This window comes from Paenibacillus sp. J22R3, from assembly GCF_056269305.1.
The window spans coordinates 752,229-867,571 of record NZ_JBWDNS010000003.1 but is presented as its reverse complement, the minus strand read 5'-3'; the positions used below and the strand labels follow the sequence as shown (position 1 = coordinate 867,571).

At 49.5% G+C, this 115,343-nt stretch carries 102 protein-coding genes and 2 pseudogenes (2 of these 104 cut by a window edge); 90 read left to right on the top strand and 14 right to left on the bottom strand.

Annotated elements, in window-relative coordinates; translation table 11 throughout:
- From AC0YN4_RS18570 to AC0YN4_RS18530, 9 genes are all read left to right on the top strand, one after another.
- Nucleotides 1–321 carry the 3' portion of a carbohydrate ABC transporter permease gene (locus AC0YN4_RS18570; RefSeq protein WP_475836420.1) on the top strand. The gene continues 825 nt to the left of window position 1, outside the view, so only the last 321 of its 1,146 coding nucleotides appear in the window; the start codon falls outside the window, past its left edge; it ends in the stop codon at nucleotides 319–321.
- The gene (locus AC0YN4_RS18565) at nucleotides 321–1,163 is read left to right on the top strand and encodes a sugar ABC transporter permease (RefSeq protein ID WP_475784498.1); all 843 of its coding nucleotides are present in this window, start codon (nucleotides 321–323) and stop codon (nucleotides 1,161–1,163) included. Before AC0YN4_RS18570 ends, AC0YN4_RS18565 begins: the two co-directional genes overlap by 1 nt.
- A gap of 30 nt (nucleotides 1,164–1,193) precedes the next feature.
- Nucleotides 1,194–1,925, top strand: coding sequence for a sugar nucleotide-binding protein (locus tag AC0YN4_RS18560; protein WP_475784458.1), 732 nt, complete (start codon nucleotides 1,194–1,196; stop codon nucleotides 1,923–1,925).
- 425 nt (nucleotides 1,926–2,350) lie between these two features.
- Nucleotides 2,351–3,835 (top strand): Lsa family ABC-F type ribosomal protection protein, encoded by a 1,485-nt coding sequence (locus AC0YN4_RS18555; RefSeq protein ID WP_475784457.1) that lies wholly within the window; start codon nucleotides 2,351–2,353, stop codon nucleotides 3,833–3,835.
- Between the two features lie 484 nt (nucleotides 3,836–4,319).
- A complete protein-coding gene (locus AC0YN4_RS18550) occupies nucleotides 4,320–5,210 on the top strand; it encodes a phosphotransferase enzyme family protein (RefSeq protein WP_475784456.1) in 891 nt (296 codons plus the stop codon).
- A gap of 41 nt (nucleotides 5,211–5,251) precedes the next feature.
- Nucleotides 5,252–5,680: a hypothetical protein gene (locus tag AC0YN4_RS18545; protein WP_475784455.1), complete on the top strand. Its 429-nt coding sequence runs from the start codon at nucleotides 5,252–5,254 to the stop codon at nucleotides 5,678–5,680.
- Nucleotides 5,681–5,801: 121 nt separating this feature from the next.
- Nucleotides 5,802–6,200, top strand: coding sequence for a hypothetical protein (locus tag AC0YN4_RS18540; RefSeq protein ID WP_475836419.1), 399 nt, complete (start codon nucleotides 5,802–5,804; stop codon nucleotides 6,198–6,200).
- A gap of 76 nt (nucleotides 6,201–6,276) precedes the next feature.
- Nucleotides 6,277–6,534, top strand: coding sequence for a hypothetical protein (locus tag AC0YN4_RS18535; RefSeq protein ID WP_475784453.1), 258 nt, complete (start codon nucleotides 6,277–6,279; stop codon nucleotides 6,532–6,534).
- A gap of 410 nt (nucleotides 6,535–6,944) precedes the next feature.
- Nucleotides 6,945–7,763: an EcsC family protein gene (locus tag AC0YN4_RS18530; protein ID WP_475784497.1), complete on the top strand. Its 819-nt coding sequence runs from the start codon at nucleotides 6,945–6,947 to the stop codon at nucleotides 7,761–7,763.
- Between the two features lie 180 nt (nucleotides 7,764–7,943).
- On the opposite strand, the gene AC0YN4_RS18525 is transcribed toward AC0YN4_RS18530, so the two are convergent.
- From AC0YN4_RS18525 to AC0YN4_RS18515, 3 genes are all read right to left on the bottom strand, one after another.
- A complete protein-coding gene (locus AC0YN4_RS18525) occupies nucleotides 7,944–8,141 on the bottom strand; it encodes a hypothetical protein (protein WP_475784452.1) in 198 nt (65 codons plus the stop codon).
- A gap of 105 nt (nucleotides 8,142–8,246) precedes the next feature.
- Nucleotides 8,247–8,393: a hypothetical protein gene (locus tag AC0YN4_RS18520; protein WP_475784451.1), complete on the bottom strand. Its 147-nt coding sequence runs from the start codon at nucleotides 8,391–8,393 to the stop codon at nucleotides 8,247–8,249.
- Nucleotides 8,365–9,015, bottom strand: a complete 651-nt coding sequence (locus AC0YN4_RS18515; RefSeq protein ID WP_475784450.1) for a sterol desaturase family protein — start codon at nucleotides 9,013–9,015, stop codon at nucleotides 8,365–8,367. The genes AC0YN4_RS18520 and AC0YN4_RS18515 overlap by 29 nt, the downstream gene beginning before the upstream one ends.
- A gap of 172 nt (nucleotides 9,016–9,187) precedes the next feature.
- Here AC0YN4_RS18515 and AC0YN4_RS18510 point away from each other — a divergent pair, with 172 nt between their 5' ends.
- The 18 genes from AC0YN4_RS18510 (at nucleotide 9,188) to AC0YN4_RS18425 (ending at nucleotide 37,427) form a co-directional block, all read left to right on the top strand.
- Nucleotides 9,188–9,790 carry a TetR/AcrR family transcriptional regulator gene (locus tag AC0YN4_RS18510; RefSeq protein WP_475784449.1) on the top strand — a complete coding sequence of 201 codons (603 nt, stop codon included), beginning with the start codon at nucleotides 9,188–9,190 and terminating at the stop codon, nucleotides 9,788–9,790.
- Between the two features lie 294 nt (nucleotides 9,791–10,084).
- Nucleotides 10,085–11,749 (top strand): response regulator transcription factor, encoded by a 1,665-nt coding sequence (locus AC0YN4_RS18505; protein ID WP_475784448.1) that lies wholly within the window; start codon nucleotides 10,085–10,087, stop codon nucleotides 11,747–11,749.
- An 18-nt stretch (nucleotides 11,750–11,767) separates the two neighbouring features.
- The gene (locus tag AC0YN4_RS18500) at nucleotides 11,768–13,570 is read left to right on the top strand and encodes a cache domain-containing sensor histidine kinase (RefSeq protein WP_475784447.1); all 1,803 of its coding nucleotides are present in this window, start codon (nucleotides 11,768–11,770) and stop codon (nucleotides 13,568–13,570) included.
- A gap of 68 nt (nucleotides 13,571–13,638) precedes the next feature.
- Nucleotides 13,639–15,051: an ABC transporter substrate-binding protein gene (locus tag AC0YN4_RS18495; RefSeq protein ID WP_475784446.1), complete on the top strand. Its 1,413-nt coding sequence runs from the start codon at nucleotides 13,639–13,641 to the stop codon at nucleotides 15,049–15,051.
- A 184-nt stretch (nucleotides 15,052–15,235) separates the two neighbouring features.
- Nucleotides 15,236–16,648, top strand: a complete 1,413-nt coding sequence (locus AC0YN4_RS18490) for an ABC transporter substrate-binding protein (protein ID WP_475784445.1) — start codon at nucleotides 15,236–15,238, stop codon at nucleotides 16,646–16,648.
- A 70-nt stretch (nucleotides 16,649–16,718) separates the two neighbouring features.
- Complete coding sequence (locus AC0YN4_RS18485; protein ID WP_475784444.1) at nucleotides 16,719–19,691, top strand: extracellular solute-binding protein; 2,973 nt, start codon at nucleotides 16,719–16,721, stop codon at nucleotides 19,689–19,691.
- Between the two features lie 25 nt (nucleotides 19,692–19,716).
- Nucleotides 19,717–20,667, top strand: coding sequence for a carbohydrate ABC transporter permease (locus tag AC0YN4_RS18480; protein WP_475784443.1), 951 nt, complete (start codon nucleotides 19,717–19,719; stop codon nucleotides 20,665–20,667).
- 14 nt (nucleotides 20,668–20,681) lie between these two features.
- Entirely contained in the window at nucleotides 20,682–21,545 is an 864-nt protein-coding gene (locus tag AC0YN4_RS18475) for a carbohydrate ABC transporter permease (RefSeq protein WP_475784442.1), read from the top strand.
- A 12-nt stretch (nucleotides 21,546–21,557) separates the two neighbouring features.
- On the top strand, nucleotides 21,558–22,985 hold the full coding sequence (locus tag AC0YN4_RS18470) for an SMP-30/gluconolactonase/LRE family protein (protein WP_475784441.1): 1,428 nt from the start codon (nucleotides 21,558–21,560) through the stop codon (nucleotides 22,983–22,985).
- A complete protein-coding gene (locus AC0YN4_RS18465; protein ID WP_475784440.1) occupies nucleotides 22,982–23,626 on the top strand; it encodes a Yip1 family protein in 645 nt (214 codons plus the stop codon). The genes AC0YN4_RS18470 and AC0YN4_RS18465 overlap by 4 nt, the downstream gene beginning before the upstream one ends.
- 9 nt (nucleotides 23,627–23,635) lie before the next feature.
- On the top strand, nucleotides 23,636–25,879 hold the full coding sequence (locus tag AC0YN4_RS18460; RefSeq protein ID WP_475784439.1) for a DUF5696 domain-containing protein: 2,244 nt from the start codon (nucleotides 23,636–23,638) through the stop codon (nucleotides 25,877–25,879).
- Nucleotides 25,880–25,881: 2 nt separating this feature from the next.
- Nucleotides 25,882–26,751 (top strand): carbohydrate ABC transporter permease, encoded by an 870-nt coding sequence (locus AC0YN4_RS18455; protein ID WP_475784438.1) that lies wholly within the window; start codon nucleotides 25,882–25,884, stop codon nucleotides 26,749–26,751.
- Between the two features lie 19 nt (nucleotides 26,752–26,770).
- Entirely contained in the window at nucleotides 26,771–27,760 is a 990-nt protein-coding gene (locus AC0YN4_RS18450; RefSeq protein WP_475836418.1) for a carbohydrate ABC transporter permease, read from the top strand.
- Nucleotides 27,761–27,809: 49 nt separating this feature from the next.
- On the top strand, nucleotides 27,810–28,805 hold the full coding sequence (locus AC0YN4_RS18445) for a Gfo/Idh/MocA family protein (protein WP_475836417.1): 996 nt from the start codon (nucleotides 27,810–27,812) through the stop codon (nucleotides 28,803–28,805).
- Nucleotides 28,802–29,671: a sugar phosphate isomerase/epimerase family protein gene (locus tag AC0YN4_RS18440; protein ID WP_475836416.1), complete on the top strand. Its 870-nt coding sequence runs from the start codon at nucleotides 28,802–28,804 to the stop codon at nucleotides 29,669–29,671. The genes AC0YN4_RS18445 and AC0YN4_RS18440 overlap by 4 nt, the downstream gene beginning before the upstream one ends.
- A 43-nt stretch (nucleotides 29,672–29,714) precedes the next feature.
- Nucleotides 29,715–31,616: a heparinase II/III domain-containing protein gene (locus AC0YN4_RS18435; protein ID WP_475836415.1), complete on the top strand. Its 1,902-nt coding sequence runs from the start codon at nucleotides 29,715–29,717 to the stop codon at nucleotides 31,614–31,616.
- A gap of 328 nt (nucleotides 31,617–31,944) precedes the next feature.
- Nucleotides 31,945–36,153, top strand: coding sequence for a fibronectin type III domain-containing protein (locus AC0YN4_RS18430; RefSeq protein ID WP_475836414.1), 4,209 nt, complete (start codon nucleotides 31,945–31,947; stop codon nucleotides 36,151–36,153).
- Nucleotides 36,154–36,545: 392 nt separating this feature from the next.
- Complete coding sequence (locus AC0YN4_RS18425; protein WP_475784432.1) at nucleotides 36,546–37,427, top strand: S8 family serine peptidase; 882 nt, start codon at nucleotides 36,546–36,548, stop codon at nucleotides 37,425–37,427.
- An 81-nt stretch (nucleotides 37,428–37,508) separates the two neighbouring features.
- On the opposite strand, the gene AC0YN4_RS18420 is transcribed toward AC0YN4_RS18425, so the two are convergent.
- Nucleotides 37,509–38,405: a LysR substrate-binding domain-containing protein gene (locus AC0YN4_RS18420; RefSeq protein ID WP_475836413.1), complete on the bottom strand. Its 897-nt coding sequence runs from the start codon at nucleotides 38,403–38,405 to the stop codon at nucleotides 37,509–37,511.
- A gap of 136 nt (nucleotides 38,406–38,541) precedes the next feature.
- Here AC0YN4_RS18420 and AC0YN4_RS18415 point away from each other — a divergent pair, with 136 nt between their 5' ends.
- The 10 genes from AC0YN4_RS18415 to AC0YN4_RS18370 all read left to right on the top strand — a co-directional run bounded on the left by AC0YN4_RS18415 (nucleotide 38,542) and on the right by AC0YN4_RS18370 (nucleotide 52,484).
- Nucleotides 38,542–39,213 carry an O-methyltransferase gene (locus AC0YN4_RS18415; RefSeq protein WP_475836412.1) on the top strand — a complete coding sequence of 224 codons (672 nt, stop codon included), beginning with the start codon at nucleotides 38,542–38,544 and terminating at the stop codon, nucleotides 39,211–39,213.
- Between the two features lie 170 nt (nucleotides 39,214–39,383).
- On the top strand, nucleotides 39,384–40,178 hold the full coding sequence (locus tag AC0YN4_RS18410) for an SDR family NAD(P)-dependent oxidoreductase (protein ID WP_475836411.1): 795 nt from the start codon (nucleotides 39,384–39,386) through the stop codon (nucleotides 40,176–40,178).
- 11 nt (nucleotides 40,179–40,189) lie between these two features.
- Entirely contained in the window at nucleotides 40,190–40,951 is a 762-nt protein-coding gene (locus AC0YN4_RS18405) for a phytanoyl-CoA dioxygenase family protein (RefSeq protein WP_475836410.1), read from the top strand.
- A gap of 270 nt (nucleotides 40,952–41,221) precedes the next feature.
- Entirely contained in the window at nucleotides 41,222–43,003 is a 1,782-nt protein-coding gene (locus AC0YN4_RS18400) for a sensor histidine kinase (protein WP_475836409.1), read from the top strand.
- Nucleotide 43,004: 1 nt separating this feature from the next.
- Complete coding sequence (locus AC0YN4_RS18395) at nucleotides 43,005–44,630, top strand: response regulator transcription factor (protein ID WP_475836408.1); 1,626 nt, start codon at nucleotides 43,005–43,007, stop codon at nucleotides 44,628–44,630.
- Between the two features lie 236 nt (nucleotides 44,631–44,866).
- A complete protein-coding gene (locus AC0YN4_RS18390) occupies nucleotides 44,867–45,844 on the top strand; it encodes an ABC transporter permease (RefSeq protein WP_475836407.1) in 978 nt (325 codons plus the stop codon).
- An 18-nt stretch (nucleotides 45,845–45,862) separates the two neighbouring features.
- Nucleotides 45,863–46,825 carry a carbohydrate ABC transporter permease gene (locus tag AC0YN4_RS18385; protein ID WP_475784424.1) on the top strand — a complete coding sequence of 321 codons (963 nt, stop codon included), beginning with the start codon at nucleotides 45,863–45,865 and terminating at the stop codon, nucleotides 46,823–46,825.
- Nucleotides 46,826–46,873: 48 nt separating this feature from the next.
- Nucleotides 46,874–48,454, top strand: a complete 1,581-nt coding sequence (locus tag AC0YN4_RS18380; RefSeq protein ID WP_475836406.1) for an ABC transporter substrate-binding protein — start codon at nucleotides 46,874–46,876, stop codon at nucleotides 48,452–48,454.
- Between the two features lie 83 nt (nucleotides 48,455–48,537).
- A complete protein-coding gene (locus AC0YN4_RS18375) occupies nucleotides 48,538–49,461 on the top strand; it encodes a phytanoyl-CoA dioxygenase family protein (protein WP_475836405.1) in 924 nt (307 codons plus the stop codon).
- The gene (locus AC0YN4_RS18370) at nucleotides 49,461–52,484 is read left to right on the top strand and encodes a beta-galactosidase (RefSeq protein ID WP_475836404.1); all 3,024 of its coding nucleotides are present in this window, start codon (nucleotides 49,461–49,463) and stop codon (nucleotides 52,482–52,484) included. The genes AC0YN4_RS18375 and AC0YN4_RS18370 overlap by 1 nt, the downstream gene beginning before the upstream one ends.
- Nucleotides 52,485–52,501: 17 nt before the next feature.
- Here the strand turns inward: AC0YN4_RS18370 and AC0YN4_RS18365 are convergent, their stop codons facing one another.
- On the bottom strand, nucleotides 52,502–54,514 hold the full coding sequence (locus AC0YN4_RS18365) for a heavy metal translocating P-type ATPase (protein ID WP_475836403.1): 2,013 nt from the start codon (nucleotides 54,512–54,514) through the stop codon (nucleotides 52,502–52,504).
- Between the two features lie 158 nt (nucleotides 54,515–54,672).
- Between AC0YN4_RS18365 and AC0YN4_RS18360 the strand changes: the two genes are divergently transcribed.
- The gene (locus AC0YN4_RS18360; protein WP_475836402.1) at nucleotides 54,673–55,041 is read left to right on the top strand and encodes an ArsR/SmtB family transcription factor; all 369 of its coding nucleotides are present in this window, start codon (nucleotides 54,673–54,675) and stop codon (nucleotides 55,039–55,041) included.
- A gap of 69 nt (nucleotides 55,042–55,110) precedes the next feature.
- Here the strand turns inward: AC0YN4_RS18360 and AC0YN4_RS18355 are convergent, their stop codons facing one another.
- Nucleotides 55,111–55,386: a hypothetical protein gene (locus AC0YN4_RS18355; RefSeq protein ID WP_475784417.1), complete on the bottom strand. Its 276-nt coding sequence runs from the start codon at nucleotides 55,384–55,386 to the stop codon at nucleotides 55,111–55,113.
- A 199-nt stretch (nucleotides 55,387–55,585) separates the two neighbouring features.
- Here AC0YN4_RS18355 and AC0YN4_RS18350 point away from each other — a divergent pair, with 199 nt between their 5' ends.
- The 9 genes from AC0YN4_RS18350 (at nucleotide 55,586) to AC0YN4_RS18310 (ending at nucleotide 64,055) form a co-directional block, all read left to right on the top strand.
- Nucleotides 55,586–56,068, top strand: a complete 483-nt coding sequence (locus AC0YN4_RS18350; RefSeq protein WP_475784416.1) for a cysteine hydrolase family protein — start codon at nucleotides 55,586–55,588, stop codon at nucleotides 56,066–56,068.
- 26 nt (nucleotides 56,069–56,094) lie between these two features.
- Entirely contained in the window at nucleotides 56,095–56,664 is a 570-nt protein-coding gene (locus AC0YN4_RS18345; RefSeq protein ID WP_475784415.1) for a YdeI/OmpD-associated family protein, read from the top strand.
- Between the two features lie 121 nt (nucleotides 56,665–56,785).
- A complete protein-coding gene (locus AC0YN4_RS18340) occupies nucleotides 56,786–57,319 on the top strand; it encodes an RDD family protein (RefSeq protein WP_475836401.1) in 534 nt (177 codons plus the stop codon).
- A 167-nt stretch (nucleotides 57,320–57,486) separates the two neighbouring features.
- Nucleotides 57,487–58,578, top strand: coding sequence for a sugar ABC transporter substrate-binding protein (locus tag AC0YN4_RS18335; protein WP_475836400.1), 1,092 nt, complete (start codon nucleotides 57,487–57,489; stop codon nucleotides 58,576–58,578).
- Between the two features lie 117 nt (nucleotides 58,579–58,695).
- Nucleotides 58,696–60,228 (top strand): sugar ABC transporter ATP-binding protein, encoded by a 1,533-nt coding sequence (locus AC0YN4_RS18330; protein ID WP_475836399.1) that lies wholly within the window; start codon nucleotides 58,696–58,698, stop codon nucleotides 60,226–60,228.
- On the top strand, nucleotides 60,225–61,211 hold the full coding sequence (locus tag AC0YN4_RS18325; protein WP_475784411.1) for an ABC transporter permease: 987 nt from the start codon (nucleotides 60,225–60,227) through the stop codon (nucleotides 61,209–61,211). The genes AC0YN4_RS18330 and AC0YN4_RS18325 overlap by 4 nt, the downstream gene beginning before the upstream one ends.
- 545 nt (nucleotides 61,212–61,756) lie before the next feature.
- The gene (locus tag AC0YN4_RS18320; RefSeq protein WP_475836398.1) at nucleotides 61,757–62,668 is read left to right on the top strand and encodes a phosphotransferase family protein; all 912 of its coding nucleotides are present in this window, start codon (nucleotides 61,757–61,759) and stop codon (nucleotides 62,666–62,668) included.
- Between the two features lie 51 nt (nucleotides 62,669–62,719).
- The gene (locus AC0YN4_RS18315) at nucleotides 62,720–63,169 is read left to right on the top strand and encodes a GNAT family N-acetyltransferase (protein ID WP_475836397.1); all 450 of its coding nucleotides are present in this window, start codon (nucleotides 62,720–62,722) and stop codon (nucleotides 63,167–63,169) included.
- Nucleotides 63,170–63,209: 40 nt separating this feature from the next.
- Nucleotides 63,210–64,055 (top strand): phytanoyl-CoA dioxygenase family protein, encoded by an 846-nt coding sequence (locus tag AC0YN4_RS18310; protein WP_475836396.1) that lies wholly within the window; start codon nucleotides 63,210–63,212, stop codon nucleotides 64,053–64,055.
- A 52-nt stretch (nucleotides 64,056–64,107) separates the two neighbouring features.
- Here AC0YN4_RS18310 and AC0YN4_RS18305 read toward each other — a convergent pair whose 3' ends face one another.
- Nucleotides 64,108–65,079, bottom strand: coding sequence for an N-acetylglucosamine kinase (locus tag AC0YN4_RS18305; protein WP_475784407.1), 972 nt, complete (start codon nucleotides 65,077–65,079; stop codon nucleotides 64,108–64,110).
- Nucleotides 65,066–66,235, bottom strand: a complete 1,170-nt coding sequence (locus AC0YN4_RS18300) for a cation:proton antiporter (protein ID WP_475784406.1) — start codon at nucleotides 66,233–66,235, stop codon at nucleotides 65,066–65,068. The genes AC0YN4_RS18305 and AC0YN4_RS18300 overlap by 14 nt, the downstream gene beginning before the upstream one ends.
- A gap of 156 nt (nucleotides 66,236–66,391) precedes the next feature.
- On the opposite strand from AC0YN4_RS18300, the gene AC0YN4_RS18295 reads away from it, so the two are divergent.
- The 7 genes and pseudogenes from AC0YN4_RS18295 (at nucleotide 66,392) to AC0YN4_RS18265 (ending at nucleotide 72,048) form a co-directional block, all read left to right on the top strand.
- Complete coding sequence (locus AC0YN4_RS18295; protein ID WP_475784405.1) at nucleotides 66,392–66,679, top strand: hypothetical protein; 288 nt, start codon at nucleotides 66,392–66,394, stop codon at nucleotides 66,677–66,679.
- Between the two features lie 134 nt (nucleotides 66,680–66,813).
- Nucleotides 66,814–67,602, top strand: a pseudogene (locus AC0YN4_RS18290) (LysR family transcriptional regulator).
- 122 nt (nucleotides 67,603–67,724) lie between these two features.
- Nucleotides 67,725–68,732 (top strand): stalk domain-containing protein, encoded by a 1,008-nt coding sequence (locus AC0YN4_RS18285; RefSeq protein WP_475836395.1) that lies wholly within the window; start codon nucleotides 67,725–67,727, stop codon nucleotides 68,730–68,732.
- A 178-nt stretch (nucleotides 68,733–68,910) separates the two neighbouring features.
- On the top strand, nucleotides 68,911–69,837 hold the full coding sequence (locus AC0YN4_RS18280; protein ID WP_475836394.1) for a phosphotransferase family protein: 927 nt from the start codon (nucleotides 68,911–68,913) through the stop codon (nucleotides 69,835–69,837).
- Nucleotides 69,834–70,841 carry a phosphotransferase gene (locus AC0YN4_RS18275; protein ID WP_475784402.1) on the top strand — a complete coding sequence of 336 codons (1,008 nt, stop codon included), beginning with the start codon at nucleotides 69,834–69,836 and terminating at the stop codon, nucleotides 70,839–70,841. Before AC0YN4_RS18280 ends, AC0YN4_RS18275 begins: the two co-directional genes overlap by 4 nt.
- 28 nt (nucleotides 70,842–70,869) lie before the next feature.
- On the top strand, nucleotides 70,870–71,427 hold the full coding sequence (locus AC0YN4_RS18270; protein ID WP_475784401.1) for an AAA family ATPase: 558 nt from the start codon (nucleotides 70,870–70,872) through the stop codon (nucleotides 71,425–71,427).
- A gap of 48 nt (nucleotides 71,428–71,475) precedes the next feature.
- The gene (locus AC0YN4_RS18265; protein WP_475784400.1) at nucleotides 71,476–72,048 is read left to right on the top strand and encodes a histidine phosphatase family protein; all 573 of its coding nucleotides are present in this window, start codon (nucleotides 71,476–71,478) and stop codon (nucleotides 72,046–72,048) included.
- Between the two features lie 58 nt (nucleotides 72,049–72,106).
- Here the strand turns inward: AC0YN4_RS18265 and AC0YN4_RS18260 are convergent, their stop codons facing one another.
- Nucleotides 72,107–73,669 (bottom strand): putative glycoside hydrolase, encoded by a 1,563-nt coding sequence (locus tag AC0YN4_RS18260; protein ID WP_475836393.1) that lies wholly within the window; start codon nucleotides 73,667–73,669, stop codon nucleotides 72,107–72,109.
- 97 nt (nucleotides 73,670–73,766) lie between these two features.
- Here AC0YN4_RS18260 and AC0YN4_RS18255 point away from each other — a divergent pair, with 97 nt between their 5' ends.
- The 6 genes from AC0YN4_RS18255 (at nucleotide 73,767) to AC0YN4_RS18230 (ending at nucleotide 78,362) form a co-directional block, all read left to right on the top strand.
- Nucleotides 73,767–74,174, top strand: a complete 408-nt coding sequence (locus AC0YN4_RS18255) for a VOC family protein (RefSeq protein WP_475836392.1) — start codon at nucleotides 73,767–73,769, stop codon at nucleotides 74,172–74,174.
- Between the two features lie 6 nt (nucleotides 74,175–74,180).
- Complete coding sequence (locus AC0YN4_RS18250; protein WP_475784397.1) at nucleotides 74,181–74,588, top strand: hypothetical protein; 408 nt, start codon at nucleotides 74,181–74,183, stop codon at nucleotides 74,586–74,588.
- A gap of 238 nt (nucleotides 74,589–74,826) precedes the next feature.
- Nucleotides 74,827–75,891 carry an acyltransferase family protein gene (locus AC0YN4_RS18245; RefSeq protein WP_475836391.1) on the top strand — a complete coding sequence of 355 codons (1,065 nt, stop codon included), beginning with the start codon at nucleotides 74,827–74,829 and terminating at the stop codon, nucleotides 75,889–75,891.
- A gap of 111 nt (nucleotides 75,892–76,002) precedes the next feature.
- Nucleotides 76,003–76,416, top strand: a complete 414-nt coding sequence (locus AC0YN4_RS18240; protein ID WP_475836390.1) for an NUDIX hydrolase — start codon at nucleotides 76,003–76,005, stop codon at nucleotides 76,414–76,416.
- A gap of 104 nt (nucleotides 76,417–76,520) precedes the next feature.
- A complete protein-coding gene (locus AC0YN4_RS18235) occupies nucleotides 76,521–77,639 on the top strand; it encodes a hypothetical protein (protein ID WP_475836389.1) in 1,119 nt (372 codons plus the stop codon).
- A gap of 117 nt (nucleotides 77,640–77,756) precedes the next feature.
- Entirely contained in the window at nucleotides 77,757–78,362 is a 606-nt protein-coding gene (locus AC0YN4_RS18230) for a pentapeptide repeat-containing protein (protein ID WP_475836388.1), read from the top strand.
- Nucleotides 78,363–78,435: 73 nt separating this feature from the next.
- Here the strand turns inward: AC0YN4_RS18230 and AC0YN4_RS18225 are convergent, their stop codons facing one another.
- Nucleotides 78,436–78,831 carry a hypothetical protein gene (locus AC0YN4_RS18225; protein ID WP_475836387.1) on the bottom strand — a complete coding sequence of 132 codons (396 nt, stop codon included), beginning with the start codon at nucleotides 78,829–78,831 and terminating at the stop codon, nucleotides 78,436–78,438.
- Between the two features lie 159 nt (nucleotides 78,832–78,990).
- Here AC0YN4_RS18225 and AC0YN4_RS18220 point away from each other — a divergent pair, with 159 nt between their 5' ends.
- From AC0YN4_RS18220 to AC0YN4_RS18205, 4 genes and pseudogenes are all read left to right on the top strand, one after another.
- Complete coding sequence (locus tag AC0YN4_RS18220; RefSeq protein WP_475784391.1) at nucleotides 78,991–79,569, top strand: LURP-one-related family protein; 579 nt, start codon at nucleotides 78,991–78,993, stop codon at nucleotides 79,567–79,569.
- A gap of 353 nt (nucleotides 79,570–79,922) precedes the next feature.
- Nucleotides 79,923–80,091, top strand: a pseudogene (locus AC0YN4_RS18215) (Gfo/Idh/MocA family oxidoreductase); the annotation flags it as partial.
- Nucleotides 80,092–80,144: 53 nt separating this feature from the next.
- The gene (locus tag AC0YN4_RS18210; protein ID WP_475836386.1) at nucleotides 80,145–81,164 is read left to right on the top strand and encodes a methyltransferase; all 1,020 of its coding nucleotides are present in this window, start codon (nucleotides 80,145–80,147) and stop codon (nucleotides 81,162–81,164) included.
- Between the two features lie 146 nt (nucleotides 81,165–81,310).
- The gene (locus AC0YN4_RS18205) at nucleotides 81,311–82,558 is read left to right on the top strand and encodes an MFS transporter (protein WP_475836385.1); all 1,248 of its coding nucleotides are present in this window, start codon (nucleotides 81,311–81,313) and stop codon (nucleotides 82,556–82,558) included.
- A 315-nt stretch (nucleotides 82,559–82,873) separates the two neighbouring features.
- Here AC0YN4_RS18205 and AC0YN4_RS18200 read toward each other — a convergent pair whose 3' ends face one another.
- The 3 genes from AC0YN4_RS18200 to AC0YN4_RS18190 are packed head-to-tail and all read right to left on the bottom strand — an operon-like array spanning nucleotide 82,874 to nucleotide 86,603.
- On the bottom strand, nucleotides 82,874–83,959 hold the full coding sequence (locus AC0YN4_RS18200) for a GerAB/ArcD/ProY family transporter (RefSeq protein ID WP_475836482.1): 1,086 nt from the start codon (nucleotides 83,957–83,959) through the stop codon (nucleotides 82,874–82,876).
- 26 nt (nucleotides 83,960–83,985) lie between these two features.
- A complete protein-coding gene (locus tag AC0YN4_RS18195) occupies nucleotides 83,986–85,125 on the bottom strand; it encodes a Ger(x)C family spore germination protein (protein ID WP_475784388.1) in 1,140 nt (379 codons plus the stop codon).
- Nucleotides 85,122–86,603, bottom strand: coding sequence for a spore germination protein (locus AC0YN4_RS18190; RefSeq protein ID WP_475836384.1), 1,482 nt, complete (start codon nucleotides 86,601–86,603; stop codon nucleotides 85,122–85,124). Before AC0YN4_RS18190 ends, AC0YN4_RS18195 begins: the two co-directional genes overlap by 4 nt.
- A 333-nt stretch (nucleotides 86,604–86,936) precedes the next feature.
- Here AC0YN4_RS18190 and AC0YN4_RS18185 point away from each other — a divergent pair, with 333 nt between their 5' ends.
- The 24 genes from AC0YN4_RS18185 to AC0YN4_RS18070 all read left to right on the top strand — a co-directional run bounded on the left by AC0YN4_RS18185 (nucleotide 86,937) and on the right by AC0YN4_RS18070 (nucleotide 113,629).
- Nucleotides 86,937–87,914 carry an aldo/keto reductase gene (locus AC0YN4_RS18185; protein ID WP_475784386.1) on the top strand — a complete coding sequence of 326 codons (978 nt, stop codon included), beginning with the start codon at nucleotides 86,937–86,939 and terminating at the stop codon, nucleotides 87,912–87,914.
- A 150-nt stretch (nucleotides 87,915–88,064) separates the two neighbouring features.
- The gene (locus tag AC0YN4_RS18180; RefSeq protein WP_475836383.1) at nucleotides 88,065–88,511 is read left to right on the top strand and encodes a hypothetical protein; all 447 of its coding nucleotides are present in this window, start codon (nucleotides 88,065–88,067) and stop codon (nucleotides 88,509–88,511) included.
- A gap of 27 nt (nucleotides 88,512–88,538) precedes the next feature.
- Nucleotides 88,539–89,093 (top strand): DNA-3-methyladenine glycosylase I, encoded by a 555-nt coding sequence (locus AC0YN4_RS18175; protein ID WP_475784384.1) that lies wholly within the window; start codon nucleotides 88,539–88,541, stop codon nucleotides 89,091–89,093.
- A gap of 122 nt (nucleotides 89,094–89,215) precedes the next feature.
- A complete protein-coding gene (locus AC0YN4_RS18170; protein WP_475784383.1) occupies nucleotides 89,216–89,965 on the top strand; it encodes a phytanoyl-CoA dioxygenase family protein in 750 nt (249 codons plus the stop codon).
- Between the two features lie 669 nt (nucleotides 89,966–90,634).
- Nucleotides 90,635–94,462: a glycosyl hydrolase 53 family protein gene (locus tag AC0YN4_RS18165; protein ID WP_475836382.1), complete on the top strand. Its 3,828-nt coding sequence runs from the start codon at nucleotides 90,635–90,637 to the stop codon at nucleotides 94,460–94,462.
- A gap of 125 nt (nucleotides 94,463–94,587) precedes the next feature.
- Nucleotides 94,588–95,637 (top strand): glycoside hydrolase family 53 protein, encoded by a 1,050-nt coding sequence (locus AC0YN4_RS18160; protein WP_475836381.1) that lies wholly within the window; start codon nucleotides 94,588–94,590, stop codon nucleotides 95,635–95,637.
- A gap of 202 nt (nucleotides 95,638–95,839) precedes the next feature.
- Complete coding sequence (locus tag AC0YN4_RS18155) at nucleotides 95,840–97,600, top strand: sensor histidine kinase (RefSeq protein WP_475784380.1); 1,761 nt, start codon at nucleotides 95,840–95,842, stop codon at nucleotides 97,598–97,600.
- Nucleotides 97,593–99,194 carry a response regulator gene (locus AC0YN4_RS18150; protein ID WP_475836380.1) on the top strand — a complete coding sequence of 534 codons (1,602 nt, stop codon included), beginning with the start codon at nucleotides 97,593–97,595 and terminating at the stop codon, nucleotides 99,192–99,194. The genes AC0YN4_RS18155 and AC0YN4_RS18150 overlap by 8 nt, the downstream gene beginning before the upstream one ends.
- Before the next feature lie 112 nt (nucleotides 99,195–99,306).
- On the top strand, nucleotides 99,307–101,046 hold the full coding sequence (locus tag AC0YN4_RS18145) for a type 2 periplasmic-binding domain-containing protein (RefSeq protein ID WP_475784378.1): 1,740 nt from the start codon (nucleotides 99,307–99,309) through the stop codon (nucleotides 101,044–101,046).
- Nucleotides 101,047–101,178: 132 nt separating this feature from the next.
- On the top strand, nucleotides 101,179–102,078 hold the full coding sequence (locus AC0YN4_RS18140; protein WP_475836481.1) for an ABC transporter permease: 900 nt from the start codon (nucleotides 101,179–101,181) through the stop codon (nucleotides 102,076–102,078).
- Nucleotides 102,079–102,093: 15 nt separating this feature from the next.
- Nucleotides 102,094–102,972 carry a carbohydrate ABC transporter permease gene (locus tag AC0YN4_RS18135; protein ID WP_475836379.1) on the top strand — a complete coding sequence of 293 codons (879 nt, stop codon included), beginning with the start codon at nucleotides 102,094–102,096 and terminating at the stop codon, nucleotides 102,970–102,972.
- Between the two features lie 145 nt (nucleotides 102,973–103,117).
- Nucleotides 103,118–103,789, top strand: a complete 672-nt coding sequence (gene eutL, locus AC0YN4_RS18130) for an ethanolamine utilization microcompartment protein EutL (protein ID WP_475836378.1) — start codon at nucleotides 103,118–103,120, stop codon at nucleotides 103,787–103,789.
- Between the two features lie 20 nt (nucleotides 103,790–103,809).
- Nucleotides 103,810–104,136 (top strand): BMC domain-containing protein, encoded by a 327-nt coding sequence (locus AC0YN4_RS18125; RefSeq protein ID WP_475836377.1) that lies wholly within the window; start codon nucleotides 103,810–103,812, stop codon nucleotides 104,134–104,136.
- Nucleotides 104,133–105,617 (top strand): acetaldehyde dehydrogenase (acetylating), encoded by a 1,485-nt coding sequence (locus tag AC0YN4_RS18120; RefSeq protein ID WP_475836376.1) that lies wholly within the window; start codon nucleotides 104,133–104,135, stop codon nucleotides 105,615–105,617. The genes AC0YN4_RS18125 and AC0YN4_RS18120 overlap by 4 nt, the downstream gene beginning before the upstream one ends.
- Nucleotides 105,618–105,647: 30 nt before the next feature.
- Nucleotides 105,648–105,935, top strand: a complete 288-nt coding sequence (locus AC0YN4_RS18115; RefSeq protein ID WP_090981122.1) for a BMC domain-containing protein — start codon at nucleotides 105,648–105,650, stop codon at nucleotides 105,933–105,935.
- A gap of 11 nt (nucleotides 105,936–105,946) precedes the next feature.
- Nucleotides 105,947–106,744 carry a phosphate propanoyltransferase gene (locus tag AC0YN4_RS18110; RefSeq protein WP_475836375.1) on the top strand — a complete coding sequence of 266 codons (798 nt, stop codon included), beginning with the start codon at nucleotides 105,947–105,949 and terminating at the stop codon, nucleotides 106,742–106,744.
- Nucleotides 106,745–106,755: 11 nt separating this feature from the next.
- Nucleotides 106,756–107,613 carry a hypothetical protein gene (locus tag AC0YN4_RS18105; protein ID WP_475784494.1) on the top strand — a complete coding sequence of 286 codons (858 nt, stop codon included), beginning with the start codon at nucleotides 106,756–106,758 and terminating at the stop codon, nucleotides 107,611–107,613.
- Between the two features lie 7 nt (nucleotides 107,614–107,620).
- The gene (locus AC0YN4_RS18100; RefSeq protein WP_475784372.1) at nucleotides 107,621–107,914 is read left to right on the top strand and encodes a EutN/CcmL family microcompartment protein; all 294 of its coding nucleotides are present in this window, start codon (nucleotides 107,621–107,623) and stop codon (nucleotides 107,912–107,914) included.
- On the top strand, nucleotides 107,914–108,255 hold the full coding sequence (locus AC0YN4_RS18095; RefSeq protein ID WP_090981129.1) for a BMC domain-containing protein: 342 nt from the start codon (nucleotides 107,914–107,916) through the stop codon (nucleotides 108,253–108,255). Before AC0YN4_RS18100 ends, AC0YN4_RS18095 begins: the two co-directional genes overlap by 1 nt.
- A complete protein-coding gene (locus AC0YN4_RS18090; RefSeq protein ID WP_475836374.1) occupies nucleotides 108,252–108,713 on the top strand; it encodes a EutP/PduV family microcompartment system protein in 462 nt (153 codons plus the stop codon). The genes AC0YN4_RS18095 and AC0YN4_RS18090 overlap by 4 nt, the downstream gene beginning before the upstream one ends.
- A 9-nt stretch (nucleotides 108,714–108,722) precedes the next feature.
- Nucleotides 108,723–110,183 (top strand): sensor histidine kinase, encoded by a 1,461-nt coding sequence (locus tag AC0YN4_RS18085; RefSeq protein ID WP_475836373.1) that lies wholly within the window; start codon nucleotides 108,723–108,725, stop codon nucleotides 110,181–110,183.
- Complete coding sequence (locus tag AC0YN4_RS18080) at nucleotides 110,158–110,733, top strand: ANTAR domain-containing response regulator (protein ID WP_475836372.1); 576 nt, start codon at nucleotides 110,158–110,160, stop codon at nucleotides 110,731–110,733. Before AC0YN4_RS18085 ends, AC0YN4_RS18080 begins: the two co-directional genes overlap by 26 nt.
- A gap of 6 nt (nucleotides 110,734–110,739) precedes the next feature.
- On the top strand, nucleotides 110,740–112,260 hold the full coding sequence (locus AC0YN4_RS18075; RefSeq protein WP_475836371.1) for an ethanolamine ammonia-lyase reactivating factor EutA: 1,521 nt from the start codon (nucleotides 110,740–110,742) through the stop codon (nucleotides 112,258–112,260).
- Between the two features lie 4 nt (nucleotides 112,261–112,264).
- Complete coding sequence (locus AC0YN4_RS18070) at nucleotides 112,265–113,629, top strand: ethanolamine ammonia-lyase subunit EutB (RefSeq protein ID WP_475836370.1); 1,365 nt, start codon at nucleotides 112,265–112,267, stop codon at nucleotides 113,627–113,629.
- A gap of 61 nt (nucleotides 113,630–113,690) precedes the next feature.
- Here the strand turns inward: AC0YN4_RS18070 and AC0YN4_RS18065 are convergent, their stop codons facing one another.
- Nucleotides 113,691–113,870, bottom strand: a complete 180-nt coding sequence (locus tag AC0YN4_RS18065) for a hypothetical protein (protein WP_475836483.1) — start codon at nucleotides 113,868–113,870, stop codon at nucleotides 113,691–113,693.
- Nucleotides 113,871–113,905: 35 nt separating this feature from the next.
- Here AC0YN4_RS18065 and eutC point away from each other — a divergent pair, with 35 nt between their 5' ends.
- Both eutC and AC0YN4_RS18055 read left to right on the top strand, forming a co-directional pair.
- On the top strand, nucleotides 113,906–114,691 hold the full coding sequence (eutC, locus tag AC0YN4_RS18060) for an ethanolamine ammonia-lyase subunit EutC (protein ID WP_475836480.1): 786 nt from the start codon (nucleotides 113,906–113,908) through the stop codon (nucleotides 114,689–114,691).
- Between the two features lie 523 nt (nucleotides 114,692–115,214).
- Nucleotides 115,215–115,343: the start of a glycoside hydrolase family 140 protein gene (locus AC0YN4_RS18055; protein WP_475836369.1), read on the top strand. 1,164 nt of this gene lie beyond the right edge of the window; only the first 129 of its 1,293 coding nucleotides appear in the window; it begins with the start codon at nucleotides 115,215–115,217; its stop codon lies beyond the right edge, outside the window.

The following is a 115,343-nucleotide window of genomic DNA, read 5'->3' as shown; positions in this document are numbered from 1 at the left end:
ACGCTAAACAAGTTTAAGTCCATTACGTTGCCGCTTGTCATGTTTTCAACGCTGCCTCTGCTCATCATGTCTTTCGCCGGAAATATTAATAATTTCAATATCATTTACCTGCTTAATACGGGTGGTCCGGTAGACAGTAAGTATAGCTACGCAGGCTCAACTGACATTTTGATCAGTTGGATCTACAAATTGACCTTAGACAATAGCAAGTTTAATGTAGCTTCAGCTGTTTCTATTATTGTTTTCATAATAATTGCAGCACTCTCGATTTGGAATTTCCGAAGAACGAAAGTCTTTAAGGAAGAGGATATGCTGTCATGATGACGAGAAAAACGTCGCTTATGGAAGTCGTAACACTGTCGGCCATTTACATTGTTTTATCCATTACCGTCGTACTGGTTGTTTACCCTGTCGCTTGGATTATCTCCGGTTCCTTGAATCCCGGTGACAGCTTATATGCTAGCACGTTCATTCCAAAGAGGATTACATTGGAGCACTTTAGACACTTGTTTACGGAAACGCCGTATTGGCTCTGGTTCAAGAACACATTGATGATTGCCTTCTTCAATATGATTTTGTCTACGGTGCTGATTGTGACCGCCGCCTACGCATTTTCGAGGTTTCGGTTTCCCGGCCGCCGTTACGGCTTAATGACGATGCTTGTGCTTCAAATATTTCCTAGCTTTATGGGCATGATCGCCATCTACATTCTGCTGCTGCAGATCAATTTATTGGACAATCTGTGGGGATTGATTCTCGTGTATGCCGGCGGCTCTATTCCGTTCAACGCCTGGCTGGTAAAAGGGTATTTTGACGGCTTGCCCCGCAGTTTGGAGGAAGCAGCCAAGATAGACGGGGCATCAAACACGAAAGTGTTTACTAAAATCATGCTGCCGATGTCGGTGCCGATTCTCGTATTCGTTGCGGTCAGTAATTTCATTGGTCCTTGGATGGATTTTATATTTGCAAGACTTGTCATACGCTCGCCCGAGAACAAGACACTCGCAATTGGTCTGTTTGAATTGATTAGCGATCGCTCGAATACGGAGTTTACTACATTTGCTGCCGGAGCCGTGCTCGTTGCCGTTCCTATCACCATCATTTTCTTGCTGCTTCAGAAGTACATGGTGGAAGGCTTGAAGGCAGGAGCTAATAAAGGGTAATTAATAACTTAGCAAAGGAAGTTGTATACGATGAAGGCTATGATTACAGGAAATAACGGAGCTGTGGCGCCGTATGTGAACAGAGAATTGAAGTCTAGAAATCTTGATGTCACGGTCTGGAACCGTGATTTAGTAGGCATCGATAACGAAGAAGAGGTATATCGGTTCATAGAAGAGACGAAACCGGATATTTTCTTCCACATTGCAACCGGTCCAATTGAATGGTTGGAGTATATCGCTAAAGCAACGAAGAAACTGGGAATAAAACTTGTGTTCACAAGCACGGTTTCGGTGTACTCGGAGGACAAGACAGGGCCATATACGCCTGAGAGCATTCCTGACGCGGAAAATAGCTACGGCGTTTATAAGATTCAATGCGAGAAACTACTGAAAGAGGTATATCCTGAAGCTTATATTCTTCGGCTAGGGTGGCAAATCGGTTCCGAAACAGGTTCCAACAATATGTTTGATTTCCTATGCAGAGGCCACCGGGACAATGGATGCATCGAGGCCAGCTCGCAGTGGTATCCTTCCTGCAGCTTTCTAGAAGACACCGCAGCAGCGATCGTGGGCATCGCACTGAATTACGAAAGCAACACGTACCTGCTGAACTCGAATCGCAACTACTCGTTCTATGACATTGTTCTCTATTTGAAACGACTGCACCAACAGGACTGGAAGGTTGTCGAGACGAATGCTTTAGTCCGAGATGACCGGATGTATGATGACCGCATTAATATGAAGCCGTTTGATTTCGCTTAGAAAGTGCTCTGCAAGATAGCGGAAAGACGTAAAAATGCTGAAATGCCATTCGCGCGAATGGTATTTCAGCATTTTGTGCATGGTGTGATTTTCATGAAATTGAGTCGATTTCATTTGCAAAGCTTATAGGCAGGAGAGTCCAGCGACGGGTTGAAATGCCTTCGGCCATGTGTTATGATGACACCAAATTTAACGATTGGAGTGATTGAATAATGTAATATTTCTTGCCGGTCTTAGGGGATAAAACAAAGGTGATTTTGCGTTGTTTTGTTCTTTATTGCCACGGGAAAGTTACTTATTCTTTCACTCTTTTATATACTGCTTCTGCCCTCCGTACGGGCTGGCCTGATGTATATTTTTGAGCTGCGAGAAAAGTAACTTTCTTGCAGCTCATTTATTTTTTTTCAGCAGCAGGAGGGAAAAACATGTCAACGATTCAAGTATCCAACCTGACCTTTGCGTATGAGGGCAGCTATGACACTATTTTCGAGAAGGTCAGCTTCCAGATCGATACCGATTGGAAACTGGGATTCACGGGTAGAAACGGGCGCGGTAAAACGACGTTTATGAAGCTGCTCCTCGGTGAAATGGAATACAGCGGAACCATCTCGTCCCCGGTCGGCTTTGATTACTTCCCATTCACCGTTAATGACCCGGATAATCTGACCATGGATGTTGTGAGCGACATTTACCCAGATTATGAACTTTGGAGGCTGGAGCGCGAGCTTTCCCTTCTCAAAGTTGCGGAAGACGTGCTGTACCGGCCGTATAACACGTTATCCAACGGAGAGCAAACGAAGGTGCAGCTAGCCGCCTTATTTTTAAAGGAAAATCATTTCTTGCTGATCGACGAACCGACCAACCACTTGGATGTACATGCGAGAAAGCTGGTTAGCCAATATTTGAACGGGAAAAAAGGGTATATTCTGGTGTCGCATGACCGGGCATTCCTCGATCATTGCGTGGATCATATTCTGTCGATTAATAAAACCAATATTGAAATTCAAAAAGGAACCTTCTCCAGCTGGTGGGCAAACAAGCATTTGCAGGATCAGTTTGAGCTGAACGAAAACGAAAAACTCGTCAAAGATATCAAACGACTGTCCGATGCCTCCAAAAGAACCGGCCAATGGTCACATGAGGTGGAGAAAAGCAAAAACGGAACACGCAATTCCGGTTCCAAGGTAGACAAAGGATATATCGGGCACAAAGCCGCCAAAATGATGAAACGCTCGAAGTCGATTGAGCAGCGTCAGCAATCCGCGATTGAGGAGAAATCCAAACTGCTCAAAAACATAGAAACTTCGGAGAACCTGCAAATTTCGCAGCTGGTTTATCCCAAGTCCCTACTGGCTGAACTGGACGACGTGGCCATACACTATGACGGCAAAACGATTTGCCAGGACGTCAGCTTCACCATTAACCAGGGAGAGCGAATTGCTTTAACCGGGCCGAACGGGTCGGGAAAATCGAGCCTGCTTAAGCTGATTCTTGGCGAACCTATTCCGTACACCGGCGCTTTCCAGAAAGGCAGCGGGTTGCAAATCTCCTATGTCTCGCAGGATACTTCGCATTTAAGAGGAGACTTGTCCGACTATGCCCGGGAGCAGGGGATTGATGAGAGCCTGTTTAAGGCGATTTTGCGCAAGCTCGATTTCTCCCGCATACAGTTTGAGAAAGATATGTCTATGTTCAGTGGAGGTCAGAAGAAGAAGGTCTTGATCGCCAAAAGCCTTTGTGAAAAAGCCCATCTGCATGTTTGGGATGAACCGCTTAACTTTATAGACGTTATCTCCCGGATGCAGATCGAGGAAGTGCTGCTTGAATATCAGCCTACCTTGATTTTTGTAGAACATGACATTGAATTCACGAGGAAGATTGCAACAAAAACGGTGGAGCTGAAGAGCTGAGGCCTATTCGCATACGAAAGGAATGGATAAGATGTTGGATGAGATTGTAGATGACAGAGCGAACCGCTTACTGATAAGAGAGGTGGTTCGCGTAAATCCATATTATATATTGAGTACGACCTCACTCATTAATACTCCCGCATCGACAATTAAGATCGCCAAGTGTCGGAAGACAAGAACAGTATCCGAATGAAGTCCGCGTAAACCGCGGGCTTATTTATTTATCGGATCATGTTTTTGTCATGTGAAGATGATTTCCGACTGGTGATTAGAACATTGTCCGATTGTCGACAATCAGCCGGTTGACCTGAAACTTCAAGAGCTCAGCCGCCAAATGGCTGTCGTTTTCCCATCCAACTGAAAGGTCAGCGCAACTTTCCAACTGTTGGAAGAGTATATCCTATCAAAACCTACCATGGTACCACAGCATATTAAATAAGGTGTTCAATATGAAGCTGCTCCGGAAGGGGATGCATAATGGATAATGGATAACAAGCTCGGGTTAATGCCTCCGAACGACGAGGTTTTGGATAAGTTCGGCATTCGAGTAGTCGATCCGATTGGTGGAACCCATAATCAGCATTGGCTTGTAGATCGTCTAGGAGAGCGACTTGTCTTGAGACGGTGGTGGTCCACATCGACTGACAATATCGACTACGAAGTACGTCTGCTGACATGCGTCGCTGCACAAGGATGGCCCGTCGCGCCTGCGGTTGAAGCGCCTATTGAAGTAGACGGTCAATATTGGTGCCTGTTCCCTTATCTCCCCGGTGATCCGCCGTCCGAAGTTAACCGGGTTCTCGAACAACGTGCTCGAGGACGACTTTTGGCTCAATTCCACGATGATCTGGCGAAACTTAACGGGTTCGGGCAGCGCGAAGGCTGGCGGCGCTGCGAGGAGATCCTAAATGACCCGGCATTGGACACTATGCTATCCAAGCAAGAGCATAGGCAACCGGAGGAGATCCGTATCCTGCGATGGCACCTTGATCGAGCACGGGAGAGGATTGCAGGGCTTAAACTTCAGGATCGGCCAGGTATTGTTATCCATGGAGACTTCACACCGTGGAACCTGCGCTTCTTAGACGGACGCCTCTCGGGGATCCTTGACTTTGATTTGTCCCATTGGAACCATCGAGTCGCCGACTTCGCACTTTCGTGGCGGGGCATGCATGATGAGATTGTCCAAGCGTATGATGAAGTTTCCCCGCTTGACCCTGAGGAGTGGGAGCTGCTCACGCCAGTATGGTGGGCATGGCTCATTGAAGATGCCTGTCGGGATATCACGAGAGGCATCTTAGTAGATGAGTGGACAATTAATCATATATTGAGACGCTCTCCGTTGATGGGACGAGATTCTGGTGTATACAGGTAGAGGTTTCCATCAGCATATAAACAGGTGGGAGTTGAGAGTGGATGGCTGCGTGCATTGAAATCGCGAGAACGTCCCAATGGGTGAATCGAATCCGGGACTATGTTATTCTGCTGAACGATATCCAGCTCGGGACTGTCGAAGATGGAGGGAAGGTGCAGTTCGAAATAGAGCCTGGCGAGTATGAGCTGCGGTTAACCATTGATTGGTGCGGAAGCACCCGAATGCCTTTTACGATTGCCGATGGGGAGAAACTCCTGTTCCTTACTGGCTGCCGCATTAAGGGGATTGACTACTTTCATCCGTTGATGATGCTTTATTATGTTTTGTATAAGAAGGATCAGTACCTTTTTGTGATTCAGGAACAGGAACAGAAACTGGAACCCGGACCGGGACAGCAATTGATACAGGAACCAGTTCGGCCGAACGAGACAATAGAAATATATATCGCGGGGCAACGTTATGAGCCTTGAGTGACCGTATGGAAGAAATTCAACTATTTGAGTATGACGATGAGAGGAGGAGACACGATTGGGACCTGCGCAGTATTCGGTTAGAAATCCTTCAGGGAACAGAATCATATTTGCCATGACGATGATGATAATTCTATTCATCTACCATGTAATCGACTCCATACATGACCAAGACAGCGTAATTACCCTATGGGCTACGGCTGCAGAGCTTCTCCTGTGCGTAGTTGTCTTGCTAACGACATTGGTCAGAGGATGTAAGAAACCGACTGAACTCTATTTTCACGGGGAGCAGCTGGTATTAAACGGACGCAACATTCAAGCGAAGGATATGAAAGTCATCCTCATTATGGGGTATTTCAGACCAACCATCGGAATCAAGCCACATGGGAACAATATCGTCCCCGTCCATATGTGCTTTAGGTTCGCTAAGGATGAAGATCAAGGCATCTCGGATTTAGGGAAATGGGCTGTACAGAACGATGTGTTGCTGGTTCATAAACGATTTCTAAGGTGGATATGAGCAATAGCCTGCATCGCACAAAGGCCCAAGAATGATTAGCCGCCTCTACATAACTTACGTTAAGGAGGTGGTACACTTGGCTCTGACCCGGCGCTATACCTTGTCGGATTTGAAAGACGAGGTCTATTATTTTGATCATAACTGGAGAAGAATTTTCGCGAATGGCCGCGCCGTCTATGTGGCAACGAGGAATAATGCTTCACTTACCATCAGTATTATCAACGCAAAGGGAAATAAGGTTCCCAAGGTGCTCCAGCGGTACAAAAAGGGAAGCAGAATTGTCGTAATCGGGCTTGCCGTACATGCGCCACCGCACACAACTACGAATTTATAAATACGAGAACGGTTAGAGAGACAGACAGCTGATTTCAAATCGGCTGTCTTCTTCCAATTCAGCAGCGTCAGAATCTCGAGAAACCCAACGTTGTTTCAAACGTCGGGTTTCTCTTTTGGTTGTACTTGTCCACCTTTCGCAACAAATGATCAGCAGGCAGGGTCACAACCGTTAGCGATTCCAACGGGCTTATTTTCATGAAATAGCCACGCTGACAACCGCTAAAGTTTTGCTCATGTTGTTTCGGCAACATAGTGGCTGTCGAGACTGCGGGCTGAGGCTGCCAATCGGCAGCCTGTTTCTCTGTTCAATTAGGAGTAACACCTCGATTCGAATAAGATGAAACGTAAAGGTGCTTTTTACAGTATGTAGGGCAAAAGGAAAATTCCAGATGAGGTGTGCACGCCATGATGACGAATACAGAAACTACCGAATATTTAAGAGCAGAATTAAAGCTAATCGAACGATGGGAGCAAGATCAGAAAGGGCTGTTCTTCTGGGAGAAGCTCGGCAGACTGCCCTTTGCTATCTTGGACCGAATCACCCCAAAGTTCATTCAGGATAAGATTGGCACAGCGCTTGACGAGCTCGGCAATTATGTTCAGAGCGGCGGACGATATCTGATCAGCAAGGATCAGATGTACCGCAAATTCTTTCCGAATGCGGAGCGGGATGAAACAGCTGACTTAGTGCGAATCGGTCAGCTTCCGCTAGGTAGAATGGATGAGATCGCCGATCGCATTATCCAAACAAGCAGCAAGACGGCGACGGTGCAAGGTGCGACAACGGGAATCGGGGGTATTTTCACACTTGCCATTGATATTCCGCTCCTGCTCGGCATTTCACTTAAAGCTTTGCAGGAGGTGGCGATTAGCTACGGCTATGACCCGACGGAACAGGCGGAGCGGGTCTTTATCGTCAAATGTTTGCAGTTCTCCTCCGCTGATATCGTCGGAAAGAAAGCGATTCTGGATGATCTGGCTGTGTTCCAATCCGGTGAGCGGAGCGGTCAGGTCATGTCCCAGCTGCAAGGCTGGCGCGAGGTCATGCTCACGTACAGAGACAATTTCGGATGGAAGAAGCTGTTCCAAATGATTCCGATCGCAGGCATGCTGTTCGGTGCCTATCTGAACCGATCCACCCTTCAGGATGTCGCTGAAACCGGTAAAATGATGTATCGGAAGCGCAGAATTCTCGAGAAGTTGAACAAGGATCACGCGGAGAACTAGTGCCACTCAGATTAAGACCCAATCATGCTCACATGATCGGGTCTTTTCAAATATTCCATAATAGCATGCCTATTCACAAAATAGGGTATCCTTTATCGTAAATCCACCTATCGTGGGGGTCGCCATGATGCCACATACCTACCTAATTTATAAAGACTTTTAACGTACGTTTATTTTAAGTTATTGAAATAATGGAACGATCAATGCAATTACACCTAGAATGGTCGTCCACCATGCAATTGCCTTCTTGGGGTTAGCAAAGCAAATGATCCCTAGGATAACGGCAATTCCGCCCATCAAGAAAGGCGAATAGAAAAACCCGATTACAGCCAATACAATACCGATCCAGCCAAGCCATTTTGCTGCTGTTTCATTCATCGTTAACATCTCCATTAGTTAGATTTGTATGAGCAAGTTGTTTGCTTCGACTAAAGTAAGGTAGGTATGTCGCATCATGGCAACCCGACTGGAATTGCTTCTATTTCAACGCACTGGCGTTTGACCGGTTGCCATGCAAATGAGTCCGAGGATAACAGCTATGCTGCCCATCCAGGCAGTGGCAAAGAAACAGCCGATAATTGCTACTGCGATGCCGATCCAACTAAGCCATTTTCTTGTCATTTCGCTCATGTGCAGCATCCCCCTTATTCGTTTTAGGAAATTGAGGGCTGCGGTTTTTACGCTTTAGCCGATTTGTCTTCAAGACCATATCCATCACGGGGTTCGTTACGCCGTACATCGCTTTCTCATCCATATGATGATGCAGCAGATGTCTTTTCTTCATCCATTTCCCCCAAGGAGTCAATGGTACGATAGGGCGATGAGCGATATAATGCTGCCATTGATAATAGATCTGAAAGCTGGATGTACCGAATACGACGGCTAGCGACAGATGCCAGTCAAATCCCGTTACCAAATACGCCGCTGCGAGGATAATCAAATAGCCGTACACATCGACTGATACCGGTCCGAATAAATGCTTCACATCGTTAGGCGTCTCGTGATGAGCAACATGCCCCTTATAGGATTTGGGAGCAAATTGTGGACACTCATGAAGAACGAATCGGTGTGCCGTATATTCGATTAAGATAAATACGACAGCGCCAACGCAAATGGCCGGAATAGCCCAGAGACTGCCCAATGTTGCTATGACCCCGCAACAGCTAATGAAGACAACAGAGATGAGAAACATAATAGGATGCTGGCCTAAAAATTCTCGCGTATATTGCATACGGGTCGTCTCCGATCTCATATACAATCCCTCCCATTTAATCGACTTTGTGTTGATTAGTCGTCACACAGTTTATTATAATGAGATGGAGGATAAATTCAATGATCAAGATGCGCTTAAAAGTCGATTATCCGACACACGGCTTAAGGAAGTTCATTAGTTGAGAAATTAGTTCACTTTGAGGTGGAAGAACATGCAGGACAAGACAGATCCTAGAATAATAAGAACGAAGCTGATGCTTAGAGATGCCTTAATTGACTTATTGGAGGAGAAAGGATTAGAAGCGATAACCATCCGGGATTTGATGCAGCAGGCCGGTTTGCATCGGAGTACTTTTTATTTACACTACCGGGATAAATACGATTTACTAGAGTTGAGCAAAGAGGATATGATTAATGAAATTCTATCAATTGTGAATGAGATCGACCCTATTCACCTCATGAAATATGCCGCGCGTAACGAGCCTGATCCGGCTTTCCTGAAGCTGTTCGATTTCTTTACCCTGCATGCCGTATTTTTCAGAGTTCTCTTAGGACCTAAAGGCGATCCGGCTTATCCCATTCAAATAAGAAGAATAATGGAAAAGCTTATCTATAGTAAGCTGTCCTTGATTCAGTCCGAAGAGGCAGCGATGCCGCGTGAGTACATCATTGCTTATTTGGCTGCTGCAAATTTAGGTGTCATCCAGCACTGGCTAGAACACGGCATGCAGCTTTCTCCCAGAGAGATGGCCTTGTTGATAACGCGGATGACCACCTTCGGCCCGCTGCAGACCTTCGGACTGAAGGAGGCATAAGGAACTAAAGACGACATAGGTCAACCTTATAATACGGGTTGGCCCTTTTTGTGCTTAATTTTCGCTAAAGATCACTTCAACTGTTCGACAAAGAACGGCCTCTTTGCTCGATTAATGTATAATTGTGCGATGGGGATTTCTTCAATTACAGGAAACAATGAGGAGGATTCATGCAAGGTAAAAATAATACACCAAATCCAAAAATAACAACCTTATTTAACTTCCCCTGCTTCGGTAATATGAAAGTCAAAGTCTGCTTTACTGCGGGATGCTTGATCGAAGGGGGCAAATAATGTGATCAAACTTATGGTAGTCGATGATGAACGTTGGATTCGTGAAGGATTGAAACAGACGATTGACTGGAGCTCGCATGGCATTACATTCATAGGCGATGCCGAAGATGGATGTGCAGCGCTTAAGCTGATCGATGCGAATGTTCCGGACATCGTCATCTCGGATATTAGAATGCCCGCTATGGACGGAATGGAATTAATAGAAGAAATCGAGCGAAGAGGCTTGGACATCAAGGTTATTTTCATCAGCGGGTTCAGTGATTTCGTATATGCGCAGAAAGCCGTGAAGCTGGGAGCCTTCGATTATATCCTCAAGCCCATCGAGGAAAAGGTCCTCATGGAGATTATTGAGCGCTGCATCTGCGAAATTACGAAGAAGAGAGAGCTTGCTCTCCGATTAGAGGAGCTTTCGGGTCGTGTTAGAGAGAGTCTGCCCCTCGCTAGGCAGAAGCATTTGGAAATGTGTTTAACCCAGCCCATTGCCGGTCCGGAATTATTGTCGAAGTGGGAGGCGCTTCGCATTGAGCTGAACCCGAATCGACTCATTGTCCTGTCTGCAGTCGTCCATGATTGGGGTGAGCGGGACATAAGCGAGAGAGGCTGCTCGCAACTCAGATACGCGCTTGGAAACCTCATGGAGGAGGTCTTTCAAGAAGGAGATATATCGTGCGTGGCATGTCTCTTACATGAGAATGAATTTGCGGATGCAGCGCTTATTAGCTCGTGGGAGATGGAGACAGCCGATCCTGCTATGGAAGTCTACCGCTGCGCGAAGCGGGTTATAGAAGGTGCGCTTGAAGTGCTGGGCATTCAAATTAGCATCGGCATCAGCAGCATGGCAGAGGGGGAACGACTGGTAGTCGCTTTTAGGGAAGCGCTTACAAACAGTGCGGGATATGTATTGAACGGCCCTGGTCTTGTGTATGGCCCGGCAGATGCAACTGTTGGAGCCTGTAAAGGAAAAGAAACGGTTATGTTCACGGCGGGCATACCCTCCACTGCGATGAAAGCCGATGCACTCGACATGGCGTGGATGAATCGAGTTCTTCATGCCATCAAGCTGATGGATGAAGGAAAACTAACCGATCTGCTTGACCAGCAGACGGAGCTTATTGAAGAGCTTGTTAAACAGACTTCCGCGCTTGCCGTTCGATGTGAGATGAATATGTATCTGGGGACCCTTCTATCCAAGTGGAAAGAGCTGTGCTTGGTGAGAGAGCATTCAGAAGCCTACATTGTTACTCATCAACAGAAGCTTGAGCTTTACCGCTGTACGCTGGGTAATTGGAAGAACGCAATAATAAGTGCTTTTCTGAAGAAAGATCGAGCTGCTGCCGGGTCCGGACAGCGAAGTACGATCGAAATCGCCCTGCGCTACATTCACGATAACTATCATCATGGCATCAGCCTCAATAAAGTAGCAGAAACGATCTATATGAATCCTTCCTACTTTAGCAGGGTATTCCATGCTGAGGTTGGGGAGACGCTGAGCCGCTATCTTATTCGCATTCGAGTTGCGAAAGCGAAAGAACTGCTCGAGCAGACGCCGCTTAAGATCTATGAGGTTGCGGAATCTGTAGGGTACAGAGACTTTCGGCATTTTGTCAAAACCTTTAAGGAATCGGAAGGGATCACCCCTGCCCAATTTCGAAACTACGGCACATAAGAAGAGAGGGATACCATCATGTCGTCACTTATCGGAAAGCTGAAGCTCCCTACTGTCGGTATGAAAGTATTTGTCCTTTTTGTAGCCAGCATGCTGATTATTATTACGGTCATGGGCTATCTCTTCTATGATAAATCCGCTGAGCTGATGGAGAACAAAATCGGAGGCATGGCTCTTCAGAATGTGCAGCAGATGAGCAAGCGGATCGATATTCTCTTGGAAGGTTATGAGGATCGTTCCCTTCAGGTCGTTGGCAACGAGGAGATTCAGAAACAGCTGATTGGAAAGTTCGCCAATGAGACAGAGGAAATACAGAATAATGATGCGAATACAGCTTTCTTGTCAAATTTGGTAAATTCAAGAAATGACATCAATGATATCTATCTGCTGGGCGAGGAAGGTTTCTCCTTCCATTATTCGCCTAAGACGTCATTTCCCGCCTATAACGCTTACGCTAATGAATTTATGCAGGAATCCTGGTATAAGCAGATTCGGAAGGCTGACGGCGAGGTCGTATATTTTGGCATTCGACCGTCGCTCATTAGAGGCGGAGACACCAATTTGGTATTCAGCTTTGGCCGTGCGGAGAAAAACTTTACGACCCGCGGAGAAATTATTGGCGTGCTGGTCTATGAAGTCGATCCAACGGAGATCATCGAGATTCTGTCGGAAATCGACTACAACGGATCAGGCATGAATGTCATCGTTGATGATGAAGGGCAGATTATCGGCGATAAGGATGGGGTACGTCTGTCCAGTAAGCTTGGTGTTCCGCTAGGTAAAGAGAGTCAGGGAATAGTAAGCACTAGGGTGGATGGGGAACAGATGCTGGTTGTCTACAACCGGTTGGAAACGAGTAATTGGACGCTGGTCGGTATGCTTCCGGGCGCTGATTTAATGAAGGAAGCAGGCAGTCTGCGGTGGTACATCCTCTCTCTTGGACTGGCTTTCGCCTTCATCGGCATACTGCTTGCGATCTTTATTGCCTCAACGGTCCATCGACCGCTTCAGAAGATGATTCGAGCCATGCGCAAGGCTGAGAATGGCGACTTTAACGCTCGCATCGAAGACAAGCGCGAGGATGAATTTGGTTATCTGTTCAGTCATTTCAACCGAATGGTCGCTCGTATCAAGGAGTTGATTAACGAGCTATACGTGCAGAAGCTGCTTGAACAGGGGCTTCAGCTCAAGATGCTGGGCTCTCAGATCAATGCCCATTTTCTATACAATACCTTGGATTCGATTCATTGGATTGCCCGTATTCACAAGGTTGACGACATCAGTACGATGATATTCGGGCTGTCTAAATATTTGCGGGTAAGCTTGAATGAAGGCAGGGACGAGGTTGCCGTCAGCGAGGTCATACAACTGCTTGACAGCTACATCATGATTCAGAAGATTCGTTACCAGGATAAGTTTTCGCTTCATTTGCATGTCGATCATTCGCTCGAGCAGTATACGGTATTGAAGTATATTTTCCAACCGCTTGTCGAGAACGCGATTTATCATGGTCTGGAGAAAAAGTCAGGCAAAGGCCGGCTAGATGTAGCTTTTATCCACGAAGCCGACTGTTTGAAGTTTAAGGTAACGGATGATGGTGCGGGCATTGCGGCAGACAAGCTCTCCGATCTGCAGCTTATCCTAGGCGGCAAAGGGCCTGAGGAATACGATAATTTTGCCCTGCGGAATATTAATTCGCAAATCCATATCGCTTACGGCACTCAATATGGAATCGAGATTCAAAGCAAACATGGCGCTGGCACCGAAGTCACGATGACGATCCCGCTTACACAGAGAAATCAAAGCAAGCATGCCGGCTGAGCGCCTGACGCAATAGGGCAGTAGAAGCAACTGATTTCGCGAGAATGTAAGAGAGGATGTAGGTCACGATGAAAATGCTTTTAAGCAATAAAAAGCTTGTTTCGTTCATGCTTGTCCTCATGATCATCATCATCATGTTATCGGGTGCCTTATTTATCAAAGGGACCCGTTCGAGTTCGGAAGCCAGCACAGACTTGACTGATTTGCAGCAGGATTCCAAGAGCACGGCGAAGCATGGCAGCAGTCCTGTAACGATAAGCTTCTGGTTCCCGTGGGGAGGGGGATTTCAGAAAGAGTTTCACGATACGGTCGTCGTACCTTTCGAGAGAGCAAACCCCGATATTAAAGTCAAAATGAGATTTGTCGAGAATTCCGATAATTCGCAGGCTTCAGATAAACTCTTAACGGCAATCGCGGGAGGCAGGGCACCGGATGTCGCTATGATTGATCGCTTCCTAATCAGCGAATGGGCATCGATGGGGGCATTAGAGGACTTGTCGAGCGATGTGACTCATGACGGTATGGCTAGCCTCTACTATCCGAATATTTGGCCGGAAACGCAATATAACAATAAAACATTTGCCTTGCCATGGAACGTAGACAGCCGTGCGATGCTTTACAATAAAACGATGATGGAAGAAGCCGGCCTTGATCCCAATAAGCCGCCAACCACGATTGCCGAGTTAGACGCGATGGCTGAGAAAATGTTCAACCTCAATAAGGAGGGCAATTACGAGCAAGTGGGCTTCGTCCCTTGGATGGCGCAAGGTTTCTTATATGCGAATGGATGGAATTTCGGCGGTCAATGGGAGAACCATGGAGAACTGACACCTAACAATCCGGAGAACGTCCAGGCGCTGGAATGGATGCAGAGTTATGCGAAGAAGTATGACCCTAAGAAGCTGGCAAGCTTCTCGGATACGATCAGGCAGGCCGGGGTAAACCCATTCGCTTCCGGGAAGGTCGGATTTATTTATGAAGGGAATTGGCTGTTGAATGATATCAATGACGTGAGTTTCGATTGGGGAATTGCGCCTATGCCTACCCAAGAAAGCGGTCAATCGGTAACTTGGGCAGGGGGCTGGTCGTTCGCCATGCCCAAAGGCGCGAAGCATAAAGAAGAAGCCTGGCGATTTATTAAATATGCGGCGGGGATCGAAGGCTCGTATCTCTGGGCAGGCCGCGGCGAAACCTATGATTTGAGCAGTATTCCGGAAGTGAATAAGCAGCTGGGCTTGGATAAGAAGAAGAACTTAGAGGTATTCGTGAACCTTCTTGACCATGCTTATATTCGTCCGGTGTCGCCGATAGGCGGATATATGTGGGACGAGCTGTACCGGGTGCAGAAGCTGGCTGTCAATTTGCAAGGCGAGCCGCAAGCGCTGCTGGACGAATTGAAGCGGAAACTCGATGCTCACCTCATTGAAGTGAAGTCCGAGGAACGCAGCAAGACGGAGCATCCCACACCGGACACATTATAAACCATAGAGAAGAGAGTCTATCGAACGAGATAGACTCTCTTTTTTTACGAGAAAAACCATATCAAGTCAAAATAGTACACTAAATGCAAAAGCAGTCTCGTTACCACTAGAAATAAAAGCGTTTACACTGAGAACGTGTAGCGACGAATACCCAGTAAAACGAGTTAATAGGAGGAGAAAAGGTATGGAAGCTCTAGCTTTGAAACCGGGCATGATTAAGTTTTTCATTGCTGCACTATCGGTAAGTTTGGTATTGACAGGCTGCGGGGGTACGAATGGCGAGAATGGAACGAATACGACCGAAGCGAATAACGCATCGAGTTCAACAAGTCCAGACAATACGGCAAGCCCAGACAACACAGCAACCCCGGACAATACAGCGAGCGAAGACAGCGGTGAGAAAGTTACACTCGATTTCTGGGGCTGGGGTGGCAAGTTCCAGACGGACTACACCAAGATCGTAATCAGCGAATTTGAGAAACTGCACCCGAATATTAAAGTGAAATACATTGCCGAGCAAGGGATCGAGAAATTAACGACGCTGATTGCCGGAGGCACGCCGCCGGATGTGGCGCTGCTGGATCGCTTCATGGCCGGAGCATGGGCGGCCAAAGGCTCGATCGAGAGCTTGACTCCCTACCTCGAGATTGACGCAGATGTAAGCGCAGACGATTATTATCCAAGCGTGTGGGCCGAAGGGAATTATAAAGGCGAGCTGTATGCGATGCCGTTCGGCACGGATAACCGCGCCATGTATTATAACAAAACCTTGATGAAAGAGGCGGGCCTTGATCCGGAGAAACCGCCGACCACGATCAGCGAGCTCGATGCGGCAGCGGAGAAGATCTTTAAGAAGACGAGCAGCGGGTACGAACAAGTCGGCTTTATTCCATGGATGAATCAAGGCTTCTTATATACGCAGGGCTGGAACTTTGGCGGAGAATGGGCGAAGGGCGAGGAATTAACGCCGAACGATCCGCAAATCGTGAAAGCGCTGGAATGGATGGCCGGTTATGCGAAGAAATACGACATGGCCAAGATCAACAAGTTCAACGACGTCATGGGCAAAACGGGAATTAACCCGTTCTGGACGGGTAAAGTCGGCTTCGTGTTCGACGGCAACTGGATCTTAAACGATTTGACCAGTAACGCCAAGGTCAAACCAACCTTTGAGTGGGGCGTCGCTCCGATGCCTTCCGAAGACGGATACGCGCAAACCACTTGGGCAGGCGGCTGGTCGTGGGTCATGCCTAAGGGAGCTAAACATCCTAAAGAATCGTGGGAGCTCCTTAAATTTATCGCCGGTTATGAAGGCACGCTGCTTTGGGGTAAACGCGCCGATGCCGGCAACGATATAACGGCGATGCCGAAAGTAAACGAAGAATTGAAGATTACGGAAAAAGAAAAGTTGAAGGTATTTGTAGATTTAATGGAAATCGCGCATACCCGTCCTGTTACCCCGGCAGGTCAGAAACTGTGGGATGAATCGTTCAAGGCTTCGGATGCGGCGCTCAATGGAAAAGGCGAGCCGAAGAAGCTGCTCGATGAAGCGAAGAAGAATGTAGATAATGAGCTCAAGAAATTAACAGCCAAATAGAGACATAGGAACGAGAGGGGTAGGAGCCAGTGCTACCCCTTCCTACTTGAATTCAAAGAGGTGAGGATTGTTGAAATGGCATTGGATTGATGCTTTGAACTGGAAGAAAGTCATGCTTATATCGATCACCTTTCTTGTTTTCTCGGTCACCTTTGGCGAAAACCTGCAATCTTATGCCAGCGAGCGATTACGGGATCGCAATCAGAATCAAGGCGTTCCGCAAGCGGATTTAACGGATATGTCCGTTGACGATATTCTGAAGCCAACCTATGGGAAAACGCTTGGCATGTATAAGGAGAAGGGCTATAAGCCCGCCGAATCCTTCGAGGCCAGCCTTAAAGCCGATCACTATTCAGCCTTCGGAGGCGTTAAGCCGAGTACCAAAGCAGTCGAGAGTACCTCATCCGCTCTGATATGGGAGAAGGATACGGAGTGGCTGGAGTGGACCATTGAAGTTCCGGAGGACGGGCTTTACAGCCTCGTGGCGAGCTATTATCCGCTAGCCGGGAAGAGGCTGCCGATTCAGCGTGAGCTGCTCATTGACGGGCAGAGTCCTTTCCGCGAAGCGCAGCGGATCTATTTCACCCGTAACTGGATGGATGAAGGCAAGCCGCTTCAGAACAATCAAGGTGACGACGTTCGGCCGAAACAAATCGAGAAGCCGATCTGGATGGAAACCGCGATCACGGACGGAAACGGTCTGTACTCAGAGCCCTTTCAGTTTTACTTCGGTGCAGGCAAGCATGTTATTCGCATGAATTATTTGGTTGAAGCGATGGCGCTGGATGAAATACGAGTGAAGTCCCCGGAGCAATTGCCCGGTTATGGCGAAATCGAGAAGGGCTACGAATCACAAGGCTTCGAGCCGGTACGGCAAGTGAACGTGAAAGTGCAAGCGGAGAACAATCCGATGAAATCCGATCCGACGATTCGCCGAGAATCCAATGGCGACCCCTTAATGGAACCGGCAGGAGACGGAACGAAACTACTGAATGCATTCGGCGACTGGCGCTGGAGAAAAGGCGGACAGAGGGCTTCATGGACGTTCTCGGTCCCGAAGGATGGATTATATAAGATTGGCATGAAATTCGGACAATGGTGGGGCGATGGGTTACCGTCTTATCGCCAAATTCTCATAGATGGGAAGGTTCCGTTTCAAGAGCTGGCTGAGTATCCGTTCTCCTACTCCCGAAACTGGCGAATTGAAACCCTTCACAAAGACAAGGAAGACGGAGATGCGCAGCCGCTGCTCATGCATCTAACCGCAGGCGAGCATACCCTCACGATGGTTGCGGTTGTCGGGCCTTATCAGTCCATTGTCGAGAACTTAACGGCGGATACGCAGAAGCTGTCCGATCTATACAGGCGAATTATTATGGTCACCGGACCGACACCGGATCCCAACTTCGAATACGAGCTGGGGAAGAAGATTCCTAAGCTTATTGATGATTTGAAGATCATTGCCGATGATTTGCTAGTCCAAATGGATGCACTGAATGCCATATCGGAGAAGGAACCGAGTACGGTAAACAGTCTTCGCATGATGAATCATACCTTCGAGAAAATGATCCACAATCCCGATTCGATTCCAAGGCAAATCTCGGAGCTCAGCAACAGCCAGACCAACTTAAGCACGCTGCTGATGGGCTTGCAGAATGTCCCGCTCGTGCTGGATTACCTGTTGGTCAGCTCCCCGGATACGAAGTATCCGAAGGTGAAATCGAATTTCTTTCAAAAGTCCGTCAGTACGCTGAAGAATTTCATCGCCTCTTTTACGAAGGACTACACCGGCGTTGGCAGCGTCTACGACAAGGACCAACCGGCACATGAAACAGGTCCGGTACTCGAAGTATGGGTGTCTCGGGGCAAAGAGTGGGCGGAGATCATGAAGGAAATGGCGGAGGAAGAGTTCACGCCAAAGACCGGGATACGGATCAACGTGAACACGCTCCCGGCCGGACAGCTCAACTCGGGTTCCGTCAATACGCTGCTGCTCGCGGCCAGTTCCGGTAAAGCACCGGATGTCGCAACCGGAGTGGACTCCCATTTGCCCGTCGAGTTTGCGATTAGGGATGCTGCCGTTGATTTAGCCCAGTTTCCGGATTACGAGGAAGTCAGCAAACGGTTTCTGCCGGGCTCGCTGATTCCGTTCGGCTATAACGGCGGGAATTATGCGCTGCCGGAAACGCAGGATTTCAACGTATTGGTGTATCGCAAGGATATCTTGAAGGAGCTAGGCGTGAAGGTCCCGCAAACATGGGAAGACACGTATGCCATGCTGCCGATCCTGCAGCAGAACGGCATGCAGATGTATTATCCGATTTCATCGCTCGGCTTCATGCCGTTCCTCTATCAGAACGGAGGAGAATTCTATCAAGAGAGCGGAGCGAAGTCGGCGCTTGATTCTCCGGAAGCCTTTCAAGCCTTTACGGAATGGACGGAGCTGTACACCAATTATAAATTTCCGGTTGCCGCGAACTTCTTCAACCGGTTCCGTACAGGAGAAATGCCGATTGGGATTAGCGACTATTTGACCTACGTACTGCTCTCTACGGCAGCGCCTGAGCTGATTGGCCGCTGGGGCGTAGCGCCTTCGCCGGGGCATATCAATCAAGAAGGCAAGATTGATCGTACGAGCGGAGGGGTTGCGCAATCCATAGCTATCTTCAAGCAATCCAAGCATCAGAAGGAAGCTTGGGAGTTTCTGAAGTGGTGGACGAGCAAGGACAGTCAGGTGCAATTCGCGCAAGAGCTGGAAGCGTTGCTTGGCGTCGAGGCCCGCTGGAATACGGCCAATATGGAAGCCTTCTCGCAGCTGCCTTGGCCGGAAGATGACTTGAAGGCTTTGACGGAGCAGTTGAAGTATTACAAGGAACAGCCGTATGTGCTTGGCGGATATTTTACGCCTCGGAACATCGATAATGCTTGGAACCGTGTCGTTCTGGGCGGGATGAATATAAGAGAGTCGCTGGAGCAGGGAGTCAAGGATATTAACAAAGAGCTTAGAGCCAAACAAAAAGAGTTCGGGTTCACGCCGGATTAATTGTGAGGGCACGAGGAGGAGCGGTATGCAAAGCAGTGTAGAAGTGAATAATCCGCTTCAGCTGAAATCACAGAAGATAAGCCGATTCAAATTATCCCAGGCAGGCCGCAAGGCTGCGCTAGGGTACTTGTTTCTGAGTCCATTCCTCATTCTGTTCATCGTCTTTACGGTCGTTCCCGTCGTTCAATCCGTCTATCTGAGCTTCACCTATTACAACATGCTTCAACCGGCGAAGTGGGTCGGTCTCTCGAATTACAGCGTGTTGTTCTTGGAAGACGATATCTTCATCAAATCACTGAAGAATACGTTTATCTTCGCAGTCATAGCAGGACCGCTGAGCTACTGTCTCTCCTTCCTGCTCGCTTGGATAATCAACACGCTGCGTGCCAAAATGCTCTTCTCGCTCGCTTTCTATGTGCCGTCGATTACGAGCGGGATCGCGTTATCCATCGTCTGGCTCTATATTTTCTCGGGAGACCGTTACGGATTATTGAACAACTGGATGCTCAGCTGGGGAATGATCAGCGAACCGATCCTGTGGACGACCGACCCGGATACGATCATGCCGGTGATCATCATCGTTTCGTTATGGATGAGCATGGGGACCGGCTTCCTGGTATTCCTTGCAGGCTTGCAGAATGTTTCGCCCGAGCTCTATGAAGCGGGTTCGATTGACGGAATATCAAGCAAATTCCAAGAGCTGTGGTTTATTACGCTGCCCTTGATGAAACCGCAGCTCTTGTTCGGCGCGGTCAATTCCATCGTAGCCGCCTTTGGCGTATTCGACATAGCCGTGGCCATCGCGGGCATGCCAAGCCCGAACTACGCCGGACATACCATTATCTCGCATCTCTTTGATTATGCTTTCATTCGGTTCGAGCTCGGATATGCATCTTCCATTGCGGTCTTCTTGTTCTTCCTAACCTTCGGATTAGGGCGAATCGTGATGAAGCTGCTATCATCCAAAGAACAATAAGGGGGCCAAAGGACGTGACGGTAAACTATGCGAAATTTGCGGCCCGCTTTAACCGGGGACTGTTGTACCTAGTCATGATCGCGTTGGTTGGTTTTACGGCCATGCCTATCATTTATATGGTTTCAACCGCCTTCAAGCCGCTGGATGAGCTATTTCTTTACCCGCCAAGATTTTTCGTGCAGAAGCCGACCATGCGCAGCTTCTATGACTTGCTGACCGCAACGGACAGCTCAATTGTTCCCTTCTCTCGTTATATCTTCAACAGTGTATTTATTTCGATTACCATCGTAGCGGCGAGTTTGTTCGTTTGCAGCTTGGGTGCCTACGTGCTCTCCAAATTCAAGCCGCCGGGGGCGGGCTTCATCTTCGCCGTTATTCTGTCGGCACTGATGTTCTCGCCGCAGGTGACGCAGATCCCGACTTACTTGATCGTGTCGAAGCTGGGTTTAGTCAACACGTACTGGGCTTTAATACTCCCGAAGGTCGCGGTTGCCTTCAATATCTTCCTGATGAAGCAGTTCTTCGATCAAATCCCCGATGCGTTAATCGAAGCCGCGCATATCGACGGCGCATCGGAATGGAAGATCTTCTGGCGCGTCATTATGGCGGTCAGCAAGCCGGCCTGGGCAACCTTGGTCATCTTCACCTTCATCGGGAACTGGAATGATTATTTCTCCGCGCTTGTCTTTACGACAAGCGAAACGATGAAGACGCTGCCGCTGGCAATCCAAACGCTTGCCGGGGGACCGGGGGTTGTTGCGCGCTCGGGCGCTCTTGCCGCAGGCACGTTCTTGATTACGCTTCCGCCGATCTTAATCTTCCTTCTGTTTCAGAAGCTTATCATGAACACGATGGTTCATTCCGGGATCAAATCTTAGGGGGCGGACACGATGATCAAACGTATATCAGCGAGCATAATCGGCTGTTGTCTGCTCGTTCTGCTTGGAGCTTTACCCGCCGCCAATGCATTACCGCAAATGTCGTATACCCTTGATCCGATGTATGGCTACAAAATTCCGATTCCGCTCACGTACACGGTAGACAATGTCATTCTCGATGTAGGCACGCCTGGCTTAAATAAACCAAGCGACTTGTTTATCGACGAGAAGGGGCAGTTGTATGTCGCGGATACGGATAACAATCGGATCGTGAAATTAAGCAACGACGGAAAAGTGCTGGGTATCTATGGCAAGGAGCAAGGTGTCGAGCTTGACCAGCCAAGCGGCATATTCGTCGATACGCTTGGCGATATGTTCGTGGCGGACACAGGCAGCGGCAAGGTCATCCATTTGTCGCCGGAAGGAAAGCTCGTCGAAGAATTCGTGAAGCCGGAGTCTTCCTTGCTAAGCGAGGATTTGGAATTCGCCCCGGATAAAGTCATTATGGATCGGCGCGGTTATTTGTACGTGCTGAATAAGACCGACTACAGCGGCTTTATGATGATCGACGCCATGAACCGGTTTCGGGGTTATATCGGAGCCAACCGCGTTCCTTTCGATTGGAAGAAGCTCCTTATTCGAGTACTGGCAACGCCCGAGCAGAGGGAGCAGCTCAACAATGCGGTTCCGCAGCAGAATTCCAATCTGACCATTGACAGCAAAGGATTCATCTATGCGCCAACCGTGCTGAGCAGCGCCGATCAGCTTAAGAAGTTCAATGCCATGGGGGAGAACATCTATACGAAGAAGTTCTTCGGTGAATCGTCGATTGACAGTGGAACACTGGAGCTTCCTTATTTCGCCGATCTGGCGATCGATCAGTATGGCATTATCAATGCGCTGGATGCCATGTCACGGAAGATCTATCAGTACGATCAAGAGGGGAACTTGCTGGCCGTATTCGGCGGTCAAGGCGATGCGAAGAGCAGGTTCGAATATCCTTCGAGTATCGTTGTCGATCAAGCAGGCACCATCTACGTGCTTGACCGAGATCGGAACAATATTCAGATGTTCAAGCCGACGCGGTTTGCGGAGCTCGTCCATGAAGCCAGTCAGCTGCATTATAACGGACGTTATCAAGAGGCGTTAATCCCTTGGAAGGAAGTTTTGAAGATCGATGAGAATTACCCGTTGGCCCATCGCGGCGTGGCCAAAGCGCTGATGAAGGAAGAGAAATGGAAAGAGGCCATGAAGGAATTCAAACTGGGCGAAGATCAGGATGGGTATTCCAAGGCCTTTGCCGAGTACAGGCATGACTTTATGCGCGAATATCTCGGATGGATTCTCATCGCTGCCGTTCTCATTATTTATGCTATTTATCTCATCGTGAAGTTCATGATTCGCATTACGAACACCGTCATAAGGAGGTATGGCTATTGAATACATCAGCTGTGAAACAGTCCGGTCAGCGTTCGCTGCGGCTCGGGGTAGCCATCCTCTTCCATCCGGTGGATGCCTTTGAAGAGCTTCAGAAGAAGAAGCATCTCATGTCGGCATTTGTGCTCATTCTGCTCACCTTATGCGTTCGAATCGTAACGATCTATATGACAAGCTTCCATATTACGTCCCTGCAGCCCGAATACGCCGATTTGAACTTGGAAATCATCCGATTCGTAGTGCCGCTGATATCGGGGGTTATCGCTTGTTATCTGATTACGGCGATTATGGACGGCGAAGCGTATTTCAGCCAAATCTTAACGGCGATGTCCTACGCCCTCATTCCGTATATCGTATTTGCGATTCCGCTCGCTGCGATTTCCTTGGTGTTATCAAGAGGCGAGCTGGGTCTATATAACAGCATCAATCTCATCATCTGGTTATGGGTCGCGCTGCTTATCTTTATCCAGCTGAAGGTGCTGAACGATTATTCCTTTAAGAAATCGGTAGGCGTCCTCCTGCTGTCTATATTTGCTTTTATCACCTTCTGGGGAACGGTTGGTCTCGTCTTCTCCCTGACGAATCATGTCCTGCAATTCGCACGTGAAGTCTCCATTGAAATCAGATATTTATGGGAGAATTAAGGGGGTACCATGATTACGAGAATAGTGAATCGCAAAACAATCTATTCAGCATTTGTTGCCGTCATTGTGGTGCTTCTGGTCATCCTTGCCTTACCCTCGCTTAAGAGTGCCATTGCCCGCGCGCAGCTGGAAATGAAGCCGAAGAACGAAGTAGTGGAGGCTGCGGCCGATACGCCGGCAGGTGATGATGCAGAGCAGCAGACACCAACCGAATTCGAGAAAGTGGCGGAAACCGAGCGGCTTGAGCTGCTGTTTCGTTCTTCCGATTCCGCGATTGTGGTGAAGGATAAGAGTAATGGCTATACATGGCAATCGGCGGTTCCGATTCAGGACGCAGCAACGGAAGGCAATGATCTATGGACCGCAAGCAGCCAGTCCATCTTCCATATGACGTTTACGGATCCGAATTTACCGGCACTTGAAACGCAGGAGACGAACTCGGTGATCGAGCAGCCGAAGATCAAGACAACGGCGCTGGATAACGGAATATCCGTTCATTACGAGCTGCCAAGACTACAGATCAGTTTCGATATGATCTTCGAATTGAAAGGGAACGCCCTAGAAGTCACCGTTCCCGGACAATCCATTCAAGAAGCAGAGAATAATTGGCTGATGGCGATATCGCCGCTTCCGTTCTTCGGAGCGGCCCTGGATCATGATCAAGGCTATGCGATTTACCCGGATGGTCCCGGGGCGCTGTCGACCTTTAAGTCGAATCATCCGAATTACTTGAATCCCTATCGTGCGAGCGTGTATGGATCGGATACGATCTCATTTAATAACTATCAACGGCAGCAGAATGCGCTGTTGCCTATATTCGGCTTGAAGGTGAATGATAATGCTTTTCTCGGCATGATCACGAAAGGCGAGTACGATGCGAACATTCTGTATTCGCCCAGCGGCTACTTGATCAATATGAATCGCGTATCCTCGGAGCTTGTCTATAGGCGTGAGTATGAAGCGGTGAAGAAGGACGGGAATTTGACCAAGAAGCCGGAGAAGCAGCTGCTGCGGGAAGATCATACCATTCGATATGTGTTCTTCAGCGGCAAGGAAGCGGATTACAGCCATATGGCTTCCGCGTATCGGCAATATCTCATCGATGAGAAAGGGGTCGCTCCGCGCATTAAGAAAGGAGAACCGATTCCGTTCGGACTTGATCTGCTAATGGGCATTAAGGAAGGCCAAATTCTGTTCGATCATTTCATTCCTACGACATCCTTTGATGAAGCTCAGCAAATCATGGAGGATCTGACCAAGCGGGGAGTAGACAGCATCTCCGCCAATCTGCTGGGCTGGACTAGAGAGGGCTACTTAGAGTACCCATCCGGTTATAAACCATCTTCGAAGATCGGCGGCACAAGCGGACTAAAGAAATTAAGCGAGTATGCCAAGGCGAATAACGATCAGCTGTTTCTACAGGACAATTACATCATGGCCTGGAAAGGCGTCGACGGCTTCTCTACACGCAGCGATGTCGTTGTCGGAGCGAATCACTTTGCAGTCACGGATCGGTATAGCGAGCTCTTCTACTTGAATGCGGGCAAGCAAAATGAACGTTTTCAAGATAAGGTGCTTGATCCGCTCAGCAAATTGGCGATTACCGGCATTAATTTCGATGGTATCGGCTATACGGACTACTACGACTTTAATAAGGATTACCCGCTGAATCGAGAAGGAACGGCTTCGAAGTGGCTGGAGATGATGGGTAAATCAGTGGACCAGTTTGGCGCAGCCGCCGCAATCGGGGGCAACGGGTATACCATTCCCCACTCGTCCCGTTTGTTCAGTATTCCGATGGAAGACAGCGGCTATTTCTTTACGGATGAAACGATTCCGTTCTACCAAATGGTCGTGCATGGTCTGATCCCGTACTCGGGCGATGCACAGAATTTATTTTACGATCCGCGGCTGCAGTTTCTGAAGATGGTGGAATACGGCTATATGCCTTACTACCAATTTACGAAGAAACATTCCGAGGATCTCAAGGACACGTATTACAGCGATTTATTCAGTTCAGCCTATCACAACTGGGTCGATCAAGCGGTCGATCAATATAAAGAAATGAGCGAGAAGCTTCAGCCGGTATGGTCTCAAACGATGGTAGAGCATCGCAAGCTGGAGAAGGACGTCTATGAAGTTGTTTATGAGGATGGTAGCCGACTAATCGTCAATTATTCGCCGCGAGAGGTCAAGATCGATGGTCACCTTGTGCCGGATAAAGACTTTATCGTCGTACCGAAGGGGGGATAAGCATGAGCGAGCGGAGGATGAGTTTAGAGAAGAAGAAGATGCTGGCTGGCTATGTTTATATCGCCCCATGGGCAATAGGCTTCGCCTTGTTTATGTGTTATCCCTTGGTATATTCCCTTTGGCTTAGCTTTCATGAGGTCGTCGGCGTAGGAAACTTCGAGCTGGAGTCCGTGGGCTGGGACAATTTCAATCGCGCTTTCGTGCTCGATACGCAGTTTATTCCGCTGTTTATCTCGGTCATTCAAGATGCGGTCATCAATACGCCGCTTGTTCTCGTGTTTTCCTTGTTTATCGCGATCTTGCTCAATCATAACATTAAAGGCCGAGCGTTCTTCCGAGCCGCATTCTTCCTGCCCGTATTGATCGGTTCCGGTCTGGCCATGCAGCAGCTGCTGTATGCCGGGGTAGGCAAGGATACGCTGGTCAACGGAATCGGCGTTCCGGATGAAGTGTTTCTCTATATGGGACCTACTTTCTCGCAGATCGTCTTTGATATGTTAAGCCGGCTCACCGTGATTTTCTGGAAGACGGGCGTGCAAATTCTACTATTCTTAGCCGGTCTTCAAGGCATATCCATATCCCTGTACGAGTCGGCAAGATGCGATGGCGCAACCGAATGGGAGATGTTCTGGAAGATCACCCTGCCGCTGATGACGCCGATTATTCTGCTTAATTTGGTTTATACCTGCGTCGATTCCTTCACGGACATTAACAATAGGATGATGGTTTATATCAAAGATACGGCCTTCACCGACATCCAGATGGGGTATGCTTCCGGAATGGGCTGGATCTACTTCATGTTTATTTTCGTGCTGCTCATTCTCGTATTCGTTTCTACCAAGCGCTTTGTAGTGTACACAGGGGAAAAATAATACAGGAGGTGATTGCAGCGTGAAGTCGATTCCCATTCCGAAATCCAAGCAGCGCGTTGCTGCTGTTGCGCAAACAGAGGTAGGCAGCAAAGTAAAGGCGATCCGAAACCACAGCTTGGTTAGCCGAATCGGGAGCAAGAGCCGCTGGATCTCGCTCATCTATCGCACCTTCGTTTATGTCATTCTTATTGATTTGGCCTTCGTGTTCCTTTATCCATTTATCTATATGGTTACGACTGCGCTCAAACATCCGGTGGATCTGATGGATTTTACGATTAAGTGGATTCCGACGAGTCTGGCCTGGGAGAATTTCTATTACGGCATGAAGGGTCTGCAATTTATGACGCACTTCAATAATTCCGCTCTCATTGCCGTCTTGAGCGTGGTCGGCCAGGTGTTGGCCTGTTCCTTTGTTGCTTACGGCTTTGCCCGCATCAAATTTCCCGGCCGGGAGCTGCTGTTCTTCCTGTGCATGTTCACCATGATAATTCCGCCGCAAACGATCATTGTTCCTCTGTTCATGCAGTACAAAACAATGGGCTGGCTGGACAGCGTGCTGCCGCTCATTGTTCCGTCCTTCTTTGCAGGCGGGCTTCGTGGCGCACTGTTCATCTTTATCTTCCGTCAGCTGTTCCGCGGGCTTCCATGGGAGCTCGAGGATGCGGCCCGAGTGGATGGATGCGGCAGCTTCAAGGTGTATTGGAAGATTATATTGCCGCTTACGCCGCCCGCTATTGTCGTAACGACACTGCTGTCGCTCGTATGGCATTGGAATGATTTCTTCGAGCCGTCGATCTTCCTCACCTCGGAAGAGAAATTCACCTTGCCGATGATGCTGCCTCGACTCTATCAATCGCTGGATACGTTAACGGGCAGCAGCTTTGAAGTATTCAGCTTACCAGTTGTTATGGCCGCTACTTTCATGGCGTTGTTACCGATGCTGCTGGTTTATTTCTTCCTTCAACGGTATTTCATTCAAGGCGTGGAGCGTTCCGGTTTGGTAGAGTAAGACGCGAATTGCCAGCTTGGCCATATACTCACTATTGGGAGGGTTAACTATGACTAAAGTACGCATTGGTTTCATTGGAACGGGAGGCATTGCAGGCTGGCATGCCCGCCAGCTGCTGGAGCTTCCGGAGGCTGAGATTAAGGCTGTCGCCGATACGAGCAGCAAGAATAGGGACAACTTTATTGCCAAAAATAGCTTGTCCGATGTGCTGCAATTCTCGGATTATCGCGAAATGCTGGAGCAGGCGGACATCGATGCCGTCATTATTTGTTCCCCGCACACGCTGCATTTCGCTCAGGCGCAAGATGTACTTCGCAGCGGGCTGCATGTAATGATCGAGAAGCCAATGACCTGCTCGTCGGAAGAGGCAGAGCAGCTGATGCGAGTCGCGGAGCAGTCAGGCAGGATCATGCAAGTTTCCTACCAACGCCACTTCCAACCTGAATTCTTATATATTCGAAATGCGATCGCCAGCGGCGAAATCGGCAAGCTCACGTCGATTACGGCATCGCTCTACCAGCAATGGAGACAAGGAACGCCGGGTTCTTGGCGGGCTGATCCAGCATTATCCGGCGGCGGCTTCCTGATGGACTCGGGCAGTCACATCATCGATGTGCTGCTGTGGACGACCGGCCTTACGCCGATTGAAGTGAAGCCGCAGCTGCATATGCACGGCGCCACCGTCGAGATCGACACGTTCACGTCGATCCGTTTCGCGGAAGGTGCCGTTGCCGGCTTGAACTTGGTCGGGTATTCGCCGTGCTGGCATGAAACCTTCGTATTCTGCGGGGAGCAAGGCGGCATCTTCTACGATAATGGGAAGATCACGCTGCGCCGCCTCGGGCAAGATCCGATCGTGCCGGAGCTTCCGGAGCAAACGACCAACCAAGATAAGAGCTTCATCGATGCGATTCTTGGCCGGCATGAGGTGCTTGTACCGGGCGAGTTTGCCTTGAAGGTCGTGAAGCTGTCGGAGATGATCTATCAAGCTGCCGGCTACGAGCCGCATGCAGACGCAGAAGCGAAGGGGGAGCAATCGGCATGACAATTCAATTAGGTATGCGTATTCCGCCCAAGATTGGGGCGGAAGGAATTGCGAAGACGGCCGCGTGGGCTGCAAGCATTGGGCTTGATGTACTGGATGTGTCCAATCTGACTCCCGATGTGAAGGCTGCTTGCGAGGATGCTCGGATGGGTATCGGATCGATCGATGCCCATCATACGTCACGGCTGTTAAGCCGCGATGAAGGCCGCCGCGAGGAAGCGCTGGAAGCGGCGAAGAAGCAATTAAGCTCCATTGCTGCACTTGGCGGAAGCGTGCTGTTTATGTGTCTTGTACCCGAGGATCATACCCTCCCGCGCAAGGAAGGCTTTGCGATCTGGAAGGAAACATTTCCGGAGCTCGTACGCCATGCAGAGCAGACGGGGATTTATATTGCGATTGAAGGATGGCCCGGACCTGCGCCGCATTATCCAACGCTTGGCTGTACGCCGGAAATGTGGAGAGCGATGTTCGAGGCGATCCCATCGAAGCATTTCGGGTTGAACTACGATCCTTCTCATCTCGTGCGCTTAGGCATTGACTACCTTCGCGCATTGGACGAATTTGGGGAACGCATCAATCACTGCCATGGCAAGGATACAGAAATCCTCCGGGAAGAACAGTACGAGAGCGGCGTTATAACGCCGACCTTCGGTACGAAATACGACTTCTCTGAGGGCTCCTGGCGGTATACGATTCCAGGACACGGGGAAGTCGACTGGGGGAGAGTGGCCGTTCGTCTGGATCGCCTCGGTTATGCAGGAGCTGTAAGCATTGAGCTGGAGGATCACCGTTTCTGGGGCTCTATAGAGGCCGAGAGACAAGGAGTTATGAAGGCGACTGAACATCTGGCGAAGTATTTTAAATAAGAGAAGAGGCAAGCAGCGGAATGTCCGTTTGCTTGCCTTTCTTTTGGCAGGAGAGGGGGTTGGCGATTCGATGCTGGCACAGCGATATATGACTGCGGATCTGAGGGGTATGATGACCTCGCGGGAGAATTACAAGCCTTATCCTACTAGTGAAGACCGCCAAGAATGGGACGGATTGCCGCTTCATCTGCGAACCTATTGGGTGAATAAAGGCGCTAAGAAGCTCAATCATGTATGGAATCCGTTACCGGCCACCGCGTACATGGACTATAGCAGAACGGGCAATCGGTCGCGGTACGATTCGGCTTCATGGGAGAGGAGACGGGATTTGGCTTCCTTGGTCATAGCGGAATGTATCGAGAACGAGGGGCGATTCCTGGATGACATCGTGAACGGAATATGGTGTATCTGCGAGGAAACGTTCTGGGGGATTCCCGGGCACGGGTATATGATGAAGAGGCAGAGCGAGCTTCCGGATGTGGCGGATCCCGTTATTGAATTGTTCTCCGCCGAAACTGCGGCACTGCTCGCTTGGACTTCTTATTTGCTGAGGACTCGACTGGACGGCATAAGTAAGATGGTCTGCGAGCGGATACAGCATGAAGTAAGGAAGCGGATTCTGGATCCGTATTTGAATCGGAACGATTACTGGTGGATGGGCTTCAATCAAGAGAGGATGCTGAATAATTGGAATCCGTGGTGCAATTCGAACTGCTTAGCGGCATTCCTGCTGCTGGAGGATGACCCTGGACGCCGTGAAGCAGCTGTTATGAAGGCGATGCGCAGCTTGGATCAGTATATGGAACGGCTCCATTCCGATGGAGGCTGCGAGGAAGGACCTAAGTATTGGATGTACGCCGGCGGTATGCTATTCGATTGCTTGGAGCTGTTTTACAGCGCCTCGGCTCGTGAAATCAACGTTTATCATGAGCCCCTCATTCAACAGGTCGGAGGTTATCTGTACAAAGCTTTTATCGATGACAACTACTATGTCAATTTTGCAGACAGTTCGCCTACGGTGCAGATCCCCGCAGAGCTTGTCTATCGGTATGGACGCCGTATTGGAGATGATAAGCTTGCCGGATTGGGAGCCATGATGCTGAGGAAGGAGCGGGAAGCAGCAACCGACCCTGAGTTTTCTTCGATGTCCCGCCTGCTGCCTGCGTTATTTCATTACTCGGAAATCGTGCACTATGTAGGAGAAACGCCTTATGTCCGAGATGCATGGCTGGATGGCATTGAAATGATGGTGGCTAGAGAGCAGCAGGGTTCGTCTAAGGGGTTATTCGTTGCAGCGAAGGGCGGACATAACGATGAAAGCCATAATCATAATGACATTGGTCACTTTATCGTGTATTGCAATGGCTCTCCGATGATTATCGATCCCGGCGTGTTGACCTATACCTCGCAATCGTTCTTTGCAGAGCGTTATTCGATATGGGCCATGAAGTCCGCTTACCACAATGTTCCGATCGTAAATGGCGTAGAGCAAAGGAATGGACGATCCTATCGAGCAGTCGATGTCGATTGCCAGCTTGATAATAAGGCTGCATCGCTAACGATGAATATCGCAAACGCATATCCGGAGGCTGCCGGGATTAAGAGCTGGATTCGGACGATAAGCCTCATTCGTGATTCATCCTCTTATGTGGAGATTAAGGATGAATTTCTCCTGCAGCAGATAACGGAGGATATAACGTGGATGCTGCTGTCGCCGCATCTCCCTCAAACCGAAGGGAGCGGAAGCTTTATTTTGCAGGATGAGAGTCACAACAAGGTTTGCATCCAATACAACAGTACGATGTTTGCGGGCTCGGTCGAAACCATTACGTTAGAGGATCCAATCATGCGAGGTGCATGGGGAGATCACTTGTATCGGTTTGGACTTCAATTGAGGAGTCCTATTGACCAAGGAGAATGTAGGATCAGCATTAGTCAGGTTTAGTTGAAGGGCTGTAGGGATCATACCCTATAGCCCTTTCGTGTGTATTTATGTCCATTTTATTGTAGAAATTCAAGATAGTGCATGAATTCGAAAAAATCATAGTCGGTTGGCAATCCCATAAAGAGGCTTTCAGTTATTGTACACTTTCAGCCACTTCTACCAGCATGTAGCATATAAAACAAGCGTTTGGCAAGCGCTTACATTCTGTAATGCGAAAGGGGCTGATTGCAGCTTATCAATCTCCGTACACATGCAACATGATCCATGCAGACGTCAGGCAAGGGAATCATCGAGCCGTACACATGATGAATAAGGGAGTTGTGATGAAGTGAGAAGATTCAAATTCCGTAAGCGAAAATCAGTCTCAAGCGTAGCCCTGATCGTGCCTGTTCTGTCCATGCTTTTATCAGCCGTATCCATACCTGTTGCCAGTGCAGCAAGCTACAATATCACCTCATACGGAGCTAATGGCGGCGATACTGTGGATGATACGCAGGCTATCAACAATGCCATTACGGCAGCGGCCAGCGGCGACACGGTGTACTTCCCGTCCGGTACTTATTATACGTCCGGGACTATTGTCGCGAAGTCAGGCGTTAAACTGATCGGACAAAGCAAATCGACAGCCATCATCAAATATAACGGCACGACGGACAACAATATGATTTCCCTCAGTGGGAAAACCGGTGTTGAGATTGCGCAGCTCACCATCGACGGCAACAGCAACAATCATGTTGTTTCCGGGATCTGGGGCGAGCCCGGCGGCAGTCATTACATTCATGACAATATCATTAAGGATCTGACCAAATCGGATGGTTTCGCGCCGTTTGGCATCCTGCTGTCAGCTTCCTCTGACTCAGTTATCTCCAATAATACGATCTCGAATATCGGCGTCAATTCCGAATGGGGCGCAGGGATTCGTGCCGGCTGGAACTCGAACAATACGAAGTTCCTGAACAACACGATTTCCAACACGGGCCGTGGCGGTATCTTCGCGAGTGACGGCTGTAACGGGGTTGTCGTCAAAGGCAACACGATCACGGGATCGGGCGTTAACGCGCACGGCCTCTCGATCGAGCTGCACACGAACTGCAATAATTCCGTCATTGAAGACAACAATGTCGACCACTGGATCAGCGCTGTACGGTCCGAGTCTATCGCGGTTCGGCGCAATGTCGTTCATACCACGGCCGGCACGGTCAAAGGCATGGGACTCGAGGTTATGGTGACGCACGGCGTGACGACCGACAATTTAGTCGATGGCGGTCAGCAAGTCGGCATGCAGCAATCCCCGGGAACCGGGTACCAATATTGGGGCTACAACACCGTTCAGAACATCGTCATGTGGGGCATGCAGCTCCAAGGCGAGGGAACGGGCGAGACGGAGCAGTTCCAATACTTCTATAAGAATACGTTCAAGAACGGACCGAACAACAACCCGGCTGCCGCTTATCCCGGCTATGCCGGCAACGCGATCCGAATTCACGGCAATTCGAAGAACCTGACCTTCGACAGCAACATCATCACGAACAACGGAGGCAAAGCGATCGAGATTACGACGGCCTCCGGTACGGATCGGATCAGCTTCATCAACAACACGATTACGGGCAATGCCGGAGCGTCCATCGATCAATATCCATCCGCGGCGGCCGATCTCGAATGGTCAGGCAACACGGTTAGCGGCAACGGAACCAACACGCAGCTGACGAGCCGCGGCTTCAGCGATCCGAAGCCCGTCGCGAATTTCAGCGCCCCGCTGACCGTGCAGCTCGGTCAGCCGATTACGTTCACCAACTCCTCTACGGACAACGGCACCATCGCAGAGAACCTGTGGGATCTGGGCGAAGGTCCTCCGTTAACGTCAACAAGCCCGACCTACACGTATCAGACTGCGGGCAACTATCGCGTGACACTCGTCGTTTGGGACAATACGGGCCGCGCAAGTCTGAAGGAACAGATGGTCAACGTCTATGCCGGTCCGCCGGACACCCAAGCGCCAACGGCACCGACGCTTACCTCCCCGTCCAAATCGAACGTAACCGTGGACCTGTCCTGGTCCGGTGCGACCGATAACGTCGGCGTCATCGGCTACGATGTCTATAAAGGCGGCACGCTTTACAGCTCCACGTCCGCGACGTCCTTAACCGTCAACGGTTTAACGCCTAGCACGGCTTACAGCTTTACCGTTAAGGCGAAGGATGCGGCCGGCAACGTGTCGGCTGCCAGCAACACGCTGAACGTAACGACGGATGTAGGCGACACGCAGGCACCGACGACGCCGACGGGTCTAACGGTCACGGACGTAACGGATACGACCGTAACCCTCGCCTGGTCGCCATCCACCGATAACATGGGCGTAACCGGCTATGATATCTACAGCGGTTCGACCTTGGTGGCATCCACGACCGGCGCAATCAATACGTTCAAGACCGTAACCGGGCTGACGCCTAGCACGGCCTATACATTTACGGTCAAAGCGAAGGATGCTTCGAACAACGTATCGGCGGCGAGTAGTTCGGTGTCCGCCACTACCGATCCGGCCGCTAATTGGACCGCTTGCGCAGGCGAGAACCAAACCTGCAGCTTTACCGGCACCAAAGAGGTTCGTTATGGCGCCAATGGCAGCTTTAACTATGGGATTTTCACGAACTCGGTCGTTTGCTCGAACAACCAATTCGGCGATCCGGCTCCAGGCGCTTACAAGTCCTGCGAAGTGAATTTAGCCGGAACCGGCAGCAGCGATACGACTGCGCCTACTGCTCCGGGCAGTTTGACGTCACCCTCCAAAACGAGCACTAGCGTTAACCTGTCTTGGGCCTCTTCGACAGATAACGTAGCCGTAACGGGCTACGATGTGTACAGCGGCTCTACGCTGGCAGGCACGACGGCGGGAACGACGTTCACGGTTAGCGGTCTAACCGCAGGGACGACATATTCCTTTACCGTCAAAGCAAAGGATGCGGCAGGTAATGCCTCCGCAGCAAGCAATGCGCTTAGCGTCACGACGAATGCCGCAGCGGATACGCAGGCACCGACTGCTCCGAGCGGACTCGCTTCTCCTTCGAAGACGAGCACGAGTGTCAGTTTGTCTTGGACGGCATCGACCGACAATGTCGGTGTAACCGGCTATGAAGTATATAGTGGCTCGACTCTGGTGGGAACACCGGCAAGCAACTCTTTTACCGTGACCGGTTTGGCTGCCAGCACCAGCTACTCCTTCACTGCGAAAGCGAAGGATGCGGCCGGCAACTTATCGGCGGCGAGCGGAGCGCTCAGCGTCACGACGAACGCGGCGACGGATACGCAAGCACCAACCGCGCCGACAGGTCTCACTTCGCCTTCGAAGACTAGCACGAGCGTAAGCCTGTCCTGGACGGCATCGACCGACAATGTCGGCGTAACCGGCTATGACATTTATAACGGAAGCGTGCTTGCAGGCTCTTCAACCGGCACGACGTTCACCGTCTCCGGCTTGACGGCGAATACGTCCTACTCGTTCACCGTGAAAGCGAAGGATGCCGTGGGTAACATCTCTTCGGCCAGCAGCTCGCTTAGCGTCACGACAAGCAGCTCGGCTGCGGCGAACTGGACGAATTGCGCAGGCGAGAACAATACTTGCTCCTTCAGCGGAACGAAAGAAGTTCGTTATGGAGCGAATGGCGCTTACGCATACGGGACGTTCACGAATTCCGTCTATTGCGGCAACAGCACATTCGGCGACCCGATTCCGGGCTCGTACAAGACTTGTGATGTGAACCTTGGCGGTAGTGGCGGTGCCGATACACAAGCACCAACTACACCAGCCAATCTGACATCACCATCGAAGACATCCACGAGCGTCAGTCTGTCCTGGTCGGCTTCGACCGACAATGTAGCTGTAACGGGCTATGATGTCTACAGTGGAACGACACTGGTCGGCACCGCAACGGGAACTGCTTTTACCGTTAGCGGACTTTCGGCTAACACCGCCTATTCCTTCTCTGTCAAAGCCAAGGATGCAGCCGGCAATATATCCTCTGCCAGCACGTCCATTAATGTGACGACCAATGCTTCAGGCGGCGGCGGTACGGGCAGCGTCATTCAAGAGTATTGGACCGGCGTATCCGGAACGAGTGTCAGCAGCATTCCAACGGGCACGGCGCCTTCGGGCACAACGGTGCTAACCAGTCTTGAAGGAGCAACGAACTGGGCGGATAACTATGGTGACCGTATTCGCGGTTATATCACGCCTGCAACAAGCGGTACCTACACGTTCTACATTGCAAGTGATGATGCATCGCAGCTGTTGCTCAGCACCAATAACAGTCCTTCGAACGGTTCCGTGATTGCCAGCGTCTACGAATATACGGGCGTACGTGAATGGAACAAGAATAGCTCCCAGCAATCGGCATCCATTACCTTGACTGCCGGTCAGCCGTATTATTTTGAAATCTTGCATAAAGACGGCGGCGGCGGAGATAACCTGGCCGTCGGCTGGACCGGACCGGGCATCTCGACGATCACGGTCATCGGCTCCGGTTATTTGTCCCAATACTGAGTTAACTGGACCTCTGGTCTCGCCGTCAGGATATTAACTAATCATTATTATCTGTAATGATCACGAGCTGTCAACTCATTCGGCCTAGAGAGAGAGAAACCCCACGTTGCCATCAACGTCGGGTTTCTTTTCGTTCACGGCACTATAGTTGCCCCATAACCATCGCATTCAAAATTGTAACGGTTGTGACAGCGGCTATTTTGCACAAAAAGCCCATTTTAAATTTCTAACGGTTGCCACAGAGCCTAAATGGACATTTTACGTTCAAAATCAACCAATTTACGGTATATAGCCTCTGTCACAACCGTTAGATTTTTAAAAGTCGATTATTTGATGAAATAGGCTCGCTGGCAACCGTTACATGCATGTTGAGTAAATAGGAGGCGTATCGTTTGTACTGGCCATCGATCAGAGAGTTTTTGCGTATTCCGGACCATCCGGATATTGTCACAAATGAACGTCGCCATACTTATATCGTGAGTACTTCTGCTGTTGGCGCCGAACCCATCCTAATGGAGCAAAGTGAAGGACCGTGGAACAATGGCATACATGGTTTGTGGGCAGCAGCAGCTTCCGCGGGTTCAGGTCAGCTTTCTAATGGTGACTATTGCGGATCGGCTCCGGAGGCGAATCTTTTCCTGCTACAAACGGGTCCGTTCTACACGCCTAATGATATTAATGAGAGAATTGGCAGCGCTCTGCGCTGGTTAAAACATAACTGGCGAAACTATGAAATTCGTGGCGTTGTTCTGACAGTTGTGTCAGCCCATGATACCGGACTCCTCCCCTGGCAGGCAGATCCCATTCGCGTGCTCTGCGAAGAGTTAGCGGACGATGATCTTCTACTTGTATCTTCTGTAGGTAACACGAAGGAATTGACTTGCAATGGACCTGCTTCTTCTCCTTCCGTCCTGTCAGTTGGCGGCGTTATTGTTCCTGAAAGTGGATATATGCAAGACGCCAGTCCATACCATTGCTGCCGGGGCATCACTTTTGAAGGCAAATGGGTCCCGGAGATCCTTGCTCCTGCTGAAAATATCGTTCTACCCATGCCTTTTGGTTCGGGCTTAATGCAGGATGCTTTATCGCAAAGTGTCTCGACTTTCAGTGCAGCTTGCGAGGCATTGGAAGCCATTACGGGTATCAGCTTCTCGCCAACCCCGGCGTGGAAAGAAGGACAATGCTGGTACTCGGAGCGAAGCACCGAAGCTAGGATTAGTATTGCGCGCCAGTGGCTCGATTGGGAGGGGGCAACTTGTTGCCGTTTTTTCTAACGAACACATAGGGCCTTATTTGAGCGAAAATAGTATTTTCGTCATTCTCGGCTATCGTACTCTCAGATGCTCTATGAATCCCTATTTGCGAACCGGATTCGCGCGAATCATCTGGATAAAATTCATCGTGGAAGCAGAGAGCGGTTCGTGCTTGCGCGTACATATCGCGATAGTGTTGGTTAAATGGATCCCCTCCACATAAACACGGCATAGCTCCCCGCGTTTGACGTAGTCTCGCACAACCAAGGAAGAGACAAAGTTGGCGCCGTAGCCTGCAATTACAGCGGTAATCGCTTCGTGCAATCCATTGAATTGCAAGGAGATCGTCGGTGTCGAGGAGTTGTAGGTGCGGCATAGAGACAGCAATCGCTCACGGGTGGAGCTTCCTTCTTCGCGCATAACGAAAGGCTCCTTCATCATGTCGGACAATGAAACTTGTTGATTCGCATAGCGATGGCCGGGAGCAACGACGAACCATAGCTCATCCCGAAACAACTCCTCCGTCTGAATCGTATCCGGATAAGCCTCCGGCAGTCCCCCGTAAATGGCGATATCGACCTCTACATTCAAGAGCTGTTTCAAGGCATCACTGGAGTTCGTCGTTGTGATGATCATTTCGACTTGCTCGTACTGCTGTTTGAAGGTTGCAATCCAAGCGGGAATCAAGAAATGAGCCGGCAAATACGTCGCTGCCAAACGAATGCATCCATGCGAGCCGCTCAGGTAATCCTGGGCATATTGTTCAATTTGTTGTTCCACGGCAAAAAGTCGCTTTGCCAGCAAAGCGATCTCTTCGCCCGCATCCGTTAAAGCGATCCCTCTTCCTTGCGGCTTGAGCAGCGGGAGCAGCAGCTCTTTCTCGAATTTCTTAATCTGCGCGGTGATGGCGGGCTGGCTGATATTGAGCAGCTCCGATGCACGAGTGACACTCCCGGTACTTGCAATCACATGAAATAATCGTAAGGCATGTAGATTCATCGCGAGCCAGATCCTCCTAATCACCAAATCATATATATGAAATATATAAATCCAATTTAAACATATATTATATTTATGATTATAACTCGAATACACTGGAAGCAGAAGTTCATTATGAGAAGGAGAAGTGATCATTATGAATCAAGCTGCGGTCTGGAGTAAAGTTGATCAGTATATTGCGGAACGGTTGATTGAACAGGATGTTATTCTCGACAACGTGTTATCGAACAATCAAGTAGCGGGATTACCGGCGATTGATGTCTCGCAGGCACAAGGAAAATTCTTGAACTTGCTTGTACAGCTGCATGGTTCCAAACGAATCTTGGAGATTGGTACTTTAGGCGGTTATAGCACCATATGGTTAGCGAGAGCCCTTCCTTCGGATGGCCAAATTGTCACACTTGAGCTCGACCCCCATCATGCGCAAATTGCAGCAGCTAATCTAGCTCTTGCACAGGTACAGGATAAAGTTGAAATTAGAGTGGGCGAAGCTTTACAACAATTGGCTCTCATGCGGGACGAAGGCGAGGAGACATTCGATTTCATCTTCATTGATGCGGATAAGCCCAACAATCCGAACTATTTGAAATGGGCACTTCATTTCTCCCATCCCGGGACGGTCATTGTTGGCGATAATGTTGTACGTGGAGGCGAGGTGCTAGACGAGATTAACCCCGATCCACGTGTAATAGGGGTGAGACAGTTCTATGATCTCTTGGCAGAAGAGTCCCGAATTACAGCCACTGCGATTCAAACCGTGGGCAGCAAAGGCTACGATGGGTTCATGATTGGTCTTGTTACAAGCTGATCGCACAGCTCGCATATCTCACCAAAGGCTACCCGGTCGGTAGCCTTTTCTGATAAAGTCATATTTCGTATATATTGAGTCTACTGTGATCAATGACGCATACCTGAACCTATTCTACAATAACAGTTAAGTATAGTTATCATCCGCATCATCGTATGGGAGAGGATCGTATGTCGGAAGCATCAAGGCTGCTGGATGGCCGAATTGCACTTGTAACAGGGGCAGGAAGCGGGCTCGGGCGAGCAATTGCCATCGGCTTGGCGGAACAAGGAGCGAAGCTCGCACTGGTAGGTCGCAGAGCGGCGAAGCTGGAAGAAACAGCAGCATTAATCCGTGAACAAGGCGGCACGGCTTACCCGATTGCAGCTGATATTTCGAAGTTGGATGAAGTAGAGGCGATGGCCCGGACAATCTTCGCAAGCTATGGTGTCCCAGCCGTAGTCGTGAATGCGGCCGGGGTGTTCAAAGAAATCGGTCCGATTCTGGAAAGTGATCCAACAGGATGGATGGAAACGATGATGATTAATGCTATCAGCCCTTATTACATCTGCAGAGCACTGGCTGGAGAGATGGTGAAGGCGGGGTGGGGACGCATCGTTAACGTTACCTCCGCGGCAGCATTGGCCGAGCCTGAGGGGACCAACAGTGCCTACGCTACGAGTAAAGTGGCGTTAAATCATTTTACAAGACAGCTGGCTGCAGAGCTTAGCGGTACAGGCGTGACTGCAAACGTGTTTCACCCCGGCGAAGTGAAAACCGAAATGTTCGAAGCCATAAGGGACAATGTTCGCGTACCGGGAGAGCTGCAGGACTGGGTGGCTTGGGTAGAGGGGACAGGCGGTGATTCGCCGGCGAAGTCTGTTCAGCTTATTGCCGATTTACTGAAGCCGGAATCGGACTCCATTACCGGCCGATTCCTATGGATAGAGGACGGACTCAAGCAACCTAAATATAGCTGGGATTAGGAGCGTTGATCATGACAACCTTACAATCGCATCTGGATGAGTTTAATCGGCAAGGTTTCACCGTATTTCGGGGGGCAATCTCGGAAGCGTGGGCGGATCAGCTGCATGCCGGGTTGCTGCAGTATTTGGAAGAACCGCCTCTGCCGGGTCAATGGGACGGATTCCGTACGCGTATGTTTGAGCGGGGAGAGGCGTATATCCGATTAATCGAGAATGAACCTATCGTCGACTTCGCGGAAGCGCTGCTTGGCGAGAAATGCCATATGTTCTGTATGAATGCGTTCACGACTAAGAAAGGCAAAGGCTTTGATACGTGGCATGTAGATGAGGAGCTATTCTTCCCGCTGCCTGAAGGAACAGAGCTGGATGAGCGTATCCGAATGCCGACCTATCTCATTACGTGCATCTACTATTTGGTAGATGTTGCACCGGACATGGGTCCAACGCAGTTGATCCCGACGAGTCATCGGAGCGGTCAGCATCCGCCGGCTAATCAGGATCCGCCGACCTATAAAGGGCAAGAACCTGTTACGATTAACGCGCGCAAAGGCGATTGCCTGATCTTCTCCGGACAGACCTGGCATCGCGGATCCACGAATCAAAGCGATACAGATCGCGCCGTGCAGCAAATGATGTACGGGAAAAGGTGGATTTCGCAGCGATTCTGGCCCTTCATTAACTATGTGATGCCGCAGGATGTCATTGATTTCGCAGAAGGGAATTCTCGTCTGAAACGATTGCTGGGCTTTCATCAGCACGGTCCTTACGGATGACATCTATATTTACGCTTAATTATAAGCCGTTGTTTTGCTGCCTTAAGCAGCAGGGCAGCGGCTTTATTGCTGCGCTGTTTACGAAACTAGCGATAATAACGGTAATCATGTCATGGCTATTCGTATATTGTGTCTATCCCCTTCCGTTATGATTAATCCAAGTATCGACATTTTCTTAGGAATCGGGTTACAATTTGCATTACCATAGCGGTTGTCGTTATGATCATACCGGACTGAGGTCGATTGATTGACGCAGAGAGAGGTAAGCTAATGAACCAGAAGAGAACATTGCGTTTCAAATTCATCCTCGGTTTTTTTATCGTAACGACGCCGTTGATTTTTTTTCTGTTCTATAATAATTTCTATGCCATGAATGTCGTCCGTACGGAGGTATCCCAGTCGTATTACAACTTCCTCGAAACGCAGGTCTCCTCTCTCGATCAAACGTTGGAGGAAACGAACAATTATATTCTGCGCCTTGGAAGCAGCGATTTCTCCTACACCAATTTGATACCGCTTACACTGTATCCGAAGGAGAACGGCGATTATTTTATGGCCAAGCAGTGGTTATTGCGCAAGTTTGATGATGATCTCAGCGTCTATAAAGGAATCAAAACCTTCTTCGTCTATTCGAAGAAGAATAATGATATGATCAGCGTGAAAAAAAGCTATGAAGATACCCAGGAATTTGACGGCGTCCTGTATTCCTTCTTCGAACAACATGCGAATGACATGGATACACAGAACTGGACGGTCACTTCATGGGAGGATAAGTATTACTTGGTTCGTGTCATTCCGATCAGCCCGAATGAAATCAATCGAGAGCTGTATGTAGGCGCACTAATCGATATTGATCACTTAATTCAACCGCTTAGACAATCTAATTTCGGGAACAGCGGAAAAGAATTGCTGCTGATGTCGAACGCGGGCACTTCTCTTATTGAAACGACCCTCTCTTCCGAGAACGTGAATGAAATCGTGAAGAAGCTCGAACACAATGAGATGAAGTACGTCTCTTTTACGAAGTCATCGAGCGGGAGCAAGTATATGCTTGTCGGTCTTCCATTCCAATATGCACCGATTAGCCTGGCTGTCTTCATACCGGAGAAAGTCGTGCTGCAGAAGCTGTTATATTTTCAACGCTTGCTCTTCTTGCTCCCCATTGGGTTAATTATCATACTTGCTTTCTACTTGTTATTCGTCAAGAACGTACTGCTGCGGCCCATGAACATTCTTATCAAAGGAATGCAGAGCATCGGCCGGGGGAACTTGGATGTGAGGCTTGGCGACCATTCAACCAAAGAGTTCTCATTCCTGGTCGAGACGTTTAACAAGATGGCTTCGCAAATGCAAGGCTTGAAAATCAACGTATACGAGGAAATGCTGCGAGCACAGCGGGCAGAATTTAATCATCTGCAAGCGCAAATTAACCCGCATTTCTATTTAAACTCCTTGAATATTATATTCAGCCTCTCGGTGCTGGAAGAGAATCTGCTGGTTCAGAAGATGACCGAGCATTTAGGCGATTATTTCCGCTTCATTACTCGTTCCCATCGGGATACGATCACACTGGCCGAAGAGATTGGACATATCGAGAACTATTTGGAAATTCAGAAGCTTAGATTCCCGGAGAAGCTAACCTTTCAAATTACAGTCCCTGACATGTACAAGCCATACAGTATATCTCCCTTAATCATTCAACCTTTTGTTGAGAATGCGATCATACATGGAATGGATAAAGGAAAAGCGATCTTTCAGATTGCGATCACGGTGGCCCAATCCGAAGAGTCGGCCGATTGCTATGAAGTGAGGATCAGCGACAGCGGTAAAGGGTTTGCTCCTGATAAACTACAGCTGTTCCAAGCCGGTCAATATGCCGAAGGGCAGGGCTCAGGCGATAAACATCTCGGTATTTGGAATGTACACCATCGCTTACGGATGAAGTATGGCGAGGGATTCCGTATTCTGTTCGAGAATGGAGCCATTAAAGGGGCAGTCGTCCGCTTAATTATTCCCAAACAGTCAGCATATGAAGAGCAGGGGGATCTCTAGCATGTATAAGTTACTTATCGTAGATGATGAAGTCTATGCGATTAAAGCGTTGTTGCGAGGGATCGATTGGAACGGGTTAGGCTACAGCGAGGTGTACAGCGCGAGCGACGCAGATGAAGCGATGGAGATTATTCGAACCGTGAGCATCGATGTGCTGCTGTGCGATATTGAAATGCCTGACAGCAACGGACTCGATCTGGTTGGCTGGGTTAGAGAGCATAACACGTCGATCGTGCCGGTTTTCTTGACCGGTCATGCCGATTTCGCCTATGCACAACAAGCCATTCGCCTGGGCAGCTATGAATATTTACTGAAGCCTGTTAACTATGATCAGCTAAGAACGGTCATGGTGAAGGTACAGGAGCGGGTAGAGGATCTGAGGAAGGTGGAGCAATTCGATGAACGCTTCCAAACCTATGAGAAGCTTTGGGAGAAGCAGAAGCCTCTGCTGACCGAACGATTCTGGCAGGATATATTAGCTCAGCGCCTCATTCCGTCCACGGATAATTTGATGCAGCAGCTTCCTGCGTATAATGTCACTTTTGACCCGAATACATGGATTTTGCCTATTCTGCTTAGTGTAGAGATGTGGAGCAAGGAGTTCAATCTGCGCGATGAAGAAATCATGGAGTACGCACTGCGTAATGCGGCAGCTGAGATGTTTCTGCAATCACATGCAGGTGACGTGATCCAAGATCGCAACGGCCTTCATTTCATCCTCATTTACTTGACGAACCCTGCAGAAGCAGATAAGGATGAATGGCATGCCAAATGTCAGGATTATATTGACGTGTGTTCACGACTGTTCTATTGCAGCTTGTCTTGTTATATCGGACGGCCGGCAGAGATAGGCGATCTATCGGAAAGCTATCATACGTTACTGGAGCTTGAGGCTCGTAATATTGTGAATACGAGGGTTGTCCAATTCCAGCCGGAGCGCACTGGCAGCGCGTCGACGAATCCGATCAAAGCGCCGGTCCATATTGAATGTGCGGATTGGGTCGTGCTGTTCGAGTTAGGGAAGAAGGAGGAGCTCATGAAGCGATTGGAGGCCGTCCTTGCAGAGCTTCGGGAGGATCAAGCCAGTGCCGCAGAAACGATCGATGCCCTGTATCACTCCATTTTACATATGGTGTACCAAGTGTCGCATAAGCATGGACGGTCTGTGAAAGAAATGCTGGGTACAGGAAAGTGGTTTGGAGATGCTTCGGCAACCCGTTCCATTGCTCACTTCCAGCAATGGGCCGCACGTGTTATTACAGCAGGAATTGAATATATGCAGTTGATGCGGATGGACAGCTCTGCCATTATCGAGAAGATCAGGCAGTATGTGCAAGCGAATTTGAAGGATGTAATGAGGGAAGGGATTGCCTCTCATGTGCATTTGAATTCGGCTTATCTATCAAGGCTGTTTAAGAAAGAAACAGGGCAAACCTTGATGGACTACATCATTACCGTTCGCATGAATCAAACGAAAATTATGCTCATCGAAACAGATTTAAAGATTAGTGAAATCTGTGAATCTATGGGATACGAAAACTTCTCTCACTTTAGTAAAATTTTCAAAAAACAAGTCGGTGTTCATCCGCAAGAATTTCGCAAGCGATATCAAATGCTGGATAAATAAGTGCAAGAACAGGCCCTCGGTGAACAATTTATTGTTCATCCGAGGGTTTATTTTAGCTTCTAAGGATGTATAAGTTTCACTTCATAAATGAGCTTAGAATTCTCCGGTATGAAACGCGCTGCGCCGCTAAAAGGACGGCGGCAGCCGTTTCACCTTGTTGCTGTCATAATAACGGCAATGATGTCATTCCACTTCGTAGAATGCCATTAATCGAGACTCTATAATAAAGGTAACAGATGGGGATAACGAGAAAGAAGGTGCTGAATATGGGTAATAAACCCATTAATAATCAATACAAAACATCCTTTATGAAGAAAGTATTTCAAAATCGCTATTTATTACTCATGTTACTGCCGGGCGTGCTTTACTTAATTATTAACAATTACATTCCGATGCTTGGGTCGGTTGTCGCTTTCAAAAGCATCAATTACGCGCTGGGTTACTTGAAGAGCCCGTGGGTCGGATTCGACAATTTCAAGTTTCTGTTTAACTCAAGCGATGCCTGGGTCATTACGCGGAATACGATCTTGTACAATCTAGTATTTATCGTTCTTACACTGGTCAGCGCCGTTACATTCGCTATCCTGCTGAACGAGCTGCGAAACCGCTTCTTCTCCAATTTGTATCAGAGCATCATGTTCCTCCCTTACTTTCTGTCTGCGGTCGTTGTAGGGTATCTTGGTTACTCGATGCTGAGCCAGGAATTTGGTTTCATTAACACGATCCTATTGGCACCGCTTGGCATTGAACCGATTTCGTGGTACAGCGAGCCGAAATATTGGCCGTTCATCTTGCCGATCGTCTACATTTGGAAGAACGTCGGCTACTCCATCGTGATTTACTTGGCGGCCATTATCAGTATCGACAAGGAGTACTATGAAGCTGCCATAACCGACGGTGCAACCAAGTGGCAGTTAATCCGAAACATTACACTGCCTTCCATCAAGCCGATGATGATCATTCTGACCTTGCTCGCAGTCGGTCATATCTTAAATGCGGATTTCGGTTTGTTCTATCAATTGCCGCTTGATGCGGGAGCCTTATACTCAACAACGAATGTCATTGATACGTATGTGTACCGGGCCTTGATTCGACTGGGAGATACGGGAATGTCATCGGCAGCGGGCATGTATCAGTCCGTAGTCGGATTCGTTCTAGTCGTTAGTGTGAATTTCCTGGTACGCAAAATAGACAAAGAGAATGCACTCTTTTAGAACAGGAGGAGGAGAAGCTTGGAAACTACATCTTCGGTCAACTATTCTTTGCAAGATGAACCTTCGGCTGTAAGAAGGAACCAGCGAGACATACTGGCTGTCTCAGCCAAGTCCAATATCATTCTGAACATTATCTTTATCCTATACGGTTGTCTGTGTCTCCTTCCCATCTTGTTGGTCGTAGGCGTTTCCTTCTCGGATGAGAAATCGATCGCACTCCACGGCTATAAATTAATACCTGAGAAATTCAGCTTGTCCGCTTACAAGTATTTGTGGTTCGATATTCACAGCATTATAACGGCTTACGGGATATCAATCGTAGTTACGGTTGTCGGAACAATTGCCGGAATCATTATGACTGCCTTGTTTGCTTATCCGTTATCGAGGAAGGATTTTCATTTTCGCGGGTTCTTCTCCTTCTTTATCTTCTTCACGATGATATTCAGCGGCGGTCTGGTGCCATGGTACTTGGTATACACGAATCTCCTTCATCTGAAAGATACAATCTTCGCCTTGATTGTCCCGGGCCTGCTAATGAACGCCTTCTATGTCATTATCATGAGAACGTTCTTTCAAACGACGATTCATCCCTCGATTATTGAATCCGCAACGATGGAGGGGGCAGGTGAAGGCCGAATTCTCGTTCAGATTGTTGTCCCGTTATCGCTTCCTGTATTTGCGACAATCGGCTTGTTCTACTCGCTCGGGTATTGGAATGGCTGGTACAACAGCTTGATCTTTATTAATAATGACGACATCATCAATCTCCAGTACATGATGTATAAAGTGTTAATGAACCTGCAGTTCTTGCTGGCAAACGCCCAAGCGGGTGGTCCGAGCTCTACAGAGATTGCGAATTTGCCTAGTGAATCCGTTCGTATGGCCATGTGTATTGTTGGTACGGGGCCAATGGTGTTCGCCTATCCCTTCTTCCAGAAGTATTTCGTCAAAGGATTGACTGTAGGCGCTGTAAAAGGCTAAAACTAGCATTGCTAGTTAGCATAGATAAATATACTCAGGAGGGTTTGTATGAAGAAAATGAAAAAAGCAGCTCCACTCGTTGTAGCCTCGATTGTTTCGGCATCTCTATTGTTGTCAGGCTGTGGAAAAAGCAATAATCAGAACGCAAGCAACGAGCAGGCAGTTAATGATACAAAACAAGAAACGACGGCGACCAATGAATCCACCACCGCGACCAATGAAGCTCCTGCCGCACCGGAGCTGGCGCCATACAAACTTAAGATGGTCGTTCCGGGCGGAGCGGTGCCGAAAGACTTGGCATTGGTCAACGAGGAAATCAGCAAGTATCTAAAGGATAAAATCAACGCATCGTTTGAACTGGATGTCATCGACTGGGGCAGCTGGCAGGACAAAGTGAACTTGAAGTTTGCATCGAGCGAGCAGTTTGACTTGCTTCAAACGATGAACTGGGATAACTTCGGCACGAAGATTCAACAAGGCAACATTATCGACTTGACTGATCTGATCGACAAAAACGCACCGGATCTGAAATCAGTTATTAACCCGGCGTTGCTCGAGGGTTCGAAGGTGAATGGACGCAATTATGGGATTCCTATCAATAAAGAGCTTGCCAGCCAAGCAGGTGTCATGCTCCGCAAAGATCTTGTAGATAAATACAAAATCGATATTACTCAAATTAAGAAGGTCGAAGACTTAGAACCGATCTATCAAATGATCAAAGAGAAGGAGTCCGGTGTTACTCCGCTCTACTTGAATAAAGATACAAGCGTGGATTGGATTTATAATCCGATGAATTTCGAAGATTTGGGAGACGCCAGCCCTGGATCGGTAGTACGCGGAGCGAACGACTTTAAAGTCGTGTCCGGCATTGAAACGCCGCAAGTGAAAGCAGAATTGGATCTGGCTCGCAAATGGTTCCTGGCCGGTTATGTGAACAAGGATGCGGCAACAGCAGCGGATATCTCGGGGGCACTCAAAGCAGGTAAAGCCTTCTCCTACGTCCAACAACTGAAGCCGGGTAAAGATGCGGAAGATAGTTTGGCTAACGGCGTTGAATTTGTGCAGGTGGAGTTAACAAAGCCGATCGTGAGAACGGCAGATACAACGGGTTCGATGACATCGATCTCCAGAACCTCGAAGGATCCGGATCGTGCGATGATGTTCCTGAATCTCCTTTACACGGACAAATACTTAGTTAACTTGATTGCATTCGGTATTGAAGGCAAGCATTTCGTGAAGAAAAGCGATAACGTGATTGACTTCCCGGAAGGCGTAGATGCTGCAACATCAGGTTACGTGCTTAATGGCGCTTGGATGTTCGGTAATCAGTTTAACGATTATCTGTGGGCCAATGAGAACCCGGCTAAATGGGACAATTTCTTGAAATTCAATGAATCCGCGGAGAAGTCGAGCGTACTGGGTTTTGTCTTTAATCCGGAACCGGTTAAGAATGAAATTGCGGCGTTCAACAATGCGAAGAAGGAATTCGAGCCAGCCTTATTCACCGGAACTGTTGATCCTAATGAATTCCTGCCTAAATACATCAATAAAATGAAATCCATCGGGGTAGATAAAATCATCGCAGAGAAGCAGAAGCAACTGGATGAATGGGTAAAAACAGCGAAGTAATGCTGTAACCATTCAGCAATGTACATCTCAAAGGCTGACGCTCTTCGGAGCGTTAGCCTTATTTATACCAAGGAGGGATTCGGGTGCTTAATCATGTGCTTAACTTCGAGCAAATCGAGCATTTCAAGGAACGGGGCTGGGTCAAGGTCGAGCAAGCCTTTGCGCCGGATACCGCACGCTCCTGTCAGCAATTTCTATGGGAGAAGCTGAGAGAGAGAGGGATTCTGCAAGAGGATCCATCGACTTGGACAGAGCCGATGATTTACATCCAGGAAGCTTATCGGAGTCCGGAATTTGACCGTTGCAACACGCTGAGAATGGCTAATGCGATCGAAGAGTTGATCGGCACAGACAGATGGACAGATAAAGGTGTGTACGGCGTGGATGAGATTCATTCTACATGGGGCTGGTGGCCGGTGAACTTTGCACTGGGGGCGGAGAAAGAGTGGAGCGTTCCAACTGAAGGGTGGCATTGGGATGGCATACACTTCCGTCATTATGTAGATAGCCCGGAGCAGGGACTGCTGTGTTTATGCTTATTCTCCGAAATTGCTCCTCGTGGCGGCGGTACGCTAGTGCTTGAAGGTTCACATAAGCTGGTCGCTCGTTTCTTGGATCAGCATCCGGAAGGACTTGAATCACAGGCTGCAATAGATGCGCTAAACCTGCAGCATCCTTATTTAGCCGAATTGATCGGCATAACGAGCGAGAAAGCTGCTTCTTCTGCAAAAGACCGCATCAATATCTTCATGAACACGCTGCATACGGATTCAAAAGGTATTCAATTGCGTGTGGTTGAAACGACCGGCTCTCCGGGCGATGTCATCCTCTGTCATCCGTTTCTGTATCATACCTCATCGCAGAACCATAACGGCGTTCCACGCTTCATGTGCAACCGAACGACTCCGTTAACAGAACGCATGAACTTGAATCGAGATGAACCTCGTGACTACTCGCCGTTAGAATGGAGCATACGGCAGGCACTCAGCGATAGGGAGACTACATAATGACGACTAAGCTTGAACCAGCAATAAGCTGCAAGGAGTCTTATTTTAAGATATATGGCAAGAGCAGACTGGTGATCTCCGGGGAGTTGTCTTATTTCAAAACGGATCCGATCGAATGGGAGGATCGCATCCGCAAATTAAAAGCCAATCTCTTGAATTGCATCAGCACCTACGTGCCTTGGGGGTTACATGAGAACGAGAAGGAGCAGTTCAGCTTCTCGGGCCGCTTAGATGTCGCCGAGTTTGTGGAGTTAATGAAACAGAATCAGTTATTAGGTATATTAAAGCCGAGCGGATATGTTTGCGATGAAATCTCTGGTGGGGGATTCCCAAGCTGGATTTGGGCGGAAGGAGTCAGAACGAGAACCGGTGACCCCGCTTTTCTATCTTATTTGCATCGCTGGTTGGATACGATCACACCTTTGTTGAAAGACACTCAAATTACAGCGGGAGGAAATGTAATTCTTTGGCAAGTGGAGAATGAGTTCGGTTTCGGGAATAAGCCGTATTTGCTTCAACTGGCCAACAGAGTGAAAGAGCTTGGCATCGAGGTACCTATCGTGCTGAATAACGGAGATTATTATGCCGAAGAGGGGCTGCTCGGGGCATTTGATTACTACCCTACACCTGCTCCGGATCAGATACGGGAAGTCTCTGCTTACTTTCAGAACTACCGGGCAACGCATCCGGATAAGCCGATCTTTAGTCAGGAATTCGAGGCGGGCTGGTTAAACACCGCTCTAAGTTCAGACGTGACGACAATGGGACATTTACCGCGTGTATGGCTGGAAAGCTTGACGAAGCTTGCGTTCATTAACGGCTGCGCAGGACTGAACTACTTTATGTTTGCCGGTGGAACCGATCCGGGGATGCAGCCTGCTAAATTCTTCCCGAATCGCTATTATAACGAAGCCGCCATCGAAGAGTGGGGCGAGCTCGGGGAATTGTACTATCGCTATAAGACTACGCATGCTCAGCTGCTTTCCTTCGAATCCTTACTGGTGGAAGAGCCGGAAATGATGACGGGTACAGAAGTTTGCGTAGAAGGGGTTCCTCCCGAAGTGCTGGTCAACCTTCGCGGTAAGCAGCTGCTAGCTTTCAGTAATGCTTCCGATGACATCCAAGCTTTCACCTGGGAGTCCGAGTTGTTGGGCGTATTTCCAACCCGAATCGTGCTTCAGCCGATGGAAACCAAGATCTATCCGCTCCATGTTCATTTACATGCGGGCTTGAAATGGATTCATTCCTCGGCTGAATTCCTCTACAGGGATGCGAGCGTTTGTATCGTATTTGGGGAGATCGGACAAGAAAACCAATTGAAGCTGATGTGGAACAGCGAGTTACTGCCGCATGTGGTTGATTCCGGAGCCGTACAGACAGCATGGTGTGCGAATGAACTAACCATTACTTTCACACCTGGGCCGGAAGATCAGTGGATCTGCTTGGATGCCTATCGGATTATGATGATTTCGCGGGAGCGGGCCATGCATACCTGGTTTGGGCCGGAAGTCGACGGCAAACGGGATCTGCTTATTTCGGACCTTTATTATGCGGAATGGTCGGCATCTGACGACGATCATATTCAAGTGGAAGCTGAACCCGGTGTTACCCATGCGTTGACGGTGATTCGCAGTGCGGATGCATCCATGAAGCAAATGACTTACACGGCACCTCATCATAACGTTCCTGATCTTCAGGAAACCGCCGAAATCATGAATTGGGACATTTGTCAGGATTGGGAGAAATCATTTGTGTCCTCGCAGGCTGCAGCCAAGAAAACCAATCTAGGGCGTTCCTTTGAGACCAATGGGCATAACGATTGCGGTTATGCGGTCTACACAAGCGAATGGATCAGTGATGGTGAGGAGCAGCAATTATTGATACCGGAAGTAAATGATTACTTTGATCTGTTTATCAATAATGAATGGGTTGCTTCGGGACAACGCACCATGAAGCTCCGGTTAACCAATCTTATTGCCGGGAGCAACAGCTTGACGCTTCGCTGCTACTCCACGGGGCATGACAAAGATATGGCGCTGGATCCGGCTTTAAGCGGAATGATGCTGCCTTTGTATGTGGGTGCCCTTCACTCCGAAGAGCTGGTGAGCTGGAAACAGAAGATGTTGTTCACCAAGGAAGAGAAGGATGCGATGTTTGAGGACAAGGATCAGTTACTCTCCTATCACGAAGATGGCTATGCGCAGGAGATCGGCATTGATATCGCAGCGCTCGGTAAGGAGACGAAGAATTGGTCCTCATTCGAATTTGGCTCGGAAGGCCTTCTAATGAAAGATGCCAATATTGACTATTCGGGCTCGGGTGAAGTCCTAAACCGAACACAATTTCATGCGGATGCCAAGTATGCCGGAAATCGGGTGCTGCTTGAAGTTCGGGATGCTGATCTAATCTACGCCTTGTATGTGAATGGCAAGCATCTCGCTGCGATTTGGCAAGGGTGGAGCAACTGGGGATTCGAGAATAGCCCGAAATATTGGGATATCACCCCTTGGATTCAATTCGGAGAATACAATCAAATCCTTCTGCGTTGTCTAATGGGGCCAAGAGGCGGCGGTGTCCTTCAGCCCGCTAGTATCTCCTACTACAAAGCCGCAATCGAAGGGGAAACGAGCTTTACTCCGTTAGCATCAGGAATTCAGGCTGCGATCGAGGGTGAGCTCGGTACTTATGAGCAGGATAGCTTGCAAGGCTTGGTAGCTAAGCAAGAAGGCTCCCTGATTGTAGCTAGAAGTCAATTTGCCTATTCAGAATGGACAGATGTGGTTCATCCGGTGTACATCGAGCTGGAGGGCGTACAAGAGTTCACTTTGATTTATGTAAATGGCGAGTTAATCGGCAAATATTATCCCGGCGGCTATCAACGAAGATTCTATGTCTGGCGCTCATGGCTCAGAGAAGGTAATAATGAGCTGGCGCTTGTGGGTAAACTCACGGCTTCGCCGCAGCCTTGCATCAAGATCGGCTGTTATCATGTGAAGATGAAAGATCGTATTGTACTCAACTGAAACACATTGGCAGTCGATCACTGGGATCGGCTGCCTTGCTTGTTATCGGGGCCAATCAGCACCGTCAGACTCACTAACGTAACGAAGATGGTAGCGCCCATATCGGACAGAATAGCAATCCAGAGCGTTAGCCACCCCGGAATGGTAAGCAGTAAGGCGACCAGCTTCAATCCGAGTGAAACGCCTATATTAAACCGAATGATCGCATTCACTCGTTTTGCCACGGATACGGCCTCCGGCAGTTTGCCCAGATGATCCTGCATGAGCACGATATCCGCCGTCTCGATCGCGCTATCCGTTCCTTTGCCCATGGCAATCCCCAGTTGAGCCGTCGCCAACGCAGGTGCATCATTGATGCCATCCCCAATCATAGCGACTTTACCGCTACGCGCGAGTTCTTTAATCTTATTCACTTTATCTTCGGGCAGCAGATTGCCGTAAGCTGTAGTAACACCAACGAATTTAGCAACCTTCTCTGCGGTCGTCTGATGGTCGCCGGTAAGCATGACCGTGTTACGTATGCCGGCCTGACGAAGCTTTGCAATGACCGTTTTACTTTCTGCTCGGATTTCATCAGCGATGCCGAACATGCCAAGTACCTGCTCACTGTCAGCTAGGAGAACTAACGTGAGCGCTTGATTCTTCATATCAGTAATTTGAGTTTGGACGTCGGCTGGAATAGTGAGATGTTCCATGCTACGCTCATTTCCAAGCCAATATTGCTTTCCTTGTACAAGGGCGGCAATCCCTCGGCCGGAAATCGTCTGGATTTCATCTGGTGCTGAGACCTGGATTCCCAGTTCCGTAATTTTCTTCATTACTGCTTTGGCCAGTGGATGGGAAGAAGAGCTTTCGATGGCACCTGCGATTTCTAAGAATTGATGCTCTTCGTATACGATCATCTTCTCGACGTACGGTTCTCCTTTGGTTATCGTCCCCGTCTTGTCGAAGGCTATGGTATCGATTCGGCCTAACTGCTCTAGGAAGACGCCGCCTTTGATCAAAATACCGTTCCGCGCACTTCGAGTTATACCAGCTACAATCGCTATCGGTGAAGAGAGAATAAGTGCACAAGGGCATCCGACGATTAAGACGGCCAAGCCTTGATAGATCCATTTGCTCCAATCTCCGCCTAGGAGAAGGGGAGGAATCAAGATGACGAGCACTGAGATCAGCATAATGATTGGTGTATAGTACCTAGCGAATTTATTAATAAACAGCTCAGTCGGTGTTTTCGTTTCTTGGGCTTCTTCAACCAAATGCAGAATCTTCGCCAGTGAAGAATCCCTGTAAGCCTTCTCGATCCGGATGTGTAGGACACCTTCATTGTTGATGCTCCCACCAAAAACAAGCTCTCCATTGTCTTTCTCGATCGGTAATGCCTCTCCGGTAATTGCAGCTTCGTTAACCGAGCTTTTACCGCCGACTACGACTCCATCGGATGGGATCTTTTCTCCGGGTTTCACGATGACCAGGTCACCGACTGTCAAAGAAGTGATAGGGACGACGACTTCGTGGCCATTCTCAAGTTTCACCGCTTCTTTAGGAGCTACTTGAAGGAGCGTCTCCATAGAGCGACGGGCTTTCTCCATTCCAAGTCCTTCGAGCAGTTCGTTCAAGCCGAATAGAATGGCCACGAGCGTAGCTTCCTTCCACTCGCCGATTGCAACGGCGCCTGCCAATGCGATTGTCATTAAGGTGTCGATGTTAAATCGCAATGCCAATAGATTCTTTAGCCCGCGTAGAAAGGTCGAATAGCCGCTCAGAGCAATGGCTGCCAAATACATGCCGATCTGGATACCGCTGTTTAACTGATCGCCGGAGATATAAGCGACACCATAGAAGATCGCGGAGACGATCAACATTTTAACCATTTTGGAATTCCCGTGTTCATGAGAATGATCATGATTATGACTATGACCATGACTATGAGTGTGATCACGGGTATGATTATGACTACCCTCGTGAGCGTGGTTATGACCTGGTGCGCAATGATCACACGAGAGTCCATTGGAGCGGGATTCTTTCATAAGTGCACCTCTTTTTGCTAATATATGAGTATGTATTCATATGATATGTTGGAATTATTTTTCTGTCAAATGTAATTCCTCCATCCGGCGTGCTGCAACAATCGGCCACCGGCTATGTTATAATAAAGGACATCATATTCGATGGCTGGTGGAACGATTTGGACGATAAACTTACGCTAGAAACCTGCGACGATTCATGCAGCGGGACTCAGATTGATTTTAGAGTCGTGAAAGAACATTTAGTTGATGAGTCCTCAGCCAGTGCGATGGCCGATTTATTCAAGACACTAGGGGATCCCACTAGGGTGAAGATTATTCATGCGCTATCTCAGAGCGAGTTATGCGTACATGATTTGACACAAGTACTCGATATGGGGCAATCCGCGATTTCGCATCAGCTTCGATTTCTAAGAAACCTTCGTATCGTAAAGAGGCGTAAAGCGGGGAAAACCGTATTTTACTCCTTAGATGATGATCATGTGGAGCAAATATTCATTCAAACGTTACAGCACTTGAGACATGATTAATTTCCGCTTAAAACAAACAAGGCAGCCGATCACTTGGATCAGCTGCCTTGTTTGTTTTACATGGAATGACTATGAGAAATTTGAAGTGAAAACGCCTAGGATGATAACAAACACGACTACATAGAACGCGATTCCGATACATGCCCAGATCAAGCCTGCCTTGGCATAGTTCGCTTTATTCGGATTCGCACCGCCGCCAAATGCCCAGACGAGAAGCATAATGATATTTACAATTGGAATCGCAAGCAGGAGAGTTGTGAGCATCCAGTCTTTTACGGAGATAATAGGTGCACTCGGCTGTGGAGCAACAGACTGGTAGTAATTCGGATTTGCATTCGCTTCCATTGATTAAAATCCCCTTTATTAATTGTTAATTTTTGTATGACCCACAACGATACTATAATAGGACTTAAAGTTAATCAAGTTAATTTTTGTTACTCTCCTATTAATTCAGCTGCCTTGTTTGGTTCCCTTTATATGGGTCAAGATCATTTGGTATAATTGGAAAGGTATCAGGATTCATTCAAATGGAGGCGTATAATCGATGAAAATTGGATTCCTAATTATTGATATGCAAACAATCCATCTACAGGAAATAGACAAGCAGATGATAGAAAGAGCCAGTGAGTATATAAACTATGTATCAGATGTGCTTCGTTCCAATCATCACCCCGTTATTCACATTCACGACATTGAAGGTATTTCGGACTCAAACAGAGATTCCTTCAATTCGATCCCGGAGATTCAAGTTCAGGACACAGACATCATCGTAAGCAAAGAAAGCTCGAATGCTTTCTGGCAAACAGACTTGGAGCAAGTACTGCTGAAGCATGAAGTGGAATTAGTCATCCTTGCCGGATTTGCGGCAGAGCAATGCGTGTTGTTTACCTATAACGGTGCCAGTGAACGAGGATTTAAACCAGTCATGTTGCAAAACGGGATTATGAGTAAACACGAAGACATCATCACCTCAACTTACCGGGATCGGAATCTGATCTCCTATGCTGTCGTTAAATACTTAATGTAAGTTTAAACAGGAGAAATTAAACATTTATGGAAATGATAAACTTACTTGCAGCAAAATCAAGAGAAGATTTGCGGGCATGGTTACTGGAGCACAGTACGACTGAGAAAGCGTGCTGGGTCGTGGTAAGCATGACGCCATCCCCCGATGCAGTGTTATATTTGGACGCGGTCGAGGAATCGTTATGTTTTGGATGGATCGATGGCGTGAAGAAGAAAATTTCTGAAACCGAGCTGGCGCAGAGATTATCTCCTCGAAGTAAGAAAAGCTCATGGACGGAATTGAACAAAGAACGCGTCCGGCGGCTCGAACGCTTGGGGTTCATGCATGACGGAGGAAGAAAAGTGCTTCCTGATATGAGCCCGGATTCTTTTCGAATCGATGGGGCTATAGAGCAAAAGCTTAAAGAAGATCAGCAAGTTTACGAGAACTTCATGGCTTTCCCAGAGCTCTACACGAGAATCAGGATCGACACGATCCAAAGCTACAAAGATCAGCCGGAATTATTCCAGAGCCGACTCGAAAAATTCATTGCCAACACGAAAGAGAACAAGATGTACGGTCAATGGCATGATAATGGACGCCTCATAGAGGAATAGATGCAGCACACAGCCCCCAACTTGTAGTCAAGATGGGGGTTAACTTTTGCAGGATAATGGAATCCAATCCTGAATAATCAAATAAGGTTACGTTCCTTAGTTGATCAAAAGGAGTAGGGTTATGCATCGGCATGGAGATTTACATCGCGTATCTTTAGGTAAACGACTAATCGCTTTCTTATGGGATTATGTGATTATTTCGGGCTATATCGTTTTGTTAATCGGGGTATCTTTCATGATTCGTCCTTGGCTGACTCCATTGTTTACGACATCGCCATTGTTGGCGGAGCTCAGTGGATTTCTATTTATTACGCTGCCTGTCTATCTTTATTTTGCACTTTGTGAGGGATCGGCAGCGCATGCAACATGGGGAAAACGGAAAATGGGAATTCAAGTGACTGGTCTGAATGGTAAGCCAATCCGTTTTAGAGTCTCACTGCTGCGTTCCGCCCTTAAATTCGCCCCGTGGGAGCTGGCCCATTTTACCATTTGGCATATGGTCATTCCTACTGATTACCCCGACTCATTCATTTACTCTTTATTAGGGACCGTTTACGGTCTCGTGCTTATCTACTTGATCAGTCCTTTATTTAGTAAAAAGAAACAAACGATATACGACTTGATAGCGGGGACTGTTATTAGGTATAGGGCTTAAGGGAGTTTAGGGTCTTGTCACAAAAACGTCGCATAAAGCGTCGTTTTTTTTGAGCGGAAGGCGCTTAATGTGTTAAATTTATTTTTCCGATTGACATACTCGGAATTTGCTCTTATAGTAAAAACATTCTAATTTAAGAGAACAAGAAATAGGGAGGCAACAATATCATGAACATCCGGAAACACGCGGGCCTCACGCTCGCACTCATCCTCGCATTGACACTCGTGCTGTCCGCTTGCGGCAACAAAGATAAGAATGGGAATAATTCGGCATCCTCCGGCGATACGGCGCAGAATGCACTTGCGGGCAAGAAGATCGCGCTTGTCATGCAATTCAATCAAGGCACGTTCTCGGCCCAATATGTCGACGGCGTAACGAAGCAAGTCGAGAAGTTCGGCGGCAAAGTAACCGTTATGGCATCCGACAACGACTTGAATAAAATGGTCTCTAATCTAGATACGGCGATCAACCAGAAATTCGACGGTATCCTGCTCGACCACGGCAATGCTGACGCGCTGACGAACGGCGTGAACAAAGCAGTCGCCGCTGGCATCCCGGTCGTCGCTTTCGACTCCGGACTGACCGTGGACGGCGTAACGAGCCTGGCTCAGAACGACCAATTGTTGGCAGACAAGTCGCTTGCGGCGCTGGCTAAAGACGCTGGCGGCAAAGGCAACATCGTCAAAGTATGGGTGGCCGGCTTCCCGCCGATGGAATCGCGTCAAATCAAATACGCTGAATTCCTGAAGGCGAATCCGGATATCAAGGAAATTGCGCAATTCGGCGATGCAAGTAAAGCGCAGCTTGACGCGCAAACGCGTATGGAAGCGATTCTGAAAAAGTACCCGGAGAAAGGCAGCATTACGGCGGTCTGGGCCGCTTGGGATGAATTCGCGAAAGGCGTTACGAACGCGATCAAGCAAGCTGGACGCACGGAAATCAAAGTTTATGGTATCGATCTTAGCGACGAGGATCTCGCGCTCATTCAAGATCCGACCAGCCCTTGGGTGGCATCGGCAGGCGCTGATCCGTCCTCCATCGGCCAAGTGCAAGTGCGCTACCTGTACCAGAAGCTGAATGGCGACAAGACGGACGCGACGGTGCAGATTGAACCGGTATTCGTCAGCCGCGACTCGCTGCCGACGGACAAGAAAGTAACGACAGCCGATCTTGGCGAATACGTCGAAGGCTGGGGCAAGAGCGAGCAAGGCAACACGGATTATTTGAAAGAGCTGGAGCAAGCGGTAAGCGCGAAATAAGCGCTGGTAATAAGCGACATAGCGATACGCAATGATGAAGAATCAGCAGGAAACGGCGCGGAGCTTCCGCGCCGTTTTCTTCTATCCGGAAGAGCTTCTGAGAGGAGTTGAGCGATCATGGTAGCTGGACAAGCATCACGCACGGCGAGCGTGCTGCGCATGAATGGCATCGGTAAGTCTTTCGCAGGCGTCGCGGCGCTGAAGAGCGTCGATTTCGAGCTGCGAAGCGGCGAGGTTCACGCACTTCTCGGCGCGAACGGCGCTGGCAAGAGCACGTTGATGAAGATTTTATCCGGCGCATACGCGGGCGACAATGGCACGGTCGAGATCGACGGCCAGACGCTAATCATCCGCTCGCCGGCGGACGCAAAGAAGAACGGCATCCACTGCGTGTATCAGGAGGTGGATACGTCGCTTGTGCAGCATCTGAGCGTCGCGGAGAATATTATGCTCGACCGCTTGGCCGCTTCAAAAGGCAGCGCCTGGATCTCTTGGAGCAAACTGAAGCAGGATGCCGCGCAGGTGCTGGATAAGCTCGGGCTTGGCATCAATATTAACAGCAGCGTGTCGGAGTTGACGCTGGCGGAGAAGCAGCTCGTGCTTATCGCGCGGCTGTTCGCGCAAGATGCGAAGTTCGTCATTCTCGACGAGCCGACGGCACCGCTGAGTATAGAGGAAGCAGACCGGTTATTCGGTCTGATGGACGGCTTGAAGGCGGCCGGCATCGGCATCGTATTCATCTCGCATCGCTTGCCGGAAGTGTTCCGGGTTAGCGACCGGATCACGGTCATGAGGGACGGAGGCGTCGTCATGAACGTATCGGCCGACGCTACAAACATCGTTGATGTCATCCGCGCGATGCTCGGCAAGAGCTTCGAGGAGGAGTATCCGAAACTGCCGGCAGTTATTGGAGAGCCGATCCTGGAGACTCGCGGGTTGGCAGCGGGACGTCGCGTGCGTGGCGTGGATCTGACCGTACACAGCGGCGAGATCGTCGCGGTCGTCGGTCTTGTCGGCGCCGGCAAGACGGAACTGTCACGACTTCTGTTCGGCGTGGACGTCGCAGAGGGCGGCAGCATCGCGCTTGCCGGCAAGGAGGTCGTGCCGCGTTCGCCGGCAGATGCCGTGGAAGCGGGTATCGTGCTTGTGCCCGAGGAACGGCGCAAGGAAGGTATTCTCGTGCGCGAATCCGTGCTGCACAATTTGAGCCTGCCGATTCTGCGCTCGCTCAGCAAGTTCGGCTTTATCTCCGGCGCCAAGGAGAAACGCCACGGGTCGGATGTGATCGGGCGGCTCGGCATCAAGGCGTCGCATCCCGATATCGCGACGGCGTTCCTCAGCGGCGGCAACCAGCAGAAGGTAGCAATCGGCAAATGGACGAGCACGGACGCGCGTGTTTTTGTGTTCGACGAGCCGACCAAGGGCGTCGACATCGGCGCGAAGCGAGATATTTTCCGGATCATCGGGGAGTTAGCGCAACAAGGAAAAGGCATCTTGTATTTAACCTGTGAATTTGCGGAAGCGCTGGGTCTGGCCGATCGAATTCTCGTCCTGTGCGACGGGAAGATCGTCCACTCGTTCCGGCGGGGTGAAGCGTCGCAGGAAGATTTGCTTTATTTTGCGAGTGCGGGTAAGGAGGAAATGTTATGAACAATCGGCTGCTGCAATTCTCGTTTAAGTATGGAGCGATTATTTTCATCGGAATCGTCTTGCTGTTCTTCTCGCTCTATAACGAATATTTTCTAACGTACAACAATATCGCGGATATCCTGCGCTCCATCTCCATCGTGACGTTCGTCGCCATCGGGGTGACGATCTCGCTCACCGTCGACGGCTTCGATTTGTCCGTCGGGTCTACCGTGTCACTGGCAACCGTATTGTCGGCGACGATGATGGTTTGGTACCAAATGCCGCTCGCCGTCGTCATTATCGTACCGATCGTGTTCGGAGCTCTAATCGGACTGATCAATGCTTTTCTAATCGTAAAGGTTCGCATTCCGGATCTGCTGGCCACGCTGGCGGTCATGTATATCGTTAGTGGCGTGCATAAGACGTACACCAAGGGCTACTCCATCTACAGCAACATGCAGATGCAGGACGGAAGCAAGGCGCCCGGCGAGATCACGAAGCAATTTCTCTGGATTGGTCAAGGCAAATTGCTTGGCGTGCCGTTCCCCGTCATTCTCATGGTGATTGCAGTCGTCGCGGCGCATCTGTTCTTCAAGTACACGCGCCTCGGCAGGCAGATGATCATGATGGGCGGAAACGAGGAAGCAGCCCGCTTATCCGGCTTGCGCGTCAAACGCGTTCGTACACTCGCGTATGTCGCGTCCGGCGTGCTGGCGGCGATCGGCGGCATCCTGTTCACCGCCCGGGTTGGCAACGGTCAAGTCGATGCCGGAGCGCCGATGCTCATGGAAGCGGTCGCCGCCGTATTTGTCGGCTACTCCGTCTTCGGTGCGGGACGTCCGAACGTCATCGGCACGTTTTTCGGCGCGATCCTGATCGGCGTACTCGTCAACGGCATGACGATGATGAACGTGGAGTATTACACTACGGACATCATCAAAGGGGCAGTGCTCGTGCTGGCGCTGGCGGTCACGTTCATTCACCTCAACCGGCGCAGGGGTTGACGGTTATCTGTAAGCCTAGGACCATGTCCTAGGCTTTTTCTGTCGAGAAACCCGTGTTTATACAACGTCGTTTTTTAGCTTCCGGTACGGTAGTTCTATGTACCTCCGTAATGAGTGCATATTTTGTCTTCGCATTCTAACGCTAACGGTTGTGACAGTGGTTATTTGCCATAAATTAGCCCTTTTTATAGTCTAACGGTTGCCAGCGAGCTTATTTAATCATTTTCCCCTTGGAATCGATCCATTTGTTGCAAATAACGACTGTGGCAACCGTTAGATTTTCAAAAAGGCTTATTTGTATGAAATAGCCACGCTGGCAACCGTTAAAATGTTATTCATGATGTATAGACAACAAAGCGGCTGCCCGAGACTTTCTCGCGCAGCCTTCACTTTGCCATTGCATGGAGAGATAATCAAGATAGTCAGTGGATTAGGGCACAGAGATAAGCTCTTTTTTGCTGCGTTAAACTGGTAATTTTCGTCGTGCGAATTAGCAGGATAATTTATCCATAATGCGAATAGTTTTATATCTGGAGGGATCACTAATGGATGATTTCAATCAAAAAGCGAACCGTTTTGTGAAGGATCACTTCGGCAGCCGTGCTGAGCATCTCGCGCCTCTGGCATCCGGTGACTGGTCGAAAGCCTATTCCTTTACGCTCGATGGACATGAAATGATTATTCGTTTCGGCGACTATGTGGAGGACTTTGAGAAGGATCGCGTCATGGGGGCGTTTTCCACGGCTGCGCTGCCGATTCCGAAGGTGATAGAGGTGGGTAAGACGGAGAACGGATTCTTCGCCGTATCTGAACGGGTTCGAGGCGAGAAGCATCTCGATGAGCTTGACGAATCGGAAATGAGGGTTGTCCTTCCGCAATTGTTCGATGCACTCTACGAGCTACAGAAGCAGGATCTTACTAGCACACAAGAAGTTGGACTTTGGCGTCCGGAAGGAACGGGTCCGAGCTGGGGAGCTGAGCTATTATCGGTAGCCGAGCCAAGGGAGAGGCTTGCTGGCTGGCGCGAACGGTTAGACGCTTCGCCACGCGAGGCAAGTATCTTCGATGCAGGCGTAGTAAAGCTTCGTAAACTCGCCTCGCAGCTCCCGGAGATCCGAGGAATCGTCCATAATGATCTATTGAACCGAAACGTGTTGGTGAACAATGGGAAACTAACCGGGGTTTTCGATTGGGGAAACGCGTTCTTTGGTGATCCGCTCTACGACCATGCTTGGTTTCTTTATTGGTGGTCTTGGTATCCGCAGTGGCACGGGATCGACTTGCAAGCCATGCTGGACCACCACTGGGAGCAGCGCGGGGGCCAGCCAACACAGATGAAGGAACGCCTACTTTGCTACCTCATTCACATTGGGCTTGACCATATCGCCTACTGCGCTTTTAAGGAACGTACAGAGGATATGAAGAGAAATGCCGAACAAGTCTTGAGTTATATCTAACATGCATGACCCATATCATGAATGTTGAATTGTTCGATGAAGGAGGGATCCATGATGCAACATCCTATTAGCATTACTCCGTACAACTCCAAGTACGCCGAGCAAACGATAGAAATGTGGCGTGCGAGTAAGGAGAAGGCGATTGGGCAGAAGGAACTCCACAGTGTGGACGATCACATTTACTTTCTGAACAATATGTTGCCGGAGCGGTTTCATATTGACTTAGCGCTTATAGATGAGAAAGTAGCTGGCATCATTGCTTACAATGAGAGTGAAGTAAGTCAGCTCTATATTCATGTCGATCATCAGGGGATCGGAATTGGACAGACCTTATTAAATAGAGCCAAAGCGCAATCGAGCGGCAAATTAAACCTATACACGTTTGAAGTGAATGTGAACGCGCAACGATTTTATGAAAAGCATGGATTTAAAGTTATTGCCAGGGGCCATGAAAATGAAGAAAATTTACCGGATATTCTCTACGAGTGGGTATCGCCATAATATTCATCTTACAAGGCTATGAAAGAGAGGCTGATGGTTTATGGGTACGAACGCTGTCCAAACGACGAAAGAAGAGATTCTGGCGCACTACAAGGAAAATGGTTTCGCCGTCATACCGAATGCGTTGTCGCAGGAGGAACTGGACTACTTGAACGGATTGGTAGAGGCCTCCTTGAAAGAGTCTCCGGAGCATTGGCATCAACCGATTGAAGGCGCAGTCGGTACTGGCAGCTTCCTCGAGAAGCATCCGCTTGAGATGGATCCATTCATTCGTCATCCAAGGATCTTTCCACTTATTCAGGAGGTGCTGCTCGGGGAAGCTCGTTTTGCTCAATTTGATTTTCGGGATGTTTCCGCAGACCGAGCGAGCGCCAGCGAGATGAATTTCCACCGTGATATCAGCTATTACGGAACGATAGGCGGGAAGATTTACGATCCGGAGAATCCCTATATCAGCACGTACACTTGTGTTATCTATTACTTATCTGACGTTCACGAGTGCTGCCCAGCGTTCTGCTTAGTACCGAATAGCCATATGTATGGGTCTCTTGATGAAGCGAAGAAGAAGCAAGGGGAAGCTTACCGGGAGATCCCGATACGGGGGCAAGCGGGTACCGCCGTGTTGTACAATATAACGACCTATCATACGCGCAAGGGCGGAAGAGCGGATTGTACGCACGGCCGGCGGACGATGCATAACTACCACTCCCGGGCATCGAGCTACCCGCTGACCAACTGGGCGACGGTTCCTGAGGTGCTCGCGCTCAGCGATGATCATGACACCCGCCTGTTCTACTCGCAATGGACACCTAACCAAATCAAATTCGCAAGAGAGAACTATACGAAACCAATCCCGGCTTACTATCCGGTGCATATGGTGAAGTAGCTACTTGCTGCATAATGAACCCCCGCTCAATGAATGAGCGGGGGTTCATTATTTAAGAGGGATTCTTTTGTAAGTTGTGAATGATTTCGGGTGTAATGGGAATCTGCAGCTGATTCATTGCGTATAGAACAGCTCCGGCAACAGGAGGAAGTGTGGGTTCTACAAGGTGGTACCTTCTGTTTGATCCGTTTAAGAGCATGCCGCTTAACGTATGAGAGAAATAAGGACTGTTCACAACGCTTCCTATCAACGTAACCTCAACCGTATCGCTTGAAAAAGAAGCAGCCAGAAGCTCAATGCCAACTTTAATTTGGTTAATCGCTCGGTCACAAACTCTGATCGCGAGAGAACTTCCTTGCTCAGCTGCTCGGGTTATCGTCGGTGCAAACTGTCCGAATTTCTTGTCGCGCTCTTGACGATCTTCCATAAATCCACCTCGTGCCAGCATGGAGAATTCAGCTGCCGATTGTACATGCCAGTGCTGCAGCATGGACTTCATGAGTTCTTCGTCCGATTGATCGGTATGTCCTGCAAGCATCTCATAGGCGGCGTCGTATGCAATAAATCGAGCAGCGCTTGCTGCGTAGTGATGGAAATCGTAATTTCTTATAAACCGGCCTTCTTCGGTAATAGCTACGATAATAGAGCCGGTACCTGCGATTACAACAATCCCGGGCTTAGCTAATAAGGCCCCATAGTGAGCTACCACGGCATCATTTACATGCCAATGTGGACCAGTTAAGCCGGGGATATCGGTTAAAGGAATCACCCATTCGAGATCGGATGCTGCATCATATCCTGCGATCCCTGCGGCAGTTCCTGCCACCTGATGCCTCTCTTTATTAGCAAGCGCCAGCGCTTCTGTAATAGCGTTATGTACATTCTGTACAGCTAATATATCTTTATGGAGGGAAGCAGCCCCTTTCTCGCAATAAGCAAGAACGTGTCCCTTAAGATCACAAACTAACACTCGCGTGTTCGTCCCGCCGCCGTCAATCCCGATGAGAATATCAGTTGATAGCATCGTGAGCCCCTCCTTGTGCTGCGGTTCTATTGAAGAAATATTTTAACAATGGCGGTGCGATCAAGGTTGTTAAGATAATGGTAATGACAACAGAGGTGAAGTACTCCGCCGGAAGTAATGAAGCTTGTAAACCAGTGGCTGCGATGATCAACGCAACTTCTCCTCGGGAGATCATACCTGACCCAATGGCTAAGGACGAGCGGGAATTCATTCCCGTTATTCTTGCTCCGAGTGCTCCGCCTAGCAGTTTCGTTAGAACAGCAACTAGGGTTAAAGCCACCATAAAGCCAATCTGATTCCCTACCCCAGCGAAGGACACGTTCAATCCGATACTGACGAAGAAAACAGGCACAAATATGGAGTACGCGATGGGTTCGATTTTGGATTCCACGGTATGCTTGAACGAGGTTTGGGAAATTGCGATGCCAGCGGCAAAAGAACCGATAATAGCAGCCATCCCCATCTGTTCTGCAAAATAAGCAAAACCGAAACAAACAACAAGCGCCATGGTGATAACCGGCTCCGTAACCGAGATACGCGCGAATAGCTTCATGAACCTTGGCACAATCAGCCATCCGACGAAGAGCGTCACGATGAAGAAAAGCAACTTTTTGCTAATTAGCATCCCGATCGAGATATCGTTTCCGCTTCCTAGGAAACTCATCATAACTGCCAGTAGAATGATAACAATGACGTCATCGATGACTGCTGCCCCGAGGATCGTTGTACCTTCTCGAGAGTTAAGCTTGTTCAAATCCTTCAGTACCTGCACCGAAATACTTACCGATGTTGCGCTAAATACGGCCCCCATAAAGAGAGCATAGTTAGGATCGAGGCCGAAGGCTTCCGCTACGGCATAACCACCCAGAAAAGGTAGAATGATTCCTCCGACAGCCACGGCAAAAGCAGACCGCCACGTTTGTTTGAGCTGTTCAAGATCGGTTTCCAGGCCTGCAATAAACATGAGTAAGATAACGCCAATTTCCGCTGTGTAATGAATGAATTCATTATTCTCGATCCACCCAAGGACTGCCGGACCAACAAGGATGCCTACGATTAGTTTACCAAGTACGGAAGGCTGCCCTAGCAGCGTGGAGAGATGTCCGAAGATCTTCGTGAGTAATAAGATGAGAAATAGATAAAGAATGAACTCCATATTGTTGCACCTCAGTTACCGCATATTGAATTTGTATCCATAATATACCCTACATGATGTAGGAATCAAATAGAGGCATATATGCAGAGAAGGTTGAATACAATGGCAAATAAGACGGGTTTACCAGTTCTGTTTCAAACCAGGAGGTTGATCGAATTGCTGAAAGCAGTGGATGTCAACTTGGACGCGGGGGAAATGGTGCTGAAGCTGGAGAAGGATAGCGCACCTAAGAGGATCGAGTACAGCAAGCTTGAGCGGTTAGAATTGGCGAGAGAGTCGGTAAGAAAGCTGCTCAGAACCGTTGAGGTGAAAGTGATCAAGCTGCATGTCAGAGGCATGGAGAGCACGGTCGTCATAGCCAGCGACAAGGTTGGAGATTATGATTATGTCGAGCAATATTTGAAGAAGATTGCCGAGAAATATGAGATAACCGTTGAGCAATAATAGATATCTTACAGCGCCTCAGCCTGGCTCGTCAGCAGGATGAGGCGTTTTTGTGCGTCGCAGAAGAGTAAGATTCCGGGCACATATGGTATGATTTCATTGGCTTAAAGGAATGATCGGGGGATCAGAATAGAATGGAACTTCTTCAATTGCACTATTTTCTCGAAGTTGCCAGGCAGGAGCATGTGACGGAAGCGGCACGCAGTCTACATGTTACGCAATCTTCGCTAAGCAAGACGATTCAACGTCTCGAGGAAGATCTGGGCGCTCCTCTGTTCGATCGAACGGGGCGAAAGCTTAAGTTAAATGAATTCGGAAGCAAATTCCTTCTTCGAGCGGAGCGGGCTTTATTTGAATTGGAACAGGGGAAACAGGAGATTTGTGCAGATGGTTAGCGCGCAGAAATGGTTACGCTTCTTCATCGAGGAGAGGTCGATTTTGGTATAACTTTGCCCCCTATACAAGAGAATAACGACTTAGCGAGTCAGACTGTATACATTGCCCCCATTCTATTAGCAGTTCCTAAAGGTCATCGTCTGGCCAATCGGAGCAGCATATCTCTGACAGAGATTAGAGATGAGTGGTTCGTTGGTGTCAAGAAAGACTATGGTGTTCGCAATTTCGTGGACTCTTTATGTAAATTGGCCGGATTTCTGCCTAAGTATGTGTATGAGGGTGATGAACCTGCAAGGCTAAGTGATCTTGTAGAGGCCGAAATTGGCATAGCCTTCATACCAAGTACAGCCAGACATTCACGGCAAAATATCCATTATCTCCAAATCGAGGATCATGAATTGGTACTGGAGATCGCTTTGCTGTGGAACAAAGGTCGGTACATTTCACGGGCTGCTCAGGAGTTCCGTGAGGTGGTTCTGGAGTATTTTGCGGAGTTATCGAACCTGCAGAAGGAATCGGCAATTTAATTATTAAGATATGTTCATAATCCGGATCAGAACAATTCACCCTCTACTTGCGTCTAATAGTTACATCATAAGGAAAGGGTGTCATTAATTTGGGAAATAAACCCATTAAACGCGTGACGATCATGTCTCTTCTTGTACTCCTGACAGTGATTCATACTAATAGCGTGTTTGCGGCGGCGAATGAACAATCGCCAGCCTTGTTGCTCGATGGGAAACCTCTTGTATTGCCGGTTCAGCCGGTGATTGAGAACGGAGTCAGCTACGTTCCGTTACGTCCGATATTCGAAGCACAAGGTGCTAAAGTTAGCTGGGACGAGCCCAGGCATACGGTGACGGCTACTAAAGAAAGCAACCTTATAACCTACCAAATGGGCAATATGTTTGCTTATAAGAATAACGACAAGCTGGCGCTTCCCGTGCCCGGTAAAGTCATCAACGGCTCTTCGATGGTTCCGCTGCGGTTCATTAGCGAGCTGCTGGGCAATGTCGTCCAGTGGCATGCCTATTCTCAAACCATCACGATCTCGTCTGCGAATACGTTTGAAACAGAGATTACATACGGTGCAAATCTTAGGTCGCTGCCGAATTCAACCGATGAGGCGTCTGTGATCCGAATGCTTCCGAAGGGCCAGCGGATTCATGTCATTCGCGAAATCGATGCCAACTGGCTCGAGGTACAGACCGTAGACAAGACGATCGGATTTATTTCGGCTAAACCTAAGTACACGAACTACTCGAGCCCGAGCCTGACCATGATGCAAGCCGCTCAAATCATCGCATTTGGCTCAACCTACTTCGGCACGCATTATGAATTCGGCGCAGATCCGAACCAAACGAAAACCTTCGATTGCTCTTCTTTCGTCAAGCATGTGTTTAATCAGGTGCTTTCGGTCGATCTGCCTCGTCTCTCCTACGACCAAGCGAAGGAAGGGAAGGAAGTTAAAGTAGATGACTTGCGACAAGGGGACCTGATGTTCTTCAGCGCACGCGGTCTCGATATCGGACACGTAGGCATCTATGCCGGGGATGGCAAAATCCTTCACACTTATTCGGACAAGCTTGGCGTCCATATCGAGGAGTTTACTGGGCAATGGAAAACTCGATTCGTCACGGCAAGACGAGTATTTTGATAGGAACAACTCTATGAGGAAGACCAGAAACTAATTGTTTACATGGGAACGGCTGTAAGATAATCTAGTAATTATAAGCTGGAAGGTTTTGGAACTGGTTGAATAGGAGGCAGCGATCACTTTGATCAGCTGCCTCTCTTCACCTTATGGGCAAGTTATACGAGAGAGGAGTACCCCGATGCATGTAAATGAAGTTTTAGAGCATATTCCGCAATTGCAGAAAGCGACAGCTGTTTCACAGATTCATAAAGGCTTCTCCTATGATGGCAAATATCTCGTTTACGAAGACGGCGACAGTCCGGCTTATGTTCTGCGTACTGCGACTTTCAAACAGTCCGAATCCAAACGCCGCGAGTTTGAGGCAGTCGGTCTTATACATGGTCTCGGCGTGCGTACTTCTGAACCCATTGCATTCGGTACGATCGAAACGCTTGATCGATGTTATATGGTTTTGCGATATGTCGAGGGTTTGGATGCTCTTGAAGAGCTGCCACGGATGACGGTCGATCAACAGTATAAAGTAGGCGTCGAAGCCGGGCGAGAACTTCTTATGATGCACGAGGTGCAAGCGCCGGAAGATACGGAAACGTGGTCCACGCACAGGGCTGCGAAGCATAAACGTCATATGGATGAATACTTCCGCTGTGGGGTTAAGGTTCCTGAGGAAGAGGCTATTGTTGCCTTTGTCGAGAAGCATTTACCGCTGCTGGAAGGGCGTCCGAACAGGTTCCAGCACGACGACTTTCATCCTGCCAATCTGCTCGTCCATAATGGAGCGTATGTCGCGGCGATCGATTTCAATCGGTATGACTGGGGAGACCCGTATCATGACTTTTTGAAAATCGCTTACTTTAGCCGTGAGGTCAGCATTCCGTTCTCCATTGGGCAAATCGATGGGTATTTCGACGGGAAAGTTCCGGAGCATTTCTGGCAGCTATATGCGCTGTATACGGCAATGACGATATTTGGCACGATTACGTGGACGCTTAAGGTCGTTCCGGAGCATCTCGATTCGATGATGGACCGTATTCGTATCCTGCTGGACGATCATACCCATTTCGAAAGCGTCGTACCTAGTTGGTACAAGCAAGGTGAGCATAGATGAACATGATACTCGAGAAACTGTGCACGCTTTTGCAGCTAGGAGAGTTGGTCAGTCAGCCAGTACCTGTGGTAGGCGGGCTGTTACATCGCATGTATGCAATGGAAACAACCACAGGGAAATATGCCATTAAAGCACTAAACCCGCAAATCATGCTCCGACCTACCGCGATGTCCAATATGATTCATTCCGAAATGATTGCTGCGATCGCAGCCAATAACGTACCTGCTTTACCGGCCAAGCGATTTAACGGCAGTTCCGTGCAGCAAGTAGATGACCACTATTTTCTCGTATTCGATTGGGTAGAGGGACGAAGTCTGAAGCCGCCTGAAATAACGAGTGCTCACGCTGAACGGATAGGTGAGACTCTCGGCGTTCTCCATAAGATGGACTTCTCCTCGTTAGGTATCAAGGCGAATGGGAGCATCGGCGGTGTGCATGCGACGGATTGGAATTCCTATATAGAGTTAGGTGAAAGCAATCAGTCGGTGTGGGTAAGCTTGGCTAAGGGTGTCGTGGATCAGCTCTACGACTGGAACGCCAAGGCGAACCATGCGGCGCAGTTGCTGGCATCCAACATAGTGATCAGTCACGCGGATCTAGATTCCAAGAATGTGTTGTGGAACCAAGACTCACCTATTCTTATTGATTGGGAAGCCTCAGGAGCAATAAATCCCATGCAGAATTTAATTGAGACTGCTATTTATTGGTCAGCGGATGAAGCTGGTCATCTAGACCGCAGTAGATTTCAGGCATTCTTAAGCGGTTATAAGAAGACGGGCGAAACGTTTGAGGCGAATTGGAAAGTCGTGCTAGACAACGGTTTTGCAGGGATGTTGGGTTGGCTGGAATATAGCTTCAAACGGTCCCTATGGCTGGAGTGCACGGATGAACAAGAGCAGCAGATGGGGACGGAGCAAGTGATCGGAACGATTAACTCCTTAAGGCGATATGCGGAGCAACAAGCTGAGATTGAAGGTTGGTTGAACGAGGAGGAAGCGACGTGAATAACAACTTAGGCAGGAGTGAAACAACATGAAGCTGGTTCTAGTATTCGGGCCGATGGCAGTTGGCAAAATGACCGTTGGACAAGAGTTAGAGAAGATCACGGAGTTAAAGCTATTTCATAACCACATGACCATTGAATTACTCGTTCCGTTACTGGGATTTACGCCCGAGATGTGGGAGCTAACGAATCTATTTCGTCAGAAGATATTCGAAACCGTTGCCAAGAGTGACGCGTATGGGTTGATCTTCACGTATGTATGGGCTTTCGATCAGCAAGCGGATTGGGATTATGTGAAGAAGGTCAGCGAAACTTTTGAGCGAGAAGGCGGAGAAGTTTACTTGGTTGAACTTGAAGCTGATATGGAAGAGAGAATTGAGCGTAACAAGACACCCCATCGACTGGAGCACAAGCCTTCCAAACGAAATGTGGAACAATCGGAGCAAAGAATGAGAAGTGCAGTGGAACAGCATCGTTTGAACTCATTGGACGGAGAGATTGAGCACAAGAATTATATGAAAATCAACAACACAAACTTGAGTCCAGAGGAAGTCGCGGAGAGAATTAGATCTGAATTTAATTTATAGATAAAATAGAGATCGCGGTTTTTCATATTGACTAGGAAGGAGATAAACATGACAACCATCGGGCTTATCAGGCATGGCGTGACGGATTGGAACGAGCTTGGCAAGGCTCAGGGGATATCGGATATCCCTCTTAACGAAACCGGAATGATCCAAGCGAAGGCCATAGCCGACAGGCTATCGGGCGAAAGCTGGGACATCATCATCTCCAGCACACTAACCAGAGCGAAGCAAACCGCCGAGGCAGTACGCAGCTCGTTGGGGATCGACAGCTTACTAACGGAAGAACGAATAAGAGAGATTAATTGCGGTCAGATCGAGGGAACCACAGAAGAAGAACGGGTTGCAAAATGGGGCGTCAATTGGAGCTCACTAGATCTAGGCATCGAAGCGTTCGATGACGTGGCGAAGCGGGGAGCAGCGTTCATCGAAGAAGTTGCAGCTAAGCACCGGGATCAGAGGATATTAATCGTTAGCCACGGAGCGTTGATCGGGCTATCACTGCAGCGACTAATGCCACAGCGATTTGAATCTACATACATCGATAATACCTCCTTGACTATCATCGCTAATCACAATGATGAATGGGAGTGCACTCTCTTCAACTGCACGAAGCACCTCTAACGAACCGAGGGTCGTTTAAAGAATAACCCCGCTCGAATTCGAACGGGGCTTTTGCCAGCTAAGGGGTATAGTTAACGCCAGCGGTATATTTGTTACCGGCATTCCACAGGAGGTATTCATTAATGCCTGAGTCGTGTAGTGCTTGAATTTGCGCATCCACCTGCTCTTTGCCGTAATGGACGTAGCTTCCTTTTGCCAGCCAAGAGGCTGTAAAGTCTTGTATCCACGGCCGTGAGATCGGAGGGGATTCGAGCGCGCTAAGCTTCTCCTTCTCGCGTTTGGCATACTCTTGGACAAGTCGGTACGGCTCAATATCCGGATGCTTAATGCCGAAATACCCATCACTCCAGTGGCTCGGATAAATCATCGAGGAGATGACGTCGACATTCTCCGATATGCGGCTAAAGTTCTGCCCAATGCCGGGGGCTTCGGGCAGCGTGGCGGAATAGCCGAAGATATCGACCGACACTTTAACCCGATATGGCTTTAACTGCTCCTTCGCAAAATGAACAAAGTCCGTAATGGCATCGACGCGCAGCTGGGTAAAACGTGCCTTCTCGCTGAAGTCCGGCGATTTCGGCAATGTTTTCTTATAGTCGCTGAGCGCCTTGTGGGCGGCATCCAGCGCCTTCTTGTTCTCATCGGTTTTATCACCGTTATAAGTTGTAGTTGCCGTGTCATAAGCGCTCTGAAGGGGAGGAAGCCCCGCCTCATAAGCAGCCATCTCTTCTGCATAAGCTTTCTCTTCCTCAATGAATTTGGCTGGCTTCTTATCTTTGTACTCCCCCATAGAATAGGAAAGAACCTTATCTTTCTTCTCGAAGCCTTCAGGAAATCGAACGTAGTCGAATTGAATTTCCTGATATCCAAGCTTGGCAGCCAGAATAGCCACATCCACGTTATATTGCCAGTTTGATTTTAAGAATGGATTGATAAAACCATCACCGTTCCCATTCCGCCATACTTTGCCGTCCAGCACATAGGACAGCTCTGGATGTTTCTTAGCCAGGACAGTGTCCTTGAACGCTACAATACGTGCGATCGGATAGATATTGTGGTCATGCAGTGTTTTGACGATGGCATCCGGATCTCTCATATAGGCTTGCCCGTTCGCCTTCAATTCGCCTTCAGGCTTAAAGGTGATATAACCATCGTCGTCTTTGATATCGATAACCATAGCATTCAGATCGGTGTCATCTACGAGCTTCAGCAGAGATTCCATGCGCGCGCCGCCTGCTGACCACCCCGTAACATAGATGCCTCGTACGGCATCGGGATATTCAAAGACATACGGCGATTGAAAGGTCGGGGTCGGGTCTGGATCCGGATCCGGTGCAGGCGTCGTTGCTGGATCATCGGTAGGCGTTGTGGATGGATCTTCCGATGGACTGGTCGCCGGATCATTGGTACCCGTGGATGAGGGTTCATCATCAGGTTTGACAGTATCCGTATTGGTTGTGTTGTCAGAAGGACTTGTCGTAGGCTCATTGTTGGTGTTGGGCGTTGTGCTTGGTGCTGTGTTCGAACTCGGCTGATCCTTGTTGGTAGAGGAATCCGAGGTGCAGGCGGACGTAAACAGCAGCAGTGCGCACAACAAGCTTGCAGTAATGTGTTTTTTCACAGCATGTGCACTCCTTCGTATTCAAGTGGCGTCCTTAACTAAACTATATGGCCTTTGCTGAATGGCAATGCTTCGTTAACGGGAACTAATCAAATAAATGGAGGTAACAATCACAATGGGCGTAAAAGGACTTGTACTAGGCATTCCGGTCACACAATCGGGCAACTTCGACGACTACGAGAAGGCGATCGAGTGGTACGTGAACGTGCTGGGATTTGAGCTGGTTTGGAAATCGGGCATTGCTAAACTTAAGCTGGCATCCGGGTCAGAAATTCTACTTTATGGCGCAGAAGATGAAGAGAGCAGCATGTGGTACACAGGTAACATTAAACAGAATCCGCATTATTCGATTCAGTTTGAAACGAATAATATCGAAGGACTGCGAGCAGCTTTAATCCAAAGCGGGGTGTCGGCCGGGGCGATCTCCATCGGCGGCGTCGGCGATAAAGTCATGATGTTCAACGATCCTTACGGGAATCGTTTCTGGGCTATTGAGGAGCAATAATAAGAATTGAACTATCGTCAGGAGCTGGAAATGAAACATATAGGGACTCTTCTCGTTGTAGTTGTTGTATCAATGATGTTAGCTAGCTGCTCGACAGATCATAAATCACAAATTCTAGGGAGTTGGATATCCGATCAAGCTTCTCAACGAGCGGGTAGTGACGAAGAATTGTCTCACTTCAATCACTTGGAAGTTAAAGAAGGACAAATCACTTTAGGGAACTATGTAAATGAAATGAAGGACGGCAGCACGGTTAAAATAGTAAAAGAGTCAGATGCCACAATGAACTATGAATGGAAGTCAGACAACGAAATTTCAATAAACAATTCAATCTACGAAATCGAATTGAAGGATCATGAAATGATTTTAAAAAATGAGAATGTTGAGATTCACTATAATAAAGAGAAACAATAAGGCAGATGTGGAGCGGGTAGGAATCAACAAAGTGTATAACTTCTGAGGTTGTCCTAATGGGCAGCCTCTTTTGTTGGGCGTGAAGTTATCTGTTCACGATTCGGAGTCACTTATTTATTTAATTTTAACAAGACAATTCATAGTTTTCTATTTACATCACTCTTATTTATTGATACATTTCGTATACGGTAAACAGGAATAAATATGGAAAAGAGGCGAATTAGTGGGGAAGGTTAGCTTGAAAGAGGTATTTTTGATACGAACTGTCGCATGTCTGAGTATTGTTTTTCTACACAGCGTTGACGTCGCGGATGGCTGGTTCTTTGGTGGGTTAAGGTTGCTATTATCTTTCGGCACGCCTGCGTTTATCCTCATTTCCGAGATCGTATTAGCAAATGCATACCCCACTCATACGCCACATGGATTTTTGAGAAAAAGACTACGTTATATCGCAATACCGTATACCTGTTTTGTAATTATCTATTCGATTCAGAACACGTTTGCTTCAGGTGGGAAAGGGGATATCTCAGCTTTAGTAGCTAATTTGTTTAAAGGCTTCGTTCTTGGAGAAACATCAGCCTATTTCGTCGCTATTATTTTTCAATTCTATCTTCTACATATGTTTTTCGTCCGATATGTGTTTAATCGGTTCCGTCCACAATGGATTCTGATTATAGCCGGTGCGGTGAACATTCTCTATCTTGCTTTCTTTAACTTAATCAGCCCGCCTGATCATCCAACTGCGATCTATATTTGGGATACGTTCTACAGGATGCCTTTTATTGGCTGGATTTTCTATTTTGTAGTCGCTTATTATTTGGGTATCCATTATATGAGATGCCTAGATTGGTTGCGAAGGTATCAATATTATATTTACGCATTAGTCACGCTCACAGGTTTAGCTGCGATTTATCTTTTAGTGAGTGATATTATTCCTGTTATATCCTCTAAGCGCTTTGATATGATTTTTTTCACACTGAGCACAGTGTTCATGTTGCTAATTATTGCGGCTAGAATAAGAGTAATGCCATCCTTTATTGTGAGAATAAGCCAGTATTCATTTGGCATCTATTTGCTCCATCCGCTAGTGCTTTTTGTTGTTGATCATTTCTTAGATTTACCCAACAACATGATTGGCGCAATGATTCTATTTATTTTCGCTCTTGGAGGTTCAATGGGTACAGTGGCTGTTCTTAACCAATTTTCGTGGGGGAGCTATTTAATTGGGCGTATTGGAGTAGGCTTAGATCTAAAACGTCCAAACAATAGGATAACGAAAGAGAAAACACAGCCTGTAAACTAAAGAGAAATCAACAACTACTCGACAAAGATAAAAGGAAGACAGCCGGTATCCGGATGTCTTCCTTTTTTATACATTTGTTTGTGCCATAATATATGTGTAGAACCTATCTAGTTGGCTAGGTGTAAATCCGGCGGACCTGAGCGGATCGAACTTCCGGGCGGGAGAATCGAGCCGTACGAATCATTCTTACAAGCGCTTATTAGAGAAGTAAAAGAAGAGACTGGGTTGGATGTAGTGGAAATTGAAGGTGAACAGACAAGGATTGATACTGTGGGTATCGATCCGAGCTTTGAAGTGGAATGCATACAACCATTCGCGGTATACCAGACAGTTAAAGGCCCCTTTGATTCAGTTGGAGCGTACTTCCGCTGCAAAGTACAAGGGGAATTATTGCTATCCGGTGACGAAACCAAGAACCCAAGATGGATTGCAGTAGATCTATTGAGAGAACTAATGAAGGATGATCCTTTACAATTTTCTGATGTCGACCGAGCAGGGCTGCTATTTTACTTGAAATCCAGCTAGTGTGAAGCGATTCGTGCGGGAAAAGGCTGGACTTCTATTACGATGTAACCTTGCAGCGGTCATCATCGTCTAATATGGCAAAAGATGCTGCGAGGGGACCTATGATGAGTAATAGATACAACGGGGTTATCAGCTCCGTGCTGATACTGCTGCTGGTTATAAGCGGATGCGGGACGGCGACTTCGAAGCCCGGCGATTTAGTCAAAGGCTTAGCCAAAGGTGATTCATTTCAACCGCTGGAGAAGCGCGAATTGGCCGGCTGGCAAGGTGCCCTAGACGGGGACAGGGTGGTCACAAGAGACAAGAGTGGATTGACGGTAACTGACCTGGCCGCGAATAAACTTCTAGCCTCGATCTCGATTAAAGATGATGCTGGCTTCGATATTTCGGGTAACTTCGTGGTGTGGTCTGACCTGCGTAACGAGAAAACGCCTCTCGGAGATTTGGGCAGCTACGATGCTTCTAATGCCGATATCTTTCTCTATAATCTGTCCACAGGAGAGGAGCGCCAACTGACAAAGGACCCATCGGCGCAGATCAACCCGAAGATATGGGGGAACTACATCGTTTGGATGGATAATGCCAGCGACGCAATCAAAGAGTACCCGTCCCATTGGCAGCTTGTCTTGTACAATATGGAGACTGGTGAGCAGAAGACGATTACATCAGAGAGCGGCGGTCATACGAATCCAGATATTGATGCAGGAAACGTCGTTTGGGAGAACGGGCATCGTGTGACGAAACGGGTGCTACGAGCAGGAGAGAATGTGCCGGAGAACAACACGGACATTTATCTATATCGGATCGAAACCGGCGAAACCATTCCCATTGCAGCAGAAGACTACAAGGAAGGACGTCCCCAAGTATCGGGCAGCCTTGTAACTTGGGAGGTTTTTAACGATTCCTACGCAGGAGATGTTTTCGTCCATGACATAGGTACAGGAAAAACGACCCAAGTGACCTATTTGGATGCGGCTCAAAGGACCCCCGTCATTTATGGTCATTTTGTCGCCTGGATGGATGAACGAAACGGTTCCTCCACGCATGATGTAGGAGCTGAATCCCACAATTCGGACATTTACCTAGGAGATCTGGACAAGGACACCGAAACCGAAGTATCGGGAGAAGGGCCGCAGATTAATCCGCTCATTTCTGAGCATTGGATCGTGTATGGACGCTCATCGGATGCAGAGGCCGCGCTTACTGCTGTCCGATACAGATGAAGAAAAAATAATAGACTTGACTATTCAAGGGGAACTGACAGGTACTTGACTTCCGTATGCTATAGTAAAAAGGTGATTTTACGGTGAGAGACATTATGTAGTTTACGGAGGCACCTCATGTTCCAGTATAGTAATCAGCAATATGCAGGAGTGAAATTTGGCACACAGGATTTAAGGTATGGTGAGCTAATCAGTTGTACGTTTGATCGGTGCTCGTTTGCCAATGGATCATTGAATGAGATTATTTCCAGTAACTGCCGCTTTATAGAGTGTGATTTTCGCGGAGCTTCGTTAAATGGTTCCATTCATAATGAAACCGCATTTGAGAATTGCAGCTTTAACGGTGCTAACCTGTTTGTATCGAAATTCGAAGCATGCAAAATGACAGGTTCGGATTTCTCCGGCTCCAGTATGGATGGCATTTCTATTATTAAAGGTGACTGGTCCTATACGAATATGAGACACGCTTCATTAACAAGACAGGATTTGCGTGGGGTTAAATTCTATGAAGCAGACCTATCAGGAGCGAATTTAGAGAAGGCCGACTTGAGAGATTGTGATCTGACGATGGCGATTCTGGCCAAAGCGAAGCTGCAAGGTGCAGATGTAAGAGGGGCCAAGATGGAAGGCGTGGATTTCAAATCGCTCACCATTACCGGATTGAGAATGGATAGAGAGCAAACGGTATTGTTCTCCCTTGCTCATGGTGCCAAAGTAGGTTGAAGACAAGATGCATATTAAGGGACCGTGGCGAAGTGCTCCACGGTCCCTTTTTGAATTCATAATTACAACAGTCTTACTCTTTATCGATTTTGGTGATGGTGTCTTCCTTGTACTCAAACGTTACATTCGTGCCTTTTTCCCACTTGACTACCGTCTCTGCAATCTCACTGCTGACCTTATAGGAGACCGCACCGACACCGGTTTCAATTTCGATGGTCTTGTCGTCATTAACTCCGTTGAATACACCAGACATTGCAACAGGCGCTTCTTCCGTCGTAACCGTTTCGTTTGCTGATGAGCCATTGTTAGCGGCAGCTGAATCCGTTGACGCGGAGTTGTTACCAGCGGCTGCGGAATTCGTTGCCGAAGCGTTCTCACCGGAATTGTTGTTGCTGCACGCCGTTCCAATAATTGTGAGGGAGAGGGCGACAGCAAGGATAGGCAGGTATTTTGCGATTTTGTTTTTCATGATTTTCACCTCCGAAAGGGTTAAACGTCCGATCGGTAGGGAAGTTTCGATAAATGATTGTGAAGGTTATGTAAATCACGTCGAATTAACCATATACCGGAAAATACCATTTGCTGATACAATCAGTGAGAGCATGTACATCATATAGGGGGCGAGGACTTGAATCCGAAATTCAATCATCATCAATACGTAGTTAGAAAGCAGATCCTTTCTCTGGTCGGCGCTAAAATCGATATTTTCGACATCGATGAGAGACCGGTTCTGTTCTCGAAGATGAAAGCCTTTAAGCTCAAGGAAGACATCCGGTTGTATGGGGATGAAACGATGCAAGAAGAGTTGATCACCATTCAAGCGCGAAGCGTCATTGATTTTTCTTCAACCTTCGACGTAGTCGATGTCGAAACCGGAGTCAAGATCGGTTCTTTGCGACGTAAAGGGATGAAGTCGATCTTCAAGGATGAATGGGCGATATTGAGCCCGAGTGAGTCCGAGATTGGATTGATTAAGGAAGATAATGCGCTGCTTGCGCTTCTGCGAAGATTTCTGACGAATCTGATTCCTCAGCATTATAACGTAGAGGTGAACGGGACCAAGGTTGGGGTGTTCAAACAAAATTTCAATCCGTTTGTCCAGAAGTTAAACCTTGATTTCTCCGTGGATCACGAGGACAAGCTGGATCGCCGCTTGGGTCTGGCTGCTGCGGTGCTGCTTATCGCCGTCGAGGGCAATCAGGGATAGAAGCGTAAAATGATTACGCAAATTGGTCCAGTCGATATACCTGAAGAAAGATGGCAAGAAGTAATCAACCGAGCCAAAAAGCCGTCGCACTTGGAATGTATGCAAGTGGACACCGCACAACCCGTAGACGATTACATTGGTGATGTTCTGCTATATATGAATAAGTAATACGAAGAACGGCAACCGACATTGGCTGCCGTTTTCTCATCTAACGAGCTGAATAGTGGCATCAAATACACTGCAGAGGGAATTTTTTCTTATATTTTACAATAATATAAATTGTTTGGGAGAGGAGTATTCATTTGGAGCAGAAACTGCTTTGGGGCGTCATTAGTGCCGCTTTCTTTACTCAGATCGTAGTACCGGCCATTCAAGCTTCATCAACAGGGAGCGTAATTGCCATTTCACCGAATCGATGCGGTATACATACCGCTTCCGAATCACTTGCACAAAGAATAGACGATCCGCGCCGCCAAGGCAGGAAAGCATGTGCTTTGCGAGAAGCCGCTGGCTCTGAGCGCGAAATGGTTTAAGCCTACAGCAATACTAATGAGACGGAGCGGAGACGTGATCGAGTGGAAAATGAACAAGTCGAGCAAGTGATATCCCCTGTATCGCTGCTGCAAATGATTTTTGGCGGATTAGAGCAATCCATAGGGGTTATAGCAAAGTTAGCCATCCCGGACATACTGAAAGACGGTCCTAAAAGCCACGAGCAGCTTGCCATAATAACAAACACGCACGCTCCGTCACTGTATCGACTGATGCGGATGCTTACCAGCATTGGCATATTCGCTGAACTGGAAAATAAAACATTTGCCATTCGTCCACTCGGTACTTTCCTGCAATCGGATACATTCGGTTCCGTACGGGCACAAGCCATAATGAGTGGGGAAAGCTGGTACAGGAATGCATGGAATAGCCTTCTATATTCTGTGCAGACTGGAAATTCCGCTTTTACAGACTTTTATGGCCAAGGTTTCTTCGAATACCTGGATGATCATCCGGAAGCAGCAGAAGTTTTTCATAATGCGATGTCGGAGCATTCGCAAATCGTATTTCCTGCATTGGAGTTTTATGACTTTTCCGAGATTAATCGGTTGGTCGATGTAGGCGGCGGGCATGGCGGAATGATGAGAGCGATCCTTGAGCAGTATCCTCATATGCAAGGTACGGTTCTTGACCTTCCGGCTGTAATTGAAGCAACGAGAGAAAATATTCGGTCTGCCGGTCTTGAACAACGCTGCGATTGCGTGGGCGGGAACTTCTTCGAATCCATACCTCCAGGCGGAGATGCGTATTTTCTGAATCATATCATTCACGATTGGAGCGACAACGAGGCTGCCACGATTCTTCGCCATTGCCGTCAGCAGATGCATGAAAATGGAAAACTAATCATATTGGATGCTGTTATTCTACCAGGTGACGCACCACATCCGGCCAAATTCTTGGATTTGGAGATGCTCGTTCAAGTTCATGGTATAGAACGGACGGAACTAGAGTTCCAAGAACTGTTTAAGCAGTCCGGATTCAAGCTTTCGCGGATTATAGCTACACCGACACCGGTTTCTATCATTGAAGGGATCCCTATTTAGGGAAAGGTGTGAATTGTATGGTTGCCGGCAATCGGGATATCGTGGATTTCATCCCCGTAAGGTTGGAGGCTGACAACAGGATTCATGAAGTGAAAGCTTGAGAAATCAGGCTTTTATTTTTTGTCCAACGATGGGAGGGTGATAACATGAGTTCCGACTCAAATCCGAAACAGCTTCTAAGCAATCGGTTCGTACAGGTGATCCTGTTATCCGGAATGTTCCTGCAGCTCGGCATTTGGGTTCGGAATTTCTCTATATTGCTTTACGTATACGATCAAACCAAGGATGCTTTCGCGATTTCGCTAATTTCGGTTGCTGAATATGTACCGATTATCCTGCTTTCGTATCTAGGCGGCATGTTTGCCGACAGATGGCGCCCAAAGCGTACGATGGTGTGGTGCGATTTTCTAAGCGCGCTTTCGATTTTTGCCGTTTTGCTGACCATTATGTTCGGCAACTGGAAAGGGATCTTCTTCGCAACGCTTGTGTCGTCGATTTTCTCCCAGTTTTCACAGCCTTCCGGTATGAAGCTATTCAAGCTGCACGTGCCTGAAGCACTGATGCAGGCGGGGATGGCGATGTACGAAACGCTGTTCTACATGTTTATGATCCTGGGCCCGATGATCGGTACGTTTGTTTATGTAAGCTTCGGAATCCATGTCTCGCTGGCCGTTACAGGCGCTGTTTTCATTATGTCGGCATTGGTTCTGTTAAATTTGCCACCGGATCAAAGCGTCGTGAAAGAAACGCAAACCTCCGTAAGGACCGATATCAAACAAGGCTTTAAGTACGTGCTCTCTACAAAAATCCTGGCTACGCTCGGCGGAACCTATATTGCTGGAGGACTCGCGATCGGGATCATCGAACCGCTTTGGATCTTTCTGATCACGGAACAACTAGGGCTTAAAGAGACGCACCTGCAATGGTTCTTACTAGTTGAGGGAGCAGCGCTGTTGATTGGCAGTGGCGTTACGATAGGCATCGCGAATAAGGTTTCGCCGCAAATGCTGTTTCTCATAGGCAATGCGGGGGCTGCCGTTACTCTTGTTGTTTTGGGTTTTTCCGAATGGATTTGGCTTTCGTTTCTTATGAAGTTTTTGCTCGGACTCATTTTGCCCTGCAATCATATCAGTACGAACACCATGATCATGCAAAACACGGAACAAGCATTCGTGGGGCGGGTAACCGGGATTTTGAATTTTATATTTTGCAGCGCTATGGTCGTCATGATGAGCTTGGCGGGTCTTATTAAAGAACTGACATCGCTGTCTGTCGCCTTTTTAATTTCCGGGTGTCTTTTTGTTATTGGCATCTTCATTATTCTTCCGATCTTGCGGTTGCCTGCAAAATCGGCGGCGCCGGATCCGTTAACAGTAACATCGACAGAGGAATGAAGTCGATAAGTGTTGATTTCATACGCGACCTCCGACGTACTTGACTGGAAATATATCCGGATTACGCCTTATCAGCACATTACAGATAAAACGAAGAACGTCTTGCTCCCGACATCGTTGATTGTCATCGGCGTTATTCTCTTATTCTTATTGATTGCGTACCTCATCGCGAACAATCTGTTCGGCGCTTTCCGGAACTATATTTCCGAGCTGGAGAAGCGATTCGCCTCAGAAACCGTAGGAGCGTTATTCTGGTTCCAAGAAAAGAAATGGCAGCGCATTAGTGTCACCATTCGCCCGCTGATGTTTCGCGCTTCAGGTCTGCACCGTTTTCTTACGGAACGCCGAAACGAGCAGAAGCAGAAGAGGGATCCCTATCGAACAAATTGGGAATGCAATTGTTTGCCAATACAGATTCACGGACTTCAAGATCGCCTCGTTCGGGATTAACAGCGCCATAATAAACATCGCCGGAGCTCCGAACCAAATGAATGTCCGCCAATTCTTCACACGGAACCAGCGAGCCGCCTCATAGCTTGTGATGAACAAATATAACGAGATCCGGGCGAACAGACCGAAGACCCAGATGAAGATGACGAAGATATCCATGTTTTGTATGAAATCGAGAAGATTGATGGAGCGTACGAGCATAAAGTACGGAAATCGCATCCTAGCGGATACATCCGGCCCGAAGACGAGCAGGACCAAAGTCGTTGCAAGGCAAGCCAGTATAGCAGTCATGCCAACGGCAATCAGCGACTTCGAATAGGCTTGTCGCGGGTGCTCCAGAAAAGGAAGGATGCTGAAGAAGATCAAGGATTCCCCCAGAAAAGAAGCCGTTTGAATCGAATGTTTCATAAGGGGGAGCACTCCGAAATCAGTGATGATCGGCAGGATATAATGCCACTTAATATCGACGATATTCAGACTAAAGCCCACAATCAGTGTAAGCACCATAATAGGTCCGGCGATTTCGCAAAATCTTCCGATGCCCATAATGCCAACGGAGTACGTGATGTAGGTCATTAATACGGTCATGAGCAGCATAATCAGCCAAACCGGCGTTTTGTCGAGCATGATGAGATGGATAAAATCGCCAAACAAGCGAAGCGCGGCCGCATTCAGCCCAAACCACACGGCGAAATAAGGTAGTACGATTGCCCTTCCCAGCCATTTCCCGAGAATGGCCTGACTAAACTCGACCAGTGTTTGCCGGGGATGCAGCATGCACAATCGGACGACGATCGCAGTTAATCCCATCGCCACAACGCCGCCGGTTAGCATGGCTATCCATGCATCCTGTTTGTTTAGATTGATCGTAGGCGTAATCATTCCCCAGATGAATAGCACGACTTCGACCGTCGCGAAGATCCACATGATCTGCACGCCTGACAATTTCATCTCTCTCACGTGCATCCCTCCTGACATTAGCGGTATATTGAAGAATTGGTTTCACCCAGATCCTTGCATTTTAGATTAACGCGCACCGACACCTCGATCCTCGGAAATATCTCGTTCCATTTCGGTCGCAGCGATTTCCACTGTGCGGGATGCTGATGATGAACGATTTCGCCAAACCCGAAGAAATCGAGTTTGATTTGCTTTTGCGCTTTGTCGACGATCTGCTCAACCTTCTTTTGGGTTTGTGCATTTATGGACTTCTGTATCAGCATGAGATGGCTTTCCATGGACGGATCCAAATTCGTATTATTTTCAACGAGAACGCCGGCTCCAGACAATAGAATATCGACTTTTACGCGATTTCCTTGCACGCTCGTGTGAATCCGCCGATTCAGGGATCTTAGCTTTAAACTGAAGGTTCCTTCGTATCCGGACACCGTGAAGGTCATGAAGTAATTGTTGATTCTCCTTCTGACCCAATTGGTATAGAAGGATTCCTCTGGATTTAAATATCCCGCCAGTTTGAGATCGTTGTCCTTGTCCAAAATCGCGAATCCGGAATATACATAGTGCTTCCTCCGATTCATCGTGAGCGCCGGCAGCAGAGGCTGAGTGCCTTGACCCAAGGCATCGTACATAAAGGCAGCGAAATAGAAGTTTCTGAGCCCTAGCGTGGCTTGCTCGTCATAGAGCGTTGACGTGATATAGGGATCGAACATAGAGTTGATTTCGAAGACATCCTTCGCTTGCGTACCTTTTACGACGAATATTTTGGATCTGGCTTCTGACTGGGGGTTGCGGAAAAATTCGTCGACTAAATCAGCTATACCATGCTTGGCCAACTTCTCGCCGATAAGAACGATTTCACGATGGCCTATAAACAAGGTTCGCGATAATTGAGCCTGCAGCTTCTGCGCCGCATCCGTGTTGTTTTTGCCCATAGCGCTCAATACCCGGAAGCTTTTCCGAGTGCTGTTTCCCTCTTGTACGCCTATACCCGATGGTATCGCAATTAGTGTGCTGAGCATGTATTTGCCATCCTTGTTCATGTCCATCCCCGTGCCCATAACGAAGGCCCGTTGATCGGGCTCCTCGAGATTCCAACAACCGGTCGTGATTAGCGCCATGAAGAGCATTACGAAACCAATTTGGGCTGCCTTGATCATGGGTGGTCCGCCTCGGAAGCGGGTTCTGCTTTTCGGGTCAGCTTTTGCGGCCAACGCAGCAACACGTCCTTTAGCCTTCCCTTGTTGAGAGGCGCAACCGGCGCCAGATATGGCGTACCGAACGGCTGTAAATGAATCAAATGAATGAGAATGGCGATAATCCCAATCGCGATTCCGAACAGCCCGAACAAGCCCGCAAGTATCAGCATCGGGAAGCGGAGGAGCCGCATGGGAAAGCTGAAGCTGTATCTTGGAATGACGAACGATGAGATGCCGGCAGCAGGTACGATAATGACAATCGGCGCAGATATAATGCCTGCCCGAACGGCTGCTTCTCCAATAACCAAAGCGCCGACGATGCTGACGAGAGGACCGATCTGCCGAGGGAGTCGGATTCCGGCCTCTCGCAGCGCTTCGAATACGAATTCCATCATGAAGACCTCGATCACTGTCGGAAAAGGTGCTTTCTCCCGCAAGGCGGCGATGCTAAGCATGAGTTTGGCAGGAACCATCTCCGGATTGAAATCGGTCAGTGCGATATAGATGGATGGCAGGAAAACGGAGACAAGGACAAACATATAGCGAATCCATCGGTTTAGTGTGACGAACAGGAAACGCTCGAAATAATCGTCCGGTGCCTGTAAGCCAGCCCAGAAAGTCATGGGCACTACAAGCGCGATCGGCGTTCCGTTCGACAAGATCGCCACTTTGCCTTCGAGCAGCCCGGCGGCAACGACATCGGGTCGTTCGCTGCTCAATATTTGCGGGAAAGGCGAGAAGTGTGTATCCTCAATGGATTCTTCGATATAGCCCGATTCCAGAATGCCGTCAATGCGGATGCGCTCGACCCTTTTGCGGACTTCATTCAGAACGGAACTGTCAACGACGCCTTCGATATAGGTGATGACGACTTCAGTTTTCGTATACTTTCCAAGCGTTAACTGCTCCATTTTCAAGTCAGGCGTGGCGAAAATGCGGCGCAACATCGTGGTATTGGTGGTCAACAGCTCCGTGAAGCTTTCTCTGGAGCCGCGAAGAGTCGCCTCCTCGGAGGGTTCGCCGATTGTGCGAGATTCGAAATTGGACACGTCGGCTACAATAGCCGACGCTTCGCCTTCTACCAGGATCGCCACATGTCCCCGCAAGACGCATTCCGCGATTTGGCTGGCATTCGAAATCGTCATGACGTGCAATAAAGAGAACCGCGATTGTTCGAGCATTTGGGAGATGCTGATAACGGAATCCAGCCCTTGCGGCAGCCCGTCGTAGAAGAGCGGCTTTAATATATTCATATTGAGTTCTTCCGTATTAACCATGCCAGACGCATAAATCAAGAGCAGTCGCACCTTGCCATCAGCTGCAATTTCTCGAAACGAGACGTCCGAGCAGTTCAGAAAGATGCGTTTAAACAGCTGTTCGTTTTCCTGAATATCGCGATACAAGTCTGCTTGCGCATTTCCTGTGGGTGATATTTTCACGGTCGAACTTCCCCCTCTATTACTGAACGATGCAGATCGGATTAGATGGCTAATTTGCATATTTTATCCAGAAGCAGGAAATCCATACGGAATTGTCGCAGTAAAGCCCCGTTCGAATACGAACGGGGCTTTGTTGGGTGGAAACTTTTTGTGTGCATTTACTTGGAAAAATATCTAGCAATCTAGCAGATATGAGTTCAATTCATCGTTTCGCGTGTAGTTACTTTAAGGGAAGTAGCTGAAAATAATGTGCGTACTTCCAAGCGGTCTGCAACTTGTATATAGTTTCATATGAGGTTCAAACCGATCCTATTGATGAATGGAGTAGATATAGTGGAATATCGTGTTCTTGGTCGTTCCGGTTTACGGGTTAGCGAAGTAAGCTTAGGTTGCTGGGCAATCGGCGGACCTTCGTGGCGTGACGGTGAGGCAGTAGGTTGGTCAGGTAATGATGATAACGAGTCCATTGCCGGCTTGAACCGTGCTTTCGAGCTGGGGATCAATCATTTTGATACCGCAGATGTCTATGGAGACGGCCACTCGGAGCGCGTTCTCGGACGTTTTCTAAAAGAAGTCCCGCGTGATCAAGTCGTCATTGCGACCAAAGTAGGCTGGTTCCGCGGAACAGCGCCAAATGCGATGCAGCCTATCCACATTCGTCATCAGCTGGAGCAGTCGCTTATGAATTTAGGTACGGATTATCTCGATCTTCATTTCTTCCATAATACGAATTTCGGACCGAATGACCTTTATCTGGAAGAAGCTGCAGATACGATGCGACAATTGCAAAAGGAAGGCAAAGTGCGCGTAATCGGGCAATCCGGTTACGGCTACAGCGACTTCATGCGCGTCTGCCCGGTTACGCGTCCGGACGTGCTGCAATTCCACTATAATGCTTTCGGCAATCAATTCGATAAACCGGATACAAATCTGTTCCAATGGGCAGATGAGCAAAATATCGGGATGGTCTTGTTCGGGCCACTGGCACAGGGACTGCTTCTCGATAAATTCGATCCGGAGAACCCGCCGCAATTCGGCGAAGGCGATATTCGGGCGTCCAACTCCTCCTATACCAAGGAGCGCCTGCTGGAGATCCGTGAGCGTCTTCAACCGATCAAAGAACGGTTCGGCATGGAGGTTCAAGATTTGGTGCGGGTAGCGATTCAGTTTGCGCTTGCTCAATCTCCGAACACTTGCGTCATCCCGGGCTTTAAGAATGCGAAGCAAGTAGAGTCCAACGCACAAGGTGCCGGCAACCCGTTGAATGCGGAAGAAGTAGCCTTCATTCGCAGTGTAATTCAAGGCGCTTAAGCGAGGCATGCTTAATCATAGCGGTAGAAGCCAACCCGCCATATTTTGGCGGGTTTTTCTGTAACCTTTTGGCCTAATCTGCGTCTCAGGATATGAAGACGACTTGCGTAGTGTGGAGGAAGAGGAATGAGGCGAAGGCTGTTCTTGCTTGTGGATGCTTTATTGCTAGCTTTGATACTGACGGGGTGTTCATCCGGCTCACAATTACCTGACGAACCTGTAAGGCCGACGATTACCGTAAAAGGGGTTAGTATTGATTATATAGCAGCTCATTATTGTTGGTTTGGTTCGCGAACAGACGGGGTTTGTGCAGATCCTCCGGAGCCGGGTACATACAACAAGATGATCAAAGATAAAGCAATCAAGGCTATTCGCGGAGATGTGATCTCTGTTAAGTTTCCGATTAATCCAGATGAGTTTACATTAACTTTGTACACAGACGATGGCCAACAAGTATGGATAGGTAAGCCAAATCAATTCCGTTTTGACCTACCTATGGAGCCGGGGTATTATAGATACCGACTGTCGGCTGTATGGGCGGAGAGGAATACGGCTGATTATGATTTTGGCATACAAACGAACGACAAATTTAAATGAACCGACTACGAGAGGAAGCTAGAACATATGACAGCACGTTGTGCCTGGGTCAATGAGGACCCTATATATATCGACTACCACGATCATGAGTGGGGAGTCCCTGAGCATGAGGATCGGAAATTGTTCGAGATGCTGGTACTGGAAGGGGCACAGGCCGGATTAAGCTGGTATACCGTGCTGAAGAAACGCGAGGGCTATCGGAGAGCGTTCGATGGATTTGATCCCCATATAGTGGCTGCATACGACGAGGCCAAGGTTACTGAGTTAATGGCAGATGACGGTATTATTCGGAATCGACTCAAGATCCAATCGGCCATCACGAATGCAAAATGTTACTTAAAGGTTCAAGCGGAATTCGGCAGCTTTGATGCTTACATCTGGCAGTTTATCGGCGGCGCGCCAATCCGGAATCATTGGAGCACTAGAAGTGAGGTACCGGCAACCACTCCGCAATCCGATGCCATGAGCAAGGATCTCAAGAAACGCGGCTTTAAGTTCGTCGGTTCGACGATCTGCTATGCGTATATGCAAGCCTGCGGCATGGTGGATGACCATTCGTTGGACTGTGATTATCATAAATAAAGCCGATACTATTGGCAGAACTCCGCTTGTCCTTTATGATGGGTATCGAGGGCGACATGTATAAATCTGGAAGGGAACTCTCGACCTCGTGAAACGAATCGCGATAAGGAGGAACTATCGTTATGAAGCTCACGTACGAACAGAAAAAGTCCATGCTCACCAACGGTTATATTCATATCAAAGGCGCCATTCCTAAAGTCATGATTGACCACGCAGTAAAGCATATTAATCATTCCGTTGGGCAAGGGATGCCGCCGGAGCTGATGCCCACATTTCGCGCGCAATCCTACTGCCCGGAGCTCTCTGACAAACCGCCGATTACCGGTTTGTTTAACGACACGCCGATAAAATCTTACGTAGATGAGCTGCTCGGTGAAGGGATGTCCCACCCGATTACTGGCGGTCAGATCGCCCTGCGTTTTCCTACGCTGCAGGATCCGCCTACCATTCACGCGCCTCACCTGGACGGAATGTATACGCCGACCAATGGGGTCAAGGAAGGGACGATCGGCAATTTCTCGATGCTAGTCGGTGTGCTGCTTAGTCCGGTTCGCGAATCGTTTGCCGGGAACTTTACAGTCTGGCCGGGCACGCATACGACTTATGAGCAGTATTTCCGCGAGCATACACCGGATGCTTTGTTTAATGGCATGCCTCCAGTCGAGCTGCCGGAACCGGTTCAGACAATAGGAGAACCCGGTGATGTGTTCCTCGTTCACTATCAGCTCGCGCATACCGTAGCTGCGAACGCCACTCCTAACACGAGATATGCGATTTTCTTCCGAGTCTCTCATATCGAGCACAAGCAGGATTGGAGAGCGCCGATGATCGATATTTGGCGGCATTGGCCGGGGATTCGTGCTATTCAATAGGGAGAGATTGACTAGAATGATAACCTAGATTCCTATATAAACTGTGGCTGAGCATTGAGATGCTTGGCCTTTTTTTGTTTTCTGGAAGTATGGGAAGGTCGAACGGAAGTCGAGGATGCCGAAATCGAACACTCCGAGTTCAAACTAACCAATCTGGCCGTGCGTGGGGGAGTGAGAGTTCAAAAAGTCAACTCTCACAGCCGAACCCGCTCAGAAAACTTCTAACGAATCGTACAGGGCTTATTTGCTGGATAATGACCCCGAAATAATTCTAACGAATCGTAGAGGTCCTATTTGGCGATTTCTGGGTGTTTGGGAGCTCATAACTTCGAAATAAGGTTTCTACGATTCGTTAGATTCTCAAAGCCCCGAAATTCTGCCCAATAAGGCTCCTACGATTCGTTAGAATTTCACAGGATGCAAGATGCGGAGTGTGAGATGTGGGGTGCGAGATCCGGAGTGCGAGATGCGTAGTATGAGGTGATCATATTTACTTTTTGTGGGATTACAGAATGCGAGAGACAAGCAAGTATGCCCTCCACCCTCCCTCTCCGCCCACCACAGAACTGCTTGTCAAAACTGTAGATATGTTCGTTTCGTGCCATACGTTCCGCCGCAGCCCTTCCCTATAATTGAAGATGTAGGACATCATCAGGGGAGGTAATTGGATTGAATCGTTCATATCATCGATTTCGTTTGAACCGGTGGAGACAAAGGATCTCGGGCTTGACCGCCGTCATTATGCTTCTTTCTATGGTCATTTCGGCTATTGCTGTACCGGGGAAGGCAGGGGCAACTGCCTCGAACTTGCTGACCAATCCCGGGTTTGAGGATGGATTGAATGGCTGGGATTATACATCACTCGAGGGGTCGGAGCCGGGGCCGGCCTCGACGCTTTCCATCTCGGGAAGCGATGTGCACACTGGAGCAGCCGCGGCGAGCTATTGGAACGGCAGTGCATACACGTTCAAGCTGAGCCAAACGGTGACCGGACTTACGAATGGTACCTACACGCTGAAGGCGTGGTCTTCCGGAGATGCGGGAAACAACAATTTCAAGCTGTACGCGGATAACTTCGGCGGCAGTGAGAAGCTGACAACGGATATCATTAACAGCGGCTGGGGTACGATTACGCCTTACACGGTCGAGGAGATCCAAGTCACTAACGGACAAGCGAAAATTGGTTTCGAGGTGAATAGTTTGGCGGGAAAATGGGGCTTTTTTGACGATGTGGAATTGGTGAGGGTGGAGGAGCCAGAGGAACCGACGGTCCCATCCGATGAGCCGTTTATCAAGGGTGCGGATATTTCAAGCCTTCAAGCCATTGAAGATGCCGGCGGCAAGTATTACGAGGGTGGTATCGAGCGCGATTTGCTGGATATTCTGAAGGATCATGGCGTGAACTACGTTCGGCTGCGCATCTGGAACAATCCGTTAGAGGCAGACGGCTTTAACGACAAAGCCCATAACATAGAGATGGCACAGCGGGTGAAGGAGAAGGGCATGAAGCTGCTGCTCGACTTCCATTACTCGGATTTCTGGGCAGATCCGGGCAAGCAAGTGAAACCGGAGGCATGGGCGGATCTGAGCTTCGACGAACTGAAACAAGCCGTCTATGATTACACGGCAGACGTCATGAACGGGTTGAAGGCTGCGGATGCCTACCCGGATATGGTGCAGATCGGCAACGAAATCAATCCGGGCATGCTGCTTCCGGACGGCTCCACTTCGGACTATAGCAAACTAACCGCTTTGCTGAAGCAGGGCATTCAAGCCGTACGCGACACAACTCCTGCGGAGCATAAGGTTAAGATCATGCTTCATCTGGCTGAGGGCGGCAACAACTGGGTGTTCCGCAGCTTCTTCGACGCGATGGAGACGGCAGATGTAGATTATGACGTCATCGGCATGTCCTTTTATCCTTTCTGGCATGGTCCGTTCCAGACGCTGAAGGATAACCTGAACGATATGGCGGACAGATACGGCAAGCAAGTGATCGTTGCCGAGACCTCCTACGGATTTACAGTTGAGGACGGCGATGGCTACCCGAACAATTTCACGCAAAAGGAAGCGGATGAAGCGGGTTTCCCTGCAACGGTAGAGGGGCAGAAGCAAGTGCTCACCACCGTCATGAACACGGTAGCGCATGTGCCGGGCGGCAAAGGAGCGGGTGTATTCTATTGGGAACCGGCTTGGATTCCGGTTCCGAAGGACAGTGAAGGTCACTTCCAGGCAGGCTGGAAAAGCGGCGAAGGCGCATCGTGGGACAATCAGGCTCTGTTTGATTTTCACGGCAATGTCCTTCCATCGCTAGATGCATTTCAGTTCGAGCCGGGCGATCTCGATACGAAGGCCGCGCTGACAGCAAAGAACCCCGAGGGGATCAGCGTCCCGGTTAATGAATCGGCAGAAACGGTATCGACGCTGCTGCCAGCAACAGCGGATGTGCTCTACAACGATGGCAGCATTGAGCCCGCGCCTGTAGAGTGGTCCACAATCGAACAGGATGATCTGAGCCGAATCGGTACTTTCGAGGTCGATGGACAGATTACAGGTACAGAGCTAGCAGTGAAGGTTCCGGTTACTGTAACGACCAATCGTAATCTCTTGCTTAACGGCAGCTTCGAGGATAGCACAGCCTTTGCGAGCTGGACGGTTACAGATGCAACTGAAGCAGCAAAAGTGAAGATGGATGCAGCGAATGCTTATGCAGGCACGAAAGCGGTCAATTATTATGCAAACGCAGCATTTACCTTCACGATGTCGCAGACCGTCACCGGCTTAACGAATGGCACCTATCTGCTTAAAGCAAAGATATCCGGCGGCGGCGGGGACAATGCAATCCATCTGTTTGCCCAAGACTTCGGTGCAGAAGCGGTGCAAAGCGGCAACATCGTCAATACGGGCTGGCAGAACTGGAACGATGCAGAGCTCGGCAGTATTCAAGTGACGAATGGTCAAGTCACTATTGGACTAACGGTGGATTCGCCTGCCGAAACTTGGGGTTGGATCGACTCCTTCGAGCTTTATAGGGAAACGCCTGTTGCCGAGTGGACAGAGGCGAAGGCAGTAACCGCTTCGAATGTTGGTACGAGCAGCGTGAAGCTGGCTTGGACCGGTGCAGCGGATGGGGATCAAATCGACAGCTACAAGATTTACAAGGACGGGAAACTCTTGACCACGGTAACCGCTGGAAACGCAACGGAATACACCGTTACGGGTCTAAGCGCGAATACAGCGTATAGCTTCAAGGTGGAAGCAAGCTTGGATGGTGAGATTTGGACGTCCACAGGTCCGTCAACAACGGTACAAACCGCTCAAGAATCAAGCCCCGTAATAGGGCCGGTAACTTCAACAAACGATTCAGCACCATTCGCCATTATGGCGAGCAGCTTGTCCGCCAACGCAGATGGTAAGGTAGAAGTCGCTCTTCCGACAGGCAAGACGGCCGTAACCCTTCCGGCCCAAACGGCGGAGCTGCTGGGAACTCACCCGCTTACTCTGAATACAGAGAAGTTTACGCTGAGCATTCCGTCATCGGTGTTCCAGCAGTTGGCGGCTCTCGGCGGCAGCTTGGCAGACAGCACGATTACGTTGACACTTGCTCCTTTGGATAAGGATGCAGCCAGCACTCAAACAGCTCTATTAGAGAAACAGAACGATGCAGCTATCACAATCATCGGTCAGGTCTATGAATTTAAGCTGTCGATCCGTTCGAAGGATGGCAAGGAAACAAACCTGTCGCAGTTCAAAGAACCACTCACCATTCGCTTCTCGTCTACAGGCATCACCGATCCAGAAATTGCCGGTATCTTCTACCTTACGGATGACGGCAAAATGGAATATATCGGGGGCACTCGAGAAGCAGCAACGGATAGCATCACGGCGGACATCCACCATTTCAGCAAGTACGCGCTGCTGCAAGTAGAGCAATCCTTCTCGGATGTGTCGCCACAGCATTGGGCTTACAAGAACATTCGCCAGCTGGCAGCCAAACAAGCCGTGAGCGGAACAGGCGAAGATCGCTTCGAGCCTAGCCGCACGATTACTCGCGCAGAATTTGCAGCTTTACTTGTGAAAGCATTGAAGCTCCAGCTCACGAATGCTGCCACTTCCGGCGCAACGACGTCATTCACCGACGTACCGGCCGAAGCATGGTTCGCCCCTTATGTGGCAAAGGCAGCTCAAGCTGGAATCATTACCGGTAGAAGCGCTGAGACATTTGACCCGAACAGCCCGATTACACGGGAAGAAATGGCCGTGTTAACGATGCGAGCTTATAGGATCGTACACGGAAACGGTAAACCGACTGCAGTGGAATCGCCTGGACCATTCGCTGATCAGAGTGAAATCTCGGCATGGGCTGCAACAGCCATCAACCAAGCTTCCGCACTCGGACTTGTGCAAGGGCAAGCGGCTGGCAAATTTGCACCGCAAGGTGCAACAACAAGAGCTGAAGCTGCCCAAGTGATCTGGAACTTAATACTCGAACAGTAGCACGCAGCTGTTTATGAAAACATTGGTAATCTTTAAATAACATCCTATAAGCCATGATGATTAAGCGCTTACAATAAATGTGGGAGCAGCAATGCTCTACACGCATCGCTTAAGGGGGATATGGGATGTTGAAGAAAGGCATTGGTATACTGCTTGTCTTGGCACTTTGTTTGTCGCTGGTATCGCTGCAAGCGGCGGTGAAACCGCAGGTGGCCGAAGCCGCCGCTCCGGCATTTGCCAAAGGAGCTGATATCAGCTGGGTGCCGGGTATGGAGGCGCAAGGGAAGAAGTGGAAGGACAAGAATGGGGTGCAGCGGGATATCATTGATATACTCAAAACCGATTATCAGATTAATTCCGTCCGAATCCGCGTATTCGTCAATCCATCCAGCGATTACGGCAACGGATACATGAACAAGGACCGTGCAGCTGATTTGGCGCTGCGGGCCAAGAATGCCGGCATGAGCATCATGCTTACGCTTCACTACAGCGATTCATGGGCCGACCCCAGCAAGCAAACGAAGCCGGCCGCATGGAGCAGCTTAAGCTTCTCGCAGCTGACCAGCACCTTGTACTCGTACACCGTAGATGTGATGAACACGATGAAGAATAAAGGCGTCACGCCGGACTGGGTACAGATCGGAAATGAAACCAATGACGGCATGCTCTGGAACGATGGCAAAGCATCCACGAATATGCAGAATTACGCAACGCTGATTACGACGGGGAACAATGCCGTCAAATCGGTGAGCAGCACCACGAAGACGATCGTACATGTGTCTAACGGATACGACAATTCGCTCTTCGTATGGAACATCGGAGGTTTGATCGGTAAAGGCGCGACCTTCGATATTATCGGGATGTCGCTGTATCCGTCCACCTCGGACTGGAGCACCAAGAATACACAAACGCTGAGTAACGCGAACAATATGATTTCCCGGTACGGCAAGTCGGTCATGATTTGTGAAATCGGCATGGCATACAGCTCGCCTTCAATAGCGAAGAGCTTCATTACAGATATCAAAACCAAGATTCGCGGCATCTCGGGCGGCAAAGGCTTAGGTGTCTTCTACTGGGAGCCTGAGGCGACCCCCGGTTACAACGGAGGCTATAATCTTGGTGCTTGGCAGGCGGATATGAAGCCGACAATTGCATTGGAAGGTTTCTTGAACTAGGTTACTAGGCTGCTGAACTAAGCTAGGCAACGCTACGCTAGGCGAGGTAACTTAGCCCAACAAGAGGATTCCCTCAGGCCGGCAACGGGTCTGAAGGGGAATCCTCTTCCCCGTTTATTCGCAAGCTTGGAGACAACCACGCCGCGGCTCCATTATAATGTTGAAGCATGTCATTACACCTAAGGCAAGGATGGGACGCGCGATGCCAAGAATGAATTTATTCAGCAAAATCGTCATCACACTGGCAGTTCTAATCGTGTTGATTGGGGGACTTTATTTCCTCTCCAATCAGACAAGCACGGATGTGCTGCGAAATGAGCTTAATAAGTCGAATACGAGCAAGCTCGACTTCTTCCAATCGCAGGTGGACGCGAATATGGACTCTGTCACGTTATGGCCGAATTTGCTCGTGCGCGATCCTGATATTTCTGAGCTGAGGGACATGGCTCCGATCGGGGAAGGTTCTCTTGACCTCGATATGATTAATTTAGTGAAACGAATTCAACAGAAGATAAGCACGCAGGAGAGCTCTATTAACTGGAAATGCTCGCTTTACATATACTCGCCTCGACTTGGCCGCGTCATCACCGTTAATGATGTTCGCAGCTATGACGATGTGGCACTCAAACAGCGGCTGCGGCAAGGCTGGCATGTGAGGAAGGATTCGCCGGATGCCACGAATAGCTATGAATTCTCGCTGCTAACCGTCACGCCGTATTATGCGATGAATCGAGCTGAGGATGCCGATCTCATTATCGAGGTACGCTTCAACAGCAGCAATATCGTCGGCATGCTGGATGAATTCAACAGCGACGGCAGGCGCAATCCGTTCTTCTACAAGCAGGACGTAGGGACGATTTTTAACAACACGGCTGACCGGAGCGTCGCGCAGGAGCTGGTAGGCAAGCTGGAGCAGCAGCATCTGATGGATATCAGCAATCAGACGATTGAGCTGAAAGGCATCAAGTATTTGGTCAATACGAAGCAGTCGCCGGTGACGCAGTGGTACCTGGTCGACTATATCCCTTATAGCGACGTCATAGGCCCGATTCAGAAGACGAACAATCTGTTCTATGCCACGCTGGTTTCATTGCTCATTATGGGCTGCGTGATGGCTTATCTCTTGTACGCGCAGGTTCAAGTACCGATGAAGCGGCTCATTCAGAGCTTCCAACGGCTCAAGCAAGAGGACTATTCCGTTCGACTCGTGCCCAAAGGAAACGGCGAATTCAGCTACGTGTTCATGCGATTCAATTCCATGGTAGCGCAAATTCAGGAGCTGTTCGGCACCGTTTATTTAGAGAAAATCCATGTGCGGGAAGCGCGGCTCAAGCAGCTGCAATCGCAAATTAATCCCCATTTCTTCTATAACTGCTTCTCGTTTATATCGAGCATGGCTAAGTTAGAGAACTACAAAGCAATCGTGGCCATGTCTCAAAATCTATCTGCCTACTACCGCTATACGACGAGACAGGAGCGAGGTGTGGTGAAGCTGGCGGAGGAGCTGGATTTTGTAACGAGCTATCTGGAAATCCAGCGGCTTCGCATGAACCGGCTGCATTTTGAGGTGGAGCTCCCCTCCTGGCTGCGACATCTGGACATTCCGCCGCTGCTCATTCAGCCGCTTGTGGAGAATGCTGTCCTGCACGGCATCGAAGGTCGAGCAGGTGAAGGCATTATCCGGCTCACCGCGAAGGAGGAGGACGGAGAAATCCAAATCCGCGTAGAGGACAACGGCAAAGGGCTTGATGAAGCGGGAATCCGATCGCTTATGAATAAGCTTGCAGAGCCAATGGGAGAAGAGACAGGCTGCGGATTATGGAACGTCAACCAGCGACTGCTGCTGCGGTACGGAGAAGGAGCGGGGATGACCATTGCGGGCGGAGAGCAAGGCGGCCTCATCGTAACGCTGCATTGGCCCAAACAGCACAGTGACGGAAAGGAGATTGGAGAGCATGATTGAAATTTTGCTCGTGGACGATGAGTCCTATGTGACGGAAAGCTTGATGAAGACCATTCCTTGGGAAGCGCTGAACGTCCGTACTGTCTATACGGCTGCTTCTGCCATGGAAGCCATTACGATCATGGAGAGTCAGTCGATCGATATCCTCGTGACGGATATTCGGATGCCGGAGATGGACGGTCTTGCGCTTGTTCGCTTGGTAAGCGAGCGGTGGCCTGATATGAGGAGAATTCTACTCACAGGCTACTCCGATTTTGAATATGCCAAGAAGGCGATTCAGCTGCAGGTGTCCGATTATATTCTGAAGCCTGTCGATGATGATGAGTTTATGCGGAGCATACTAGGTGCGATTGAATCCCTCAAGGATGAGTGGGAGGAAGCGGACCGCTACCACCGGCTGCTCTACGATATGAAGTCGGACCATTCCGTGCTCAAAGAAAATCTCATGAATGATCTGCTGCTTGGCAGGCAGTTATCGAGCCAGACCATTGGAGATAAGCTGCGTCAGTATGCACTTCCGATAAGTTTGGATGCTCCTTCTTTCCTGATGCTGATTCAGCTGGGGAGCCATTTTGCCGATTATGACCCGCAGTCGGTGCGGCTCATTGAGTTCGCGGTCGGTAATATCGCCGAAGAAGTGCTGGGCTCATCGTTCAACGTATGGCACAGCAAAGCGCCGCATGATTGTCTCGTTCTCCTGATCTCCGGTGAAATCAGGCCGCTGCGGGCAGAAATGGAGAAGCTCGCAGGTGAAGTCGGCATGCAGGTGCGCACCCATCTCAAAGGCGACATCTCCATTGTCGTCAGCCCGTGGTTCGAATTTCCGAGCAAGCTCTCAGCCGCTTATCGCAGTGCGCTTGGTGCCTTGCTCCAGCATGGAAGAACGAACGAAGCGTCGATTCTGTTTCAGGAGGATTACCCCGAGAATCGGTATTCGGTGAAATCGATTGAGGCACTGTATAAGCCGCCAACGCTCATTCATTTGCTAGAGTCGAAGCAGTGGAAGGCGGCTGAAGAGAAGATTGGCGAAGTGTTCGGCTATTTGGAAGCGGAGAAAACATTCATTACGATGGAGCATCTGTACGAAGTGTATCTATGCATCACGAATGCTTATCTCTACCTCGTTCATAAGCAAGGGCTGTTGAGCCACCAGATTGAAGGCTTGGAGTTCGATCTCATGCTGAACCAGAGCGTGCTGCAGTCACCGGAGCGGTTGCGCAAATGGGCACTGCTCTCGCTGGAGAAGCTGAAGCAAGAGATGTCCGAATCGGATCGCTATACGAAGAGCCATATGATTAAACAGGTACAGGAGCTCGTCACGCAGGACATTGGACTTGATATTTCGGTCAAAACAATTGCCGATAAAGTGTATCTGCATCCGGTCTATCTCTCGAAGATTTACAAGAGCGAGACAGGAGAGAGTCTTGGCGATTTCATCATTCGTATCCGGATGGAGAAGGCACTCTACCTGCTTAAGCATTCCAATAAGAAAATCTACGAGATTACCTCGGAGCTGGGCTACCAGAATCCGCAATATTTTAGCAAAATGTTCAAGAAGCATTATGGCATGACACCGAATGAGTACCGGGACTAAGCGTGCAGAAAGGTTGGCAAAGGTGCAGAAATCTTCGCTAAGTATCATAGGTTCAGCACCTATACTTCCCTATAATTAATCTTGTAAGACATAAACGCGTAGGGGGAAGAACATGACAACCACATGGAAAAAGGGGATTTTCGCAGCATCCGCGCTTATGCTGATTGCTTCCGGTCTGGCAGCATGCTCCGGCAATAACGAGAATGGCGGCAGCGCTAACGAGAACAAGAACGCGGCTTCCACGGAGCAGAGCAATGCGAAGAACAACACAGCAGCGAACACGACGGAAGAAGCGAAACCGGAGAGCGCTTATAAAGACAAATACGACCCGGCCGTTACCATCTCTACCGTATGGGGCGTTGACCCTGCACTGAAATTCAAGAACGGTGAATCCATCGAGAATAACGTTTCTACCAAATGGGCGCTAGATACGCTAGGCATCAAAATCGATTCGCTCTGGTCCGTAACCGATACGAATAATGCTTTTGCAACGAAGCTTAGGCTTTCGATGTCTTCCGGTCAGGATCTGCCGGATGTGGTGACGGTCGGCGACTCTCAGCTGGCGCAAGATCTGATCGAAACCGGCGCGTTCCGCGATGTGGGCGAGCTGTTCGACCAGTATGCGAATGAGAAGTGGAAAACCGCGATGAGCCTCGACTCAAACGTCTGGAATCCTTATATCCGCGATGGCAAGAAGATGGGTATTCCGGTTCTTGATTACGCATACAACCACGATTACCTGCTGTGGATCCGCCAAGACTGGCTGGATAAGCTGAATTTGCAAGCACCGAAGACGCTCGATGATTTGGAGAAAATCATGGATGCGTTCAAGAATCAGAATCCGGACGGTCTGAAGCCGGATAAAGTGGTACCTTTGTCCATCGGCTTCAAGTCGACCATGAACACGTGGATGGGGGATCCATCTTGGATCTTCGGCGCTTACGGCACGATCCCGGCACAATGGAATCAAGCGGCTGACGGCAGTCTGGAGTGGGGTTCTGTTAATCCGGCTTCCAAGCAAGCGCTGGAGAAGCTGAAGCAATGGCGCGATAAAGGCTATATTCCTAGTGAGGCAGCAATCTGGGATGAGAATAAGACCGCGGAGCCTGCGGTTGCAGGAACAGCGGGCATCATTCCGGGACCTTACTGGATGAGCGGCTGGCCGCTGCTGGATACAGCGAAGAACGTACCTTCCGCAGTTTGGAAACCGTATGCACTTCCTACAGGACCTGACGGCAAAGCTGGGCGTCATGGCACTAACTTTACGAGCGGCGTAACGCTGATCAATAAGGACATGGAGCATCCGGAAGCGATTTTCACGTATCAGAATTACCTGTTCGATCACCTGGCCGATCCGCAAACGGGCAGCGATTGGGATCTTGGCGTATTCAAGGGTTATGACTACGATCTAGACGCTAACAACAACCCGCTCTACCTGGACAAAATCCCCGGCGGCGAAGTAAACATCAACCGCTACTGGCTCGTGAAGGACGGCGCACGTATTCCGGATGCTCAGATGAAAGCACTCTTGAAGCTGGCTGACGGAAGCGAAGCATCGACGAAGCTGGAGAAAGAAGTGAAGAACAACTACGGGCCGGAAACGCCTGCTGCAGCGAAAGTGCTGTTGTCGCAGCCTGATATCTCGTTCAAAGACTTGTTCACAGGACCAGCAACGCAAACGATGCAATCCAAGCTGGACTACTTGAAGAAAATCGAGCTGCAAACGTTCAACGAAATCATCTATGGCAAGAAGGGCTTGGACAGCTTCGACCAATTCGTCGCAGACTGGAAATCCTCTGGCGGCGACAAAATGACGCAAGAAGTCAATGACTGGTACAAGAGCACCAAATAACCCGACACCGGGGCAGCTGGGCAACCGGCTGCTCTTTTTTTAAAAGTTGTTGGTGAATGCCGCCGAAATTCACAGCTCGCAGTGGCTAGGTTGCAGTCCGAATAACTTAACAAACGCATTAGGAGGTACATGATGACTAGTTATCTCAAGAGAACATGGTACTTTCATGTGATGCTTCTGCCGGCCCTTGTGTTTCTCCTTGTGTTCAACTACTTGCCGATGGGCGGCATTGTGATGGCATTCCAGGATTACAAGCCATGGCTGCACATCAGCGGATCCGATTGGATCGGGCTTGATAATTTCCGATCGCTGTTTGAGCGCGAGGATAGCTTGCAGGTCATCTGGAATACCTTTTTTATCGCCTTGCTCAAAATCATTTTCAACTTGATCACGCCGTTTACGTTTGCGATTCTGCTCAACGAAATCCGCCATCGGCACTTGAACCGCTCGGTGCAAACGTTGGTCTATTTACCGCATTTCCTCTCATGGGTTATTCTCGGGGGCATCCTCGTGGAATTCCTCTCCTCCGACGGAGGGTTCGTCAATCGCGTGTTGGGACAGCTGTTCGGGATCAAGCCGATCTTCTTCCTCGGGGATGGCAATTGGTTCCGTTTCACCGTCATCGTATCCGAGGTGTGGAAAGAATTCGGCTATGGCACGATTGTGTTCCTAGCCGCACTTGCCGGCATTAATCCGTCGCTCTATGAAGCTGCCGAGATGGACGGTGCGAGCCGCTGGAAGCAGACGCTGCATATTACGATTCCATCGCTGATTCCAATTGCGATTGTGGTGGGCACGTTGTCGCTCGGCAATATACTCAATGCGGGCTTCGATCAGATTTTCAACCTCTACAATCCGCTGGTGCTGGATAAAGGCGATATTATCGATACCTTCGTTTTCCGTACCGCGATTCTCGATGGACAGTTCGGTTTTGCAACGGCAGTGGGGCTGTTCAAATCCGTCATCAGTATGATCCTGATTATTATTTCGTACCGGTTAGCCTTCAAATGGGCCAATTACCGGGTGTTCTAGGGAGGGGGCAGAGAGATGTATCACAAAACGGTGCCTTATCGCGTATTCAACATCATCAATATCTGTCTCCTGGTTCTATTGTCGCTCGCCTGCATTATCCCGCTCATTCATGTGTTCGCGATTTCGTTCAGCGCGAAGTCGGCGGCTGACGGCAACTTGGTCGGCTTATGGCCGGTCGACTTCTCGACGGTCGCGTATACCAAAACCATCGATAACCCGGTATTCCTTCACTCGCTGATGGTCTCGATTAAGCGTACAGTCATCGGCACGATCGGCATTCTCGCTGTCGCTTGTCTGGCGGCATACCCGCTATCGAAGGAAACCTTGCAGTTTAAAGGACGCTCGGTTTATGCATGGCTGTTCGTGTTCACGATGATTTTCAACGGTGGGCTTGTGCCCTTCTACATCGTTATTCAGAAGCTTCACCTCATGGACAATTTCTGGGTGCTCGTGCTGCCGGGAATCGTCAACGTGTGGCTTATTATCTTGCTGATGAACTTCTTCCGCGGTGTGCCGAAGGAGCTGGAGGAAGCGGCGCTGATCGATGGTTCGGGGCATTTTGGCATCCTGTTTCGCATCTATCTGCCTGTCTCGCTGCCGGCCTTGGCGACGCTCGGACTGTTTGCTATGGTGTGGCATTGGAATTCTTGGTTTGACGGCATTCTGTATATTAGCGACAAAGGGGAATATCCTCTTGCTTCTTACCTGCAGACAGTTATCGTGTCACGGGACATGAGCTCCATGAATTTCTCCAAGCAGGAGATGGACTTGTTGTCTCAGAAGACGATTAATGCGGCACAGATCTTCATCGGTGCCCTGCCGATTCTCATTGTATATCCGTTCTTGCAACGATTCTTCGTAAAAGGACTGGTCATGGGCTCGGTTAAGGAATAGCGCTGCAGCCAGAGGCATATCTTGATATCAAAAGCATAGTCAGTTAGGCAATGGAGCCTAGGCAGGAAGCGTGCGCGGAGCACACTTTCATCCTAGGCTCTTTCTGTCTGCCGGCGACTTCTCGGCAAGCAAGGAGGTGAATGAGGTGATCCGACAATCGCAATTGCAACCGCAACCTATCCGTGCCATTCCGCTGTCTGTCAGGGTCATTCCGAATGTGGATGCCGGACTGGCTGTTCAACTCGGCCTCAGACCCGGCATACGGAGCATCGGGCTCCTTACATCGACCATCGATGATGTGGGTTATACCGCGATGGACGAAGCAACGAAGAAAGCGGCAGTTGAAGTGGTGTATGCCAAGTCCTTCTATGCCGGTTCCTCACACGCCTCAGGCCCATTGTCGGGGGAATTTATCGGCATGATTGGCGGCGCCTCGCCTGCCGAAGTGACGAGCGGATTGGAAGCAGCCGTAGAGCTGATGCGAAGCGGAGCTTGCTTCTATGGCTTGAATGAGGAAGGAACGCATGCTTATTATGCGCATGTGATCTCGCGAACAGGTTCTTATCTATCCGGCATTGCCCATATAGCGGAGGGGGAGCCGTTAGCTTACTTAATTGCACCGCCGCTTGAAGCGGTCGTCGGCTTGGATGCCGCATTGAAGGCCGCGGAAGTGAGGCTGTGCACCTTTTATGGACCCCCTACAGAAACAAACTTCGCCGGTGGTTTATTGACAGGCAGTCAATCCGCCTGTATGGCTGCAGCCGAAGCTTTCGCCGAGGTGGTAACGGGGATTGCCGGGAAACCGATTAAGCTGTGAGAAAGCGTGGGTGAGCCAACATGGACAAGAAGCAGTCATTGCAATCGCTTGGGATGATTGAGACGTATGGGCTGCTCGCACTTATTGCAGCAGCGGATGCAGCGGCTAAGACGGCAGATGTGCGGGTTACGGCGTACGAGAAAGTCGATGCCGGCATCGTGACGCTCTACATTCTCGGCGATGTCGCGGCGGTGAAAGCAGCTGTGGATGCAGGCGGACAGGCAGCGCGGGCAGTGGGCAAGCTGCTTGGCGTTCATGTAATCGCGAGGCCGGATGCTGCGATCGCCCATTTTATAGAATCGCTAATGCCACCGGATATGGCGGGAGGAGGTGACCCTACGGCATGAAGCTGGACGTGGATTTGCAAGCGGTCCAGGAGGTTCGCGATTGTCTGCATGAAGCGAAGGCTGCGCAGAAACAGTACGAGTCTATGACGCAGCTTCAAGTAGATCGTATCGTGCAGGCGATGGCCGCCGCAGCCGAGGAGCATGCGGAGCACCTTGGCAGGCTGGCCGTAGAGGAAACCGGCTTCGGGAATGTCACCGATAAGAAGGCGAAGAACCTGTTTGTGGCGCGCAATGTTTACGAGGCCATCCGAGATATGAAGACAGTCGGCATCATCCGCAAGGATGAGGAGCGCAAAGTATGGGAAGTGGCGCAGCCTGTCGGCGTCGTCGCTGCCATCGTCCCCTCGACCAACCCGACTTCAACGGTCATTTTCAAAAGCATCATCGCACTCAAAGCAAGGAATGCCGTCGTCATTTCCCCACACCCAGCTGCGCTTGAATGCTCGCAAGAGGCCTCGAAGCTCATGCGGCAAGCGGCGGAGCAGGCAGGCGCTCCGCCCGGATTGATTCATTGCTTATCGTACCCGTCGGTCGAAGCGAGCATGGAGCTGATGAGGCATAAGCTGACGGACCTTATTCTCGCAACAGGCGGATCGGCGATGGTGAAAGCTGCTTATAGTTCAGGCAAGCCTGCGTATGGTGTTGGTCCGGGCAATGTTCCTGTCTATGTACACCACAGCGCGAACATCGAACGTGCAGCCAGTCAGATTGTGCAAAGCAAGACGTTCGATTACGGCACCATCTGCGCCTCCGAGCAAGCGATTGTGGTCGAGCGGCAGGTGAAGTCTCAGCTAGCCGATGAGCTGAAACGACAAGGTGCGTTCATGCTAAGCGAGCAAGAGAAGCAGAAAGTAGCAAGTATCATAATGACAACTAACGGCGGTAAAAGCTTGAATCCGAAGATCGTCGGCAAATCGCCGCAAGTACTGGCAGAGCTGGCCGGTATTTCAGTTCCGCAGCAATCAACCTTGCTGATTGCGGAAGAATCCAACGTCGGTCTGCAGTACCCGTTATCCGTGGAGAAGCTGACGCCGATCCTGGCGCTGTACACCGTAGACGATTGGCAGGAAGGCAGCCGCCGATGCTCGCAGCTTCTTAAGCTGGGAGGACTCGGACATACGCTGGGCATCCACTGCGAGGATGAGCGCATTATTGAAGCCTTCGGACTTGAACTTCCCGCCTCGCGTATCATCGTAAACGCGGGGACGACCTTCGGCGGCATTGGTGCGACGACAGGCATTCAGCCATCGATGACGCTGGGCTGTGGATCGCTCGGGCATAACATAACCTCGGATAATATCGGTCCGCAGCATTTGATGAATGTGAAACGGGTCGCCTTCGGCATTCGCGAGATGCCATCCTCTGAACCGACTGATCGATCACAGCTCGCCGAACAGGTTGCGGGCAGCCTACCCGTCGGGATTTCCAGAGAGGAAGTATTAGCGATCGTGAAGAGCGTGCTTTCCGAGCTAAAGCTCTAATGAAGTTCAATTAATAAGGAGGAATAAACAATGGCAGGAGAACTCACGGCACTGGGTATGATCGAGACGAAAGGACTGATTGGCTCCATAGAAGCAGCAGATGCGATGGTGAAGGCGGCAAACGTGAGACTTGTGGGGAAAGTCCATGTCGGAGGCGGACTGGTTACGGTTCTGGTCAGAGGCGATGTCGGTGCTGTAAAAGCGGCAACGGACGCAGGTGCAGCCGCCGCCGAGAAAGTCGGAGAGCTCGTATCGGTTCACGTTATTCCGCGCCCGCATTCCGACATCGAGTTTATTCTGCCGAAGCTTGAAGGCTGACCTCGCCTTCTATGAGACTCATTACCGAAGCATCGCTGCGCGCGGCACTGGCTAGGGGACTCCCGAACCCCTATCCGGTTGAACCGGGAGACAAAGTGACGCCGGCCGCTGCTGATTTCTTGAAAGCACGGGGAATTCCGCTGCTTAAACTGTCGGACGCCGTGAAAGCGGCAGCTAATTTGCCCGAAGGGACAACGGCAGATCGAGTGATCCCTGTTGGTGTATCTGGCCGCCATTTGCACCTCTCCCAGCAGCATCTCGAAGCCCTCTTTGGCACGGGATATATGCTGCAAGTGCTCAGAGAGCTGTCCCAGCCCAAGCAGTTCGCAGCCAAGGAAACAGTCACTATCGCCGGTCCTAAAGGTGCCATCACGAATGTTCGTATACTAGGTCCGCTTCGCGCTGCTACGCAGGTGGAGATTTCCCGAACGGATGGCCACCAGCTTGGACTTCAGCCCGCAGTCCGACTGTCCGGGGACATCGCCGGCACATCCGGTGTAACGATTATCGGGCCATCCGGTGTAGTCGTCCTTCAGGAAGGCCTAATCATAGCGAAGAGGCATGTGCATATGTCAAAAGCGGAAGCGGCGGATTATCAGGTTGTCCAAGGAAATCAGTTAATGCTGCAGACGGACTCGGAACGACCGGTTATTTTTCCGGATGTCGTGGTGCGAGTGGATGAACGATTCGCGCTTGAGCTGCACATCGACCGGGATGAAGCGAATGCTGCCGGGTTGGAAACGGGAGATCGGGTAAGAGTTATCGGGAAGAACGGCATCTTAAACGCAGGCTTCGGTACGAGGAGGTGAGTCAGGTGGAGATGAAACAGCTGGTGGAATCGATCATCCGTGAGCTTGTCGGCACGATGCAGGCGCAAGCAGCCGAGCCGCCTCCTAAGGTGTTGTACATATTCTGCGATAGTATGGCTCACGAAGCGTATCGGGATCATTTTATCCTGCTGCAGAAGAACGGGATTCAATATGATCGGCTGTTTCTCGATGGCGTAACATCGGGATGGCTTGGCATGCATAAAGTAGAGTCAAGCGGGCTTGGCAGTACGATCGCTATAGACGAATCCGCACCGGCTCCGATTGAAATTCCGATGGGCTATGATGGCATCGTCATTCCGGAGATTGACGTAGGGGATGCCGGACGAGTTGCGCTTGGCATGAAGGGGACGGTGAGGTCGGAAATTATTTTCGCGGCGCTCGTCATGGGGAAGTTTGTGGTCGTGGGTGACGACGGTTCCGGACTTTCGCGCTCCGATCGGCGCACGCTCAAGGAGCTGGCATTGCCCATGCCGTATCAGAAGCTGTTCAGCTACTACAAGAGCGAAATGCACATGTACGGCGTAGACTTTGCTCCGGCACAAGAATTGGCGGAATGGGTTGTAAAGCGGGTAGGTGGAGCTGCTGCCGAGAAGGTTGGGAACGACGAAAATCCTACTGCTGATGAAGTTGTTAATGAGAGGCATGAGCACGTCGAGTCCACCGCTGATTCATCGGAGCATCAAGCGCGTTTCGACGGGAAATTCCTTTCCGCTGACTGGGTGAATCGGATGGCCGGCAACAAGCGCACCACGGTCATTCTCGTGAAGAGAGGGACAATTCTATCGCCGCTTGCAAGAGATGTGCTCAGAGAGAAAGGCATCGCTGTCCAAATCCGGGATGAAGGGTGAGCAGCCAATGTTCTACGGGAAGGTGATCGGAAGCGTCTGGGCGACCCAGAAGGAGGAAGGGATGGACAATCTGAAGCTGCTGGTTGTTCAGCCCGTAGATTTTGCCGGCAAGTCGCAAGGAATGGCGGTTATCGCCGTTGATCGTATTGGGGCAGGCGTAGGCGAGCATGTGATTATTTCTCGCGGGAGCCCGGCAAGAGCGCTGTTCGGCGGCAGGAACGTTCCGATTGACGCTATGGTTGTCGGCATTGTCGACAGCTTCGACGTAGTGGCGCCGGAAGATGGAGCGGAGGATGAATGATGGAGCCACAGAAGCAGCGCGTCATCCAAGAATATGTGCCGGGCAAGCAGTTGACGCTCGCGCATGTCATTGCCAATCCCGATCCGATGCTGTACACGAAGCTTGGCATTGAAGAAGCGAGCGCCATCGGCATCCTGACGCTGACGCCAACGGAAACAGCCATCATCGCCGCAGATATCGCAACGAAGGCAGCCCATGTAAGCATCGGCTACTTGGACCGATTTACCGGTTCGCTAGTAATCGTTGGCGAAGTATCGGCTGTCAGTATGGCGATCGAAGCGGTGAACATTTTTCTGGCTGAGAAGCTTCAATTTACCATTGCGCCTTTGACGCGATCATGATGCTGGCAGCCGCGAGGAAGATTATGATGATCGGCGCGATCGGCTCGGGCAAATCCACGTTGATTAAAAGGCTGTTCGGCGAGCAGGAACCCGCACTGAAGACGCAGTCACTCGTCTATCGAGATTGGCTGATCGATACGCCCGGCGAGTACAGCGAGAACCCGCTCTACTATCGCGCTTTAATGGCTACATCATTTGAGGCGTGCGCGCTCGTGCTGGTTCAAGATGCGACGCGGGTGAGGAACTATTTTCCTCCCGGATTCTCAAGCGGATTCCCTATCCCAGCTATCGGCGTCATCACGAAGATGGACGCTGAAGGTGCGGATGGCGACAGGGCGGCCAAGCTGCTGCGGCAATCTCTCTCGCTAGGAAGTGAAATCTTCTTCACTTCATCGCTGCAGCTTCAAGGAATCGAGGAGCTTCGCGTAAAGCTTCGTTCAATCGCGTGTAAGGAGTGACGAGCGGTGATGGGTATGGTTAGAGAATTGTGCGGCAGCCATACAACGATGCCAATTGCTGACATGGAAACGATTGAGGATTTGGCGCGCCATCTGCAGTGGATTGCCGATGCGTCCCAATCCGATGCTTTTATAGATTGCCCGCTCACCGATGAACGCACGGCGCTCGTTGTTGCGCAGGCGCATCCGACGACTGCGGCTTCGCTGTACAAGACTTCCGTTGTCGGCCAATTTGCCCATTTTCATAATGAGCCTGCCGTAATGTTCTGTCTCTTGTCAGGCAAACCGATGTTAGGCTCGCGCGGCACCTCGCAGGAAGGAATCGCCATGCAGCAGAACGTGGTGCCGATCCGCTCCAAACAAGGCAAAGTTATTGGCGCGCTCATTCTGGAATCGGATATATCCAAGCATGTCGAGCAGGAGCGGAATGTCGAGCGATTGCTGGAAACGAATGAGCAGCTGGGCGAAACCCTGCTCTCGCTTGCGATGTCCGAAGGCGGGATGCAGTCCTTGATGCAAGAGGGCATCGTGCTGTTCGATGATCGGCACAAGGTGACTTATACGAACGCACAGGCTGCCAAGCTGTTCAAGGACATCGGCTATACCGGCGTAATTGAGGGGATTTCGATTGGCGATTTGTTCGGCGGTCAACTGAGCAGCGTCGTGAAGCAAGAGCATACCGGCGTCTATCGCAGTGAATTTCAGCAGAAGCATGTGGCGCTGGAGCTGAAAGCCTTATCGCTGCAGCGGAATCATCGCATCGTAGGCGGTTTTATTCTGATTCGGGATTTGACGGAGCTGAAGGCGAAGGAGAAGCAGCTTCTCGTCAAGTCGGCCGTCATTAAGGAGATTCATCACCGGGTCAAAAATAATCTGCAAACGGTAGCGGGACTTCTGCGGCTGCAAATGCGAAGAACGAAACACGAGGAAGTCCGGAATGTCTATCTGGATAGCATCAATCGGATTAACAGTATTGCTGTAATCCACGAGACGCTGGCTTTCGATGGGATGGAGACGATCCCATTCCATGATGTTGCGGCCCGAATCGTGAAAACCATCATCTCCTCTTCCGTCAAACCGGATCAGCGGATAACAACGAATATAGGCGGAGATGAGCTTATTTTATCGGCAGAGCAGGCCATGACACTGGGACTTGTACTAAACGAGCTCGTGCAAAATTGCGTCAATCATGCGTTCGCGGAGCGAAGCTCAGGAGAAATTGAAGTTTCGCTGCAGCTCCTTGGCGAGGATGGACGAGTTCGGGTTTCGGATACAGGGGTAGGCATGCGATGCGGCGGAGCTGACTTTGGTGAGAGGAAGGGCCATATCGGTCTCCAAATCTCCGAAACGCTGGTGATCGAAAATCTTAGCGGCACGCTCGAGCTGATTTCCAGTTCGCTTGGCACACAGGTTGACATCACATTCCCGCTTAGGAGGATGAACGGTGAGCAGAACGATTGTCATTATTGACGATGATCCGATTATTCGGTTGGATATTCGCGAAATGCTGGAGGAAGAGCACTACTCCGTTGTAGGCGAAGGGAAGAACGGTCAAGAAGCGATTGAGCTTGCCGCGACGTTAAAGCCTGATCTCGTAATCATGGATGTGAAGATGCCCGTCATGAACGGGATCAAAGCAGCGATGATCATTCGCGGCATGCAGTATTCTTCTGTGCTGCTGCTTACGGCGTACAGCCAGAAGGAGCTTGTGCAGCAGGCACGCGACGCAGGCGTGGTCGCTTATCTGGTCAAGCCGGTATCGGAGGCGGATCTAATCCCGGCCGTGGAAATCGCGCTAGGTCAGAAGGCAGCGTTAGATGGATTAAAGCAAGATATAAGGCAGCTTCAACAAACGCTGGAGGAACGAAAGCTCATTGAGAAAGCCAAAGGAATTGTAATGAAGCGGCATGGCTTGGATGAACCTGCCGCCTACCAGCGCATCCAAGCCCACAGCATGACCGAGCGAGTTCCGCTGTCTGAGCTGGCTGTACGTATCATTGAACGCGACGGATATGCGTGAGCCGCTATGGAGGAGCAGTGGATTACGAGTGTCGGGATCGATATCGGAACGAGCACGACCAAGATGATCGTAAGTAGGCTGCGACTGAAGCGAACCTCTAGTGCGGTTTCGATCCCCCGCTATGAAATTGTGGAGCGGCAGTTGGTGTATGCAAGTCCGATGTATAGCACGCCGCTCTCAGGCAGGGATGAGCTGGATGCGGACGGCGTCTGGGCCATAATTATGGCGGAGTATCATCATGCAGGAATACGTCCTGCCGAGCTGAAGACAGGCGCTGTCATTATTACAGGCGAGACTGCGAATAAGCGGAATGCTCGCGAAATCGTACAGCGGCTTGCTGAGCGTTCAGGCGATTTCGTTGTAGCTGCGGCCGGAGCGGATCTGGAAGGGCTGCTTGCGGGACGGGGAGCGGGAGCGGATCTGCGATCCATGCAAACCAAAGGAGCGGTGGCCAACCTGGATATTGGCGGAGGCACTGCGAATGTTGCGATATTTCGGCGGGGACGGACCATTAAGACGGTAACGTTTCATGTCGGTGGCAGATTGATAGAGTTAGATACGATGGGGAGGGTTACGGCGGTATCTCCATCAATCCGGCCGTGGCTCACATCGAGAGGGTATGGGATCGAACGGGGACAATCCATTAGCTTCGAAGCCTTAGCGGGGATTTGCCAAGACATGAGCTGCTGCATGCTGGACTATGTGGCAGGTGGTGGCTTGCCGCGCGAAGAATATGATCCGGCATTGCGGGAGCTCCTTGTCGGCGGCGGTGATAAGCAGGTGGAGGGAGCAGGATTGCCGGTAATCGAGGAATGGATGGTTTCGGGCGGCATTGGACTATTGATGGAGCTTCCGAAACCGACTACGATGGCAGAGGTTGCCGCGTTTGGTGATATCGGACCTCTGCTCGCACATGAGATTAAGGACGCAATGGCTCATCATTACCATACTGCAATGGGGAAGCCGAATCAGACCGTACGAGCTACCGTTATCGGTGCAGGGATGCAAAGCACAGAGATTAGCGGAGCGACCATCTATCTCGACGCTTCGCATTCGCTTCCGATTCGGAACTTGCCGGTATATCGGCTTGATGAGTTGACGGATGTTATCCTCGCGAATCAGGACGTGCTTGCGGGTAGGGTGACGGATGCAATGCGAGTATGTGCAGGCCTCTATGACAAGGAGGCTTCGATTCCTTTTGCGCTTGCTGTGCGAGGGATGAAAGAAATCTCCTATGCTTCGGTACAGAGATTGGCTGCGGCGATTTGCCAGGGGTATTTGAAATATTTTGCTTCAGCAGAGGTACTGGTCGTTGTATGTGAGCATGATATGGCGCAGGTGCTTGGACAATCGCTCCGAAAGCTGCTGGAGAAGCGGCTATCTATTATTAGCATCGATCAAATTACGGTGATGCATGGCGATTATATCGATTTGGGGGAACCGTTGCCTGGTAGGATGCTCCCTGTAATGATCAAGACACTTGTTTTCCAGCCTGCGTCAGAGCTGGGCGGGTCCGAGGGGGGATAGAAGGATGAGGCTGAAGACGAACCTGTTCGGGAGGGCGTTCCGCTTCCATGATTTGAAGTCCGTTATGGCGAAGGCGAATGAGGAGAAGTCAGGGGATCAGCTGGCGGGGATCGCTGCAGAGGATGCCAAAGAGAGAATGGCCGCGAAGCTGGTGCTCTCCGAGCTGACACTTGGCGATCTTCGCGATCATCCGCTCATTGCTCCCGAGGAGGACGAGGTTTCCCGGGTTATAGAAGAGGCGGTTAACGAGCGGATCTTCGCTGAAATCCGCAATTGGAGCATCGGCGAGTTGAGGGAATACGTGCTGCGTCAGGATACCGGACAAGAGCAGCTGCGCCGACTGAGCCGCGGCTTAACAAGCGAGATGATCGCAGCCGTTACGAAGGTGATGAGCAATCTGGATCTGATTCAAGCGGCATCGAAGGCTGAGATCATCACGAGCTGCAACAGTACGATGGGTCAGCGAGGTGTCCTCGCAGGGCGCGCGCAGCCGAATCACCCCTCGGACAGTATTCAAGGGGTTCGAGCTTCCTTGTTCGAAGCGTTAAGCTACGGCATTGGGGATGCGGTCATCGGCGTCAATCCGGTTATCGATACGGCTGACAGTGTGAAGTGCCTGCTCGAAGCGACGAAGGAAGAGATGACCAAGTGGAATATCCCTACGCAGAACTGCGTCTTAGCCCATGTAAAAACGCAAATGCGTGCGATTCGCAGCGGCGCGCCGGCGGATCTGATGTTCCAGAGTCTAGCCGGCACGGAGAAAGGGAACAGTGCGTTCGGCATTAGCGTAGGGCTTCTCGATGAGGCGCATGAGCTGATTCATAAGCAGGGGACGGGAGCGGGGCCGAACCTGTGGTATTTTGAAACCGGGCAAGGGTCGGAGCTTTCCAGTGAAGCTCATCACGGCGTGGATCAGGTGACGCTAGAGGCTAGATGTTACGGACTTGCAAGAAGATATCAGCCTTTCATGATCAATACGGTCGTCGGATTCATCGGCCCGGAATACCTCTACGATAGCAGGCAAGTCATTCGCGCTGGGCTTGAGGATCATTTTATGGGAAAGCTGCATGGACTGCCGATGGGGGTCGATGTGTGTTACACGAACCATATGAAGGCGGATCAGAACGATATGGATAATTTGGCTGTGCTGCTTACGGCAGCCGGCGTGAACTTTATCATCGGTGTCGCGATGGCTGACGATTGCATGCTCAACTATCAATCTACGAGTTACCACGATATCGCTACGCTTCGGGAGACACTTGGGCGAAGGCCGGCACCGGAGTTCGAGAAGTGGCTCGTCCGAATGGGCTTGATGGAGAATGGCAGGCTGACGCCGCTGGCGGGCGATCCGAGCCTCTTCATAATTTGATCGCGCAAAGGAGGTGCGGGCATGCATTCGAAAATATCCGTGGAGCAGCTGGTTGACCGCGTTATGGCTGAACTGGAGAAGCGCATAGTTTCGTCGTCGCTGCCATCGCGATCTCTGGCACCATCGCAGTCGCAATCGGCGTCGCAAACACAATCACAGCCGCAATCGCAGTCGGCGTCACAGTCACAATCGCAATCACCGTCACAAACTCACTCTCGATCGCAGTCACAGTCACAGTCACAATTACAATCGCAGCCCCCCGAGGACAGAGAATCCATTGGAGGTTCGGTCGAAGGTTATGTAGAAGGTCCAACGGTGGAAGATGCATTCGGTGGCATCCGCACCTCTCGGGTGCCGAGTCCCAAATGGGAGGAAGGCATGTCGGAGTTGGTTGCGAGTACGCCTGCGCGTATCGGTGTATGGCGGGCAGGCACTCGGCCGCTTACGAGAGAGTGGCTCCATTTTCGCTGTGACCATGCTGCTGCAGTGGACTCTATCTATGGGAGCGTCAGCCAGACGCTGTTGGATGAATACAAGCTTTTTGCGGTCGAGACCTGCTTCGTAAATACGGAGAATTATTTGAAACGTCCCGATATGGGCCGCGTCATTACGGAAGAGGGAGCTGGGGTCATCTTGGAGAGGTGCAAAAGGCGGCCACAGGTGCAAATCGTCGTCTCTGACGGCCTCAGCGCGAATGCGGTGAATGCTAATTTGGCCGATGTCTATCTTTCCTTACTCGATTCGCTTAGCGAGCTGGGACTTTCCACTGGGACGCCGTTCTTCGTACGCGGGGGACGGGTTGCCGTGATGGATCACATTGGCGACCTGCTGGAACCGGAGGTGCTAGTCCTGCTGATTGGGGAAAGGCCGGGGCTCGTCTCGTCGAAATCGATGAGCGCCTACATGTGCTACCGGCCGCGCGCCGGAACGGTCGAGAGCAGTCGAACCGTACTATCCAACATTCATGCCGGAGGAACGGCGCCGGTTGAAGCAGGAGCTCATATGGGCACAATCGTCCGTGAAATGCTCGAGCAGCGAACAAGCGGCGTGCATCTGGAGTAGCGGTGCAGACGGGAAAAGTAACTCTAGCTCCGAAGCGGTCGTTTTACCTCGCGGCGGGGGCCAAGAGTTTGGAAATCTAACTAAACGTTCAATCTTGCAGTGTGGAGCCGAGAGTCGAAAAAACCAACTCTCAGCACTCGAAAAGCCTGAAATGTTGGTTGAGAGTCGGAAAATCGAACTCTCAGCATCCAAACCGGTCGATCAGACGCCCGATTCCTTTTACGAAAGCGGATATACCGCTTACGATGTGAGTGTGATGAGGGGGAAGTAGTTCGGTGTGCGCGGCAGGTAGAGTGGATGTGGGGCTTCTTTATGTTAAGGGGGAGCAGTGAGCGGATCTCTCTCCGAATCATCCCCGAACCACCTTCCTAACAGCCCTGCGACTTTCCCCCACAAATCTCCCAACTAATATATTGTATACATATTGTGTACATAAATAATATATGATAGGCTGAGGGTACAACGAGAAAATGCCAATCAATAACTTATACCGGGAGCGTGAGTGAAGAGGATGTCGAGCACGTTGCAGCAGTTAAAGGTCAGCGATAACAAGAGGTTTTTGATGCAAGCGGACGGTACGCCGTTTTTTTGGCTTGGGGATACGGCTTGGGAGCTGTTTCATAGATTAAGCCGCGAGGATGCGGATGAATAT

Coding starts and splice junctions, on each gene's coding strand:
- AC0YN4_RS18560 (WP_475784458.1), top strand. CDS start 1,194: ATGAAGGCTATGATTACAGGAAATAACGGAGCTGTGGCGCCGTATGTG.
- AC0YN4_RS18555 (WP_475784457.1), top strand. CDS start 2,351: ATGTCAACGATTCAAGTATCCAACCTGACCTTTGCGTATGAGGGCAGC.
- AC0YN4_RS18530 (WP_475784497.1), top strand. CDS start 6,945: ATGACGAATACAGAAACTACCGAATATTTAAGAGCAGAATTAAAGCTA.
- AC0YN4_RS18265 (WP_475784400.1), top strand. CDS start 71,476: ATGACAACCATCGGGCTTATCAGGCATGGCGTGACGGATTGGAACGAG.
- AC0YN4_RS18300 (WP_475784406.1), bottom strand. CDS start 66,235: ATGGAGTTCATTCTTTATCTATTTCTCATCTTATTACTCACGAAGATC.
- AC0YN4_RS18280 (WP_475836394.1), top strand. CDS start 68,911: ATGCATGTAAATGAAGTTTTAGAGCATATTCCGCAATTGCAGAAAGCG.
- AC0YN4_RS18170 (WP_475784383.1), top strand. CDS start 89,216: ATGAAGCTCACGTACGAACAGAAAAAGTCCATGCTCACCAACGGTTAT.
- AC0YN4_RS18195 (WP_475784388.1), bottom strand. CDS start 85,125: ATGATCAAGGCAGCCCAAATTGGTTTCGTAATGCTCTTCATGGCGCTA.
- AC0YN4_RS18395 (WP_475836408.1), top strand. CDS start 43,005: ATGTATAAGTTACTTATCGTAGATGATGAAGTCTATGCGATTAAAGCG.
- AC0YN4_RS18340 (WP_475836401.1), top strand. CDS start 56,786: ATGCATCGGCATGGAGATTTACATCGCGTATCTTTAGGTAAACGACTA.
- AC0YN4_RS18325 (WP_475784411.1), top strand. CDS start 60,225: ATGAACAATCGGCTGCTGCAATTCTCGTTTAAGTATGGAGCGATTATT.
- AC0YN4_RS18105 (WP_475784494.1), top strand. CDS start 106,756: ATGAAACAGCTGGTGGAATCGATCATCCGTGAGCTTGTCGGCACGATG.
- AC0YN4_RS18205 (WP_475836385.1), top strand. CDS start 81,311: ATGAGTTCCGACTCAAATCCGAAACAGCTTCTAAGCAATCGGTTCGTA.
- AC0YN4_RS18150 (WP_475836380.1), top strand. CDS start 97,593: ATGATTGAAATTTTGCTCGTGGACGATGAGTCCTATGTGACGGAAAGC.
- AC0YN4_RS18510 (WP_475784449.1), top strand. CDS start 9,188: ATGCAGGACAAGACAGATCCTAGAATAATAAGAACGAAGCTGATGCTT.
- AC0YN4_RS18490 (WP_475784445.1), top strand. CDS start 15,236: ATGGAAGCTCTAGCTTTGAAACCGGGCATGATTAAGTTTTTCATTGCT.
- AC0YN4_RS18540 (WP_475836419.1), top strand. CDS start 5,802: ATGATGATAATTCTATTCATCTACCATGTAATCGACTCCATACATGAC.
- AC0YN4_RS18255 (WP_475836392.1), top strand. CDS start 73,767: ATGGAGGTAACAATCACAATGGGCGTAAAAGGACTTGTACTAGGCATT.
- AC0YN4_RS18305 (WP_475784407.1), bottom strand. CDS start 65,079: ATGCTATCAACTGATATTCTCATCGGGATTGACGGCGGCGGGACGAAC.
- AC0YN4_RS18405 (WP_475836410.1), top strand. CDS start 40,190: ATGACAACCTTACAATCGCATCTGGATGAGTTTAATCGGCAAGGTTTC.
- AC0YN4_RS18445 (WP_475836417.1), top strand. CDS start 27,810: ATGACTAAAGTACGCATTGGTTTCATTGGAACGGGAGGCATTGCAGGC.
- AC0YN4_RS18315 (WP_475836397.1), top strand. CDS start 62,720: ATGATGCAACATCCTATTAGCATTACTCCGTACAACTCCAAGTACGCC.
- AC0YN4_RS18455 (WP_475784438.1), top strand. CDS start 25,882: ATGAGCGAGCGGAGGATGAGTTTAGAGAAGAAGAAGATGCTGGCTGGC.
- AC0YN4_RS18415 (WP_475836412.1), top strand. CDS start 38,542: ATGAATCAAGCTGCGGTCTGGAGTAAAGTTGATCAGTATATTGCGGAA.
- AC0YN4_RS18070 (WP_475836370.1), top strand. CDS start 112,265: ATGAGGCTGAAGACGAACCTGTTCGGGAGGGCGTTCCGCTTCCATGAT.
- AC0YN4_RS18400 (WP_475836409.1), top strand. CDS start 41,222: ATGAACCAGAAGAGAACATTGCGTTTCAAATTCATCCTCGGTTTTTTT.
- AC0YN4_RS18120 (WP_475836376.1), top strand. CDS start 104,133: ATGAAGCTGGACGTGGATTTGCAAGCGGTCCAGGAGGTTCGCGATTGT.
- AC0YN4_RS18135 (WP_475836379.1), top strand. CDS start 102,094: ATGTATCACAAAACGGTGCCTTATCGCGTATTCAACATCATCAATATC.
- AC0YN4_RS18160 (WP_475836381.1), top strand. CDS start 94,588: ATGTTGAAGAAAGGCATTGGTATACTGCTTGTCTTGGCACTTTGTTTG.
- AC0YN4_RS18390 (WP_475836407.1), top strand. CDS start 44,867: ATGGGGATAACGAGAAAGAAGGTGCTGAATATGGGTAATAAACCCATT.
- AC0YN4_RS18355 (WP_475784417.1), bottom strand. CDS start 55,386: ATGGAAGCGAATGCAAATCCGAATTACTACCAGTCTGTTGCTCCACAG.
- AC0YN4_RS18550 (WP_475784456.1), top strand. CDS start 4,320: ATGGATAACAAGCTCGGGTTAATGCCTCCGAACGACGAGGTTTTGGAT.
- AC0YN4_RS18440 (WP_475836416.1), top strand. CDS start 28,802: ATGACAATTCAATTAGGTATGCGTATTCCGCCCAAGATTGGGGCGGAA.
- AC0YN4_RS18085 (WP_475836373.1), top strand. CDS start 108,723: ATGGGTATGGTTAGAGAATTGTGCGGCAGCCATACAACGATGCCAATT.
- AC0YN4_RS18125 (WP_475836377.1), top strand. CDS start 103,810: ATGGACAAGAAGCAGTCATTGCAATCGCTTGGGATGATTGAGACGTAT.
- AC0YN4_RS18500 (WP_475784447.1), top strand. CDS start 11,768: ATGTCGTCACTTATCGGAAAGCTGAAGCTCCCTACTGTCGGTATGAAA.
- AC0YN4_RS18365 (WP_475836403.1), bottom strand. CDS start 54,514: ATGAAAGAATCCCGCTCCAATGGACTCTCGTGTGATCATTGCGCACCA.
- AC0YN4_RS18545 (WP_475784455.1), top strand. CDS start 5,252: ATGGCTGCGTGCATTGAAATCGCGAGAACGTCCCAATGGGTGAATCGA.
- AC0YN4_RS18345 (WP_475784415.1), top strand. CDS start 56,095: ATGGAAATGATAAACTTACTTGCAGCAAAATCAAGAGAAGATTTGCGG.
- AC0YN4_RS18565 (WP_475784498.1), top strand. CDS start 321: ATGACGAGAAAAACGTCGCTTATGGAAGTCGTAACACTGTCGGCCATT.
- AC0YN4_RS18095 (WP_090981129.1), top strand. CDS start 107,914: ATGGAGCCACAGAAGCAGCGCGTCATCCAAGAATATGTGCCGGGCAAG.
- AC0YN4_RS18460 (WP_475784439.1), top strand. CDS start 23,636: ATGATTACGAGAATAGTGAATCGCAAAACAATCTATTCAGCATTTGTT.
- AC0YN4_RS18200 (WP_475836482.1), bottom strand. CDS start 83,959: ATGAAATTGTCAGGCGTGCAGATCATGTGGATCTTCGCGACGGTCGAA.
- AC0YN4_RS18335 (WP_475836400.1), top strand. CDS start 57,487: ATGAACATCCGGAAACACGCGGGCCTCACGCTCGCACTCATCCTCGCA.
- AC0YN4_RS18225 (WP_475836387.1), bottom strand. CDS start 78,831: ATGAAAAACAAAATCGCAAAATACCTGCCTATCCTTGCTGTCGCCCTC.
- AC0YN4_RS18310 (WP_475836396.1), top strand. CDS start 63,210: ATGGGTACGAACGCTGTCCAAACGACGAAAGAAGAGATTCTGGCGCAC.
- AC0YN4_RS18110 (WP_475836375.1), top strand. CDS start 105,947: ATGAGACTCATTACCGAAGCATCGCTGCGCGCGGCACTGGCTAGGGGA.
- AC0YN4_RS18330 (WP_475836399.1), top strand. CDS start 58,696: ATGGTAGCTGGACAAGCATCACGCACGGCGAGCGTGCTGCGCATGAAT.
- AC0YN4_RS18075 (WP_475836371.1), top strand. CDS start 110,740: ATGGAGGAGCAGTGGATTACGAGTGTCGGGATCGATATCGGAACGAGC.
- AC0YN4_RS18140 (WP_475836481.1), top strand. CDS start 101,179: ATGACTAGTTATCTCAAGAGAACATGGTACTTTCATGTGATGCTTCTG.
- AC0YN4_RS18420 (WP_475836413.1), bottom strand. CDS start 38,405: ATGAATCTACATGCCTTACGATTATTTCATGTGATTGCAAGTACCGGG.
- AC0YN4_RS18350 (WP_475784416.1), top strand. CDS start 55,586: ATGAAAATTGGATTCCTAATTATTGATATGCAAACAATCCATCTACAG.
- AC0YN4_RS18235 (WP_475836389.1), top strand. CDS start 76,521: ATGAGTAATAGATACAACGGGGTTATCAGCTCCGTGCTGATACTGCTG.
- AC0YN4_RS18100 (WP_475784372.1), top strand. CDS start 107,621: ATGTTCTACGGGAAGGTGATCGGAAGCGTCTGGGCGACCCAGAAGGAG.
- AC0YN4_RS18380 (WP_475836406.1), top strand. CDS start 46,874: ATGAAGAAAATGAAAAAAGCAGCTCCACTCGTTGTAGCCTCGATTGTT.
- AC0YN4_RS18320 (WP_475836398.1), top strand. CDS start 61,757: ATGGATGATTTCAATCAAAAAGCGAACCGTTTTGTGAAGGATCACTTC.
- AC0YN4_RS18145 (WP_475784378.1), top strand. CDS start 99,307: ATGACAACCACATGGAAAAAGGGGATTTTCGCAGCATCCGCGCTTATG.
- AC0YN4_RS18480 (WP_475784443.1), top strand. CDS start 19,717: ATGCAAAGCAGTGTAGAAGTGAATAATCCGCTTCAGCTGAAATCACAG.
- AC0YN4_RS18115 (WP_090981122.1), top strand. CDS start 105,648: ATGGCAGGAGAACTCACGGCACTGGGTATGATCGAGACGAAAGGACTG.
- AC0YN4_RS18175 (WP_475784384.1), top strand. CDS start 88,539: ATGACAGCACGTTGTGCCTGGGTCAATGAGGACCCTATATATATCGAC.
- AC0YN4_RS18090 (WP_475836374.1), top strand. CDS start 108,252: ATGATGCTGGCAGCCGCGAGGAAGATTATGATGATCGGCGCGATCGGC.
- AC0YN4_RS18495 (WP_475784446.1), top strand. CDS start 13,639: ATGAAAATGCTTTTAAGCAATAAAAAGCTTGTTTCGTTCATGCTTGTC.
- AC0YN4_RS18275 (WP_475784402.1), top strand. CDS start 69,834: ATGAACATGATACTCGAGAAACTGTGCACGCTTTTGCAGCTAGGAGAG.
- AC0YN4_RS18515 (WP_475784450.1), bottom strand. CDS start 9,015: ATGAGATCGGAGACGACCCGTATGCAATATACGCGAGAATTTTTAGGC.
- AC0YN4_RS18230 (WP_475836388.1), top strand. CDS start 77,757: ATGTTCCAGTATAGTAATCAGCAATATGCAGGAGTGAAATTTGGCACA.
- AC0YN4_RS18525 (WP_475784452.1), bottom strand. CDS start 8,141: ATGAATGAAACAGCAGCAAAATGGCTTGGCTGGATCGGTATTGTATTG.
- AC0YN4_RS18470 (WP_475784441.1), top strand. CDS start 21,558: ATGATCAAACGTATATCAGCGAGCATAATCGGCTGTTGTCTGCTCGTT.
- AC0YN4_RS18410 (WP_475836411.1), top strand. CDS start 39,384: ATGTCGGAAGCATCAAGGCTGCTGGATGGCCGAATTGCACTTGTAACA.
- AC0YN4_RS18155 (WP_475784380.1), top strand. CDS start 95,840: ATGCCAAGAATGAATTTATTCAGCAAAATCGTCATCACACTGGCAGTT.
- AC0YN4_RS18370 (WP_475836404.1), top strand. CDS start 49,461: ATGACGACTAAGCTTGAACCAGCAATAAGCTGCAAGGAGTCTTATTTT.
- AC0YN4_RS18270 (WP_475784401.1), top strand. CDS start 70,870: ATGAAGCTGGTTCTAGTATTCGGGCCGATGGCAGTTGGCAAAATGACC.
- AC0YN4_RS18520 (WP_475784451.1), bottom strand. CDS start 8,393: ATGAGCGAAATGACAAGAAAATGGCTTAGTTGGATCGGCATCGCAGTA.
- AC0YN4_RS18285 (WP_475836395.1), top strand. CDS start 67,725: ATGTCTCTTCTTGTACTCCTGACAGTGATTCATACTAATAGCGTGTTT.